This window comes from Bradyrhizobium zhanjiangense (assembly GCF_004114935.1).
Classification (GTDB): Bacteria; Pseudomonadota; Alphaproteobacteria; order Rhizobiales; family Xanthobacteraceae; genus Bradyrhizobium; species Bradyrhizobium zhanjiangense.
The window spans coordinates 57,672-173,014 of the sequence record NZ_CP022221.1; the positions used below are offsets into that span (position 1 = coordinate 57,672).

General features: G+C 63.9%; 99 protein-coding genes, 1 tRNA gene and 2 pseudogenes (2 of these 102 cut by a window edge). 55 read left to right on the forward strand and 47 right to left on the reverse strand.

Annotation, left to right across the window (positions count from 1 at the left end):
• On the forward strand, window positions 1–402 hold the end of the coding sequence (locus XH85_RS00290) for a carbon-nitrogen hydrolase family protein (protein ID WP_128930255.1). It extends 477 nt beyond the left edge of the window; only the last 402 of its 879 coding nucleotides appear in the window; its start codon lies off the left edge, out of view; it ends in the stop codon at window positions 400–402.
• Window positions 399–887, forward strand: coding sequence for a DUF1178 family protein (locus XH85_RS00295; RefSeq protein WP_128930256.1), 489 nt, complete (start codon window positions 399–401; stop codon window positions 885–887). Before XH85_RS00290 ends, XH85_RS00295 begins: the two co-directional genes overlap by 4 nt.
• On the opposite strand, the gene XH85_RS00300 is transcribed toward XH85_RS00295, so the two are convergent.
• The 3 genes from XH85_RS00300 to XH85_RS00310 form a co-directional block, all read right to left on the reverse strand.
• Complete coding sequence (locus XH85_RS00300; protein ID WP_128930257.1) at window positions 884–1,783, reverse strand: EamA family transporter; 900 nt, start codon at window positions 1,781–1,783, stop codon at window positions 884–886. The two genes, XH85_RS00295 and XH85_RS00300, sit on opposite strands and share 4 nt — an antisense overlap.
• Window positions 1,784–1,971: 188 nt before the next feature.
• Window positions 1,972–2,745 (reverse strand): bifunctional 2-polyprenyl-6-hydroxyphenol methylase/3-demethylubiquinol 3-O-methyltransferase UbiG, encoded by a 774-nt coding sequence (gene ubiG, locus XH85_RS00305; RefSeq protein ID WP_164934773.1) that lies wholly within the window; start codon window positions 2,743–2,745, stop codon window positions 1,972–1,974.
• A gap of 14 nt (window positions 2,746–2,759) precedes the next feature.
• The gene (locus XH85_RS00310; protein ID WP_128930258.1) at window positions 2,760–3,227 is read right to left on the reverse strand and encodes a PH domain-containing protein; all 468 of its coding nucleotides are present in this window, start codon (window positions 3,225–3,227) and stop codon (window positions 2,760–2,762) included.
• A 153-nt stretch (window positions 3,228–3,380) separates the two neighbouring features.
• Between XH85_RS00310 and XH85_RS00315 the strand changes: the two genes are divergently transcribed.
• The 5 genes from XH85_RS00315 to XH85_RS00335 all read left to right on the forward strand — a co-directional run bounded on the left by XH85_RS00315 (window position 3,381) and on the right by XH85_RS00335 (window position 10,440).
• Complete coding sequence (locus XH85_RS00315; protein WP_128930259.1) at window positions 3,381–4,637, forward strand: aspartate kinase; 1,257 nt, start codon at window positions 3,381–3,383, stop codon at window positions 4,635–4,637.
• Between the two features lie 268 nt (window positions 4,638–4,905).
• Window positions 4,906–7,173, forward strand: a complete 2,268-nt coding sequence (gene ptsP / locus XH85_RS00320) for a phosphoenolpyruvate--protein phosphotransferase (protein ID WP_128930260.1) — start codon at window positions 4,906–4,908, stop codon at window positions 7,171–7,173.
• A 57-nt stretch (window positions 7,174–7,230) separates the two neighbouring features.
• Window positions 7,231–8,316: a peptide chain release factor 1 gene (gene prfA / locus XH85_RS00325; RefSeq protein ID WP_128930261.1), complete on the forward strand. Its 1,086-nt coding sequence runs from the start codon at window positions 7,231–7,233 to the stop codon at window positions 8,314–8,316.
• 3 nt (window positions 8,317–8,319) lie between these two features.
• The gene (gene prmC, locus XH85_RS00330) at window positions 8,320–9,201 is read left to right on the forward strand and encodes a peptide chain release factor N(5)-glutamine methyltransferase (RefSeq protein WP_128930262.1); all 882 of its coding nucleotides are present in this window, start codon (window positions 8,320–8,322) and stop codon (window positions 9,199–9,201) included.
• Window positions 9,202–9,660: 459 nt separating this feature from the next.
• Window positions 9,661–10,440: a DUF4167 domain-containing protein gene (locus tag XH85_RS00335; protein ID WP_128930263.1), complete on the forward strand. Its 780-nt coding sequence runs from the start codon at window positions 9,661–9,663 to the stop codon at window positions 10,438–10,440.
• A 229-nt stretch (window positions 10,441–10,669) separates the two neighbouring features.
• Here the strand turns inward: XH85_RS00335 and XH85_RS00340 are convergent, their stop codons facing one another.
• Entirely contained in the window at window positions 10,670–11,416 is a 747-nt protein-coding gene (locus XH85_RS00340) for a class I SAM-dependent methyltransferase (protein WP_091893760.1), read from the reverse strand.
• A gap of 108 nt (window positions 11,417–11,524) precedes the next feature.
• On the opposite strand from XH85_RS00340, the gene gloB reads away from it, so the two are divergent.
• Together gloB and XH85_RS00350 are read left to right on the forward strand one after the other, a co-directional pair.
• Window positions 11,525–12,292, forward strand: coding sequence for a hydroxyacylglutathione hydrolase (gloB, locus tag XH85_RS00345; RefSeq protein WP_128930264.1), 768 nt, complete (start codon window positions 11,525–11,527; stop codon window positions 12,290–12,292).
• A 23-nt stretch (window positions 12,293–12,315) separates the two neighbouring features.
• Window positions 12,316–12,738: a cupin domain-containing protein gene (locus XH85_RS00350; RefSeq protein ID WP_091893764.1), complete on the forward strand. Its 423-nt coding sequence runs from the start codon at window positions 12,316–12,318 to the stop codon at window positions 12,736–12,738.
• A 136-nt stretch (window positions 12,739–12,874) separates the two neighbouring features.
• Here XH85_RS00350 and yddG read toward each other — a convergent pair whose 3' ends face one another.
• The 3 genes from yddG to XH85_RS00365 all read right to left on the reverse strand — a co-directional run bounded on the left by yddG (window position 12,875) and on the right by XH85_RS00365 (window position 16,060).
• Entirely contained in the window at window positions 12,875–13,744 is an 870-nt protein-coding gene (yddG, locus tag XH85_RS00355) for an aromatic amino acid exporter YddG (protein WP_128930265.1), read from the reverse strand.
• Between the two features lie 169 nt (window positions 13,745–13,913).
• Window positions 13,914–14,639, reverse strand: a complete 726-nt coding sequence (gene phbB, locus XH85_RS00360) for an acetoacetyl-CoA reductase (RefSeq protein ID WP_091893769.1) — start codon at window positions 14,637–14,639, stop codon at window positions 13,914–13,916.
• 242 nt (window positions 14,640–14,881) lie between these two features.
• On the reverse strand, window positions 14,882–16,060 hold the full coding sequence (locus XH85_RS00365; RefSeq protein ID WP_128930266.1) for an acetyl-CoA C-acetyltransferase: 1,179 nt from the start codon (window positions 16,058–16,060) through the stop codon (window positions 14,882–14,884).
• Window positions 16,061–16,364: 304 nt separating this feature from the next.
• On the opposite strand from XH85_RS00365, the gene phaR reads away from it, so the two are divergent.
• Both phaR and XH85_RS00375 read left to right on the forward strand, forming a co-directional pair.
• On the forward strand, window positions 16,365–16,955 hold the full coding sequence (phaR, locus tag XH85_RS00370; protein WP_128930267.1) for a polyhydroxyalkanoate synthesis repressor PhaR: 591 nt from the start codon (window positions 16,365–16,367) through the stop codon (window positions 16,953–16,955).
• A gap of 40 nt (window positions 16,956–16,995) precedes the next feature.
• On the forward strand, window positions 16,996–17,616 hold the full coding sequence (locus XH85_RS00375; protein WP_128930268.1) for a class I SAM-dependent methyltransferase: 621 nt from the start codon (window positions 16,996–16,998) through the stop codon (window positions 17,614–17,616).
• Window positions 17,617–17,759: 143 nt separating this feature from the next.
• Here XH85_RS00375 and XH85_RS00380 read toward each other — a convergent pair whose 3' ends face one another.
• Window positions 17,760–18,647 carry a branched-chain amino acid aminotransferase gene (locus XH85_RS00380; RefSeq protein ID WP_164940673.1) on the reverse strand — a complete coding sequence of 296 codons (888 nt, stop codon included), beginning with the start codon at window positions 18,645–18,647 and terminating at the stop codon, window positions 17,760–17,762.
• Window positions 18,648–18,767: 120 nt separating this feature from the next.
• On the opposite strand from XH85_RS00380, the gene XH85_RS00385 reads away from it, so the two are divergent.
• A complete protein-coding gene (locus XH85_RS00385) occupies window positions 18,768–19,703 on the forward strand; it encodes an alpha/beta hydrolase (RefSeq protein ID WP_128930270.1) in 936 nt (311 codons plus the stop codon).
• A gap of 40 nt (window positions 19,704–19,743) precedes the next feature.
• Here XH85_RS00385 and XH85_RS00390 read toward each other — a convergent pair whose 3' ends face one another.
• The 3 genes from XH85_RS00390 to XH85_RS00400 form a co-directional block, all read right to left on the reverse strand.
• Complete coding sequence (locus tag XH85_RS00390) at window positions 19,744–19,989, reverse strand: hypothetical protein (RefSeq protein ID WP_128930271.1); 246 nt, start codon at window positions 19,987–19,989, stop codon at window positions 19,744–19,746.
• A gap of 87 nt (window positions 19,990–20,076) precedes the next feature.
• The gene (locus XH85_RS00395; protein ID WP_164940426.1) at window positions 20,077–20,637 is read right to left on the reverse strand and encodes a carboxymuconolactone decarboxylase family protein; all 561 of its coding nucleotides are present in this window, start codon (window positions 20,635–20,637) and stop codon (window positions 20,077–20,079) included.
• Window positions 20,638–20,746: 109 nt separating this feature from the next.
• Window positions 20,747–21,211 (reverse strand): Lrp/AsnC family transcriptional regulator, encoded by a 465-nt coding sequence (locus XH85_RS00400; protein WP_091893785.1) that lies wholly within the window; start codon window positions 21,209–21,211, stop codon window positions 20,747–20,749.
• Between the two features lie 164 nt (window positions 21,212–21,375).
• Here XH85_RS00400 and XH85_RS00405 point away from each other — a divergent pair, with 164 nt between their 5' ends.
• Complete coding sequence (locus XH85_RS00405) at window positions 21,376–22,389, forward strand: 1-aminocyclopropane-1-carboxylate deaminase (protein ID WP_128937043.1); 1,014 nt, start codon at window positions 21,376–21,378, stop codon at window positions 22,387–22,389.
• Window positions 22,390–22,580: 191 nt separating this feature from the next.
• Here XH85_RS00405 and recQ read toward each other — a convergent pair whose 3' ends face one another.
• The 6 genes from recQ to XH85_RS00435 all read right to left on the reverse strand — a co-directional run bounded on the left by recQ (window position 22,581) and on the right by XH85_RS00435 (window position 30,983).
• Entirely contained in the window at window positions 22,581–24,446 is a 1,866-nt protein-coding gene (recQ, locus tag XH85_RS00410) for a DNA helicase RecQ (RefSeq protein WP_128930273.1), read from the reverse strand.
• 242 nt (window positions 24,447–24,688) lie between these two features.
• Window positions 24,689–25,432, reverse strand: a complete 744-nt coding sequence (locus XH85_RS00415) for a polysaccharide deacetylase family protein (protein ID WP_128930274.1) — start codon at window positions 25,430–25,432, stop codon at window positions 24,689–24,691.
• Window positions 25,433–25,536: 104 nt separating this feature from the next.
• Complete coding sequence (gene metA, locus XH85_RS00420; protein WP_128930275.1) at window positions 25,537–26,538, reverse strand: homoserine O-succinyltransferase MetA; 1,002 nt, start codon at window positions 26,536–26,538, stop codon at window positions 25,537–25,539.
• A gap of 13 nt (window positions 26,539–26,551) precedes the next feature.
• The gene (locus XH85_RS00425; protein WP_128930276.1) at window positions 26,552–27,853 is read right to left on the reverse strand and encodes an O-acetylhomoserine aminocarboxypropyltransferase/cysteine synthase family protein; all 1,302 of its coding nucleotides are present in this window, start codon (window positions 27,851–27,853) and stop codon (window positions 26,552–26,554) included.
• Window positions 27,854–28,122: 269 nt separating this feature from the next.
• Entirely contained in the window at window positions 28,123–29,682 is a 1,560-nt protein-coding gene (locus XH85_RS00430) for an amidase family protein (protein ID WP_128930277.1), read from the reverse strand.
• Window positions 29,683–29,801: 119 nt separating this feature from the next.
• Window positions 29,802–30,983, reverse strand: coding sequence for an MFS transporter (locus XH85_RS00435; protein ID WP_164934776.1), 1,182 nt, complete (start codon window positions 30,981–30,983; stop codon window positions 29,802–29,804).
• 98 nt (window positions 30,984–31,081) lie between these two features.
• On the opposite strand from XH85_RS00435, the gene XH85_RS00440 reads away from it, so the two are divergent.
• From XH85_RS00440 to XH85_RS00450, 3 genes are all read left to right on the forward strand, one after another.
• Entirely contained in the window at window positions 31,082–32,035 is a 954-nt protein-coding gene (locus XH85_RS00440) for a LysR family transcriptional regulator (protein ID WP_128930279.1), read from the forward strand.
• 245 nt (window positions 32,036–32,280) lie between these two features.
• Window positions 32,281–32,739: a VOC family protein gene (locus XH85_RS00445; RefSeq protein ID WP_128930280.1), complete on the forward strand. Its 459-nt coding sequence runs from the start codon at window positions 32,281–32,283 to the stop codon at window positions 32,737–32,739.
• A gap of 148 nt (window positions 32,740–32,887) precedes the next feature.
• Window positions 32,888–33,328: a CBS domain-containing protein gene (locus XH85_RS00450; protein ID WP_128930281.1), complete on the forward strand. Its 441-nt coding sequence runs from the start codon at window positions 32,888–32,890 to the stop codon at window positions 33,326–33,328.
• A gap of 259 nt (window positions 33,329–33,587) precedes the next feature.
• On the opposite strand, the gene XH85_RS00455 is transcribed toward XH85_RS00450, so the two are convergent.
• A complete protein-coding gene (locus tag XH85_RS00455) occupies window positions 33,588–36,533 on the reverse strand; it encodes a transketolase (RefSeq protein ID WP_128930282.1) in 2,946 nt (981 codons plus the stop codon).
• Window positions 36,534–36,582: 49 nt separating this feature from the next.
• The gene (locus XH85_RS00460) at window positions 36,583–37,368 is read right to left on the reverse strand and encodes a hypothetical protein (protein ID WP_128930283.1); all 786 of its coding nucleotides are present in this window, start codon (window positions 37,366–37,368) and stop codon (window positions 36,583–36,585) included.
• 213 nt (window positions 37,369–37,581) lie between these two features.
• On the opposite strand from XH85_RS00460, the gene XH85_RS00465 reads away from it, so the two are divergent.
• The 4 genes from XH85_RS00465 (at window position 37,582) to XH85_RS00480 (ending at window position 41,894) form a co-directional block, all read left to right on the forward strand.
• Window positions 37,582–38,772: an NADH-quinone oxidoreductase subunit D gene (locus XH85_RS00465; RefSeq protein WP_091893905.1), complete on the forward strand. Its 1,191-nt coding sequence runs from the start codon at window positions 37,582–37,584 to the stop codon at window positions 38,770–38,772.
• A 20-nt stretch (window positions 38,773–38,792) separates the two neighbouring features.
• On the forward strand, window positions 38,793–39,119 hold the full coding sequence (locus tag XH85_RS00470; protein WP_128930284.1) for an antibiotic biosynthesis monooxygenase family protein: 327 nt from the start codon (window positions 38,793–38,795) through the stop codon (window positions 39,117–39,119).
• A 90-nt stretch (window positions 39,120–39,209) separates the two neighbouring features.
• Window positions 39,210–40,718, forward strand: a complete 1,509-nt coding sequence (locus XH85_RS00475) for an outer membrane protein assembly factor BamB family protein (protein ID WP_128930285.1) — start codon at window positions 39,210–39,212, stop codon at window positions 40,716–40,718.
• Window positions 40,719–40,901: 183 nt separating this feature from the next.
• Window positions 40,902–41,894: a ribose-phosphate diphosphokinase gene (locus tag XH85_RS00480; protein WP_128930286.1), complete on the forward strand. Its 993-nt coding sequence runs from the start codon at window positions 40,902–40,904 to the stop codon at window positions 41,892–41,894.
• Here XH85_RS00480 and XH85_RS00485 read toward each other — a convergent pair.
• Window positions 41,806–42,936 carry a hypothetical protein gene (locus XH85_RS00485; protein WP_206734862.1) on the reverse strand — a complete coding sequence of 377 codons (1,131 nt, stop codon included), beginning with the start codon at window positions 42,934–42,936 and terminating at the stop codon, window positions 41,806–41,808. The genes XH85_RS00480 and XH85_RS00485 overlap by 89 nt on opposite strands.
• 449 nt (window positions 42,937–43,385) lie before the next feature.
• Here XH85_RS00485 and XH85_RS00490 point away from each other — a divergent pair, with 449 nt between their 5' ends.
• The 4 genes from XH85_RS00490 (at window position 43,386) to XH85_RS00505 (ending at window position 46,249) form a co-directional block, all read left to right on the forward strand.
• Window positions 43,386–43,871 (forward strand): dienelactone hydrolase family protein, encoded by a 486-nt coding sequence (locus tag XH85_RS00490; RefSeq protein ID WP_420837865.1) that lies wholly within the window; start codon window positions 43,386–43,388, stop codon window positions 43,869–43,871.
• A 4-nt stretch (window positions 43,872–43,875) separates the two neighbouring features.
• Window positions 43,876–44,556 (forward strand): phosphoribosyltransferase, encoded by a 681-nt coding sequence (locus XH85_RS00495; RefSeq protein WP_128930288.1) that lies wholly within the window; start codon window positions 43,876–43,878, stop codon window positions 44,554–44,556.
• On the forward strand, window positions 44,553–44,921 hold the full coding sequence (locus XH85_RS00500; protein ID WP_128930289.1) for an HIT family protein: 369 nt from the start codon (window positions 44,553–44,555) through the stop codon (window positions 44,919–44,921). Before XH85_RS00495 ends, XH85_RS00500 begins: the two co-directional genes overlap by 4 nt.
• 101 nt (window positions 44,922–45,022) lie before the next feature.
• Window positions 45,023–46,249 carry a site-2 protease family protein gene (locus XH85_RS00505; RefSeq protein ID WP_128930290.1) on the forward strand — a complete coding sequence of 409 codons (1,227 nt, stop codon included), beginning with the start codon at window positions 45,023–45,025 and terminating at the stop codon, window positions 46,247–46,249.
• Between the two features lie 29 nt (window positions 46,250–46,278).
• Here XH85_RS00505 and ligD (XH85_RS00510) read toward each other — a convergent pair whose 3' ends face one another.
• Genes ligD (XH85_RS00510) through XH85_RS00520 form a run of 3 tightly spaced genes read right to left on the reverse strand, consistent with a single transcriptional unit; the run spans window position 46,279 to window position 47,741 of the window.
• Window positions 46,279–46,488: a non-homologous end-joining DNA ligase LigD gene (gene ligD / locus XH85_RS00510; RefSeq protein WP_128930291.1), complete on the reverse strand. Its 210-nt coding sequence runs from the start codon at window positions 46,486–46,488 to the stop codon at window positions 46,279–46,281.
• Complete coding sequence (gene ligD, locus XH85_RS00515) at window positions 46,485–47,378, reverse strand: non-homologous end-joining DNA ligase (RefSeq protein ID WP_245473568.1); 894 nt, start codon at window positions 47,376–47,378, stop codon at window positions 46,485–46,487. The genes ligD (XH85_RS00510) and ligD (XH85_RS00515) overlap by 4 nt, the downstream gene beginning before the upstream one ends.
• 57 nt (window positions 47,379–47,435) lie before the next feature.
• The gene (locus XH85_RS00520; protein WP_128930293.1) at window positions 47,436–47,741 is read right to left on the reverse strand and encodes a hypothetical protein; all 306 of its coding nucleotides are present in this window, start codon (window positions 47,739–47,741) and stop codon (window positions 47,436–47,438) included.
• Here XH85_RS00520 and XH85_RS00525 point away from each other — a divergent pair.
• The 6 genes from XH85_RS00525 to XH85_RS00550 all read left to right on the forward strand — a co-directional run bounded on the left by XH85_RS00525 (window position 47,734) and on the right by XH85_RS00550 (window position 53,660).
• Window positions 47,734–48,306, forward strand: a complete 573-nt coding sequence (locus tag XH85_RS00525) for a uracil-DNA glycosylase (RefSeq protein WP_128930294.1) — start codon at window positions 47,734–47,736, stop codon at window positions 48,304–48,306. The two genes, XH85_RS00520 and XH85_RS00525, sit on opposite strands and share 8 nt — an antisense overlap.
• A gap of 726 nt (window positions 48,307–49,032) precedes the next feature.
• Window positions 49,033–49,992: a fatty acid desaturase gene (locus XH85_RS00530; protein WP_128930295.1), complete on the forward strand. Its 960-nt coding sequence runs from the start codon at window positions 49,033–49,035 to the stop codon at window positions 49,990–49,992.
• A 237-nt stretch (window positions 49,993–50,229) separates the two neighbouring features.
• Window positions 50,230–51,228, forward strand: coding sequence for an NrtA/SsuA/CpmA family ABC transporter substrate-binding protein (locus XH85_RS00535; protein WP_245473569.1), 999 nt, complete (start codon window positions 50,230–50,232; stop codon window positions 51,226–51,228).
• 113 nt (window positions 51,229–51,341) lie between these two features.
• On the forward strand, window positions 51,342–52,004 hold the full coding sequence (locus XH85_RS00540) for an ABC transporter permease (protein ID WP_245473570.1): 663 nt from the start codon (window positions 51,342–51,344) through the stop codon (window positions 52,002–52,004).
• Complete coding sequence (locus tag XH85_RS00545; RefSeq protein WP_128930296.1) at window positions 51,992–52,867, forward strand: ABC transporter ATP-binding protein; 876 nt, start codon at window positions 51,992–51,994, stop codon at window positions 52,865–52,867. The genes XH85_RS00540 and XH85_RS00545 overlap by 13 nt, the downstream gene beginning before the upstream one ends.
• A gap of 103 nt (window positions 52,868–52,970) precedes the next feature.
• Window positions 52,971–53,660 (forward strand): Crp/Fnr family transcriptional regulator, encoded by a 690-nt coding sequence (locus XH85_RS00550; protein ID WP_244551260.1) that lies wholly within the window; start codon window positions 52,971–52,973, stop codon window positions 53,658–53,660.
• Here XH85_RS00550 and atzF read toward each other — a convergent pair.
• The 5 genes from atzF to XH85_RS00575 all read right to left on the reverse strand — a co-directional run bounded on the left by atzF (window position 53,657) and on the right by XH85_RS00575 (window position 61,057).
• Window positions 53,657–55,039, reverse strand: coding sequence for an allophanate hydrolase (gene atzF, locus XH85_RS00555; RefSeq protein WP_245473571.1), 1,383 nt, complete (start codon window positions 55,037–55,039; stop codon window positions 53,657–53,659). The genes XH85_RS00550 and atzF overlap by 4 nt on opposite strands.
• A 932-nt stretch (window positions 55,040–55,971) precedes the next feature.
• A complete protein-coding gene (locus XH85_RS00560; RefSeq protein ID WP_128930297.1) occupies window positions 55,972–57,159 on the reverse strand; it encodes a M24 family metallopeptidase in 1,188 nt (395 codons plus the stop codon).
• A 13-nt stretch (window positions 57,160–57,172) separates the two neighbouring features.
• Window positions 57,173–58,618 (reverse strand): MFS transporter, encoded by a 1,446-nt coding sequence (locus XH85_RS00565; RefSeq protein WP_128930298.1) that lies wholly within the window; start codon window positions 58,616–58,618, stop codon window positions 57,173–57,175.
• Window positions 58,581–59,432, reverse strand: a complete 852-nt coding sequence (locus XH85_RS00570; RefSeq protein ID WP_128930299.1) for an alpha/beta fold hydrolase — start codon at window positions 59,430–59,432, stop codon at window positions 58,581–58,583. The genes XH85_RS00565 and XH85_RS00570 overlap by 38 nt, the downstream gene beginning before the upstream one ends.
• A 35-nt stretch (window positions 59,433–59,467) precedes the next feature.
• Window positions 59,468–61,057: an FAD-dependent monooxygenase gene (locus XH85_RS00575; RefSeq protein ID WP_128930300.1), complete on the reverse strand. Its 1,590-nt coding sequence runs from the start codon at window positions 61,055–61,057 to the stop codon at window positions 59,468–59,470.
• Between the two features lie 106 nt (window positions 61,058–61,163).
• On the opposite strand from XH85_RS00575, the gene XH85_RS00580 reads away from it, so the two are divergent.
• Entirely contained in the window at window positions 61,164–62,066 is a 903-nt protein-coding gene (locus XH85_RS00580) for a LysR family transcriptional regulator (protein ID WP_164939670.1), read from the forward strand.
• A 199-nt stretch (window positions 62,067–62,265) separates the two neighbouring features.
• Here the strand turns inward: XH85_RS00580 and XH85_RS00585 are convergent.
• Window positions 62,266–62,355 (reverse strand) — tRNA-Ser (locus XH85_RS00585).
• 194 nt (window positions 62,356–62,549) lie between these two features.
• Between XH85_RS00585 and XH85_RS00590 the strand changes: the two genes are divergently transcribed.
• Window positions 62,550–62,891, forward strand: a complete 342-nt coding sequence (locus tag XH85_RS00590; protein ID WP_128930302.1) for a hypothetical protein — start codon at window positions 62,550–62,552, stop codon at window positions 62,889–62,891.
• 51 nt (window positions 62,892–62,942) lie between these two features.
• Here the strand turns inward: XH85_RS00590 and pcaF are convergent, their stop codons facing one another.
• Window positions 62,943–64,151, reverse strand: coding sequence for a 3-oxoadipyl-CoA thiolase (pcaF, locus tag XH85_RS00595; RefSeq protein WP_128930303.1), 1,209 nt, complete (start codon window positions 64,149–64,151; stop codon window positions 62,943–62,945).
• 216 nt (window positions 64,152–64,367) lie between these two features.
• On the opposite strand from pcaF, the gene mutS reads away from it, so the two are divergent.
• Window positions 64,368–67,109, forward strand: coding sequence for a DNA mismatch repair protein MutS (mutS, locus tag XH85_RS00600; RefSeq protein WP_128930304.1), 2,742 nt, complete (start codon window positions 64,368–64,370; stop codon window positions 67,107–67,109).
• Window positions 67,110–67,123: 14 nt separating this feature from the next.
• On the opposite strand, the gene XH85_RS00605 is transcribed toward mutS, so the two are convergent.
• The 5 genes and pseudogenes from XH85_RS00605 to XH85_RS00625 all read right to left on the reverse strand — a co-directional run bounded on the left by XH85_RS00605 (window position 67,124) and on the right by XH85_RS00625 (window position 71,623).
• On the reverse strand, window positions 67,124–68,077 hold the full coding sequence (locus XH85_RS00605; RefSeq protein WP_128930305.1) for an IS110 family RNA-guided transposase: 954 nt from the start codon (window positions 68,075–68,077) through the stop codon (window positions 67,124–67,126).
• Window positions 68,078–68,395: 318 nt separating this feature from the next.
• The gene (locus XH85_RS00610) at window positions 68,396–69,196 is read right to left on the reverse strand and encodes a hypothetical protein (RefSeq protein ID WP_128930306.1); all 801 of its coding nucleotides are present in this window, start codon (window positions 69,194–69,196) and stop codon (window positions 68,396–68,398) included.
• A 177-nt stretch (window positions 69,197–69,373) separates the two neighbouring features.
• Window positions 69,374–69,883 (reverse strand): OsmC family protein, encoded by a 510-nt coding sequence (locus XH85_RS00615; RefSeq protein ID WP_164934821.1) that lies wholly within the window; start codon window positions 69,881–69,883, stop codon window positions 69,374–69,376.
• A gap of 55 nt (window positions 69,884–69,938) precedes the next feature.
• A pseudogene (locus XH85_RS00620) lies at window positions 69,939–70,356 on the reverse strand (ATP-binding cassette domain-containing protein).
• A 304-nt stretch (window positions 70,357–70,660) separates the two neighbouring features.
• Window positions 70,661–71,623 (reverse strand): annotated as a pseudogene (locus XH85_RS00625) (aliphatic sulfonate ABC transporter substrate-binding protein).
• A gap of 187 nt (window positions 71,624–71,810) precedes the next feature.
• Here XH85_RS00625 and XH85_RS00630 point away from each other — a divergent pair.
• A complete protein-coding gene (locus XH85_RS00630) occupies window positions 71,811–74,600 on the forward strand; it encodes a [protein-PII] uridylyltransferase (protein ID WP_128930308.1) in 2,790 nt (929 codons plus the stop codon).
• A gap of 136 nt (window positions 74,601–74,736) precedes the next feature.
• Here XH85_RS00630 and XH85_RS00635 read toward each other — a convergent pair whose 3' ends face one another.
• Complete coding sequence (locus XH85_RS00635; RefSeq protein ID WP_128930309.1) at window positions 74,737–75,267, reverse strand: methylated-DNA--[protein]-cysteine S-methyltransferase; 531 nt, start codon at window positions 75,265–75,267, stop codon at window positions 74,737–74,739.
• Between the two features lie 40 nt (window positions 75,268–75,307).
• On the opposite strand from XH85_RS00635, the gene XH85_RS00640 reads away from it, so the two are divergent.
• Together XH85_RS00640 and XH85_RS00645 are read left to right on the forward strand one after the other, a co-directional pair.
• Entirely contained in the window at window positions 75,308–75,724 is a 417-nt protein-coding gene (locus XH85_RS00640) for a DUF1304 domain-containing protein (RefSeq protein ID WP_206734833.1), read from the forward strand.
• Between the two features lie 146 nt (window positions 75,725–75,870).
• On the forward strand, window positions 75,871–77,097 hold the full coding sequence (locus tag XH85_RS00645; RefSeq protein WP_128930310.1) for an ABC transporter substrate-binding protein: 1,227 nt from the start codon (window positions 75,871–75,873) through the stop codon (window positions 77,095–77,097).
• 135 nt (window positions 77,098–77,232) lie between these two features.
• On the opposite strand, the gene XH85_RS00650 is transcribed toward XH85_RS00645, so the two are convergent.
• Window positions 77,233–77,658 (reverse strand): DUF1330 domain-containing protein, encoded by a 426-nt coding sequence (locus XH85_RS00650; RefSeq protein WP_128930311.1) that lies wholly within the window; start codon window positions 77,656–77,658, stop codon window positions 77,233–77,235.
• Between the two features lie 168 nt (window positions 77,659–77,826).
• Between XH85_RS00650 and XH85_RS00655 the strand changes: the two genes are divergently transcribed.
• The gene (locus tag XH85_RS00655; RefSeq protein ID WP_128930312.1) at window positions 77,827–80,040 is read left to right on the forward strand and encodes a transglycosylase domain-containing protein; all 2,214 of its coding nucleotides are present in this window, start codon (window positions 77,827–77,829) and stop codon (window positions 80,038–80,040) included.
• A gap of 345 nt (window positions 80,041–80,385) precedes the next feature.
• On the opposite strand, the gene XH85_RS00660 is transcribed toward XH85_RS00655, so the two are convergent.
• The 4 genes from XH85_RS00660 to XH85_RS00675 form a co-directional block, all read right to left on the reverse strand.
• Window positions 80,386–81,225 (reverse strand): M48 family metallopeptidase, encoded by an 840-nt coding sequence (locus tag XH85_RS00660; protein ID WP_128930313.1) that lies wholly within the window; start codon window positions 81,223–81,225, stop codon window positions 80,386–80,388.
• A gap of 312 nt (window positions 81,226–81,537) precedes the next feature.
• Window positions 81,538–82,866, reverse strand: coding sequence for a polyhydroxyalkanoate depolymerase (locus XH85_RS00665; RefSeq protein WP_128930314.1), 1,329 nt, complete (start codon window positions 82,864–82,866; stop codon window positions 81,538–81,540).
• Between the two features lie 121 nt (window positions 82,867–82,987).
• On the reverse strand, window positions 82,988–83,806 hold the full coding sequence (locus XH85_RS00670; protein ID WP_128930315.1) for an ABC transporter permease: 819 nt from the start codon (window positions 83,804–83,806) through the stop codon (window positions 82,988–82,990).
• A 124-nt stretch (window positions 83,807–83,930) separates the two neighbouring features.
• Window positions 83,931–84,734: an ABC transporter ATP-binding protein gene (locus tag XH85_RS00675; protein WP_128930316.1), complete on the reverse strand. Its 804-nt coding sequence runs from the start codon at window positions 84,732–84,734 to the stop codon at window positions 83,931–83,933.
• A 109-nt stretch (window positions 84,735–84,843) separates the two neighbouring features.
• Between XH85_RS00675 and XH85_RS00680 the strand changes: the two genes are divergently transcribed.
• Both XH85_RS00680 and XH85_RS00685 read left to right on the forward strand, forming a co-directional pair.
• Window positions 84,844–86,163 (forward strand): ActS/PrrB/RegB family redox-sensitive histidine kinase, encoded by a 1,320-nt coding sequence (locus XH85_RS00680; protein ID WP_128937048.1) that lies wholly within the window; start codon window positions 84,844–84,846, stop codon window positions 86,161–86,163.
• Window positions 86,164–86,266: 103 nt separating this feature from the next.
• Entirely contained in the window at window positions 86,267–86,821 is a 555-nt protein-coding gene (locus XH85_RS00685) for an ActR/PrrA/RegA family redox response regulator transcription factor (RefSeq protein ID WP_164934823.1), read from the forward strand.
• Between the two features lie 183 nt (window positions 86,822–87,004).
• Here the strand turns inward: XH85_RS00685 and XH85_RS00690 are convergent, their stop codons facing one another.
• Entirely contained in the window at window positions 87,005–87,496 is a 492-nt protein-coding gene (locus tag XH85_RS00690) for an MmcB family DNA repair protein (protein ID WP_128937049.1), read from the reverse strand.
• A 278-nt stretch (window positions 87,497–87,774) separates the two neighbouring features.
• On the opposite strand from XH85_RS00690, the gene XH85_RS00695 reads away from it, so the two are divergent.
• Window positions 87,775–89,475 carry an alpha-amylase family protein gene (locus XH85_RS00695; protein WP_128930317.1) on the forward strand — a complete coding sequence of 567 codons (1,701 nt, stop codon included), beginning with the start codon at window positions 87,775–87,777 and terminating at the stop codon, window positions 89,473–89,475.
• A 35-nt stretch (window positions 89,476–89,510) separates the two neighbouring features.
• Here XH85_RS00695 and XH85_RS00700 read toward each other — a convergent pair whose 3' ends face one another.
• Window positions 89,511–91,112: an alpha-amylase family glycosyl hydrolase gene (locus XH85_RS00700; protein ID WP_128930318.1), complete on the reverse strand. Its 1,602-nt coding sequence runs from the start codon at window positions 91,110–91,112 to the stop codon at window positions 89,511–89,513.
• A 173-nt stretch (window positions 91,113–91,285) separates the two neighbouring features.
• On the opposite strand from XH85_RS00700, the gene XH85_RS00705 reads away from it, so the two are divergent.
• Window positions 91,286–91,954 (forward strand): MBL fold metallo-hydrolase, encoded by a 669-nt coding sequence (locus XH85_RS00705; protein WP_128930319.1) that lies wholly within the window; start codon window positions 91,286–91,288, stop codon window positions 91,952–91,954.
• Between the two features lie 5 nt (window positions 91,955–91,959).
• Here the strand turns inward: XH85_RS00705 and XH85_RS00710 are convergent, their stop codons facing one another.
• Window positions 91,960–92,346: a winged helix-turn-helix transcriptional regulator gene (locus XH85_RS00710; protein ID WP_245473483.1), complete on the reverse strand. Its 387-nt coding sequence runs from the start codon at window positions 92,344–92,346 to the stop codon at window positions 91,960–91,962.
• A 193-nt stretch (window positions 92,347–92,539) separates the two neighbouring features.
• On the opposite strand from XH85_RS00710, the gene XH85_RS00715 reads away from it, so the two are divergent.
• The gene (locus XH85_RS00715; RefSeq protein ID WP_128930320.1) at window positions 92,540–92,842 is read left to right on the forward strand and encodes a hypothetical protein; all 303 of its coding nucleotides are present in this window, start codon (window positions 92,540–92,542) and stop codon (window positions 92,840–92,842) included.
• Window positions 92,843–92,914: 72 nt separating this feature from the next.
• Here XH85_RS00715 and XH85_RS00720 read toward each other — a convergent pair whose 3' ends face one another.
• Both XH85_RS00720 and XH85_RS00725 read right to left on the reverse strand, forming a co-directional pair.
• Window positions 92,915–94,090, reverse strand: coding sequence for an extracellular catalytic domain type 1 short-chain-length polyhydroxyalkanoate depolymerase (locus XH85_RS00720; protein ID WP_164940268.1), 1,176 nt, complete (start codon window positions 94,088–94,090; stop codon window positions 92,915–92,917).
• Window positions 94,091–94,231: 141 nt separating this feature from the next.
• Window positions 94,232–95,644 (reverse strand): MFS transporter, encoded by a 1,413-nt coding sequence (locus XH85_RS00725; RefSeq protein ID WP_128930322.1) that lies wholly within the window; start codon window positions 95,642–95,644, stop codon window positions 94,232–94,234.
• A gap of 378 nt (window positions 95,645–96,022) precedes the next feature.
• Between XH85_RS00725 and XH85_RS00730 the strand changes: the two genes are divergently transcribed.
• Together XH85_RS00730 and XH85_RS00735 are read left to right on the forward strand one after the other, a co-directional pair.
• Complete coding sequence (locus XH85_RS00730; protein ID WP_128930323.1) at window positions 96,023–97,258, forward strand: LLM class flavin-dependent oxidoreductase; 1,236 nt, start codon at window positions 96,023–96,025, stop codon at window positions 97,256–97,258.
• A gap of 233 nt (window positions 97,259–97,491) precedes the next feature.
• Complete coding sequence (locus XH85_RS00735) at window positions 97,492–98,868, forward strand: cytochrome P450 (protein WP_128930324.1); 1,377 nt, start codon at window positions 97,492–97,494, stop codon at window positions 98,866–98,868.
• Between the two features lie 135 nt (window positions 98,869–99,003).
• Here the strand turns inward: XH85_RS00735 and XH85_RS00740 are convergent, their stop codons facing one another.
• On the reverse strand, window positions 99,004–99,843 hold the full coding sequence (locus XH85_RS00740) for an SDR family NAD(P)-dependent oxidoreductase (protein ID WP_091893895.1): 840 nt from the start codon (window positions 99,841–99,843) through the stop codon (window positions 99,004–99,006).
• Window positions 99,844–100,023: 180 nt separating this feature from the next.
• Here XH85_RS00740 and XH85_RS00745 point away from each other — a divergent pair, with 180 nt between their 5' ends.
• The 11 genes from XH85_RS00745 to XH85_RS00795 form a co-directional block, all read left to right on the forward strand.
• The gene (locus XH85_RS00745; RefSeq protein WP_128930325.1) at window positions 100,024–100,989 is read left to right on the forward strand and encodes a sensor histidine kinase; all 966 of its coding nucleotides are present in this window, start codon (window positions 100,024–100,026) and stop codon (window positions 100,987–100,989) included.
• 325 nt (window positions 100,990–101,314) lie between these two features.
• A complete protein-coding gene (locus XH85_RS00750; RefSeq protein WP_164940905.1) occupies window positions 101,315–103,048 on the forward strand; it encodes a putative bifunctional diguanylate cyclase/phosphodiesterase in 1,734 nt (577 codons plus the stop codon).
• A gap of 248 nt (window positions 103,049–103,296) precedes the next feature.
• Window positions 103,297–104,733, forward strand: coding sequence for a sigma-54 interaction domain-containing protein (locus XH85_RS00755; RefSeq protein WP_128930327.1), 1,437 nt, complete (start codon window positions 103,297–103,299; stop codon window positions 104,731–104,733).
• Between the two features lie 195 nt (window positions 104,734–104,928).
• Window positions 104,929–106,239, forward strand: coding sequence for an MFS transporter (locus tag XH85_RS00760; RefSeq protein WP_245473482.1), 1,311 nt, complete (start codon window positions 104,929–104,931; stop codon window positions 106,237–106,239).
• A gap of 107 nt (window positions 106,240–106,346) precedes the next feature.
• Window positions 106,347–108,383, forward strand: coding sequence for an acyl CoA:acetate/3-ketoacid CoA transferase (locus XH85_RS00765; RefSeq protein WP_128930329.1), 2,037 nt, complete (start codon window positions 106,347–106,349; stop codon window positions 108,381–108,383).
• Window positions 108,384–108,489: 106 nt separating this feature from the next.
• Window positions 108,490–109,674 carry a substrate-binding domain-containing protein gene (locus XH85_RS00770; RefSeq protein WP_128930330.1) on the forward strand — a complete coding sequence of 395 codons (1,185 nt, stop codon included), beginning with the start codon at window positions 108,490–108,492 and terminating at the stop codon, window positions 109,672–109,674.
• Between the two features lie 180 nt (window positions 109,675–109,854).
• Window positions 109,855–110,631, forward strand: coding sequence for an ABC transporter ATP-binding protein (locus tag XH85_RS00775; RefSeq protein ID WP_128930331.1), 777 nt, complete (start codon window positions 109,855–109,857; stop codon window positions 110,629–110,631).
• On the forward strand, window positions 110,628–111,350 hold the full coding sequence (locus XH85_RS00780; RefSeq protein ID WP_128930332.1) for an ABC transporter ATP-binding protein: 723 nt from the start codon (window positions 110,628–110,630) through the stop codon (window positions 111,348–111,350). The genes XH85_RS00775 and XH85_RS00780 overlap by 4 nt, the downstream gene beginning before the upstream one ends.
• Window positions 111,347–112,357, forward strand: coding sequence for a branched-chain amino acid ABC transporter permease (locus tag XH85_RS00785; protein ID WP_128930333.1), 1,011 nt, complete (start codon window positions 111,347–111,349; stop codon window positions 112,355–112,357). The genes XH85_RS00780 and XH85_RS00785 overlap by 4 nt, the downstream gene beginning before the upstream one ends.
• Complete coding sequence (locus XH85_RS00790) at window positions 112,354–113,439, forward strand: branched-chain amino acid ABC transporter permease (protein WP_208758079.1); 1,086 nt, start codon at window positions 112,354–112,356, stop codon at window positions 113,437–113,439. The genes XH85_RS00785 and XH85_RS00790 overlap by 4 nt, the downstream gene beginning before the upstream one ends.
• 169 nt (window positions 113,440–113,608) lie before the next feature.
• Window positions 113,609–115,343, forward strand: partial view of a bifunctional diguanylate cyclase/phosphodiesterase gene (locus XH85_RS00795; protein ID WP_164940267.1) — the 5' portion only. It continues 1,355 nt past the right edge of the window; the window shows 1,735 of its 3,090 coding nt (coding positions 1–1,735); the start codon lies at window positions 113,609–113,611; the stop codon falls past the right edge of the window.

Sequence of the window (115,343 nt, forward strand, 5' to 3'; positions counted from 1 at the left end):
TATGACGTCCGTTTCCCCGCGCTCTACCGCGCGCTGGCCGAGAGCGGCGCGTCCTTCATCACCGTACCCTCGGCCTTCACCCGCAAGACCGGGGAAGCGCATTGGCACGTGCTGCTGCGTTCGCGCGCGATCGAGACCGGCTGCTTCATCTTCGCCGCGGCGCAGGCTGGCCTGCACGAGAACAAGCGCGAGACCTACGGCCACTCCCTGATCATCGACCCCTGGGGCGAGATCCTCGCCGAGGGCGGCGTCGAGCCCGGCGTCATCATGGCCAAGGTCGACCCAGCCAAGGTCGAGACGGCTCGCCGGGCGATTCCCTCGCTCCAGCACGGCCGCCGCTTCGGTGTCGCCGACGCCAAGGCCGGGCCGGACCATCTGCATCTCGTACGGGGATCGGCATGATCCGCTACGCACTGCACTGCGACCGGAACCACGCTTTCGAAAGCTGGTTTCAGAGTTCGTCCGCGTACGATTCACAGGTGAAGCGCAAGCTCGTGACCTGCCCGATCTGCGGCTCGGCCAAGGTCGACAAGGCGATCATGGCCCCGCGCATCGTCGGCAAGAAGGGGCGCGGCCGCGCTACGCCGCCAGCGGAGGCCACGGCGAGCGCCACGCCTGCGCCCGAGGCTGCGCCGTCAGGACCAACCTCGCTGCTGATGGCGCAGGAGAAAGAGCTGCGCACGAAGCTGAAGGAGCTGCGCGATCACATCGTCAAGAACGCCGACAATGTCGGCGAGCGCTTTGCCAACGAAGCCCGCGCCATGCACTACGGCGACAAGGAGCACCGTCCGATCTATGGCGAGGCCTCGCCTGACGAAGCCAAGTCGCTGATCGACGAAGGCATCGAGGTGTCACCGTTGCCGGTGCTGCCGGAAGACCGGAACTAAACCCTTACCAGCACAGCCACGCCAACCACGATCAACGCGATGCCTGCAAGCTCGCGCGGCGCGATCGGCTGCTTGAACGAGAAATAAGCCACGGCTTGCGCGAACAGCACCTCGATCAAAGCGAGCGTGCGGACATTGGCGGCCGCCGTGAGCGCGAACGCCAGGAACCAGAACTGCGAGGCGAAGGCGCCCGTGAAGCCCGCGAGCATCGACGGCCGCCACATTCCAAGGATGCCCCGCAACACGTCTGGCGCGCGCCAGAGCAGATAGATCGTCAGCACCAGCGTCTGCACGAACAGGCCGAGCACCAGTGTGAACGACGAGGCCGTCACGAACGACACGCCCGGCACCGTGATGATGGCGCCGCGAAAGCCGACCGCGGAGAGCGCGAAGGCCGCCGCGGCGACGAGCCCCGTGATGGTCGGCTTCAATTCCGCAAAGCTTTTCTCGCCGCCGGGCCGGAGCGCCGTGATGACGACGCCGACGGTCGCGATCACGATCGCCAGCACCTTCAGCCAGGTCAGGTGATCGCCGAGAAAGACGAAGCCGAAGATCGCGGTCTGGATCGCTTCGGTCTTGAGGTAGGCCGTCGTCACCACGAAGGAGCGGTCGTTCATGGCGAGCAGCATCAGCCCGGTGGCAACGATCTGGCTGAGTGCGCCGAGTAAGAGCCACGGCCAGAACACGATCGGCGGCATGCCGACATGATCGCCGGTGGCGACCAGCACCACCGCGAGAAACAGCAGCGAGAACGGGAAGCCGAACAGGAAGCGGATGTTGGTCGCGCCCCACGTCCCCAGCGGCTTCGTCAGCGACCGCTGCATCGCATTGCGCGCGACTTGCCCGAGCGCGGCAATGATGGTGAAGGGAATCCAGAGGCTGGCGATGGTGAACATGGGGGTGGGATGGGGAGCAGGGAAGATTGCGGCAACGTGCCGCTAGCGGCGAAGCAGGTCAATCACGCGCAAGTCATGGGAGCGATGCTTTCGCCACACGCTCCGCCGTCGTCCCGGCCTAGTGCGCAATTGCGCACTAGGCCGGGACGACACCGTTTTTGTGTTCGCAGCGCACCCTACTCAACCCCTCACACCATCCCTTCCGCCACGACCATATAGTTCACGTCCATGTCGGAGGAGAGGGTCCATTTGTCAGCGAATGGGCTGTAGACGACGCCGGTCTGCTCGGTGATGACGAGGCGGTTGTCGAGCAGGTATTTTGTGAGCTCATCGGGAGTGACGAACTTGTTCCACTCGTGGGTGCCGCGCGGCAGCCAGCGCAGGACGTATTCGGCGCCGACGATGGCGAGTGCGAAGCTCTTCCAATTCCGATTCAGTGTCGAGACCACCATCAGACCGTTCGGCTTCAGCATCGCCGCACAGCGCTTCAGGAAGACGCCGACGTCGGTGACGTGCTCAATCACTTCCATCGCCAGCACGATGTCGAAGCGCTCGCGCGGATCGATCTCTTCCACGATGGTGCAGCGGTAGTCGATCGCGAGATGGCTCTTGTCGGCATGCAGTTTCGCGGCGGCGATGTTGCTGGCCGAAGGATCGATGCCGATGACCTGCGCCCCCAAGCGCGACAGCGGCTCGCAGAGCAGGCCGGCGCCGCAGCCGATGTCGAGCACGCGCAGGCCGCCGAGGCAGCTGAGGCTGCGCACATTGCGTTCGAACTTGCGGCAGGCGGCGTCACGGATATAGCCAAGCCGCAGCGGATTGATCCGGTGCAGCGGCGCCATCTTGCCCCTGGGGTCCCACCACTCCGCCGAGAGTTTTGAGAATTTCGCGATCTCCGCGGCGTCGACGGTCGAACCCGGCTGGGCGGTGGCGGTTGCGGAAGTATTTTGCTGCATGCTCATGGTTACGCGCGGTCCTACCGCGTGGTGATCGAACTACGGAAGGCGAGCGGCGAGGCGATGGTCTTGATCGTCTCGATTCCCTCGCCAACGCCGCGAATCGTCACATCACCATAATTGAGAATCCGTCCAAGAATGGTCTGGTCGACGTCGACGCTCTCGACCTTGTCCAGCGCCATCTCGAAGGTGCGGCGCTTGATGAACCCGGTCTTGTGCACGACCCGGAGGTTGGTGACGTCGGTTTCGGTGGTGAAGCGATGGAACCAGCCCTTGATGGTCCAGTACAGGGCCGCCAGAGCCACGAGACCCGCGGCTGTAAGGCAAAGCAAAACGAGCCCGTCGGCCGTGACCTGCCGCGACAGGATCAGCAGGGCTAACGTTACGATCCAGGCCACGATGGCCGGAAAATAAAAGATCCAGTGCGCATTGGTCGAATACAGCACCCGCTCGCCCGGTTGCAGGATCTCGTCGATATAACGCGCCATGGCCTCGGTTAACCCACTACCTCCGCACCCTGCCCCCGCAGGAACCCGCTTGCCCCCGGCCCCGCCGCTCTGTATACGCGCGGTCGGTATCCGCGAGGCACCCGTCCGGTGCGGTCACCATACTGATCCTTATGAGGGAATGCACGCGTCGTCATGAGCCGCCTCGTGATGAAATTCGGCGGCACGTCCGTCGCCAACATCGAACGTATCCGCAACGTCGCGCGCCATGTGAAGCGTGAGGTCGACGCCGGCCATGAAGTGGCCGTGGTCGTCTCGGCGATGTCCGGCAAGACCAACGAGCTGGTGGCCTGGTGCACCGAGGCCTCGCCCATGCATGATGCGCGCGAGTACGACGCCGTCGTCGCCTCCGGCGAACAGGTGACGTCCGGCCTGCTTGCCATCGTGCTGCAGGGCATGGGCATCCAGGCCCGCTCCTGGCAGGGCTGGCAGATCCCGATCAAGACCAGCGACGCTCATGCCTCGGCCCGGATCGAGGACATCGACGGCAGCGAGATCATCAAGCGCTTTAGGGAACGCAAGGAGGTCGCGGTCATCGCCGGCTTCCAGGGTATCAACCCAGATACGGATCGCATCACCACGCTCGGCCGTGGCGGCTCCGACACCTCGGCCGTGGCGATCGCCGCCGCCGTCAAGGCGGACCGCTGCGATATCTACACCGATGTCGACGGGGTCTACACCACCGATCCGCGAATCGTGCCGAAGGCCAAGAGGCTTGATAAGATCGCGTTCGAAGACATGCTGGAACTGGCCTCCCAGGGCGCCAAAGTGCTCCAGGTCCGCTCGGTGGAACTCGGCATGGTCCACAACATGCCGATCTTCGTCCGCTCGAGCTTCGACAAGCCCGAGGATATCGACCCGCATGCCAACCAGCCGCCCGGCACGCTGATCTGCAGCGAGGAGGAGATCATGGAAAGCCACGTCGTCACCGGTATCGCCTTCTCCAAGGACGAGGCCCAGATTTCGGTGCGCCAGGTCGAGGACAAGCCGGGCGTGGCGGCCTCGATCTTCGGCCCGCTGGCGGATGCCAACATCAACGTCGACATGATCGTGCAGAACGTCTCGGAGGACGGCAAGACCACCGACCTCACTTTCACGGTGCCGGCCGCCGACTACACCCGCGCCAAGGACACGATTACCGCCGCCAAGGCCAAGATCGGCTATGCCCGGCTCGATACCGCCACCGACGTCGCCAAGATTTCGGTGATCGGCAGTGGCATGCGCAGCCATGCCGGCGTCGCCGCCCAGGCGTTCTCGGCCCTCGCCGGACGGAATATCAACATCCGGGCCATTACAACCTCCGAGATCAAATTCTCGGTTTTGATCGACACCGCCTATACCGAGCTTGCAGTGCGCACCCTGCACACGCTCTACGGCCTCGATCAGACTTAGGCGAATTTTCTGTTAGCGGTCGCAGCAAACGCGAAGGTGTCCACACATTCGCGTTTGGCAGGCGTTTTGCTTGGCAAAACAAGCCCCAATTCGCTATAGGCGGACAGGGTGGGCTGCCAGATACTGTGCCCCAGTTGAGGCGATGCCGATTCGGCTCTGGCAACCACCAGGGCCGGCGCCGGACGAACAAGCTTGTTGTTTTTCTGGATTTCCGGGCGAGCCGCCGACGGCCCTTCGGGGCCCGGCAGACGGAGGAGATTGACGGTACATGCGGAGCGCGTCGGGAGGTCCCCGCGTCTTGTTGAGACGGCTCCGCGAAACCATGGCGGAGCAGGTCTCAGCCCAGGAGCGGCTGGACAAGATCGTGGTGCTGATTGCCGCCAACATGGTGGCCGAGGTGTGCTCGGTCTATGTGCTGCGCATCGACAATACGCTGGAGCTCTACGCCACCGAGGGTCTCAACCGCGAGGCGGTGCACCACACCGTGCTTAGCGCCCATGAGGGCCTGGTCGGCCTCGTCGCCAGCGAGGCGACGCCGCTCAACTTAAGCGATGCGCAGAACCACCCGGCCTTCTCGTTCCGCCCCGAGACCGGCGAAGAAATCTACCACTCCTTCCTCGGCGTGCCGATCCTGCGGGCCGGCAACACGCTCGGCGTGCTGGTGGTGCAGAACCGCGCCAAGCGCAACTATGTCGAGGAGGAGCTCGAGGCGCTCCAGACCACCGCCATGGTGCTGGCAGAGCTGATTGCCTCCGGCGAACTGTCCGCGCTCGCCCAGCCGGGCCAGGAGCCTGCCGCGCGCCATTCTGCGCAGAAGGTCGGCGCCATCCTGTCGGAAGGCATCGCGCTCGGCCATGTCGTGCTGCACGAGCCGCGCGTGGTGATCAAGGACTACATCGCCGAGGATCTGCCGAAGGAAATCAAGCGGCTCGACACCGCGCTCGCCAAGCTGCGCGCCGATCTCGACCGCATGCTGGAGCGCGGCGACGTCGCCGACGGCGGCGAGCACCGCGACGTGCTGGAAGCCTACCGCATGTTCGCCAACGACCAGGGCTGGTCGCACAAGCTGCACGAGGCGGTCGCCACCGGCCTCACCGCGGAAGCCGCCGTCGAGCGCGTGCAGTCCGACACCCGCGCGCGCATGCTGCGCTCGACCGATCCGTATCTGCGCGACCGCCTGCACGACCTGGAGGATCTCGGCTACCGCCTGATGCGACAGCTGGTCGGCCAGGACCACGCGCCTTCACGCGAGCAATTGCCCGACAACGCCATCGTCATCGCCCGTGCGATGGGCCCGGCGGCGCTGCTCGACTACGACCGCAAGCGCCTGCGCGGCATCGTGCTGGAGGAAGGCACCGCCAATTCCCACGTCTCGATCGTGGCGCGGGCGCTCGGAATCCCTGCGGTCGGCGAGGTTCCGAACGCCCCTGGCATCGCCGATCCCGGCGACGCCATCATCGTCGACGGCACGTCGGGCTCGATCTATGTGCGCCCCTCGCAGGAGATCGAGGCCGCCTTCGCCGAGCGCGTGCGCTTCCGCGCCCGCCGCCAGGCGCAGTATCTGGCGCTGCGCGATCGGCCTTGCGTTACCAAGGACGGCCAGAAGGTCGAACTGATGATCAACGCTGGGTTGGCCATCGACCTGCCGCATATCGACGACACCGGCAGTGCCGGCATCGGCCTGTTCCGCACCGAATTGCAATTCATGGTCGGCCAGAGCCTGCCGCGCACCAGCGACCAGCTCGCGCTCTATCGCACCGTGCTGGATGCGGCCGGCAGCAAGCCCGTCACCTTCCGCACCCTCGACATCGGCGGCGACAAGGCGCTGCCCTACATGGAAGCGGTGATCGAGGAGAATCCCGCGCTCGGCTGGCGCGCGATCCGGCTCGGGCTCGATCGTCCCGGCCTGTTGCGCGGCCAAATCCGCGCGCTGTTGCGTGCCGGCGGCGGCCGCGCGTTGCGCATCATGTTCCCGATGATCTCGGAGGTCGCCGAATTCGATGCGGCGAAGGCGCTGGTCGAGCGCGAGCTCACATATTTGCGCCAGCACGGCCACACGCTGCCTGAAAGAATCGACATCGGCACCATGGTCGAGGTGCCGGCCCTGCTCTATCAGCTCGACGAGCTGCTGAAGAAGGTCGACTTCATCTCGGTCGGCTCCAACGATCTGTTCCAGTTCCTGTTCGCGGTCGACCGCGGCAACGCAAAAGTCTCCGAGCGCTTCGACACGATGTCGGCGCCGATCCTGCGCGCGCTGCGCGACATCGCACGCAAGTCCCATGCGGCGAAGAAGTCGCTGTCGCTCTGCGGCGAAATGGCCTCCAAGCCGATCGGCGCGCTGGCGCTGATCGCACTGGGCTATCGTTCGCTGTCGCTCTCGGCCACCGCCCTCGGCCCGGTCAAGGCGATGGTGCTCGACCTCGACGCCAAAAAGGCCGAGGCGATGCTTGGCCCGTTGCTGGACGCGCCTGCGGGCAGCGTCGCGATCCGGCAGAAGCTGACGGAATTTGCCGAGGCCGAAGGCCTGGCGTTGTAGCGGGCCTGCGCCGCTTCCGCTCCCCTCGCCTCCGTCCGCCCATTTGAGACTGTACCGATGTCGTCACTCCCCGAAGCCAAACTGGACGTTCTGCTCGCGCATCACGCCTCGCTCGAGGCCGAATCGCTGGGCCAGCTCGCCTCCGACCGTTATGTGCAGATCACGCGCGAGCTCGCCGAGATCACGCCGCTGATCGAGGCGGTGAAGACCTATCGTTCCGCGGTCAAGGAGCTCGCCGATACCGAAGCCCTGATCGCCGATCCCGCGACCGATGCCGAGATGCGCGGCATGGCGGAAGCAGAGCGCGACGACCTGACGGCCAGGATCGAGGAGCTGGTCCAGAAGATCCGCGTCGCGCTGCTGCCCAAGGACGCCATGGACGACCGCAACGTGATGCTGGAAATCCGCGCCGGCACCGGCGGCGACGAGGCTTCGCTGTTTGCCGGCGATCTGTTCCGGATGTACGAGCGCTTCGCCAGCCTTCAGGGCTGGAAGGTCGAGGTGATCTCGGCCAGCGAAGGCACCGTCGGCGGTTACAAGGAGATCATCGCCGAGGTGCAGGGCCGCGGCGCGTTCTCCAAGCTGAAGTTCGAATCCGGCGTGCACCGGGTGCAGCGCGTGCCCGATACGGAGACGCAGGGGCGCATCCACACCTCCGCGGCGACGGTCGCGGTGCTGCCGGAGGTCGAGGATGTCGACGTCGACATCAAGAACGAGGATCTGCGCATCGAGACCATGCGCGCGCAGGGCGCCGGCGGCCAGCACGTCAACAAGACCGAATCGGCGATCCGCATCACCCACATCCCGACCGGGATCGTGGTGATGATGCAGGACAGCCGCTCGCAGCACAAGAACCGCGCCTCCGCCATGAACATTCTGCGCTCGCGCATCTATGACGCCGAGCGCCAGCGCGTCGACGCCGCGCGCTCGGCCGAGCGCAAGGAGAAGGTCGGCTCCGGCGACCGCAGCGAGCGCATCCGCACCTATAACTTCCCGCAGGGGCGCGTGACCGACCATCGCATCAATCTGACGCTCTACAAGCTGCCGCAGGTGATCGCGGGGGAAGCACTCGGCGAGCTGATCGACGCGCTGACCACAGAGCACCAGGCCGCGCAGCTCGCCGCGCAGGGCGCGGCGGCCTAACGCGTGAGCAATCCCTTCACCGGACAATCGATCGAGAGCGCGCGGCGCACGCTGGCCACGCAATTGAGATCGGCCCAGCTCGACGAAGCTGAGCTCGATGCCCGCATCCTGCTCGGCGCGGCGCTCGGCCTCGACCTCACTGGCCTGATCGCGCAGGCCGCCCGCCCCCTCACGGAAGCCGAGGCGTCGCGGCTCGCACAGCATTTACAGCGTCGCATCGCCGGCGAGCCGGTGGCGCGCATTCTCGGCACACGCGAATTCTGGGGGCTGCCATTTCGCCTGTCCGAAGCGACCCTGGTCCCGCGTCCCGATACCGAGACCGTGGTCGAGCTCGCACTCGAAATCTTTCGCGAGCAGAAGGCATCTCATCCACCCCGCATCGCCGACGTCGGCACCGGATCCGGCGCGATCCTGCTTGCGCTGCTGCACGAAATTCCTGATGCCTTCGGCGTCGGCACCGACCTCAGCCTGACCGCGCTCGCCACCGCCAGGGACAATGCCAGGGCTCTCGGCCTCGCCGACCGCGCCGCCTTCGTCGCCTGCTCCTATGCGGCGGCGCTCTCGGGCCCGTTCGATCTCATCGTATCGAACCCGCCCTATATTCCCTCGGCCGAAATCCCGAAATTGAGCATCGAGGTGCGCGAGCACGATCCGCATCTGGCACTCGACGGTGGCAATGACGGATACGACGCCTATCGCGCCCTGATCCCGCAGGCGAGCGAACGCCTCGCCCCCGGGGGCGCGCTGATCGTCGAGGCCGGACAGGGCCAGGCCCGAAATATTGAAACCTTGATGGCGGCTGCCGCGTTAGTGCCGGATAGGCCACCCAAGGCCGATCTGGCGGGCATTCCGCGGGCCGTTTCGGCCCGAAAAATGCCCCCATAAAAGCCGGATTGGCCTGTAAAAACCTCTTGGAATATCCCGTGGGAACGACTACGTTTCGGTCAACACATCGGTGCCGGCCCCGTAGACCTACGGGCGAAAGCCGGGCTCTCGGGCGAGAGCTTTACTGATTATAGGTTCCAAGCCGCAGGTCCTGTTGAGCGCGATGGCCAGTGGAGCTGCGCTGCTCTCCGACCGCAACGTGAACGAAAGCCTATTGCGCTTGAAGACTTACGCAAGAAAGCTGGGCCTGTTTCGGCAGGCGATATGAATGGGTTCGCTGGCAATGAATGCTGGCGGGTGGGGAACGCGTCTTTGTTGAACGCGACGGTCGACGAACATCGGCAGGGTTCAGGCTGCTCTTGCACGCGGTGCGTGCGAGAATCGTGAACCGCTGTCACCAGGTCACTCCGAGCAATCAGTAATGCGTGCAACCTTTAGGGCTGGAATTAAAGGCAGGACATGAGAAACGGTCAGAACAAGCAGCGGATGCGCAACCGCAACAACAATAACAACAACAACCGGCGCGGCCAGAACCCGATGACCCGGGTCTTCGAGTCCAACGGGCCCGACATCAAGATCCGCGGCACGGCTTCGCACATCGCTGAAAAATATCTTCAGCTCGCGCGCGATGCGCGCTCCTCCGGCGACCCCGTTGCGGCCGAGAACTACTACCAGCATGCCGAGCATTATTTCCGCCTGATCGCGGCCGCCCAGGAGCAGTTCCGCCAGAACCAGCAGCAGCCGCGCGGTGACGAGCCCATCGCCAGCAGCGATGACAGCGAGGACGATGGCGAGAATTTCTCGGCCTTTGGCCAGGAGCCGGGCTTCGTCCCGCAGCCGCCGCAGCAGCCTTTCATGCGCGACCGCGATGGCCAGCGTGATCACCATCAGCGCGATCATCAGCCGCGCGACAACCAGCAGCCCTATCAGCGCGATCAGCAGCAGCCGCGCGAGCACCGCGAACGCGAGCATCGTCCGCAGCCGCAATATCAGCCGCAGCCGCAGAATCAGCCGCAGCCCGTCATCTCCGATGCCGGCAGCGTCGATCGCCTGCCCTCCTTCATCACCGGCGCGCAGCCGCAAGTGAATGTCGGCGCGAATGGCGGCCAGGGCGGTTTCGAGGGTGGCGGCGGCGGTGGCGAGCGCTATCCGCGGCGGCGTCGCCGGCCGCATGGCCCGCGTCCCGAGCGCGAAGCCGCCCCGGTCGCGTCCAGCGACGATCTCGCGACCGGCGAGTAAGCTTCTTCCGATTTCGTGAACTGCATCGTCCCGGCCACGCCGGGACGATTTGTTTTTGGCGATGCGCGTTGGCTGAATTGCACCTCTCCCGCTTGCGGGAGAGGTCGGCGCGAAGCGCCGGGTGAGGGCTCTCTCCTCTTGGCGAATCTCTCTGCGGAGGCACCCTATCCCCACCCCTCTCCCGCAAGCGGGAGAGGGCGCGCACCGTCTTCGCGGCAACGCCGATGGCTCAGCTCCGTGTCACCGTCGTCGAGGACGGCACCAGCACGGGCTTCGCCAATGAGGGAATCAGCCGTGCCCGCTCGCGCTTGGCGGGGATGGCGCGGTAGACCTGCTTGGTGGCTTCGACGATGTGCACGCCGGCAAAAGGCAGTGACAGCGCCGCGCCGGCCCGCTCCCACATCTGCGCCGATTTCAACACCCAGCCGCCGGCGTAAGGCGGCATGAACAGCGCCTCGCCCCAGGCCGTCGGCGTGAACCAGGTCTGGCGCAGCAGCTCGGTGATCTGCGAGCGCGAATAGGGCCGCCCATGGCCGAACGGCGTGCTGTCGGTGCGCGTCCACACCCCACGCCGATTCGGGATCACCGCGATGACGCGGCCGGACGGCGCCAGCACGCGCCAGACTTCGCGCAGCAGCGCAGCCGGATCGTCCGACATCTCCAGCGCATGAACCAGGAGAATGCGGTCGACCGCGGCGTCAGGAAGCGGCAGCGAGAACTCGTCGACCAGCGAGGCCAGCGCCGGCCGCCCCGTCGGCCATTTCAGGACGCCCTGGGCCGCCGGCATGAACGCGATGCAGCGCTCGGCATCCTCGCGGAACAGTCCGAGATAGGGCGTGGGGTAGCCGATGCCGAGCACGCGCTGACCCTCGGCGCCCGGCCAGCGCTGCCTGATGCCGCGATTGATCATTTGCCGCGCCACGATCCCGAGGCGGCGGGAATAGAACTCGCGGAGGTCGACGACGTCGATGGTCATGACGGCAATGTAACACGCGTAAGGCCGCTACCGCGCGCGGAATATTGCATTGCCTGCGCAACGTTAACGCCATATTTGTCTGGCGGGGCTGAGCGCGATGGAGATGTCATGGCCGCCGAAATTCGTACTTTCACCTGTTTAAACGACAATTTCGGTTATTTGATCCACGATGTGGAAACCAAGGCGACGGCGTCGATCGACGCGCCCGAGGCAGGTCCCATCCTCAAGGCGCTGGAGCGCGAGGGCTGGCAACTCACCGACATCCTGATCACCCATCATCATGGCGATCATGTCGGCGGGGTCGCCGAACTCAAGCAGAAATTCAATTGCCGCGTCGTCGCGCCGCATGACAAGACCACGAAGATTGCCAACGTCGATTTGCGCGTCGCCAATGCCGACGTGGTCAAGATCGGCAACCTGCTGGCGCGCGTCGTGGAGACGCCCGGCCACACGCTCGACCACGTCTCCTACGTGTTCGACAATGAGAAGACCGTGTTCGCCGCCGACACGCTGTTCTCGATCGGCTGCGGCCGCGTGTTCGAAGGCAACTATCCGATGATGTGGGATTCGCTGTTGAAGCTGCGGGCCCTGCCCGACGACTTCAAGCTCTATTGCGGCCACGAATACACGGCATCCAACGTCAAGTTCGCGCTCACCGTCGACCCTGACAATGCGGCGCTCCAGGCCCGCGCGGCGGAGGTCGCGAGGCTCCGGGCCGAGAACAAACCGACCATTCCCGTGCTGCTCGGCGACGAGAAGCGTGCAAACGTCTTCCTGCGCGCCGACGAGCCCTCCGTTGCGGCCAGGCTGCACATGAAGGGCGCGGATGCCGCCGCGGTGTTCGGCGAGCTGCGCGAGCGCAAGAACAAATCTTGAAGAACAAGTCCTGACGGGGACCGATGCCGACCGCAGCCGAGATCATCGCCCGCCTCGAACTCCGACCGCATCCCGAAGGCGGGCACTACCGCGAGACGTTTCGCGACCAAGCGACCGACGCGCAAGGACGCTCGCGCTCGACCTCGATCTACTTCCTGCTCGCGCGCGGCGAGCGCTCGCATTGGCATCGCATCGATGCGGTCGAGACTTGGCACTATTACGCCGGCAGCCCGCTGACGCTACGCATCGCGCATGACGGCTGCTCCCAGCACGAGGTGCAGCTCGGCACGGACCTCGTCAGCGGCCAGCGGCCGCAGGCGATCGTGCCGGCGAATGCCTGGCAGATGGCGGAGACGACCGGCGAGTGGACCCTGGTCGGCTGCACCGTCGCGCCCGCGTTCGAGTTCGCGACCTTCGAGCTCGCGCCACAGGGCTGGGAGCCGTAGCTCCACACAGTCATTCCGGGGCGCCGCGCAAGCGGCGAACTATGATGCGCAGTTGCGCATCAGAGAATCCATCTCGGCACCAATGACGCGGATAGATGGATTCCGGGTTCGCGCTTCGCGCGCCCCGGAATGACAATCATCGCTTCCGTAGCACCATGTCCTTCGCCGCGATCAGGCCGCCGCCGGCGATCAGGATGGCGGCGATGGCGATGTTGGCGCTGGCCTTTGCAAAGCCCGCGGCGATGAGGAAGCCGGTGGAGAGCAGCGGCGTCGCGTAGGAGGCGGCGCCGAGCACGCGGATGTCACCGCGCTTCATGCCGATGTCCCAGCTGTAGAAAGCAGCACCGACGGGACCGATGCCGAGCGCGACCACGGAAAGCCATTGCAGCGTGGTCTCCGGCCAGACGGTGGTCTCGAGCGCTGCATGCATCAGCGCGGCGAGCGCCGCGGTCGCGAGGCAGAATCCGGCGACCGCATCGGTCGGCACCGTCTTCAATCGCCGCGACAGCACCGAATAACTCGCCCAGACGAAAGCGGCGATGAAAGCCGCGACCAGTCCCGGCACCGCCCCCGGCGCAAAGCCGCTGCTATTGCCGGCAAACAGCAGAACGGTGCCGACGAGACCGAGCACGGCGCCGATGATGTGATGCAGGAACAGCCGCTCGCCCGGCAGGAAGGACGAGAACAGCACGATCAGCAGCGGCCAGAGATAGTTCAAGAGGCCGGCTTCAGCCGGCGGCGCGAAGCGCAGCGCGAGGAAATAGAGCGCGTGATAGCCGAACAGGCCGCCAACGCCGACGACCCAGACGACGAGCGGCTGGCGCAGGCTGTTCGCCGCCTCGCGGCGGCCGATCCAGGTGAGCAGGCCGACGAGACCGCCGATCGCGAAGGTCATCGCGGCGAGCTGGAATGCCGGAATCTTTCCGGTCGCCACCGTCATCACTGAGAGCAGCGACCACATCAGGATCGCGGTCAATCCGATCAGCGTCGCGGTGCGGGGAGTCATTGTGGAAGGCCTCGTCATTCCGGGATGGCGCGTAGCGCCGGACCCGGAATCTCGAGATTCCGGGTTCGCCGCTGTCGCGGCGCCCAGGAATGACAGTGCATGGACAAATGCCCGGGACAAGCCCGGGCATGGCGATGTTGCCAATATCAGTCCGCGTGATGCCGACGCATCACACCATGTATTGGCCGCCGTTGACGGTCAGCGTCGAGCCGGTGATGGCGCCGGCCTCGTCGGCGGCGAGGAACACGACGGCGCGTGCGATCTCCTCGGGCTCGCCGAGACGGCCGATCGGGATCAGCGGCAGGATCGCCTTTTCCAGCACGTCCTTCGGCACCGCCTGCACCATCTCGGTATTGATGTAGCCCGGGCAGATCGCGTTCACGGTGACGCCGCCTTTGGCGTTCTCCAGCGCCAAGGCCTTGGTGAAGCCGATTTCGCCGGCTTTCGCCGCGGAATAATTCACCTGGCCGAACTGGCCCTTCTGTCCGTTGATCGAGGAGATGTTGATGATGCGGCCGAACTTGCGGCCGCGCATGCCTTCGATGACCTGGCGCGACATGTTGAACAGCGAGCCGAGATTGGTGCCGATCACAGCATTCCACTGCTCGAGGCTCATCTTGTGGAAGGCGCCGTCCTTGGTGATGCCGGCGTTGTTGACGAGCACGTCGATCGGGCCGACCTCGGCCTCGACCTTCTTCACGCCCTCGGCGCAGGCGTCGAAACTGCTGACGTCCCATTTGTAGACCGCGATGCCGGTCTCGGCCTTGAACTTCTCCGCCGCAGCATCATTGCCGGCATAACTCGCCGCAACCTTGTAGCCGGCCGCCTTCAGCGCCTTACTGATCGCAGCACCGATGCCCCGCGTACCACCCGTGACCAATGCAACACGTGCCATATCGTATTCCTTCCCTTGGACTCTTCGGACGTTTCTGACGCGATCGTTTTTTAACTGCGGATTATGCGGGAGGTTTGACGGACATCAAGAACAAAACGCCCGGCATGAGCCGGGCGTTTCTCTTTAGTCGAGGCATGCGCAGTTGCGAAGAATATTTGATTTGCAACCGCCGCCTTTTTAATCGCGTGCAACGCACTCAGTCGCGTGTGCAGCGCACGCGTCAGTTACATGTCAGGCTTTCCTCAGTCGCGTGCCAGACACATCGCGATGCCCATGCCGCCGCCGATGCACAGCGTGGCGAGGCCCTTCTTCGAATCGCGCTTCTGCATTTCATGCAGCAGTGTCACCAGCACACGCGCGCCGGATGCACCGATCGGATGGCCGATTGCGATCGCGCCGCCATTGACGTTGACCTTGGAGGTGTCCCAGCCGAGGTCCTTGTTGACGGCGCAAGCCTGCGCCGCAAAAGCTTCGTTGGCCTCGATCAGGTCGAGATCGCCGACACTCCAGCTGGCCTTCTTCAGCGCGGCGCGCGAAGCCGGGATCGGGCCCGAGCCCATGATCTTCGGATCGACGCCGGCCTGCGCCCACGACGCGATGCGCGCAAGCGGCTTCTTGCCTTCCTTGGCGGCCTGCTTCGCGGTCATGAGCACCACGGCGGCAGCGCCGTCATTGATACCGGAAGCCGAACCCGCGGTGACCGTGCCGTCCTTCTCGAAGGCCGGCTTGAGCTTGGCCATCCCGTCGAGCGTCGCGCCATGGCGCGGATATTCGTCGGCGCTGACGACGACGTCGCCCTTGCGGGTCTTGATGGTGACGGGAACGATCTCGTCGTTGAACCTGCCGGCCTTCTGCGCGGCCTCGGCCTTCTGCTGCGAGGCGACCGCGAACTCGTCCTGCTGGGCGCGGGTGATCTGCCACTGCCGCGCGACGTTCTCAGCGGTGTTGCCCATGTGATAGCCGTTGAAGGCATCCCACAGGCCGTCCTTGATCATGGTGTCGACCAATTCGAGGCCGCCCATCTTGACGCCGCCGCGCAGGTGCTGGGCGTGCGGGGCCATGCTCATGGACTCCTGTCCGCCGGCGACCACGATCTCGGAATCGCCGTTGAGCAGCGCCTGGTAGCCGAGCGCGACGGTGCGCAGGCCGGAGCCGCAGAGCTGGTTGACGCCCCAGGCCGGGCTCTCCACCGGAATGCCGGCGCCGATCGAGGCTTGGCGGGCCGGGTTCTGGCCCTGAGCGGCGGTCAGAATCTGACCCATGATGACTTCCGAGACGCGGCCGGGCTCGATGCCACCGCGCTCCAGCGCCGCCTTGATGGCGATGGCGCCGAGATCATGGGCGGGAAGGGTCGCGAACGCTCCGTTGAAGCTTCCGACCGGGGTGCGGGCGGCGCTGACGATGACGACATCGTCTGACATGGGCATCTCCTGAGGTTGATTGGGGGCAGGCGGGGCTGGGAAAACGGCTCGCCAGTCTCGGACGGCATCCTGTTAACGTCGTTGCGGCATGTCAATCGGCCGGAGACCGAATTCATGCCGCAGCGCATTCAAAATAGTGTTCTTGGCGCTTTCGCAAGCACGTTTTTGCTGCCCGATTAACCGTGGCGCACAAAACGGTAGCGTGACCCCTTTGAAAATGCTTATTTTGTTGCGTTGCGTACTCTTCCCGCCCTGCGGCATTGCCCGTCGGGTTCCTGTTCTCCGCGCTTGCAAGTGAGAGCCCATGGCGAAATCAGACCAACCCACCACCATCAAGAAATACGCGAACCGCCGGCTCTATAATACCGGAACGAGCACTTATGTGACGCTCGAGGACCTCGCCGCCATGGTCAAGGACGGCGAAGATTTCCTGGTCTACGACGCCAAGACCGGCGACGACATCACCCGCTCCGTGCTCGCCCAGATCATCTTCGAGCAGGAGAACAAGGCCGGCCAGAACCTGCTCCCGACCACCTTCCTGCGCCAGCTCATCCGCTTCTACGGCGACAGCATGCAGATGGTGGTGCCGAAATATCTGGAACAGTCGATCGCGACCCTGACCCAGGAGCAGGAGAAGTTCCGCAAGCAGATCGCCAACACGCTGTCCGGCACACCCTTTGCTCCGCTCGAGGAGCAGGTCCGCCGCAACATGGAGCTATTCCAGCAGACCTTCTCGATGTTCAAGCCGTTCGCCGCGCCTCGCCCCGCGGCCAGCGCGGAGCCAGAGCCCGATGCAAATGCCGAGGCGCCGAAGGACAGCAACATCGACGATCTGCGCCAGCAGATGAAGGAAATGCAGGAACGCCTCGAGCGGATGTCGAAGAAGGACGAGTAGGTCCTTCCTTCCCGGCCTTCCGCAAGCCGGAGGACGCACCATGTCCGATCGAAGCGCGTATTGGGACAACGTCTACGCCACCAAGGGCGAGGCCGAGGTCAGCTGGTTTCAGAGCAGCCCGACGACCTCGCTCGCGATGATCAGAGCAGCAAACCTAGACCCCGAGGCCGCCATCATCGACATTGGCGGCGGCGCATCGCGGCTCGTCGATGCTCTGTTGCAGGACGGACATCGCAACGTCGCCGTGCTGGATCTCTCCAGCAACGCGCTTGACGTAGCGAAGAAGCGACTCGGCGCCGCCGCGTCAGCGGTCGAGTGGATCGTTGCCGACGCCACGACATGGCGCCCGGCAAAGACATACGATCTATGGCACGATCGTGCGGCGTTTCACTTCCTGACCGAATCCCGCGACAGGGCCGCTTATGTCGAGCGCCTGCGGTCAGCACTTGCGCCTGGCGGCCACGTCATCATCGCGACGTTCGCGCCCGACGGCCCGGAGAAATGCAGCGGTCTGCCGGTGCAGCGCCATGACAGCGCGAGCCTTTTGGCGGAGTTGGGGGCGGAGTTCGAACTGATCGAAACGCGCCGCGAGACGCATCGCACGCCGTGGGATTCGACGCAGGCGTTTCAGTTCAGCCGGTTTCGGCGGCGGGCTGCTTAAGGTGTGGCCCCGCGCACGCTCCGGCCCGTAGCTTCGCGGTGCTTCCGCAATTCGTCATTGCGAGCGCAGCGAAGCAATCCAGACTGCGTCCGCGGTAAGATTCTGGATTGCTTCGCTGCGCTCGCAATGACGGAGCTCGCAGCTCAAGCCGCCAGCTTCACCGCATGGGCAAAATCCCAATAGAGTTTTCGCGCCCGGGTGTAGAACGGGCCCGGCTTCAGCTCGCGCTCGTCGATGCGGACAACCGGCGCGACCTTGGCGAAATTGCCGGATGAAAAGATCTCGTCGGCGGCGAGGAAATCGGCATAGCGCAGCGTCTTCTCGACCACGGTGATGCCGTCGCCGCGAAGCAGGCTGATGACGCGCTGGCGCGTGATGCCGTTGAGGAATGTGCCGTTGGGCACCGGCGTGTAGACCACACCGTCCTTGGCCATGAACACGTTGGAATTGCCGAACTCGGCGACGTTGCCGAGCATGTCGAGCATCAACGCGTTCTGGAAGCCGCGCGAGGCGGCCTCGGCGAGCGCGCGCGAATTGTTCGGATAGAGGCAGGCGGCCTTGGCCTCGACCGGGGCGCATTCGGCGGTGGGCCTGCGGAACGGCGACAGCGTGATGGCGTTGCCGACGGGTTTTGGCATCGGCGCCTCGTAGATGCACAGGCACCAATTGGTGGTCTCGGGGTCGAACAGCACGCCGCCGCCCGAGCCGTTCTGCGCCCAATACATCGGACGGACATAGAGCTCGGCATTGGCCGCAAAGCGCGCAATGCCCTCGCGCGCGAGCGTGAGCCAGGTGTCGGTATCGACCACCGGCTTCAGGCCAAAATTGACCGCCGATTGATTGGCGCGGGCGACGTGGCGGTCGAGATCGGGCGCCACACCCTCGAACGCGCGCGCGCCGTCGAATACGATCGAGCCGAGCCAGGCCGCATGCGTGCGCGGGCCCATGATCGGCACATTGCCGTCGTGCCATTTGCCCTCGAAGAAGGTCCAGCTCGGCGAATATTCGATGGGCTTCTTGATCTCGGCCATGACCGGCCTCCCCTTGGCGTGATGCCGCATTATAGCGGCACTATTGGTCATAATTTCTAAATGATTCCCTGCGGGAAGATGGTGAGTTACCCTCTTCCCTTGTGGGAGAACGAGAGATCCATGCCGCTCGATCCACTCGCAAAGCGCTTGTTGACCATGATGGCTGCCGCCGCGCCGCAGGCACGAAGCCGGCCGAGCGTGAATGCACGGCGGCAGTCACTGACCAAGCTGATGCAGTTCGCGCGAGCTGATGCGCCGGATGTGACGACATCCGACGGCATGCTGTCCGGCCCTGGCGGCGAGCTGCCCTATCGCCTCTATTCGCCCGCAAGCGCCGGTGAACGCGCGCCGGGCTTCGTGTTCTTTCACGGCGGCGGCCTCGTCGCCGGCAGCATTGCCACGCATGACCGCATCGCGGCAGCGCTGGCGCATGCGACCGGCTGCCGCCTCGTCTCGGTCGACTACCGGCTCGCGCCCGAGCACAAATTTCCCGCCGCCGTCGACGACGCGGTTGCCGCCACCGAGTGGGTCGCGCGCGAAGCACCAACACTCGGCATCGATGCCGAACGGCTGGTGGTCGGCGGCGATTCTGCCGGCGCCACGCTGGCTGCGATCGTGTGCCAGGAGGCGGTTCAGAACGCAGGCCTCTCCATCGTCGCGCAATGCCTGATCTGCCCGGTGCTGGATTTCGAAGAGACCTCGCCTTCGCGCGAGGAATTCGCCGAGGGTCATCTGATCGATCGCGCCACCATCGAAGCCGATCTCGCCGACTATCTGCCGGGCGGCCTGGATGCCGCCAGTCCCCGCATCTCACCCCTGCGCGCGACGCGGCTCACAGGCCTGCCGACGGCGATCATCCACACCGCCGAGTTCGATCCGATGCGCGACGAAGGCAATGCCTATGCCCGCAAGCTGCTCGCCGCGGGCGTCGTCGTCGAGCATGTCTGCCACGACGGCATGGTCCACAATTTCCACGCCATGGGCGCGATCCTGCCGCAGGCGCAGCTCGTGCTATCGCAGATCGGCGAGCAGGTCAGGCGCGCGGTTGCGAGATGAGGTCTTTCCCCTCATCCCGTTGTGGACGAAAAAAGCAGCATCACACCCTGGCGCCGATCACCGCACGCGCCGCGGTCACGTACTCAGGCCAATGCGCGTTCGCATAACGCTCGGCCTGGCGCGCACCAGCAACGTCAGGCGCATGGGCTGCTGCAATCATGCGCGCAAAGCGCTCTTCGGCAACGGTGGCGTCGTCCGTGGCAAGCTGCGGCGCGGCTACCGCTGCGGTCGGGGCGACGACGAGCCCCGCCAGTCCAGTGAGCAAGATGCGGCGTGACGTTTTCATGGCTGTCATTTCCTGTTGCCCTGTCTTGTTTCGTGCGACAAGGTAGCGCTCCGCTTCCGCCCGGTCCAGAAGCGCAAATGTGGCAAGCTAGTCCGGCACCGGCACGTCGAACGTGTTGAGCGTGACCGAGACCATGCAGTAAACGCCGACGAGGTAGGAGAGTTCGGCCGCGCCGTGCTCGCCAAACTCCTTCACGGCGGCGCGCCAGGTCAATTCCGGCAGAACGCCGCCGCCGACCAGCGCGGACGCCACGTCATAGGCGACGGCCTCCTGCCTGGTGAGATCGACCGGCCGCTGTCCGGCGACGATGGTCGCGAGCTTCTCGTCCGACAGGCCGCGCTGCTCGGCGACCAGCACATGGGCGTAGAGCTCGTAGCCGGAACGGAAATGCGAGCCGGTGACGAGGATGGCGACCTCGCGCACCGGCGCCGGCAGCAGCGGGTTCGACGCGATCGCCTTGACCAGCTCCCACACCGGCTTGCCGAAGCGCGGCTCGCGGATCCAGGGATTCCAGGGGCCGAGCAGCGCGCCGTCCTCGCGCATGTTCACAAAACCCTTGAAGTGGTCCTTGATGCCGGCTCGCATGTCGTCATAGAGCGGCTTCTGTTCGGCACTCAGGTCTTTCGGATCAAGAATGGGAAGGCGCACGGTGAGGTCTCCTCGTTGAGAAGACGCAACCGTCACCGGCAAGCCTGTGCAAGGCAAGTGAAGTTGCTGTGACGACGTCCCTGATCGACGCATTGCGAGGTCTGACCGTTCAAAACTCCAGCGGCGCGTTGTCGACGACCTCCTTCATCACGAAGAAGGTGCGGGTCTGGCGCACGCCGGGCAGCGCGATGAGCTGCTCGCCATGGATGCGGTTGAAGTCCTCCATGTCACCGACGCGGATCTTGAGGAAATAGTCGAAATCGCCAGCGACGAGATGGCAGTCGAGCACGAACTTCAGTTTTGCAATCGCCTGTTCGAAGGTGGCAAAGCTCTCCGGGGTGGAGCGATCGAGCACGACGCCGACCATCACCAGCGTGCCCTTTGCCACTTTCTTCGGCGCCACCATGGCGCGCACAGTCGCAATGAAACCATCCTCGAACAGGCGCTGGGTACGGCGATGGCAGGTGGCGGGGCTGATCGCGACGGTTTCGGCCAGCTCGGCGTTGCTGAGCCGGCCGTTATTCTGCAGCAATCGCAATATCTTAAGGTCGATGCGGTCGAGCCGGGCGGACATGGAAGAAGCTTCCAATTATAAGCGCTTGTTCGGAACAAATCATACTCAACAGCGCATAATCCGCAAGAAAACATGCAAAATTGACGCAATATTCGAGAGCACATTTTCCCAGAGCGATGCTAGTTCCCTTCCCCGGACACTAACGCCAATCGGGATGACCCATGATGCTGGAAAAATTCGCGCGCTATCCGCTCACCTTCGGCCCGACACCGATCGAGAAGCTGGAGCGGTTGTCAAAACATCTCGGCGGCCAGGTCGAGGTCTATGCCAAGCGTGAGGACTGCAATTCGGGCCTTGCCTATGGCGGCAACAAGCTGCGCAAGCTCGAATACATCATTCCGGACGCGATCGCGTCCAACGCCGACACGCTGGTGTCGATCGGCGGCGTGCAATCCAACCACACCCGCATGATCGCGGCGGTCGCCGCCAAGCTCGGCATGAAGTGCCGTCTGGTGCAGGAAGCCTGGGTGCCGCACGAGGACGCGGTCTATGACCGCGTCGGCAACATCATGCTCTCGCGCATCATGGGCGCCGACGTGCGCCTGGTCGATGACGGCTTCGACATTGGCATCCGCAAGAGCTGGGAGCAGGCGATCGAAGAGGTGAAGGCGGCGGGCGGCAAGCCTTACGCGATTCCCGCCGGCGCCTCCGTGCACAAATTCGGCGGCCTCGGCTATGTCGGCTTCGCCGAGGAAGTCCGCAAGCAGGAGAAAGAGCTCGGCTTTAAGTTCGATTACATCGTCGTCTGCACCGTCACCGGCTCGACCCATGCCGGCATGCTGGTCGGCTTCGCCGCCGACGGCCGCGCCCGCAAGGTGATCGGCATCGATGCATCGTTCACCCCTAGCCAGACGAAGGCTCAGGTGCTCGAGATCGCGCAGAACACGGCCAAGCTCGTCGAGCTCGGCAAGGAGCTCGTCGCCGATGACGTCGTGCTGATCGAGGACTACGCCTATCCCGCCTATGGCGTGCCGTCGGAAGAAACCAAGGAAGCGATCCGCATTACCGCACGTCTCGAAGGCATGATCACCGACCCCGTCTACGAGGGCAAGTCGATGCAGGGCCTGATCGATCTTGCGAAGAAAGGCTATTTCGAGAAGGGCGCGAAGATCCTCTACGCCCATCTCGGCGGCGCGCCTGCGCTGAACGGGTATGCGTATGCGTTCCGGAATGGGTGAGGCGCTCAGCTCTCGCCTCATACACAGTTGTCGTCCCGGCGAAGGCCGGGACCCATAACCACCGCGCCTCGTTTGGCGAACACTCGAAGTTCGGTACTGCTACCGAAGGCAATCGACAAATCACGCGGTATGGATCCCGGATCTGCGCGCGCTTTAGACGCGCTTGTCCGGGATGACGATCGGGGATAGCCCTACCTCGTCCTGATGATCTGCAGCAGCTCGTCGCCGTAATGCTCGAGCTTCTTGTCGCCGATACCCGGCACGTTACGGAGTTCGTCCAGCGTCGTCGGCCAGGCCCGGACGATGCCGTCGATGGTGGCATCGTGCAGCACGACATAGGCGGGCACGCCGCGCTCGCGGGCGATGTCGGAACGCCAGGAGCGCAGCCGCGCGCGCAATTCGGGATCGACATCGCCTTGCGGCGCGCTCGCCGCGGGCGCGAGGTCGCCGCGGCGCGATTTGGCCCGGCTTGAGCGGATGCGGGTGCCGGGCGCTTCCTCGCGCAGCCACACCTCCGTTTCGCCGCGCAGCACACCGCGCGAAGAGTCCGTCAGCTTCAGCGCGCCGAATGCTTCGCTGTCGCTCTGCAAATGCCCCATTGCCACCAATTGCCGCAGCACCGTGCGCCACTGCTTTTCGTTGAGCTCGCGGCCGATGCCGAACACCGACAGCTTGTCGTGGCCGAACTGCGTCACCTTCTCGGTCAGGCGCCCGACCAGCACGTCGATCAGGTGCATCGCGCCAAAACGTTGCCCGGTGCGGTAGACGCAGGACAAAAGCTTCTGCGCCAGCACCTTGCCGTCGCGCATCTTCGGCGGCGTCAGGCAATTATCGCAATTGCCGCAACTCTCACCCATCACGATCTCGCCGAAATAGGCGAGCAGCCGCCGGCGCCGGCAGTGCGGCGTCTCGGCAAGACCGACCAGCGCATCGAGCTTGCCGATCGAGACCCGCTTGAAATCGTCAGACGCAGCCGATTCGTCGATCATGCGGCGCTGCTGCACGATGTCCGAGAGGCCATAGGCCATCCAGGCTGCCGACGGCTTGCCGTCGCGGCCGGCGCGCCCCGTCTCCTGATAATAGGCCTCGATGCTCTTGGGCAGATCGAGATGGGCGACGAAGCGCACGTCGGGCTTGTCGATGCCCATGCCGAACGCGATGGTCGCAACGATGACGATGCCGTCTTCGTTGAGGAAGCGGTCCTGGTTTCGGGAGCGCACGCTGCTGTCGAGACCGGCATGATAGGGCAGCGCGGCAATGCCGGCGTCTTGAAGGGCGGCGGCGACCTCCTCGACGCGGTTGCGGGACAGGCAATAGGCCACGCCGGCATCGCCCATGTGACGCTCGCGGATGAATTCCTTCAGCTGCGAGACCGCATTGCGCTTGTCGACGATCTCGTATCGGATGTTGGGCCGGTCGAAGCTGGAGACGAATTGCGGGGCGCCTGTTAGCTGAAGTCGCGCCACGATCTCCTTGCGCGTCAGCTCGTCGGCGGTCGCGGTCAGCGCGATGCGGGGGACGTCGGGAAAGCGCTCGGCGATGATGGACAGACCAACATATTCGGGCCGGAAATCGTGGCCCCATTGCGAGACGCAATGGGCTTCGTCGATCGCGAACAGCGCCACCTTCGCCTGCGCCAGCATCGACAGGCAGCGCGGCGTCACCAGCCGTTCCGGCGCAACATAGAGCAGGTCGAGATCGCCCGCGATCAGGCGCCGCTCCACCTCCGAGGCCTCCTGCGGGGTCAGCGACGAGTTCAGCGCGGCCGCGTTGACGCCGGCTTCTATCAGGCCGGCGACCTGGTCGCGCATCAGCGCGATCAGCGGCGAGACCACGATGCCGCAGCCCTCGCGCAGCAGTGAGGGGAGCTGATAGCAGAGCGACTTGCCGCCGCCAGTCGGCATCAGCACCAGACAATTGCCGCCATCCGTCACGTGCCGGATGATCTCGTCCTGCGCGCCGCGGAACCCCGGCAGTCCGAACACCGAATGCAGCACCGACAACGCATCGCGGCCGTTGGCCGGCGCTGGCAGTGGAGCGGTGGAAGGGGAGGACATGGGCGTGTCTGGAACAAGGCCGTGGATTCGTCACAAGGCCAGTCGCATGCTGACGCGGGCGTGGCAAGGCCGTTTGCGGGGCAAAGGCAGTCTTCCCTCTCCCCTGCGGGAGAGGGTGCCGAGCGAAGCTCGGCGGGTGAGGGGTTCTATCCGCGAACTCGATAGAGACTACTATGCCGAGACAACCCCTCATCCGGCGCTTCGCGCCACCTTCTCCCGCAAGGGGAGAAGGAAGAGAGCCGCTACACCCCGATCCGTCGCAAAGCTTCCGCGACCGTCACGATCGGCATGTTGCGTTTCCGGGCCGCCTTCAGCGCATGGCGCATCAATTGCGGCGTGCAGCCAAAGGGGCTTGGCGCGTTGGCGACGTCGTGGCCGTAGAAGATCAGCCACCCACCGCTTTCGACCGCCTCATCGAAATAGCGATCGATGCCAGCCAGATCGATCTCGCAATCGATCAAAGGCGACGCGCGCAGGAACTGGAGGTCGATGACGTCGCTGTTAACGCCGGGAAGGATGCCGCGCGCCGAACGGTAGGCCCTTGTGAGCTGCGGCTTGCGCCAGACCGAGGCGAGGCCATACGGATAGGCGAAGTTCTGCAGCACGATCGAGGAATCGATGCTGCGGAAATAGTTGCGGTTTCGCTCGATCTCTCGGGCCATGGCGGCCGCGTCGAGATCGACCGCGCACTGGTGCGAGAAGGTGTGGCAGGCAATCTCGTGACCGGTCCGGTGAAGCCGCACGATCGCGTCATTCGACAGCCCATGCCAATGATCCGACGGCTGATCGATCAAGCTGCCGGAGAGGTAGAACGTGCCGCGGCCGTCATGCTGCTCCAGGAGCTCGGCACCTTCGCCTGCAGCGCTATCGGGGGCATCGTCGAAGGTGAAGCTCACCATCGGCGCGCGCGCAGGCAAACGGTGCGGCGCGGCGCGGAAATGCCGGGCCAGCCGATTGCTCACGCGTCCCTGGAGTTCCGACCACACACTGCGTTTCCTGCGATTTCGTATTTCTCTACTGAAACATTCGTGCGCTGGTTGAGGCAAGCCTAACGCTCAAGTAATCCTAACGCGAAACCAACATCCTTTGGCTAGCGCGCCGAGACCGGCGCGTCGGCATCCGCGCCGAGATATTGCAGCCAGTTCCGGAACAATGCCGCCGCGGCGCTGCCGGCGGCGATATCGGCGCGCAAATTCAGCGCAGGCAATTCGTTGGTGAGCGCCGGATGGCGCTGGTGCCGCGCCTGCTTCTCGAAGCGGGCCAGCTTCTCTTCCGTCGCTGCGTCAAAATAACTCACGGGCAGGTTCGGATAAGTCTCGCGCTCACGCGCGAGATAGCGGCCGATGTCGCGCAGATATTCGCGCTGGAGCGATAAGGCATCGTATTCCGGGTGGCCCTGGAAGAACACGAAACGGCTGGCATATTGGCGGACGAAGACATCGACGCCAGCCTCCTCCGAACGTGTCAGCACCTGGTATCCGGCCTGAACGAGGTCGTCCTCGGCGATCTCGTTCAGGCGCGAATGCGAGACCTTGAGCGGCATAGGCGCACCGCGCGTCAGGGGATCATGCGTCACAGCTTCGCAGTCGAAGATGCCGTGACATTTGGCCGGCAGTCGCCGTCGTTCGATACGGTCGAGATGCAGCACCGCCGCATGCGCGGCGAGGCACGACCAGATCGTCGAGCGCGTGTTGACCTTGGCCCAGTCGACGAGGTCGGTCAGGTCGCGCCAGTACGGCTCCTGGTCGAGCTCGGGCGCGACCGGCTCGGCGCCGGTCACGATCAGCCCGTCGAATCTCTGGCGCTTGAGATCCGCAAGATCGGAATATTCACTCTCGACATGCCACTTGGCTTCCGGTGAGCGTTTCACGCTGGGAAGCGAGAAGCAGTGAAAGCGGATGCGGCGCGGGCCCGCGGCGGCCTGGAGCAGCCTCATGAACTGTCGCTCGGTCGCCTTCAGCGCCGGGTCCGGCATGTTGTTGATCAGCCCGATGGTCAGCTCGGCACCGCTCCGATCAAGCGCGAGATCACCCCCGGCCGGCACCAGTGCCGGGCTCGACATGAGTTGATCCCTGTCGATCAAGATCGTCATCGACGCCGCCCGCCTACTCCGCGGCCTGGAGACGCGACGACGGACAGGCCTTTTCCAGCGCCTGGTCGATGTCCTCGATGATGTCGGCGGAATGCTCGATGCCGATCGACAGGCGGATCGTCTCCGGCAAAACACCAGCGACACGCTGCTGCTCTGCCGACATCTGCCGGTGCGTGGTCGAGGCCGGATGACAGGCGAGCGACTTGGCATCGCCGATATTGACGAGGCGCGTGATCAGCTTCAGCGCATCGTAGAAGGTCTTGCCGGCTTCCATGCCGCCCTTGATGCCGAAGGTGAACAGCGAGGAGGCGTTACCGTTCAGATATTTCTGCACCAGCGGATAATAGGGGCTGTCCGGGAAGCCCGTGTAATTGACCCAGGCGACGCGCGGGTCACCGCGGAGGAATTCGGCGACCTTGCGGGCGTTCTCGACGTGGCGCTCCATGCGCAGCGCCACGGTCTCGATGCCCTGGAGCAGCAGGAAGGCGTTGAACGGCGAGAGCACCGAGCCCATTGTGCGCTGATAGACGCTGCGCGCGCGCTCGATATAGGCGGTCCTACCAAAGCGCTCGGCATAAACGAGGCCATGATAGGACGCGTCCGGCTTGTTGTAAGCCGGGAAACGGTCGGCGTATTTCGCCCACGGGAAGTTTCCGGAATCGACGATGGCGCCACCGAGCGTGGTGCCGTGGCCGCCCAAAAACTTGGTCAGCGAATGCACGGCGATGTCGGCGCCGTAGTCGAACGGCTTGAGCAGAATGGGGGTCGCGACCGTGTTGTCGACGATCAGCGGCACGCCATGCGCGTGCGCGATTTTCGCCAGCGCCTCGATGTCGCAGACATTGCCGGCGGGATTGCCGATGGTCTCGGCGAACACGGCGCGGGTATTCTCGTCGATCAGCTTCTCGATCGCATCTAGCTTGTCGCTCTCGGCGAAGCGGCCGGTGATGCCCTGCCGCGGCAGGATGTGCGAGAGCAGCGTGTGCGTGGTGCCGTAGAGCTGCGGCACGGAAACGATGTTGCCGCCGTGATCGGCGACATTGACAAAGGCGAAGTGCAGCGCCGCCTGGCCGGTCGCAACCGCGAGCGCGCCGACGCCGCCTTCGAGCTGCGCGATGCGCTTCTCCAACACCGCGCTGGTCGGATTGGCGATGCGGCTGTAACGAAAGCCCTCGGCCTCGAGATTGAAGAGCGCGGCGCCATGATCGGCGCTGTCGAAGGCATAGGCCGCGGTTTGGTAGATCGGCACGGCGACGGCGTGCGTGGTGGCTTCCGGTTCGTAGCCGGCGTGAATAGCGATCGTCTCGTTGCGCATCGTGCCACCTCCGCGTGGGGCGGGCCGCACTTATTGGCCTCACGGCATGTGCGTTGTCCGCCGTCCTCCTGTAAGAGGCGGGTGGTAAAGCGGACAATAATTCGCCTAGAGATCGAGGAAGTAACCCTAACGCTCGTTGGCGAGGTGGCCAGAATTCGGGTTAAACTGGATTAACGAATTGACGAGGTTTGCTGCGACAGCGGCGTTACTTTTGCCTTCTCCCCCTTTTGGGGAGAAGGCAGGTCAACGCGGCGATAGCCAGGCTACACCTAAGCCATCTGCTCCCACAGCCTGTGGGCGAGCACGCCGGCGCGCTTCTCGATCGCGGCCGCAGCATCGAGCGCAAGATCCTCGCGATAGCGCCCGGCAATGAGCTGGACGCCGATCGGCTTGCCGTCGTGGAGGGCCACCGGCACCACCGCGCCGGGCAGGCCCAGCACGTTGATCGCGGAAATGAAGCGGATCTCGCCCCAGAAGATCTCGCGCACGCGCTCGGGACTGACCGTGTCCTCGCGCGGGCCCGGCGTCGGCTTCACCGTGGTCGGCGCCAGCACGACCGGATACTCCTCGAAGAACAATTGCCAGGCGCGGATGTGGCCATTGCGCGCGGCCGTCGCCTGCATCCAGGCTTTGAGATCGAGCAAGTTGGCCTTGGTCTTCATGCCGCCCCAGGCCTTGTGAAAATCCTCGGAGGTGACCTTCAGCATGCTGGCTTCCTGCATCACCACGGTCTCGTTGGTGATGATGTCGCACCAGGTCTGCCAGACGCCGTTGATGTCGGGCACCTCGACCTCGCTGACGCGATAGCCGGACCGCTCGAGATGATCCGCGGCGTGGCGCAGCGCCGCAGTGACCTGCGGATCGACGTCCATGTCATCGGGGATCTTTGCCAGCGCGACCTTGATCGGCCCCTTCGGCTTCGGCCCGGCCAGCGGCGCCGGCACCCACCAGGGATCGCGGGGATCGCGTTGGCTCATCACCTCCAGTGCGAGGCGAACGTCGGCAACGTGACGGGCGAGCGGCCCCTGCGCCGACATCAGATGGGCCAGCATCGGCCGCTCGGCGGTGGCGCTTCCGTTAAAAGCGGGGATGCGTCCCTGCGTCGGCTTGATGGTGGCAATGCCATTGCAATGCGCTGGCCAGCGCAAGGAGCCGCCGATGTCGTTGCCATGGGCGATGGTGCCAATGCCGGCGGCGACCGCCGAGCCAGCGCCGCCGGAGGAGCCGCCGCAGGTGATGTTCGGATCCCATGGGTTCAGCGTCAGCCCGTGCAGAGGATTGTCGGTGAAGCCGCGGAAGGAGAATTCCGGCGTATTGGTGAGCCCGATGACGATCGCGCCGGCCTTTTTCAAGTTGCGCACCACGGGGGAATCCGACGGCGCGATGAGGTCCTCGTTGGCAGGAACGCCGTTGAAATTTGGTCGGCCTTCGTAGTCGACATTCTCCTTGATGGTTACAGGCACGCCATGCAGGAGGCCGAGCTCGCCGCCCTTGGCGCGCTGCCTGTCGGCCGCATGCGCAGCCTTCAACGCCTCTTCCGAGAGATCGACGACGACGGCGTTCAGCCTCGGATTGATGGCGTGCATCCGTTCGAGATGCGCTTCGACCGTCTCGACGGCGGAGATTGCACCGGAGCGGATGGCAGCCGCGGTCTCGACCGCCGACCATTGCCAGGCCGGCCCCTTGGGACGGCGCGATGAGGCCGGCTCGAGCCGCGTGGCTTTCTTTGCCTTCTTCGCAACGATGCCCTTGCGGCTTGCGCCTTTCTTGTTCGAGGTCTTAGCCGGTTTCTTCGAAGCCGCTTTCTTCCTGGTCGTCGTCTTCGCCACGTCGCATCTCCTGAAATTGCGTCGCAGACGTTACGGATGGCGAAAGGACGTGTACAGGTGCGTTTTCTGCATGGCGCGATGGCGCGGCGCGGCGAATTGTCCGCGAACGCGCCGCTGCGCTATTCCGCCGGACAAGCCGCAACGGCGGCTTGCGCGCGGTCCAGCCGGAGGCTCCACAGCGCCAGCACGAGACCGACAGCGGTGATGCCGGCTGCGACCAGAGGGAGCGCCGAAAGGCCGAGCCCGCGATCGATGGTGACACCGCCGGCCCAGGCACCGAGGGCGTTGCCAAGATTGAACGCGGCGATGTTGAGGCTGGAGGCGAGCGTGCGGCCATTGGGGCCTGCCGCTTCCAGCACGCGAAGCTGGAGCGGGGCGACGGTCGCAAAAGCGGCGATGCCCAGCAGCAGGATCAGCACGACCGCCGGGATCTTGACCGACAGCACGGCGGCAAGGCCAAGAAGCACCATGGCGAGCGCGGCGAGCGTTCCGATCAGCGCGCCGGCGAGGCCACGGTCGGCGAGCTTGCCGCCGGCGACGTTGCCGATCGCGAGCCCGACGCCGAACACCAGCAGGATCGGCGAGACTGCGGCCTCCGAAAAGCCGGTGAAACGCGTCAGGATCGGCTGGATATAGGTGAAGACGACGAACAGGCCGGCAAAGCCGAACACGGTCATGGCAAGGCCGAGCAGCACCTGCGGGCGGCCGAGCACCGAGACTTCCTCGGCAAGCGAGACCGGCTTGTCGCCGTTGCCGACATGGCCGGGCACGAGCGCGGCGACCACAGCAAAGGCGATCACGCCGATGACCGTCACGGCCCAGAACGCCGCGCGCCAGCCGAGCATCAGGCCGAACCAGGCGCCGAAGGGCACACCCAGCAGTGTCGCGACCGTGAGGCCGATGAACATGGTGGCAATCGCCGAGGCCCGCTTGTCCTCGGCGACGAGGCTCGTCGCCACCACCGACCCGACGCCGAAGAAGGTCCCGTGGGCGAGCGATGTCAGCACGCGGGCGGCCATCAGCAGCTCGTAGTTCGGCGCCAGTGCGCAGGCGGCATTGCCCAGCGTGAAGATCGCCATCAGCGCCAGCAGCACGGACTTCCGCGGCATGCGCCGTGTGGCGAGCGTCAGCACCGGCGCGCCGACGAACACGCCGAGCGCATAGCCGGAGATGAGCAGGCCCGCGACCGGCACCGAGACATGCATCTCGGCGGCGACCTGGAGTAAGAGGCCCATGATGATGAATTCGGTGGTGCCGATGCCGAAGGCACCAGCGGTGAGCGCAAGGACGGCGGGAGGCATGCGTGGCTCCGATGGATGAGACGAGCCACGCAGATAGCCGCACCGCAGCAAAACCATTAGAATGTCCGCAATCCAATCATTTGTGACGTGAATTCAACATGGCCCGCTTCGACACCAACCGCTCCGCCGAGATGGAGGTTTTCGTCCGCGTCGTCGACTTAGGCGGCTTCACGCAGGCCGCACGAAAGCTGCGCCTGACGCCGTCGGGCGTGAGCAAGTTGATCTCGCGGCTCGAGGCACGGCTCGGCTCGCGCCTGGTCAACCGCACCACGCGCAAGCTGACCCTGACCGAAGAAGGCCAGACGTTCTACCAGCGGGCCGTGCGGATCCTCGCAGAGATGGAGGAAGCCGAACGAGAGGCGGCCTCCGGTGCGGCCCCGCGCGGCCGCCTCACGGTGAACTGCAACATTCCGTTCGGCATGCTGCATGTGATGCCGCTGATCCCGCGCTTCCTGGAAGCGCATCCCGAAGTCACGCTCGATCTCGTGCTCACGGACACGCTGATCGACCTGATGCAGGAACGCGCCGACGTCGCGATCCGTGTCGGTCCATTGCGTGCGTCGCGCCTCGTCGCACGGAAACTCGGCACCAGCCGCATGGTCGTGGTCGGCGCGCCGGACTATCTCGCACGCTGCGGCACGCCGAAGACGCCGGCGGATCTCGCCGATCACCGTGGCATCGGCTGGACCTTTCCGCGCAGTATCCGCGGCTGGCCATTCAAGCGCGGCGACCACACCGAGGAAGCGGTGCCGCCGCCCGTCGCGCGCGCCAGCGACGGCGAAGCCGCGCGCCGCCTTGCGCTCGGCGGCGTCGGGCTCGCGCGCCTCGCCCTCTTCCACATCGGCCCCGACATTGAAACGGGCCACCTCGTGCCGGTGCTGCAAAGCTACAATCCCGGCGACCGCGAAGACATCCACGCCGTCTATGTCGGCCACACCGCGCCGCTCCCCGCACGCGTCCGCGCGTTCATCGATTTCCTCGCCGAGCATGTGCGGGTGAGCGACCCGGCCCTGAAGCGCGCGGGGGATGGAAGGTGGAAGTTGGTGGGATGAGGCCCGATGGCTAACAGAATGTCAGTCAACCGGGCGCCGCCATCGCAAGGAACCTATCTCTTCCCTGACAAAATGCAGCCGTGTCAGCGCTGTTCCCAAGGCAACGTAATGAGGAGCAACGCGCTGTGACATGGATTCGCTTTCTGATCGCTCGAGGTCCGCCGTGGCTGGGGGACTCATACCCGATTGCGGCCTGGGCTGAGTCTACCCACCTGATCGATAGGTAGGCAAAAGAGGAGAATCCAATGACTGAGTTCGCAAGGCCGCGCGCCATTGGCTTCAACCACATAGCTTTGGAGGTCGGAGAGATCGAAGAAGCACTGGCATTCTACGGCCGTCTGTTCAGCTTCGAGCTACGTGGCAAGACCGACACCATGGCCTTCATCGATCTGGGCGACCAGTTCATCGCGCTGCAGAAAGGCCGCCGGCAAGCAGCGGACGACGGCCGCCATTTCGGGCTCGTGGTCGACGACAAGGAAGCGGCGCGCAAGGCACTGGATGCCGCAGGTGTCGCCGTGATCGATGGACCCTTCCTCGATTTTCGCGATCCGTGGGGCAACCGCATCGAGATCGTTGGTTATGACAACGTCCAGTTCACCAAGGCTCCGAACGTGCTGCGCGGGATGCGCCTGACACACCTCGGCAAGAACGAGCATGCGAAGAAGGAACTCGCCGAGAAGGGCATGGCGGTGGGGCCAAGCTGAAACAGGCCGTGACGTTCTTATCTCTGCACGGATCAGAACCAGTGTCGTCTTTGGAACGCGCGATTGTCGCCTCCGTTGTGTTGATATCAATCGAAGAAGTCCCCGCTTAATCGAAATCTGTTGGGGCAGATCGGCATAGGAGTTGACCATGAAGAAGATCAGCGAGGTGATGACGCGCGACGCGAAAGTCGTAAATCCTAACGACACGATACAGAATGCAGCAAAGCTGATGAAAGAGTGCGATTGTGGCGTATTGCCCGTGGGTGAAGGTGACCGCCTCGTGGGCATGATCACAGACCGCGATATTGCGGTGCGCTGCATCGCGGACGGCAAAGGCCCGAACAGCAAGGTCCGTGACGCGATGACCCAAGAGGTGAAATACTGCTTCGAAGACGAGGACATATCTCACGTCTGCACGAACATGAGTGAGATCCAGGTACGACGGTTGCCCGTGGTAGACCGGAACAAGCGCCTGGTCGGGATCGTGTCGCTTAGCGATTTGGTGCGCCAGTCGGCAGGGACTGCCAAGGCGCTGCATGGAATCGCGCGGCCGAGCCAGCAGCACAACCAGAGTTCCGCCACCGCCTGAGTCCAACACCGACCTGTAGCGGGGCGTGTTCCTCTGATTCAAGGGGCGGGTTCAGCACGGTGCTCCGGGAACTTCTTATTTGGATGCCGGGGAACTGAGCTGCATTAACACAGGCCGCGGACGAAAATTTCCGGGAACGACTGCGCCGTGTGGCAGTTATCCAGTCAGAGCAAGTAACTTTTGAAAGGTGGAATCCTTGAAAAAGTGAAAGCTCGAGCCCCGTCATTCCAATCATTGGATGGCGGGGTTTATTTTTGCTTCAGGCAGCCAACTGCAGGACCTTCTCTTCAATCGAGCGGCACGAAATGCCGTACCTGTCGAGCAATTCGTCTTTCGTGCCAGAGCGCGGCAGTCGTGCAATCCCCAGCCGATGCACCGGCGCCGTCGAGCCAACCGCGGTCGACACGGCATCGCCCAGCCCGCCATCGATCGCGTGGTCCTCGACGACAATCAGCCCCTCGGTGTCACGAGCGGCTGCCGATAGCGTGACGACATCGATAGGCTTCACCGAGTAGGCATCAATCACGCGGATCGAAATCCCACGTGCATCGAGCATGTCGGAAGCGGCCAACGCCTCATGCACCGTAATACCAGCCGCAACGACAGTGAGCCGATCTTGCAGCGACGAGCGCAGCACCTTGCTGCCGCCGATCGGAAACTCCTCTGCATTGGAGTAGATCACCGGCGTCTTGGGCCGTGTCGTCCGGATGTAGACGATGCCATTGGTACGCGCCGCCATCGCGGTCAGCTGCTCGGCGCTCACCGCATCTGCCGGATACAAAACCGTACTTTCGATCAGGGCGCGGAACATGGCGAGATCCTCAAGGCCCATCTGCGACGGGCCGTCCTCGCCGATCGACACGCCGCAATGGCTGCCGCACAGGACGAGATGGGCGGGCCGCGAATACTGCGCCATGCGGATAAAATCATAAGCGCGCGTGAGGAAGCAGGCGAACGTCGCTGCACATGGGATCTTGCCCGCCGCTGCGAGTCCGAGGGCGACGCCGACCATGTTCTGCTCGGCGATGAAACTCTCGAAGAACCGTTCCGGGTATCGGGCCGCGAACGGCTCTGTTCCGGTGGAGTTCTTCACGTCGCCGTCAAGCGCTACCAGCGCTGGCTCCTCGCCAGCGAGCTTCGCCAGCGCGTGCCCGAACGCCTCGCGGGTGGCGACCTTATCACCCAGCCGATAGGCGGGAGGGGAGTGTGTCGCGGCCACGCGCTGCGGGCGCGCCATCTGGCCGACCCGACGTGGCTCGACGACGGGCGGCGCCTGCGTCTCATCGCCGAGTTCGTCGAGTGCCTGCGACATCTGCTTACGGTCGAGCGGTTTGCCGTGCCATCCGTCCGCTCCTTCCAGGAACGAGACCCCTTTGCCCTTGATGGTACGCGCGAGGATGGCGGTCGGGCCACCGTCATGCGCGGTCCGAAATGCCGCAAGGATCGCTGTCATATCGTGACCGTCGATCTCGATGGTGCGCCAGCCGAAGCTCGCGAACCGACGCGCGAACACTGCGGTATCGTGGTGATAGGGCGCCGCCTCGCTCTGGCCGAGACCGTTGATGTCAACGATCGCCGTCACGTTCGCAAGGCCATTGAGCGAAGCAAACTGCGCGGCCTCCCACACTGAGCCTTCCGAGCATTCGCCGTCGCCAAGCAGGCAGAACACGCGGGCATCGATGCGGTCCAGGCGGTTCGCCGCTGCGAGCCCGTTGGCCGCCGCAAGCCCCTGTCCGAGCGATCCGGTCGCGACCCTGACCCATGGATTGAGCGGCGTCGGATGGCCTTCCAACGTGCTATCGATCCGCCGCAGTGACAGCGGATCCTCGCTGATGGCGCCGGCTTCGTGCAAGGCCGCCCACAGGATTGGCGCCGCATGGCCCTTCGACAGAACGAACGTATCGACATTGCGCGCGGCTGCGTCGAGCGGATCCCAGCGCATCTCGCGGAAGAACAGCGCTGCCACGATATCGGCGCACGACATGCAAGAGGTGGGATGACCCGAGCCCGCTTCCGTCGTCATGCGGATCACCAGTCGCCGCAGCCGGCGGGCCTCTGCGCGCAGATCGGCCGCACCACGGAACGCCACAGCGCGCTCACCCTTGGCGGCGAATAGCTTGAGCAGCGAGTCGAACGGATCGATGAACTTCTGGACCGCGTCGTTCTCGAGCTGGGCCGTGACCAGATCGAACGACACCCCAAGCCGACCCAGATCTTCCATGACGCGCCGCGCGCGCTGCACATCGTGCGTGACCGTGGCCTGCACAGTGCCGTGGTCGCGGAACCCTGCGATGGTCTTGCGCGTCATCGTGTTGATGGTCATTGGACCGATCAACGGTTCGACATACATGAGATCCGGATAGTCCGGGTTCTTGGTGCTGGTGCTTGCCCATAGCATCCGCTGTACCCGCGCGCCTTTCTCGGCGAGCGCCATCCAGCGGTTACTCGCCCGGATACGGCTAAATGCCTGATAGGCGAGCTTGGCGTTCGCGGTCGCGACCTTGCCCAGAAGGCTGCGTGGATCAGGATCGGGAGGCAGGCGGTCGGGCACGATGCGCTGCCGCAACAGTCGATCGACGAGCACATCGATGCGACTGAGGAAAAAACTTGCGACCGAAGCGATGTGTTCGATCGGCTGGCCTGCGTCCAGCCGCCGTTCAAGCGCTCGCAGGTAGGCCTCGGCCACCGCCTCGTAGCGGCCGATCGAGAACAGCAGCGTGATGTTGACGTTGATGCCTTCGAACAGCAGCTGCTCGATGGCCGGAACCCCTGCCGGAGTGCCGGGAATCTTGATGAACAGGTTGGGCCGGTCGACCAGTGTCCACAGCCTCCGCGCCTCCTCGATCGAGGCCTCTGTGTCGTGCGCGAGGTGGGGCGATACTTCGAGGCTCACAAAACCGTCGACACCCGCGGTCTCCTCGTACACCGGGCGCAGGATATCACAGGCGTTCCGTACGTCGCTGGTAATGAGTTCTTCATAGATGCCGGCTGGGGATCGGCCCGCCACGGCTGCGCGAACGATGTCATCGTCGTAATCCGCGCCTTCCGCGACCGCCTTCTCGAAGATGGCCGGATTCGACGTGATACCACGCAAGCCTTCCTCGCCAACCCGCCGTGCCAGATCGCCGCTATCGATCATTCGCCGGGTGAGATCATCCATCCAGCAGCTCTGGCCTTGCGCCAACAGTTCGATCGTCCGGTTCATATGCGGTCTCCTTGGTTCAAGCACCTGGAAAGCCGACCACGCACTGCCTTTATTGCCATTCGCCCTTGATCAGCGGACCGATGGGATGCTCGCGCGGCGACATCTTGAGCTGGCGGAAAATGTCGGCATTGCGGGCCGTCTCGTGTTCGGTCTCGATATCGACCCCATAGGCGCGCTCGGGATCGACGCGCGCGCCGATCAGGATGAACTCGGCGCCTTCATAGTCGAGCAGATGCGGGTCTTCGGATGCGAAGCGCCGGCCGCGGAATTGCCGCTCGACCGGTTTGGGGTAATGCGCCTCTTCCCGCTCTGACAGTCCTGCGCCGGGCGGAGACCCGGCCTCGGGGTTCTTGATAGACAGAATGTACGCCGCCTGGCGCTCGATATTCAGCTCCTCCTGGACTTCGCCGGGCCGCCGTGGCAGTTCGAGTTCATAGCTCAAGTGGAGATTGCGACCGCGCTTGATTAGCGCATAGACGCCTTCGCCGGCGGGCCGGACCGGCGGCAGCGTGCGTTCACCGCGCGTCCTGGTCGCATAATGATGCTCACGGAATTCGTCCTCGACGGCCGGGCCGGACCTGATCGCTTCGATGAACCCCCAGATGCGTTCATGATCGCGCGCCTCGGGCAGCCGCTTGCGCCCAAGCACCGCCACACGAAGCCGGGCCTGTCGTTCCGGCTTCATCACCATGTAAAAGCGCTGGATGTCGCCGAGGTCTTCGGCCTTATCTTCCTCGATCCGGGGTCGGTAGGCAAAATAGATGTCGCCTTTTTCGACGATCTCCTCCGAGACCTCCGCCTCCGGGTCGCCGCGCCTCCGTCGCACAGAAACCATGTCGCAGCCAATCGTGCTCAACTCTTCTGCCCTGCACCCTGCTCAACGGAATGCAAACGCACGTGTTCCTAGGTTCGGGCCGGGACGCGGTGCGGCCGTGTAGTTCCTCGCAACGGGGCTGGAGGAGGCTACGGGGCTTTAGGAACGACCAAGGCTTGGGCCGCGTTGCTGCTACGCCGGGCGCGGACCCGCTGCCGCAGCCGTGAGTTCGCCATGGAGGAAGAAGGCCTCCGCAATTTCACCATCAATTTTGGGCCGCAGCATCCTGCGGCCCACGGCGTGCTGCGCCTGGTGCTGGAGCTTGATGGCGAGGTGGTCCGTCGCGTCGATCCTCACATCGGCCTGCTCCACCGCGGAACCGAAAAACTGATCGAAAACAAGACCTATCAGCAATCGATCGGGTATTTCGACCGGCTCGACTATGTCGCACCGATGAACCAGGAGCATGCGTTCTGCCTCGCAGCGGAGCGGCTGCTTGGCCTGGAAGTGCCGCGCCGCGGCCAACTGATTCGCGTGCTGTTCTGTGAAATCGGACGGCTGCTCTCGCATCTGCTCAACATCACAACCCAGGCGATGGACGTCGGGGCGCTCACCCCACCGCTGTGGGGGTTCGAAGAGCGTGAGAAGCTGATGGTGTTCTATGAACGCGCGTCCGGTGCGCGCATGCACGCAAATTACTTCCGTGTCGGAGGCGTGCATCAAGACCTGCCACCGAAGCTGATCGATGACATCGAAGCCTTTTGCGATCCGTTCCTGCGCGTGGTGGACGATCTGGATCGGCTGCTGACGGGACTTCGTATCTTCAAGCAGCGCAACGTCGATATCGGCAGGGTGACATTGAAGCAAGCCTGGGAGTGGGGATTTTCGGGCGTCATGGTGCGTGGCTCGGGCGCCGCCTGGGACCTTCGCAAGGCGCAGCCCTATGAATGCTATCCGGAGATGGATTTCGACATTCCGATTGGCAAGAACGGTGACTGCTATGACCGCTATCTGGTCCGCATGGAAGAAATGCGCCAGTCGGTGCGCATCATGCGACAGTGCATCGCCAAACTCCGCGCTCCTGACGGGCAAGGTCCGGTCGCAGTGCAGGACAACAAGATCTTTCCTCCGCGCCGCGGCGAGATGAAGCGCTCGATGGAAGCCCTGATCCATCATTTCAAGCTTTACACAGAAGGCTTTCACGTGCCTGCCGGGGAGATCTATGCGGCAGTGGAAGCCCCCAAGGGCGAGTTCGGCGTGTATCTGGTTTCCGATGGGACCAACCAACCCTACAGGTGCAAGATCCGCGCTCCATCGTTCGCGCATCTGCAGGCGATGGACCTACTCTGCCGCGGCCACTTGCTCGCCGACGTCTCGGCGATCATCGGGTCGCTGGACATCGTGTTTGGGGAGATCGATCGATAATACCGTGAAAGGAGATCGCCATGCCACAAATCCAGATCGGCCAGCAGCCGGTCACGCAAATTACGATCATCGAAGCCGAACCGGAGAAGCAGGCCGAGGCCCTATCGCTCATGAGGGAGCGAGCTCGCTTCATGCAGCGTCAGCCGGGGTTCATTTCCGTCAGCCTGCATCGCAGCCTCGATGGGCGTCGTATCGTGAATTACATTCAATGGGAAAGCCGTGATCTCCTACGGGCCGCGCACCAGTCACCTGAATTTCGCAAAGCCTGGAGTCAGTTCGGAAGTCTCACCGACGATATCGATCCTCATTTGTACGAGGTCGCCGACGTCCTCGCGAAGAGCGAGTGAAACCGGCGCTCGATGAGCGCGAGTGCGAAACGCCTCAGCTCATGTGCCCACGATGATGGAACCGGAGCAGCACGGGGCTGTTAGGCGCACATGAACATCCGACGCGCTTTTTCGAGGACAGCCCGTCCTGCCTGGAGGGTGGGACTATTTGCACTTGCGCTATCGCCGCTATCCGCCCTTGCTCAAGACGGCTCCGTTCTGACCTATCATGGCGACAACAGCCGAAGCGGCCAGTACGTCGTTCCCGCGCTATCCTGGGATAAAGCCAGATCGGTTCAGCTGGATCGCACGTTCAACGCCCGTGTCGCGGGCTCGATGTACGCTCAGCCGCTGTACTGGCGTCCTCCTGGAGCGAACGCCGGGATGCTATTCGTGGCCACCGAGGACGACGTCGTCCAGGCCCTCGACGCGACGACCGGCAAGGAATTGTGGAGGCGGGTGGTCGGGCGTCCAGTGCGCCGTTCGTCGCTGCCGTGCGGAAATATCGATCCGCTTGGTATTACCGGGACGCCGGTGATCGACCCTGCAACCCAAGCCATCTATTTCGATGCTGCCGTGGAGCGAGGAAACGGCCCGCGCCACGAAGTGTTCGCGCTTTCGACAAAGGATGGCAGCGTTCTCCCCGGCTGGCCGATCGATGTGGCCGACCTTCTGCAAAAGGCAGGACGACATTTCGACCCGAGCGTCCACAACCAGCGCGCGGCGCTCACGCTTCTCGACGACACTGTCTATGTCGCCTTCAGTGGCCATTTTGGTGATTGCGGGAACTATCACGGCTGGGTGGTCGGACTTTCCCTGCGCGAGCCCGGCAAGCATGTCAGCTTCGAAACGCGTGGGCGAGGGGGCGGGATCTGGGCGCCGGGCGGTCTGAGCGTCTCCGAGCAGGACATCTACTTTGCGACTGGGAATACGCTCGGCGCGCCGACCTGGAGCGACGGTGAAGCCGTGTTTCACTTTGGACCCGACCTGCGCCGCAGAGACGACAAGAGGGACTATTTTGCGCCATCGGATTGGAAAACACTCGATGCCGCCGATGCGGATCTCGGGGGCAGCAATCCGCTTACTTTCAACCTATCCGGAGCGGGCGGGGACCGCGCTCTGATCCTGGCGCTGGGGAAGGATGGCAAGGCTTATCTTCTCGATCGAAATAGTCTCGGCGGCGTCGGCGGCCAGCTGGCGGTCGAAACAGTAGCCCAGTCGTCGATCGTCACCTCGCCGGCCGCCTATCGCGTCGGCGATGATGTCTTTGTTGCCTTCCAGGCCTCCGGAGCGCATTGCCCGCAGCCCGGCCGCGGTCACGATTTGACGGTCTTGAAGATCGCAGCAGGCCCCCCGCCGGCGATGGCCACTGCCTGGTGCGGTGCGCTCCGCGGCCGCGGCTCCCCCGTTGCGACCACCACGGACGGCCATTCCAACCCGATTGTTTGGATTGTTGGCGCCGAAGGCGACAATCGGCTGCACGCGTTCCGCGGCGATACCGGCGAACCGATTTTTGTAAGCGAGGCCTTGAGCGGCCTCCGACGCTTCCAGACGCTGATCGCGACGCAGGACCGCCTCTATGTGGGCGCCGACGGGCACATTTACGCCTTTCATTTTTGAAAGGCACGCATATGCAGCTTCACGAGACCGGATGGCACCTCTCCCATACCGGGAACTCAGCATTGGCCTCATTTGTTCAATGGTGGGATCCCCTTGAAGCTGGGGTCTCGCGTTTGCAGCCCCGCCAACGCGGAAGTGATCCCATCCCGCTCGGGGCCGGTCATCTCGCGAACGGAGCTATAGATGGCGGAATTGGCCTGCCACTCCGAGATGCGGCTGTTCGCGCTGAACGCGACGGCCGATCTTGGCAAAGCCACGGCTCAGGCGTTGGGTTGGTCGCTTGCTGCACACGAGGAGCGTGAGTTCGAGGATGGCGAGCACAAGGCGCGCCCCCTCGATTCGGTCCGTGGCACAGATGCATACGTGATACAAACCCTGCATAACGGGCCAAACCAGAGCGTAAACGACAAGCTATGCCGATTGCTCTTCTTCATCGGCGCTCTCAAAGACTGCGGCGCCGCTCGCGTCACCGCGGTCGTGCCGTATCTTTGCTATGCGCGAAAGGATCGCCGCACCAAGCTCAACGACCCGGTAACGACGCGCTACATTGGCAGCCTCTTTGAGGCTGTTGGTACCGACGCCGTCGTCGCCCTTGAGGTGCACAATCCGGTTGCGTTCGAAAATGCCTTCCGCTGCCGGACCGTCGCCCTGACGTCGACAACGCTATTCGTTAAGTTTGCCGCGCAATTAATGGATGAAAGCTTCAGCGTGGTGTCTCCGGATCCCGGTGGCGTGAAGCGCGCACAACTCTTGCGAGAAGCGTTGGAAGTCACGCTGCATCGTCCGATCGGCAAGGGGTACGTCGACAAGCACCGCAGCGCCGGCGTGGTTTCGGGCGATCTCTTCGTCGGCGATGCAGCCGATGCGACGGTGCTCATCATTGACGATCTGATCAGTACCGGAACCACGCTGCTGCGTGCCGCGCAGGCGGCCCGGCGCGCCGGCGCCCGTCGCGTATTGGCTTTCGTGACACATGGGCTATTCATGCCTGGCTCCGCCGAGGTCGTTGCGAATCCTGCCATTGAGCAGTTTGTCGTGACCGATGCGGTGCCCGTTCGAATTGACGATGCTGCTGCGCGCGCCAAGGTCAAAGTCCTCCCTGTCGCCCCACTACTCGCCGAGACGATACGCCGGCTGCACGAGAACCGCGATCTCGCCGACCTCCTGGTCTTCTGAGCAATCCAACCAGCTTGATTGCGTCCGATGCCGCCAGGCGAAGATATTGGCGCGCGACCCGCGGCCACTTCTCGGGACTGCGCGGCTCGGGCTCGAGGAGATGGGCGATCGCAAGACGGGCGCGCAATGTTGCACGATGACACCGATAGAACGTCATTAGCTCGTCGCCCGGACTGTCCTTGAGTTCTTGCCGTATCCGTCGTGTAATGTACTCGCCGATCCATCCTGCCCCAAGGCGCTCGCATTCAAGGTCAAGGAAAGCGATCTCGTCAAATGGATCGACCGCACGCAGGCGCGGATTGAATTCGATGCAGTCAATGATGCGAACTGGATCGCCAAGCCAGATGTGCTCGGGCCGCAGGTCGCCGTGACCATCGATGATCTTTCGGCGACGGATGCGATCGGCGAGGAGGTCTGATCGGCGATCGAGGAAACGGCGTTGCATCTGGTCGATCCACTGTATCAGCCCTGCCGGCATCGCGAGCCGCCTGTCAAGAAGGACGCGCCGATTATAGTCGAGGCTTCGGTACCATTCGGCTAGTCGGACGGCCGACGAAATGAAGGTAGGCTGTGCACGCCGATAGAACTGGGCAAGGACAGCAGCCAGCCGATCAAGCTCCCAAGTTTTGACATCCCCATCAACAATGCCGTTGTCCAGCATATTCCGCTCGTCGAGGCGACGCATCATGACGAGCCAATCTACCGCCTCCCCTGGGCCACCGATGGCAAGCCCCTTATGAGACCAGACCAGCGGCACGACGTCGAGATATACGTCCTGGGCGAGGCGGCGATTGAGGCGCAGCTCAGCCCGGCATGCAGCCTCACGTTTGGCTACGCTGGAAAAGTCAAGATATGGAAAGCGGACCGGCTTCTTCAGCTTGTAGACTTTGTCCCCGACGAGAAAGACCCATGACATATGGGTCTCGCGAGTGGTGATGGTGGCTGCGCCTTCCGGGTACACATTTCGCCGGCTCAGAAAGTGTACTTTGTCACGCAGCCGCAGCTCGCGGATTTCGCTCTCGATCTGCTCTCGCGCTTCCATTGCTGGCGTCCATCAACGCTGCAGGAACGGCGCAGCCCCCGCTTGCCGAGTTGCATTGATCGCCTGCACCTTAGAGGCCTTCATCCCAATCTGGGCCGGCCAATCTGGGCGAGCGATACCACAGGAGCGGTTCCCGCCCCGTCGCCGGGCGGCTTGTCGAAGCCGACGCGAAGGCCTTCCGGAGCTACGAAACCAAAGCTGGCAGCGCCCGTTGGTAGCAAAGGAAATAAGAAGTGAGAGCGAAAATGGTTGCTCGTGCTCGACCGGGACGGAGCAGTGAGGTCCGGGACGTTTCCATTCCACCTAGGGGGCTTGCCGGTATATTACACATTCCCGAAGGCAGCCGTGCCGTAGTCGTCTTTGCCCATGGAAGCGGATCGAGTCGCTTCAGCCCGCGCAATACGGCAGTTGCCGCCGCTCTCAATGATCATGCGCTAGCGACCCTGCTGTTGGACCTCTTGACCTTCGATGAAGAAGCGAACCGCGCGAATGTATTCAACATTGAGCTGCTGGCCGACCGTTTGCTCGATGCGGTGCGCTGGCTGGATCAGGACCGGACCATGGCTCGGCTTGCGGTAGGTCTGTTCGGCTCGAGCACGGGAGCAGCAGCAGCGCTCATGGCAGCAGCCCGGCTCCGCAGCCGAATCGGCGCTATCGTCTCACGCGGCGGCCGTCCCGATCTCGCCGGCGATGCAATCGATCAAGTCAATGCTCCAACCCTCTTCGTGATCGGCGGCAATGACTTCGGGGTGATCGAACTCAATCAAGATGCATTTGCGCGGCTTCGAGAACCCAAGGCAATCGAGATCGTTCCGGGAGCCAGTCATCTCTTTTCGGAACCGGGAGCCCTCGAACAAGTGACAGACCACGCAGCACGATGGTTCGCCCGTTACCTCACTCCTATGGCTCCAGGAGCGGGTTCGAAGGCAGGATAGCGACATGCCGTTCAGAGATAGAATCGAAGCGGGTCGAAAGTTGGCGGCGCCCCTCGCCACGTACGGGAACCAGCACCCAGCCATTCTGGCGCTCCCTCGGGGTGGCGTGCCCGTGGCAGCTGAGGTCGCAGCCGCGCTGCATGCGCCGCTCGATCTCATCATCGTTCGCAAGGTCGGCGTCCCGTTCCAAAACGAGTTGGCAATGGGTGCCGTCGTAGATGGTGGCGCACCGATCGTGGTGCGCAATGATGATGTCATTCGGCTCGGAGGCGTCAGCGAAGCTGATTTCCAAGCCGAGTGCCGCAGGGAGATTGCCGAGATAGAGAGGCGGCGTCAGCGCTATTTGGGAGATCGTCAACGTCTTGAGATTTCCGGTCGGACGGCAATCGTTATCGACGATGGCATTGCGACCGGCGCCACCACGCGGGCCGCCTTGCAGGCGACGCGAAAGCGAAATCCAAGCCGGCTCGTCCTCGCGGTTCCCGTTGCACCGACCGAGATTGTCCCGCAAATGCGCGCAGAATGTGATGATTTCGTATGTCTTGAGGAACATACCGCGTTCGCCGCCATCGGCTACTACTATCGGGATTTCGGGCAGGTCTCCGACGGCGAGGTGCTCGACATGTTACGACGCTTTCCGATTTCGTCCGATCCGCGCCAGTCGCGGGAAAGAGCCCAGCCATGATCGACTGTCCTTTCTGCAAAATCGTCAGCGGCGCGATTGCGTCAGCGAAAGTGTATGAGGACGAGGAACATCTCGCCTTTCTCGACATTCGCCCGCAATCCCCCGGGCACACTCTCATCATCCCAAAGAAACACCAGCGCTGGGTCTGGGACGTACCGAACGTTGGCGCGTATTTCGAAGTCGTACGGACGGTTGCGCGCGCAATGCAGAAGGCGTTCTGCGAGGAAATACATTCCCGCATCATGGGCGAAGAGGTGCCGCATGCGCACATTTGGCTGTATCCCGCTCCAGGCAGGGCGAAAGGCGACCCGAGAGATTTTGAGCGGAATGCGAAGGCAATTCGCGACGCACTTGAGCCGCAATGATCCGGAGTTCTGGGCATCACGTTCGCCGACATTCATCGTGCAGCGGCCTGATGCGCCGTGTTCAGCCTTAGGAACAAGCGCCCTCGACGCGATGTTTTCCCATGAGCGCCACTGCTCGCGAGGCAGCGATGTTCCTGCACCGGATCAAAATCCTCACGCTCGCCGGGTTCACGATATGGATCGACATCTCGTGGCTCATCCTGGCAGCGCTGTTGATCTGGACGCTGGCACTCGGCGAGTTCCCTCGCACAGTTCCGAATTTGCCCGCCGCCACATACTGGTGGATGGGATTCGCAGGCACGATCGGCCTGTTCATCTCGATTATCCTGCATGAGCTGAGCCATGCGCTGATTGCGCGGCGTTACGACATGCCGATTGCCGGCATTACGCTATTCATCTTCGGCGGGGTCGCCGAACTGAACAAGGAGCCGAGCAGCGCCAAGGCAGAATTCCTTATGGCGATCGGTGGGCCGATCGCCAGCATGGTGCTTGGCACCATCCTGCTCCTAGTCGCTGCCGCAAGCGAGAAGACCGTTTCGCCCGCCGCATTCGGGGTGCTCGACTACCTTGGCGGCCTCAATTGGATCTTGGCACTGTTCAATCTCATTCCCGCCTTCCCGCTGGACGGCGGACGGGTGCTGCGCGCTGGCCTTTGGGGCTGGATGAACGATTTTGGACGGGCCACGCGCATTGCCGCCGGCAGTGGCGAGTTCTTCGGCCTTGCCATGATCCTGTACGGGATCCTGGAATTCATCACCGGCAGCACAATCAGTGGCGTCTGGCTGTTCTTTATTGGCTTGTTCCTGCACGGCGCCGCCGGCGCGGCACGGCACGAGTTGACGCTACGCCACACCTTCGGCGGGCTTCCCGTTTCCACGCTCATGCAACGCAACCCGATCGGCGTCGCCCCGGATATTTCCATTGCGGAATTGGTCGAGGATTACTTTTACAAGTATTACTTCAAGGCTTTCCCCGTGCTGCGCGACGGCGAACTCATTGGCTGCATCATGGCGAAGGATGTCCGCGATCTTGGTCCCTCCGACACCACCCAGCGCCGCGTCGCTGATGTCATGCGCCCCTGCTCGCCGGAGATCATTGTCCCTCCGCATCTGGATGCACTGGAGGCGCTTGCAAGGATGCAGGGCGGTCGGCACAGTCGTCTGCTCGTGGTTGAACGGGGACGGCTTATCGGCGTCTTGGCCTTGTCCGATATGCTTCAATACCTCTCGCTCAAGCAGGAGCTCGACCAAAACATGCAGGATCTGCCATGGAGCGCTGCCAAGACCCGTGATGCGGGATCTGCCCACTACGTGCATCCCGCCCGCTAACGCGCGAGCCAGTATCCAAGCAAATTCGCTCAGATTGCGTTTAGCGGATGGCAACAGGGAACGCATTGTCCGCAATTGCCGTTGATCCCGTTGGGGAAGCGATTGAGGGCTTCGGCTCGGTTCTTGAGATAAGGAAGCAGGTAAGGCGCGATCTTTTCATAGTAGGCGATCACGTCACCCTTGGTGTATCGCTCCTTGGGCCAGAATGTCTTGTCGAGGTGGGTAAGCTTCACGATCATGCGCGCTCCCGTCTGACTTGCCGCGCGGGCTTGTCGCTGCGCATGCCGAGAAACACCGGATGGCGCATCTCCCCCTCGCGGGTCCATTCGGTGAACTTGACCTGGCACACGAGCCGCGGCTTGATCCACGTGGTCCGGTCCTCGTGCGGAACGTCCGTAAACGGCTTCTTGTCTGTCCTCAACTTCATCATGCGCGCGTGCAGCGTCGCGAGCATCTCTCGGGAGAATCCCCCACCGCTGTGACCAACATAGACAAGCTTGCCCTTGTCGTACACGCCAAGCACCAGCGAGCCAAAGTGCTGGCGGCTCCCGCGCGGCTCGGTGAAGCCGACGACAATGGCTTCCTGTTCTTGGTCGGCCTTGATCTTGAGCCAATCTTTCGTGCGCCTGCCCGAGTGGTAGAGACTTGCGGCACGCTTCGCGATAATGCCCTCCTCCCCCGCTCGTCGCGCTTTGTTGAACGCCGCCTTGCCATGCCGCTTTCTGTGTCCGCTGTAGTGGACGAGTGGGTGCCGGGTAAGGATGGCGTGCAAACGGCCCTTGCGCTCAAGCAACGGCTTGCGACGCAGGTCGCGGCCATCGAGGAAGAGCAGATCGAACACATAATAGCGAAGACGCGCCTTGCCTTTCAGCGCATTCTGCAGCAGCTGGAATCGGGATCGACCCTCCGCGTCGAGCGCCACTAGCTCGCCGTCAATCACGGCATTGCGCTTGATGATATCGAGCGCTTCGGCGACTGGGGCATAACGCTTGGTCACGTCGTTGCCATTGCGCGAGTAGAGGGAGCCATTTCTGCCTCCGGTTTTTGCGACAAGCCGGAAGCCGTCCCATTTCGTCTCGAAGATCCACTCCTTGTCATCGAATGGCGCGTCGATGAGGGTCGCCAGCATTGGCCTGAGGTCACTTTTTCGCATGCGTCTTGATCAGCAGCCATTGCGTCGGGCTCTTCAGGCGCACGAGCGAATATGCCCGCGAAGCTTGCTTCCCTTGAGAACGAAGCTCATGCGTCCTCGCCGCAAGCCTGCTCGCATGGTTCGCTCGCTCTCTGCTGCGCTGGTCGCGCCCTCGGCTTCGTAAGTGCCGCCGTCCCATTTTTCAACGAGCCCTGCGCGTCGAAAACTCGCGTCAGTGACCGTCGGTTCCAAGGCGAATCGGCGGCCGGTCTTGGCGCTGTTGGAAATCAGTGGCGCGACGGCAGTTGATAGAGCCAGGGCATTTGCATTGCCAGGCTTGGCGCCGGAACCGATGGCCAAGGCACGCGTCGCCAATATACATCTCGATCACCGTCGTGTCGCGCCTGAAGGCCCGTTCCGACGACCGCGGCTCTACGTGGTTGGCGAGGCACCCGGCGCAGAGGAAGCTGCGCAGGGCAGGCCTTTTGTCGGTCCGGCCGGCAGGGCGTTGCGCGAGATGCTGGATGAAGCTGGGATCGATCCCCAACAGGTGCGTTTGGCAAACGCCATTCCTTTCCGGCCAATCGCGCATTCCAAAGATCGGAAGCCACGTAATCGCAGCCCAACAATCGAGGAAGTCGATCGCTATGGCGCAGCAGTGCTGATCGACATTCGGCGTTCCAGGCCAGGCGTGATCGTTGCTCTTGGCAGCACAGCGGCTCGCTTGTTCGGCGAGTCGCAATCGATCCGCGTGACGCGCAAGGCAAAGCTCCAATTTGAAGGTTACCCGCTCCGCATCACTTTCCATCCAGCTTACGTCCGCCGCTTCGGCGGACGGAACGGCGACGCCTGGCGTCACGCGGTCACCGATCTACGCCGGGCCTGGAACGACTCGGCGGTTCATTTGGATCCAAATCGTGGTTGAGGATCTCGACAGGGCGTACTGCCGACGCCTTGAGCCCTCGGCCGTCAACGTACTCTGGTCGCGCCGATGTCCGATCTGCTCGCACCAATATCCCAATCTGCGGCGGGCGCAGTCGACGCATAGCAATGGGCTACCGAACCCAAGCGCGCGAAATCGTAGTTTGGCGCATGAAATCGACCAAATGGCGAAGAGAGTGTCAGTCAATCCGCTTTGAAAGATCAAGCATTTTTGTTCTTCCTAGGCCAGAGCTACCGCCGAAAACCGGCGCCCGATCTTTTCATCGAAACTCTCGTGGCACATCGAAGCGACTGCCCGATCCATCAATTTTTCACCGGCGGCATGAGTGCCGCGACGAACTCTCGCTTCGGCGCCAACTGGTCCTCGATGTAATCCCCGCAACGCCGCGCGACTCGTATTCACGCACCGCGCGCTGGGAAAACCGGCGTCAGCGTACCCTTTACCGCGCACGTCGATCTGCCGCACGCAGCGCCAGCGGAATAGGATTTAGACCTGACCGCCCATAACGGCACTAGCGGCCAATCCGTCGCCGGGTCGATGCGGTGAAGCGAGGGCCGCAAATCTCGGGATGCCGGGCGGCCAACGCCCGCGAAATTAATTGCTTCTGCATTGCGACGTCGCTCCCTAGGGTCGGCCTGTGCTTGACGAATTCCAACGTCCGCACGAGCACGGTCAAGTGCGTGATCCCGGAAAGAGGCGACTACGATCATGAGCAATGCCATCACTGCCACCGGAGAGAAGCCGCTAACTCCGGCCATGCTGCGCGAGTTGTCGATGCGGTGCAATTGGCGAGGTCTGGTCCGTGCGGCCAGCCACTACGGCGTCATCATCGTTGTCGGCGCGCTGATCTGGCTGGTCTCGTCGCGATACGGAATCGTCTGGACGTTGCCGCTGGTCGTCGTCCAAGGTTACTTTGTCGCATTCCTGTTCATGGTGGTACACGAGACCGCCCACAAGACGGCGTTTCGCAGCCGCGCTCTTAATCTCGCCTTCGGTCATCTCTCCTCGTTCGCGGTCGGCTTGCCTTACGAATATTACTGCCTGTTCCACTGGGATCATCATCGGTATACGCAGGATCCAAAGAGGGACCCAGAACTGCTGTCGGTTCCGATCCCGACCTCGGACGCGCAACTGGTGATCGTCTACAGCGGTCTGCGGCAAGTTGCCTTCCGGGCGTGGCTGATGCTTCGCCATGCGTTGACCGGCAACGCCACGTCACCCTGGATTCCGGAAAGCAAGCGCTGCGTTGTCGTGAGGGAAGCACGCCTCTATCTGGCAGGCTACGTCGCGCTGCTGCTGGCATCGGTCGCGCTGCACACCTTGTTCCTGTTGTGGGTCTGGGTCGTCCCCGTGATCGTCGGTCAATTGTTTCTGCGTCCGTATCTCCTTGCCGAACACACCGGTTGCGATCGTACGCGCAGCGCCTTCCAGAATACCCGCACCACCTATACCGCCATGTTCGTGCGCTGGTTTGCATGGAACATGCCCTATCATGTCGAGCACCATGCCTATCCTTCGATTCCGTTCCATGCGCTGCCGAAACTGAACGGGATCGTCGCCGATCAGATCGTCTACAGGGGCCCGGGCTACATCGCAGTGACGCGGCAGACGTGGGCCTGGTTTCGCCGCGCACGCAACGGCATCGAAAGCTCGGTCGGTTCTGATTGAATCGGGATTAGGGCTTGGCGAAGGCCAGCAGGGCGCCGTTGTCGCAGGCTACGAAGCGCCCAAGGTGTGAGCAGCTTGATGAATTTATTGCACCAGTCACAGTCGGAAGCTGGTCTGCTTGCGCAAAAATTGGACAGCATCGAGCCTTGTCGATTAATTGCTTCACGGTCTCCCGTCTTGAGACGACCCTCTCGTCACGGTCGATCACTCCGGTCGCCGGCATCACAGGGGTTTGGCATGCGATCAACAACCGCTCTTCGCTCTGCCGTGTTCGTGCTTACTGCGTCCTTCCTGTTTGCGACGCCTCAGCGCGCGACCGCCGAAGAATTGCTGAAGGCGCGGCTCGCCCAGAATCTTGGGCCGATCTCGGGACTGGCGATTGTCGCCAATGCGAAGGGCATTTTCGCCAGGCAGGGGCTCGACATCTCGGTCTCCAATTTCACCAGCGGGAAGCAATGCCTCGATACGGTGCTTGGAGGAGGGGCGGATATCGCGACAACCGCCGAGGCGCCGGTCACGGCGGCCGCGATGGCGCAACAGCCGATCGCCTTCGTGGCGGGGATGGAATATTCGGATCTCAAGACCATGACCGCGGCTTCTGCCGGGATCAAGACGAAGGCCGATCTGCGTGGAAAGCGAATCGCCTTTACGGCCGGAACCGGCAGCGAAGTTTACACGTCGGTTCTGTTGAAAGCGGCGGGCCTGACTTCGAAGGACGTGACGCTCGTCAACCTGCGACCTCAGGAGATGCTCCCCGCCATGGCGGCCGGCAGCATCGACGCGTTCGATACCTGGGAGCCGCACGTCGCGAATGCGAAGAAGGCTCTTGGCGAAGGCGCGATCCCGCTTGAGACCAAAGGTCTCTACTCGGAGACCTTCAACATTGTCGTGACGCAGTCTTACCTCGCGGCCAACCCGGCGATCGTGAGCAAGTTCCTGGCGTCCCTCATCGAAGCCGAGGGCTGGCTCAAGGCGCATCCGGATGATGCGATCGACGTCATCGCCACAGCGACCGGGATGAAACGCGACGAATTGGCTTCGATCTGGCCGGACTATGTCTACCGTGTGCGCCTCGACGACAGGATTCTCACGACTCTGAAAACCCATGCTGCCTGGCGGCTCGAGACCGGCAATCATCCTCCTGGAGCGAGCATGCCCGATTTCTCGAAAGTCCTGGTGACGGCGCCGCTGAAGACGCTCGATCCAGCTCGCGTCACGTTGGAGGCGCGCCCGTGAGTGTGGGGAGACGCAGCAGCGCGAGCGCGACCGCACGGCTGAGCGTATTGTTCGCCGTCCTCTCCGTGCCCGCCTTCACAGGCGTGTGGGAACTGGTTGCGCGCTCCGGCATCGTGAACGCCGTGCTGTTTCCGCCACCATCGACCGTCGCTGTCGCCATTCTCGAATGGATTCGCAGCGGACAATTCTTCGCCGACCTGATGGCGAGCCTCTCGCGCGTGGCCGCGGGATTTGCGATCGGGGCCGCGGGCGGGATCGTGCTCGGCGTCCTGACTGGCCGGTTTCGGCTGGTGTCCAGCCTGCTTTCACCCTTGTTTCACATCCTTCGTCCAATTCCTCCCGTCGCCTTCGTGCCGATCGTCATCCTTTGGTTTGGCCTCTCGGAGACAGGCAAGCTTTTCCTGGTCGTTTGGGGAGTGTTCTTCACGGTATGGCTCGCGACCCACATCGGGGTGCAGAAAGTCGATCGCGGACTTATCCGTGCCGCCCAGATGCTCGGCACGCCGCAGCCACAGATGCTGTGGGAGATCGTCCTTCTTGGCGCGCTGCCCTATATCACGGTCGGTCTTCGGACCGCGGTAAGCATCTCCTTCTACACGCTGGTCGCCGCCGAATTGGCGGGAGCGTTCGCCGGCATCGTCTACCGTATCGAAATTGCGCAACAGAACATGCAAACGGGTCAGGTCATGGGCGGGTTGGCGGCTCTCGGGCTGCTTTCCTTCGTCGCCGACCGTTCCTTTGCGACTCTTGCCGAACGTGCCGTGTGGTGGCGATGACCCCGAGCCTGCTTCGTCCAGACCAGTCGCTCAGGCTCGTGGATACGTATTCGCCGTCCGCCCCGGCGCGTCAGGCGATCATCCGGGTCGAGGATTTGAGCATCGTCTTCGATGCGCCGAGCGGACAGGTCATCGCGGTCGATCGCGTATCCCTGGCGGTAGCCCAGGGAGAATTCGTCTCGATCGTCGGTCCATCCGGCTGCGGCAAGTCCACGCTCCTGAATGCGATGGCCGGCCTCGAGCGGCCGTTCGAGGGCCAAGTGCTCATGGCCGGCGAAGCAACGCGCGCACCGCGACCCGAGATCGGGATGGTCTTCCAGCAGCCACATCTGTTTCCGTGGAAATCGGTACGCCGGAACATCGCGCACGGGCCGCGCGCCCTCGGCAAGCCGAAAGCGGAGGCGCTGCGGATTGCCGACGACCTCATCGAGATGATCGGGCTGACCAAATTTGCGTCGGCATATCCGCACACGCTATCTGGAGGCATGCAGCAGCGGGTTGCGATTGCCCGTGCCCTCGCCAACCAGCCGCGCGTGCTGTTGATGGACGAGCCGTTCGGGGCGCTGGATGCACAGACCCGGGCGGTCATGCAGGACAATCTGCTCGAGCTCCGCGAGCGGATCAACGCAACAATCGTCTTCGTCACACACGACATCGATGAAGCGATCCTTCTCTCTGACCGTGTGCTGATCATGAGCGCGGGACCAGGCCGCATCCTCAAGGATCTTCAGGTGAGTCTGCCGCGACCGCGCTCCAGCGCCATCGTTGCGGAGGCTGCCTATCTCGCCCTCAAGCGGGATTGCCTTGACCTGATCCGCTCGGAAGGCCGCCGGGCCTTCGAGCAAATGGAAGTCAAGGCGTAGGCGCCTGACGACAGCTCTGGCATGGCTCTTGAATGGCTTTCCTTGCGGCGGGCAAGGGAGCGAGCAGATGTCAGCGGCAAGTCTCAGGAATACGACCGGCATCATGCTGGCGGGATCGGATGCTCTGGTCGGGTCGCTGCCCAGCTTGTTGGATCCGTTGTGTGAGGCTGACCGGCGTCGTGTCCTCGCCATCGGCCGCGAGGAGGTCCTGCAAGCAGGCAAGCATGTCTGGCGCCAGGGCGATCTGCAGAACGGCATTTATCTGATCGAAGAGGGGCGTATTCGCAGCTACTACGCGGCTCCTTCCGGACGCGAGGTGACGCTGGCCTACTGGTTCGCCGGCAATTTCGTCGGCGGCCCGGATCTGTTCGGTACTGGTGCCCACGTATGGTCTTCGGTCGCGGTGGAACGGAGCCAGGTTACGTTCTTGCCCGGCCCAGCCCTGCGCGCGCTGGCGCTTCAATCGGCTAGTATCGCGGTCGCGCTGCTGGATGCACTCGCCTTCAAGGCACGGTGCTATTCGGCCATGGCGCAAATGCTGGGGACCCGCTCGGTGACCGAGCGGTTGCATCGTCTGTTGGTCTTCCTCTCGAAGATCTACGGCTCGCAGCAGGGCCGTGAGATCGTGATCGGGATCCCGTTCACACATGGTGATCTCGCCAATCTGATCGGTTCAACACGCCAATGGGTTACGGTGCAGCTTTCCCGCATGCAGGCAAGGGGTGTCATCCGTTATCACCGAGGCCTGATTGTAATCCTCAATCCGCGCGCTCTCGATCTCGAAGTCGTCTAGGACGCGGCCTTCGGATATACTCTTGGATCGAACAGTGCAGCCTTCGCATCGGGCAGCCATCGCTCGGCAAGGTCGAGAAGAGCATAGTCGTACCACGCAGGCGCTAGCAAAGTGATGCCCATCGGCATGCCGTTGCCGAGCGTTGCGTTGGGAACTGCCACCGCGCACAAGTCCACGAGATTGGCAAAATAAGAGTAATAACCGAGGCGACTATTGAGCGTGACCGGATCTTCCATCATCTCCGAGATCGTAAAGGGGCGTGGCGCGGTAGGTACTACCAAGACATCGATCTCCTCGAAAAGCGATTGGATCTGGCGTCGCAGCTTCAAGAGTCGATGTTGCGCGGCAAAAGCATCTATTGCGGAAAACCGGACAGCTGCGCTCAGCACGTTGCGGATGACGTCAAGCAGGTTTCCATGGTCGATGTCCAGGAGCGCGCTGATCGCCGCATGACGTTCGGCAATCCAAGGCCCTGAAAAGAGCATTTCACCGGCTTCGGCGAAAGGCGCGAAGTCAATTTGCCTGGCTTGGCCTCCCAGTTCCGAAAGCCTCGTGCAGGCCTGCCTGTAAAGATCATTGCATTCCGGCATTCCGAATGAATTCAGATGACCGGCAGAGACCTGGCCGAACCGGAATTTGCGAGGAGATGGAGAGGACGAGGCAATCCGTTGGCGGCTATAAGGATCGCTGTCGTCGAATCCTTCGATCAACCCGAGCAGAATTCGACCCTCGGCAATGGAATTGCAGAAAATCGAGGGGCAATCGAGCGTCGGACAGTTCGGCACAAGCCCCCGGGATGAGACGAGGCCGACGGTTGGCTTGATCCCGATGATCCCATTGAAGCCTGCGGGAATCCTGCCCGAGCCGCCGGTATCTGTGCCGAGAGCGAAGGCAACATGGCCGGATGCTACGGCAGCAGCCGAACCGGAGCTCGAACCGCCGGAAATATACAGATCGTTAGCAGCGCTGGAACAGGCACCATAGGGGGAGCGGGTGCCGGACAGTCCGGTTGCGAATTGATCTAGGTTGGTTTTGCCAAGACAGATCGCACCCGCGGCCGTCAATCTCTCGACGCATCTGGCCGATTGCGCAGCCACATATTCGAATGACGGACAGGCAGCTGTCGTTGGCATGTCCTCAACATCAATGTTGTCCTTGACGCCGAATGGCACGCCAAGGAGCGGCAGGACTTCACCCTCCTCCGCTCGCTGCACAAGGGCATCAGCCTCGGCCAGCGCTTCTTCTATGGGCCGCACATAGATCCAGCAGTTGCGGCGCCGGTCCCGTTCGATGCGCTCATAGACGGTTGTGATGATGGAGGCTAACTCGGCAGGCGAACGTAGAGGTCGACTCTGCGCGGATAAGATAGCTTGCGGCACGGAATGAACTCCTGAGGGGCATGACTCCATAAATATGAAGCCGCTGCCCTGTAATGAAAGCAACTAAGCGCCTCGGCCGCACCGGCAGGACTCGAACTTGCAACCAAACCATTATGAGCGGCAGACTATCGACCGGCCTTGTTGATTTCCCTGCGTTTTCGTTCGGGTTCGATCGCGTTCGTCACGGTTCGTTTCGGGCTGTTTTTGGTGCGAAACCGGTGCGGATGAGGCGAGACGTTCAGACACCTAACCTGAAGGTCATAGGTTCAAAACACTATCCACGAATTGAACCTACCAATTAGATCGGGTTGCGCAGCTGATCCCTTCGACTGCCGATCTCGTCATGGAGCGCAGACCACGCGGGGGCGATCTAAACCGCCGGCCTCGCGGCTGCGTTGTCCGAATCTTGGTAGGTCTTTGATGAGCCTCGCTTCCGCAAACAGGGCGCGGCCAATCGCCTGCAGCTGACTGCGGAGATGGTCCTGAGGAGCTTGTGTCGCGCAATATACCCGGCATTCACGTCGGGAATTGCGCGGTTCGTAAGTATCCTAGATCGCAGTCTGGCGAACAGAATCGCGCAAATGGCGGAGAGAGTGTCAGTCAACTCCCATTGAAAGATAGAGCATTTTCGACCTTCATAGACCAAAACCCACCATTCGAGCTACGGCCCGAAATGGGATTTCGCCGCCGGGAAAAGCCTGTTCAGCCAATGGCCCATCATCGACAACAACCCCATCGAGCGACAAGCGAAAGGCAAATTGCCGTCGCGCGCATGGGGCACAAATCCCAGTCCCGTGCGTGCCGCAGAACCGATCCGCAGGTCATGGCCGAAACGCGAGAGCGGCGATCCCGAACGCGGCAAACAGCATTCCCGACCAGAAATCCCTGGTCAGCAACATCCGTTTGAGCACCATGCCCACCATTTCGAAAACTCAGGCTTTGCCCGCGATGTTCCATCCGCGTGCGATGTCGCCGGGGGCTTCCCAGCCATCCTCAGTGACGATCAGCGTATCCTCGAGCTTGATGTAGCCGCGCGAAGGATGGAGCATCGCGGTCTCGACCGAGATCACCATCCCGGGCTGCAGCGGCCGATCGGCATCGTAAGGCGCATAAGGCACCGGCCCACGTCCGGTGAGCCGCGGCGCTTCGTGACTGACAAGGCCGATGCCGTGCGCCGTGTAGTCCAGCACATTGCTATGCGGCGCCCGGCGCACCGCCTCTTCGCCGGCGGCGATGATTTCGCCGCCACGCGCACCGGGGCTGATCGCGCCGCGCGCTACCTGCTGGATCTCCTCGATCTCGTGCAGCAGGTCGTGCAATTCCGCGTCGGGCTCGCCCACCACGCCCATGCGGCTGAGGTCGCCGATATAGCCTTTATAGTTGCCGCCGGAATCGAGCGAGATCACGTCGCCCGCCTTCAAGCGCTGATCGGAGGGTGCGCGATTGTGGCTGTTGCCGGCAGCAATCAGGCAGTACTCGAACACAAGGTCCCTGTCGTGTTCCTCGCGCCGCAGCCGATCGACGATATCGTGCTTGCTCATGCCCGGCGTGCTGATGTCGAAGGTCGCCGTCATCGCGTTCACCACGCGCTCGGAAGCTTCACGCACCAGGTCAAGCTCTGCCGCGGTCTTGACCGCGCGCAGCCGTTCCAGCACGAATTGCGCGTCCGCCAGCGACGCGCCGCCGAGCTCTTTGCTCAGGAGATCCTTGGCATCGGACGGCAGGAAACTCGGCTCGAACCCGACGCGTTTCACGTCGGCGCCCAGCGCCTTGATGTGATCGATGGCGAGACGGATCGCGTCCGTGCTACCCCAGGAAGCGGTCTTGACCGCGGGCGCCGCAATGCGGCCGAGTTCCTTCTCGAACCCTTCCATGCGGTTGCCGATATAGAGCGCATTCTCCGGACGCCCGCGCTGATAGACGTACACCGGCAAATAGCGGCTGACGCCAATCGCCTCCATCGCGTCGAAGAAGAAAAAGCGATAGCCGCCGAGCAGATACTGAACGTTGTGGCGGGACGTGACGACCAGCGCGTCGAGTCCCGCCTCGTGCATCAGCCGGTCGAGCTTTTCGGTATCGAACGGCGCGCGCGCTGTGATCTTCCTGTCCGCTACATTCATGCCCTTGCTCCAATCATGCTCGCTGGGTCGTGGCGTGCTCGCGCACCGGCACCGTTTCGCGCGGTGCTACGGCCGGATCGCCGCTCTCTAGCGCCAGCGGCTTGCCATGGGTTTCGATACCAAGCAGGCTGAAGGCGAGCCCGATCGCGAGGCCGCAGGCGGCCAGGAACAGAAAGGCCGGCGTGACGGCCTCGATGGTGGCCTTGGGCGTGATCAGATTCGACGCGCCGGCGATCAGCGCGAGGCAGAGCGGTCCCGAAATCTTTCCGACACCGTTGGCGGCCTGCGCCAGTCCCACGCCGCGCGCGCTTAGCCGCACCGGAAAGATCTCGGCGGAATACGGCGCGATGTTGGAAAAACCGCCGTCGAAGAACAACGCCGCCGGGATCAACACCACGACGAACGCCGGATAGCCAAAGATGATGCGGTCGAAGAACAGCGCCGCCGCGCCGAGCGAAAGCGCGATGCCATAGCCCATGATCTCACCGCAGCGCCGCCGCCCAAGCCATTGCGGCAGGAACGAGAACGCGGTACGGCCGAGCATGCCGGTCAGGCTGACGAAGACGAAGAGATGGGCGGCCTGCATCGGCGACACGCCCATCAACAGCGCGACGATCGTGGGCCCCCACAGGAACACGCCGTAATTGGCCGTGCTCGCGCCGAACCAGACGATCACCGTGAGCCAGAACAGTTTTGGCTTGGCCAACAGATCGGCGAAGCTCGAGGCCGGCGACCGCACATGGCCTGCCGGCGCGATAGCCGGCTGCGGCAAATTATCCGGCGGCACGTTTAATGCCCGGCCGACGATGCGGCGCGCCTCGGCGTGACGCCCGCGCGATACCAGCCAGCGCACGGACTCCGGCATAACAACCGCGATCAGAATGGCCGGAGCCAGCGGCAAGAAACCCAGCGCCGCGAGGCCGCGCCAGCCGATCAACTGCAACAGCGTCGCGGCCGTGAGCGACGCCGCGAGGATTCCGAGCGAAACCGGGATCACCGTGACGCTGGTCAGGATCGTGCGGTGCCGCGTCGGCGTATATTCGACGATCAGCGGCAGCGCGACCGCGGCTACAGCGCCGACGCCGAAGCCGACGACGAAGCGCAGGCACGCGAACAGGATCCACGCGCCGTCCGGGTTGATCGAGATGGAACCTGCGCCCAGCGCGCAAAGAACGACGCCTGCGATCGTCAACGTCTTGCGGCCGAAATGATCCGCCAGCGCGCCCCAGGCCAGCGATCCGACGATCGCGCCGACGCCGGCGCTGAGCAGCATGACCGAGGTCTGGCCGAACGTCAGGTGCCATTGCGGGGCCAGCACCGCCACCAGGAAGCCCACGATGAAGAAGTCGAAAAAATCAAAGATGCTTGTCGTGACGGCGAGCGCCATGCTGACCCAGTAACGGGCATTGAGCGGCGCCTCGTCATAGCGCGTGACGAGATCCTCCCCTTTGGTCTCCATAGTCGTCCTCCTCCGTGTTTTGTCGTTCTTTTGTGTGGTCGCCTCGCAAAAATGCCCGTACCTCCGCCGCGACCGCGGCGGGATCTTGAATGGTCCCGATGTGGCCGATGCCGGCGATGGTCGCGGTCTTCGCGCCCGCGATCTCCCGCGCCAGCGACAGCGTATGCGCCGGCGGGATCAGGCGGTCGGCACCACCAGCCAGCACCAGCGTTGGCGCCGTGATCGCGCCGGGCTCGAACGCGATCGGCTGCGTCAGGATGGCGCCGCGGCGCTGCTTCTGTTCGGCATCGCGCTTGCTGCTGGTGAAGATCGCCAGCACCTCCGGATGCGCCGCGATGTAATCGCGCGGCACGAAAAACTCGGCGAACTCGCGGACCGATTCCGGCATGCGATTGCGCAGCGCCGCAAACGCCGGGAAGCCTTCCGGATTGATCGACATCACCGACGCACCGGGCCGGAAGGTGCTCGACAGCACCAGGCGATCGATGCGCCCGGCGTGACGTGCGGCCAGCACCTGCGCGATGACCCCGCCGAGCGAGGCGCCGAACACATGGGTGCGCCGATAGCCAAGCGCTGCGATCAGCGCGGCAGCATCGTCGGCGAGTTCCTCGAGACCGTAGGGCTCCGGCGGATTACGGGTCGCGCCGGAATCGCGCTGGTCGTAGGCGATCACGGTGAAATGCGGCGCCAGTAGCGCGCCGAAGGCATGGAACATCGAGTGGTCGGCTTCGGCGCCATGCAGAAGCAATAGCGGCGGTCCCTCCCCGCTGCGCTTGAAGGCAATCGTGGTGCCGTTGGCTTCGATTGTATCCATGACTAATGCAGCACGGTTTCGAGCGCGCCGGCCAATTAGCGCGCGGGATCGGAGGGGATGTAGGGCATGCGCCAGGCGACGTGGCCGTCGGGACGCACCAGCACCGCGCCGCGCGGTCCCATCTGAATGCCGTCGGCGGGATGGGCGTGGGGGAGTTGCTGCAAATTGAGCTGCAGCCCGGTTTTCGCCGACACGTTGCGGCCGGCCTCGAGCCACGCCTCGCCTTGCGGACCGGCAACGACTGTAAACTCCTTGTCGAACCAGTCGAGCGTCGAGCGCTTGCGCGGCATGTCGAGCCACATGTGGGGAAAGCGTCCGCCCGGCCGGTCGGACGGCCGGTAGACGCGGGTCAGATGCCCGCCATGCGGCGTGCCGTCGGGAATGACCGCGCCCTCTTCATAGGTGAAGCCGAGCGCCTGGCCGATGCTGTGCAAATGGTTGTCGAGATCGTTCACCCAGAAGCGGATGTGATCCTCGTTGCCGGAGCGGACGGCTTCGTCGATCCGCCGGAAGCGGATCATGTTGCCAAAACTGAAATCCGCGTTCGATTGCCCCACCGGCCGGCGTTCGAGATCGTAGCTGTTGAGCAGCTTCTCCGACGCCCAGCCGCGCAGCACATAGACGAGCTTCCAGGCCAGGTTGTGCGCGTCCTGAACGCCCGAGTTGAGGCCAAAACCGCCGGTCGGCGGAAAGCGATGCGCGGCATCGCCGACGAGAAACACGTGGCTCTTGCGAAAACTCGCCGCGACCTGCTTGCTCATGCGCCAGACCGAGCGGTTGAGCAACGTCACTTCGAGATCGGGAACGCCGACATGGGCGCGGATGATCTCGATCATCTCGGCATCGGTCCAGGGCCGCGGCCGATCGTCCTTCTGCTCGCCGATCTGGATGATGGACAGCCAGCGGTCGCGGCCGTTGGTGTTGAGAATGCCGGCGCGCGGCGGCACGCCCGGCGTTTTTGAGTAGACCTGATAGCCGGCGGCCTCGCGCGCCAATGGAAAGCGCGAAAGATCGGCGCGCCAGTATTCGTTCTGCAGCACCGACAGGCAGGCCGGCCCCACCATGTCGATGCCGGCGGCCCGGCGCGTCTGGCTGCCGGCGCCGTCGCAGGCCAGCAGATACCTGGCGTGCCAATGTTCGCTGCGGCCGGTTTCAATCGAGCGGATCTCGCAGATGACACCGTCCTCGACTTCCTCGAAGCCGACGAATTCGGTCGAGAATTGCACCTGCACCAGGTTGGAATGCTCGATGACCCGGTAGATCTCCTCTTCCACCGCATCCTGCGCCACCAGGCATTTCCACGCGGGCGTCTGCCCGAGATTGGGCTCCGGGCGCGACCGGCTGATCTCGCGGCCGGCGATGCTTTCGACCTGCACGAACATGTCGGATTCATCCTGCAGCCCGCGGTCGCGGATCGCCTGCTCGATCCCCCACTGCCGGAAGATCTCCATGGTGCGGACCCAGCAGCCGCGCGATTTCGGATGATCTGTCGTGGTCGGGCTCTTCTCGACGATGACGGCGTCGATCCCGAAGCGGTCGAGCAACAGCCCCATGGCGAGGCCAACCGGTCCGCCGCCAACGATAAGTACCGACGTGCGGCGGGGCGCTTCCGCGGCGATGTCCATGCTCGTTTCCTCTCGATCTACTTTTGGCAGCAGACTGCCCGGTTTTTAGTATCTCACAAGAATATGTTTGATATGATCTCCATCTCAGATCGAGATGGAGGATGGAATGGACCTGCGGCAGCTTCGCTATTTCGTGGCGGTGGCCGAGCGCGGCGGCTTCGGCGCCGCGGCCAGCGCCCTCAACGTCGCGCAGTCGGCGCTCAGCCGCCACGTCAAGGAACTCGAGCACGAATTGGGAGGCGCCTTGCTCGAGCGCGGCGCGCGCGGCGTCTCGGTAACCGAGTCCGGCAAGGTGCTGTTGGCGCGCGGGCGCTGGCTGCTCGGCGCCATCGATGACGTCAAGGCGGAGGTACGCACGGAAAACCGCGAGCCCAGCGGCACGGTGCGGCTGGGAGCGCCCTCGAGCCTCGCCGACAACTTCTACGCGCCGCTGGCAAAGATATTCACCACGCGCTTTCCGCGCGTCCGGCTGGAGTTGAGCGAGGGCCTGACCGAGACGATGTGCGATCATCTGCTGCGCGCGGAGCTCGACCTCGCCATCGTCACCACGCCGCAACCCAACGACCATCTCGACTACGAAACGCTGGTGGTCGAGCCGGTCTTCCTGATCGGTCCGCCGCGCGATCCCAGGCTCAAGCGCGGCCGGCTGACGCGCAAGGAGGTCAATGATCTGCCGACCGCCGTCGTACCACTCAGCCGCAACCCGTTCCCGCCAGACGTGCCGTTCTCCTTGCGGGTCGAGAGCACCACGCCGATGAAACAGATCGTGGGCTCGGGACTTGGCTACGGGCTGTTGCCGTTCTCGGGGATTCACCAGGAAGTGGCGGCCGGCACCCTGTCGGCGGCGCTCTTGCCATGGATGCGCGCCGACCGCGTCCTCGCCCTGCCGCGGGGCCGGCCCGTTAGCCGCGCCACCCGCGAAGTCGTTGCAGCTTTAAAGGAGGTCTGCAGCAATCTTATCGACGACGGCAAGATCCTGACGATGCCGACGCGCGCGAGATCGCGCTAAACCAAAGCTATTCCTTCATGACAGTGACCGCTAGCTCCTTGTTGAGCGATCGCAGCATGATGGGCGAGATTGGCTTCACGGACCGCTTTATCTGTTGGAGAAAGACCGGCCGTAAGATAGCGCACATCGCGCGGCGAGCCGCCCCCATCGATCGTACGAAATCGTAGAAAATCGTGAGCTAGCGTAAAAAATCGGGCAATGGCGGAGAGAGTGGGATTCGAACCCACGGTACGGTTTCCCGCACACACGCTTTCCAAGCGTGCGCCTTAAGCCACTCGGCCATCTCTCCGGAGCGCCCTCTCTTGAAGGGGCGCCGACGATTTTGCAAGGGATCGCGGGTAAATCGGGCGAATTTTCCGCAACATATTGTATTTACGAGAGAATATCTGATGCCGATCGACGCCCGATCCGCCCGTCAGCTGAACCTGCGGCGGGTTTGGGGCGACGATTCACGTGAGGACGCCAAACCGCCAGGGGGATGCCATGACCGTCTGCAAGACCATCACTGCGCTGAGCCTGATTTCGGCCCTGGGTGTCGCCCTCGCCACGCCGGCGATGGCGCAGGTCTGCACCCGGCAGGGCGTTGACGTGAACTGCGACGACGGGCGGCGCGGGGTGCTTTCGGGCGATGCCATCATCTGGCCGGACGGCACCCGCTCGAGCTCGACGCCGCATCCGAGCGTGATCATCGGCAACAAGAGCTCGGTGCATGTCGGGCCCGGCGTGTTCGTCGGCCAGGGCAAGGGCATCGTGCCGCTGGACGATCCCAATGCACCGAACAAGCGGCAGTGCGCGATACTGGACGGCGTGTCGTATTGCTATTGACGCAGTCGTTCTCTCTCTCCCCGTAAGAACGGGGAGAGAGAGGGGGAGACCTCAATTCAGCTTCTCGATCGCAACCGCGACACCCTGGCCGACGCCGACGCACATGGTGGCCAGCGCGAGCTTGCCGCCGCGCTTTTCCATGCCATGCACGGCGGTGAGCGCGAGACGGGCGCCGCTCATGCCGAGGGGATGGCCGAGCGCGATGGCGCCACCATGCGGATTGACGAAGTCGGCATCATCAGGCACGCCGAGCTGACGCATGCAGGCGATGCCCTGCGAGGCGAAAGCTTCGTTCAGCTCGATCAAATCGAAATCGCTGATCTTCTTGCCGAGCCGCTCCATCAGCTTGCGGGTCGCCGGCACAGGTCCAATGCCCATGATGCGCGGTGGCACGCCGGCCGAGGCGAGGCCGAGAATGCGTGCGCGGGGCGTCAGGCCGTGCCTCTTCACTGCGGCTTCGGATGCGAGGATCATCGCGGCGGCGCCGTCATTGACGCCGGAGGCGTTGCCGGCGGTGACCGTGCCCGGATTGCGCACGATCGGCTTCAGCTTGGCGAGGCCCTCCAACGTCGTCTCGGGCCGCGGATGCTCGTCCTTGTCGACTGTGATGGGGCCGGCCTTGCCGCCGGGAATCGTGATCGGCGTGATCTCTTCCGCAAAATAGCCGGCCGCAATCGCCGCGCCCGCACGCTGCTGCGAGCGGATGGCGAAGGCATCCTGGTCGGCGCGCGCGACCTGGAATTCCTCGGCGACGTTCTCGCCGGTCTCGGGCATCGCATCGACGCCGTACTGCGCCTTGAGCAGCGGATTGATGAAGCGCCAGCCGATCGTGGTGTCGAAGATCTCGGCAGAGCGCGAGAATGCCTCCTGTGCCTTGCCCATCACGAAGGGCGCGCGGGTCATCGACTCGACGCCGCCGGCAATCGCAAGCTCGATCTCGCCGGAGCGGATCGCGCGCCCCGCAGCGCCGACCGCATCCAGGCCGGAGGCGCAGAGCCGGTTCAGGGTCTGGCCGGGAACCGAATCCGGCAAGCCCGCAAGCAGAAGCGCCATGCGTGCGACGTTGCGATTGTCCTCGCCGGCCTGATTGGCGCAGCCGAAGAACACTTCGTCGACCTGGGCCCAGTCGAGATTGGGATGCTTGGCCATCAGCGCCTTGATCGGGGTAGCGGCGAGGTCATCGGCGCGCACCTTGGCGAGTGAGCCGCCGAAACGGCCGATCGGGGTCCGCACGGCATCGCAGATAAAGACGTCACGCATCGTTGTTCTCCCTGAATGCCGCGATCCGGCCCAAATTCTTCAATGTCCGCGGAGTTTTAAGAGGGCGCCCGCGGCAGGTCAATTGACGGTTTCGCGTGCGTTTTGCAGGGGCCTGCCGTTCGCCACGCATGCCGCGGTGCGGACAACGTGGAAAACCTCGCCTCTCCGGCCAAAGCGATAGGAGCAAGGGACGAAATTTTGTAGGTTGCGCCGCCCATGACAATGCAACAGCCCATTCCCGCGCCAGAGCCCGAATCCACGCCCGCTCCGCCAGCGGAAGCCGCCGCGCGCGTGACGCCGATGATGGAACAGTACCTTGAAATCAAGGCGGCGCATCAGGGCTTGCTGCTGTTCTACCGGATGGGCGACTTCTACGAATTGTTCTTCGAGGACGCCGAGATTGCCTCCAAGACGCTCGGCATCGTCTTGACCAAGCGCGGCAAGCATCAGGGCAACGACATCCCGATGTGCGGAGTGCCGGTCGAGCGCTCCGAGGATTATCTGCACCGCCTGATATCAGCCGGCCACCGCGTCGCGGTGTGCGAGCAGACCGAGGATCCCGCCGCGGCGAAAGCGCGCGGCAACAAGAGCGTGGTCCGCCGCGGCGTGGTGCGGCTGGTCACGCCGGGCACGCTGACCGAGGACACGCTGTTGGATGCGCGCGCCAACAACTACCTGTTGGCGATCGCGCGCGCCCGCTCCTCCGCCGGCGGCGACCGCTTTGGCCTTGCCTGGATCGACATCTCGACCGCCGAATTCATGGTCACCGAATGCTCTAGCGGCGAGCTTGCCGCGACGCTGGCGCGCATCAATCCGAACGAGGCGATCGTCACCGACGCGCTCTACAACGACAGCGAGCTCGGACAGACCCTGGGCGAGCTGCCGGCGGTGACGCCGCTGACCCGCGACGTCTTCGACGGCGCCACTGCCGAAAAGCGGCTGTGCGATTATTTCGCGGTCGCGACCATGGACGGGCTGGCGCAGCTCACGCGGCTGGAAGCCACGGCTGCGGCCGCCGCCGTCACCTATGTAGACCGCACCCAGGTCGGCAAGCATCCGCCGCTGTCGCCGCCAGCGCGCGAGGCCTCGGGCGCGACCATGGCGATCGATCCCGCCACCCGCGCCAATCTCGAATTGACGCGCACGCTCGCCGGCGAACGCCGTGGCTCGCTGCTCGACGCCATCGACTGCACCGTGACCTCGGCCGGCTCGCGCCTGCTGGCGCAGCGTCTGGCGGCGCCGCTGACCGATGCGCCGGCGATCGCGCGGCGGCTCGACGCAGTCAGCACCTTCGTTGCCGATTCGGCAACGCGCGAAGACATCCGCAGCATCCTGCGCGGCGCCCCCGACATGTCGCGGGCGCTGGCCCGTCTCTCGGTCGGCCGCGGCGGACCGCGCGACCTCGCCGGCATCCGCGACGGCATCATCGCAGCCGACCAGGCGCTGGCGCGGCTAGGCGAGCTCGACCAGCCGCCGCACGAGATCGCGGCGGTGATGACGGCGCTGCAAAAGCCGTCGCGCGAGGTCGCATCCGAGTTTGCCAGCGCGCTCGACGAGCAATTGCCGCTGATCAAGCGCGACGGTGGCTTCGTGCGTCAAGGCTTTGAGCCCGCGCTGGACGAAGCCCGCAATCTGCGCGATGCCTCGCGCCTGGTGGTGGCCTCGATGCAGGCCCGCTACGCCGACCAAACCGGCGTGAAGGCCCTGAAGATCCGGCACAACAACGTGCTGGGCTACTTCGTCGAGGTGACCGCGCAGCACGGCGACAAGCTGATGTCGCCGCCCCTGAATGCGACTTTCATTCATCGCCAGACGCTGGCTGGCCAGGTGCGCTTCACGACCTCCGAACTCGGTGAGATCGAGGCCAAGATCGCCAATGCCGGCGACCGTGCGCTCGGGATCGAGCTCGAAATCTTCGAGCGACTGTCCGCCAAGGCGCTCGAGATCAGTGAAGATTTGCGCGCCGCCGCGCACGGCTTTGCGCTGCTCGATGTCGCGACGTCGCTGGCCAAGCTCGCGGTCGACGAGAACTATGTGCGGCCCGAGGTCGATACCTCGCTCGGCTTTGCCATCGAGGCCGGCCGCCATCCCGTGGTGGAGCAGGCGCTCAAGCGCAATGGCGAGCCGTTCATCGCCAATGCCTGCGATCTGTCGCCGGCGCCCGGACAGAAGTCCGGCCAGCTCTGGCTGCTCACCGGTCCCAATATGGCCGGTAAATCGACTTTTCTGCGCCAGAACGCGCTGATTGCCCTGATGGCGCAGATCGGCAGCTTCGTGCCGGCGACGCGGGCGCGGATCGGCATCGTCGATCGCCTGTTCTCGCGCGTCGGCGCCGCCGACGATCTCGCCCGCGGCCGCTCCACCTTCATGGTCGAGATGGTCGAGACCGCGGCGATCCTGAACCAGGCCGGCGAGCGCGCACTCGTGATCCTCGACGAGATCGGCCGCGGCACCGCGACCTTCGACGGACTCTCGATCGCCTGGGCCGCGATCGAGCATCTGCACGAGAGCAATCGCTGCCGCACGCTGTTCGCGACGCACTATCACGAGCTGACCGCGCTCTCGGCAAAACTGCCGCGCATGTTCAACGCCACCGTGCGGGTGAAGGAGTGGCAGGGCAATGTCGTGTTCCTGCACGAGGTGCTGCCGGGCTCGGCCGACCGCTCCTACGGCATCCAGGTCGCCAAGCTCGCCGGCCTGCCGCCGGCCGTGATCACGCGGGCCAAGTCGGTGTTGGCGAAGCTGGAGGCCCAGGACCGCGGCCAGACCGCGCGCGCGCTCGCCGACGATCTGCCGCTGTTCGCCGTGCCTTCGCGCGCCGCCGCGGAAGCCGCGCCGCCGAGCGAAGCGGAGCTTTTGATGGAAGCGGTGAAGGCGTTACATCCCGACGAGATGTCGCCTCGCGAGGCGCTGGATGCGCTGTATGCGTTGAAGGCGAAACTGCCGAAGCAGTCATAGTGCCGTAGCAACCATTAAACGCCGAGGAGTTTTTCAGTCCACGGCGTTCCGCGTTGCACGACGGTGTTGGCATAGATGAGCAGCTTGCGCGCGCATGCGATGAGAGCGGCATTGTGAGCCTTTCCGGCCGCAGTCAGGCGGGCATAGAGGGCCATGACGGCCTTGTTCCAGCGGAAGGCCGCAGGCAGGGCTGCCGCAAACAGAGAGCGACGCAGGCGAGCGCGGCCGCCGGCGATACGGCGTTGGCCCTTGTACTGCCCGCTATCGTTGTCGAAGGGAGCCAGCCCGGCAAGGGCTGCGACTTCCTCCCGGCTGACACGGCCGAGTTCAGGCATGCGGACCAGGAGGGCCAGTGCCGTGCGCTCACCGATCCCGGGAATGCTCATCACGAGGTCAAGGCGGACAGCGAGATCGTGGTGAGCGCGTAGTTGCTTGGCGAGGTGACGGATTTGGGAGAGCCGCCTTGCCTTCAACCGGGCAATGTCATCCAGCACGATGCGGCGTAGCCGAGGCTTCTCGAGATGCTCGAGCCGGGTCTTGAAGCGCTTGATGTCGTCCTCGATCTGCTCGAGGAAGGTGAGCTGCTCGGCGAGCTCCGCCAAGCGCGGATCCGGCGCACTCCTCACCTCTTCGAGCGATGCCGCGCAGGCAGCAATCAGCGCGGCATCCAGCGTATCGTTCTTGGCGCGACGCAATCGGGAGCGGCCGAACGCCTTGACCTGGATCGGCTGCAGCACCAGCACGATGACGCCGGCCGCACGCAAATGCTCCACTACCCCACGCTCGTAACCGCCGGTCGCTTCGATCCCGACTCGCTTGACGCCAGCTTTGGTCAGCAGCTGCACCAGCTTCCGCCAACCGGGAAGGTCGTTGGCGACCTCCCAACCCTCGTCTCGACCATGAACTACAATGTCGAGCTTCGCCTTGGACGTATCGATTCCCGCTGTCGTCGTGCTAGTCTGTGCCATCTTCGTCGACCCTGCCTTGTGAAGCGAACCTGATTGTTCCGGCAACCATCCGGGTCCGATGAAGGTGCTGGCGCGATCCTGCTACGGGGCAGCCACAAACTGCTCAGGGTGGGCGCGATCCGATCGCCAGCGGCCTGCCGCGGGTTGCAGCCGCGGCAGGCCATTCCTCACGGAACACGCCGACAATATCTGATTGCGCTATTACAAGGGTGGGCAAAGGCGCAAAGCGCCGTGCCCACCATGCAACGGCGAATCCGCAGGCAGATGGTGGGCACGGCGCGCGAAATGCGCGCCTTTGCCCACCCTACGGTACGAAGCTCACGCCACCGCCAGCCGCTTCCTTCGCCCGTTCCACCAAAGCGTCAGATTCCACACGATGCAGGTGGCGAGACCCATGCTGAGGCCGATCGCGGAGCCGAAGTTTGCGGCGCCGAGATGCATCACTGCGATCGCCATACCAAACCCGAGCAGGCCCCAGGCGGAGTTGGCGAGCACCGCGGCGGTCGGCGGGCCGCCGATGCGCGGGTGCAGGATCACCATCATGCTGGTGAAGACGATCGGGTAGAGCGCGATGATGCCGGACACCCGCGGGCCGACCCAGCCCGACGTCGAAACCACGATCGCGACCAGTGTCGCCACCAGCGCGGCGCGGAACGGAATGTCGTACCAGCGACGCGTGACCAACGGCATCTTCACGTGGCGGTACCTAGCGAGCAGCGGAATGCAGATGCCGAAGGCAATCAGGTTCACGGCGAGCCCGGCCGTCAAGGTCCAGTCGAACAGGCGGATGAGGGAGGCCAGCACGATCCACACCGCTATCGCGCTGCCTGCACTCACCAGCAGATTGTTCCGCTGCGCCAGCACGACATAGCAGAGGCCAAGCACGATCGTCGCGGCGTTCACCGGAAGGCTCGACAGCGCGCCTTGCGCGATGAAGGCGGCGTCATGGTCGAGCGCGAGGAAGACGTAGGAAGGTCCCGCCGAGATCGGCAGCGTCGCCACCAGCGCCCCGATCACCGGCCCCGAGCGTTCAGTGATGATCGACGCCGTCACGACGAACGCCGCCGCGATCGCCATGCGCAGGAGAAGGAAGAAGATGAAGTGGATGTCGGGGGACATTTTTGGCTTCTTACCCTCCCCTGGAGGGGGAGGGTCGGCTCATATTGAGCGCAGCGAAATATGCGGCGGGGTGGGGTGACAGTCTCTCGACGGAGACGGTGCCCGAGTGGAGAGATCACCCCACCCCGCTCGCGCTGCGCGCGATCGACCCTCCCCCCCCAGGGGAGGGTAAGAGAGTCACATCCGCTGCATCGACACCGACACCTTCGGGCCGTTCTTGATGGTCTGATAGACCACGCAATAGCGCTCGGTGAGTTTCAGCAACAGATCGAGCTTGTCTTGCGGCGCATCAGTGTCGACCTCGAAGCGTAGGCGGATCTCGGCGAAGCCGACCGGGGTCTCCTTGTCAACGCCGAGCGTGCCGCGGAAGTCGAGGTCGCCCTCGGCATAGACATTGCCGGTCCTAAGCGGCACCTCGATCGCGGTCGCAACCGATTTCAGCGTGACGCCGGCACAGGCGACCAGCGCTTCCAGCAACATGTCGCCGGAGCAGAGCTCGAGGCCGGAGCCGCCGGTGGCGGGATGCAGACCAGCCATCGCGATGGCGCGGCCGGTTTCGACCTTGCAGGCGATGCCATCGCTGTCGGTGGAGCCCTTGGCCTTCAGCGTGATCAGCGCAGCCTTCGGATCGGTCTTGTAGCGCTCCTTGAGCGGGGCCTGCATCTGGCGCAATTGGGCAGCGTCCATGTTCGTTCTCTCCCGGAAAGATTGCTCCTCGATGTACCGGCTTGAAGGCGGATTGTCACCACCACAGGGCCTGACCGGGACCCTGGGTTGCGTCACGGTCGGGTACGCTACGGTCGAGGGAACGATCGAGTGACGTCAGCAACGTCAGCACATGCGTGACGAGGATCAAGGTCGGCTGCGTGTCGGCCCAGAGGTCGAACAGATGATCCTCCAGATCCCTGCGGGTGAAGGCATCGAGCGCGGAGAACGGCTCGTCGAGCATTGGCATGCGGCGAACTGATCGCCTCGTCGTCGAGCGTCACCGTGCCCGAGCTGGCCCGATCGAGGCCGGCGATGGCGCGGAGCAATGCTGACTTGCCGCAGCCGCAGCCGCCGATGATGGCGATGATCTCGCCCTGCCTGATCTCGGCGGAGAAACGCGCCAGCGCCTCGACGCCGTTGGGATAGGTCTTGCTGATCCGGTCGAGCGCCAGGCGGCCGCGCTCTCGGTTGGTTCCGATGATCGTTGCAGCACTGGCGCGTGGGAGATCATGGCCGGTAGGAACCGCGTCTGGTCGGGGAATGCAAGGGCGCGAGGCAATCTCCATTGTCGTCCCGGACAAGCGCGCCTCCAGCGCGCGCCGATCCGGGACCCTAGCCACAGGAAGACGTGGTTGCGAGGACTCGGAGTGACCGTCTTCACGCCACAACCACTCCCTGTGATGGGTCCCAGGTCTGCGCTTACGCTTGCCCGGGACGACGGCGGAATTTGCTGCGCGCGTGCCTCTTCCCTGCGAACTAATTCGTCGGCAGCGGGACCTGGTCGTCGATCAGGGCGTCCAGCGTCGCCTTCACGTCGATCTTGGCATCGACGACACCGGCCTGTTGCAGGGCAAGGCCGGCGGCGAGAAGCGATTCGCGTTGCGGCGCGCCGATGCGGCTGTGGGTGAGCTCGGTGCGCTCCTTGAGCTGCTTGTCGACGACAGCCTCAGGCAGTTTCGTGACCGCGATGAAGATCTTCTTCAGCTCGTCGTAATTCGTCAGCGAATATTTGCGCGCCTCCTCCTAGACCGCGAGGACGCGGCGCGCAATGTCGGGATAGTCCGTCAAGAACTGCTCGCGCACATTGAGGATGCCCCAGGTGTTGGCATCGGCCTTGCGATAGAACAGCTTTGCGCCCTCCTCGACCTCAGCCTGCGCCATCATCGGATCGAGACCGGCCCAGGCATCGACGTCGCCGCGGATCAGCGCGGTCTTGCCCTCGGCGTGCTGGAGCAGCACCGGCGTGATGTCCTTTTCGGTGAGACCCGCGCCAAGCAGGGCACGCACCAGGAAGATGTGCGGATCGGTGCCGCGCGTGACCGCGACACGCTTGCCCTTGAGGTCGGCAACGCCAGCGATCTTGGAATCCTTTGATGTCACCAGCGCTGTCCATTCGGGACGCGAGTAGACATAGATCGACTTGATCGGGTTGCCGTTGATGTGGGCGACCAGCGCGGCCGAGCCCGCGGTCGAGCCGAAGTCGATCGAGCCGGCGTTGAGGAATTCAAGCGCCTTGTTGGAGTCGGCCGACTGCACCCAGGTGACCGTGATACCGTCCTTGGCGAACTCTTTCTCCAGGAGCTTCAGCACCAGCGACACCGGATTGTAGGTCGCCCAGTCGATGCGGATTTCCTTGAGCGGGTCCGCCGCCTAGGCCGCGGGGGTCAATGCGAGCGTCACAGCTCCCGCCAACAGAATGCGTCGTGTAATCCTGGCCATGCCCGACTCCTCAAAAATTTCATTGTTTTTCAATGAGTTATAGCTAGAGGTCAACGAGAAAATCCGTCCCTTGCGAGCGCGCGGCCCGAGAACAGATTTGCGCAAAGCCGCAGCTTTCCAGCATGGAACGGCTATTGCCAGAGAATGGCGGGTGACAGCGCCTGCCGCCTCTTATATCCGGTGAGACATGGACAGCGTCGCGATTGAAAAGAAGCCAGAGACGGATGACCGCTTCGACACCGCGCGGATCACCGCCGCGGTCGATGCGCTCGCCGAAAAGCACGAGGGCCGCGAGGACACGTTCCGCACGGCCATGGCGCAATTGCTCAAGGCTGAGCTGATCGCCTCGCGCGCCGCGGCACAGGCGATCCTTTTGAAGGACCGTCACGGAAGGCGCTGCGCCGAGCGGCTGTGCCATGTCCAGGACGAGATCATCCGCGTCCTCTATTCAGCGGCAACGCGGCATCTCTACCGCTCGCCGATCCCGAGCGGCGCCGAGCGCATGGCGGTGGTGGCGACCGGCGGCTATGGCCGCGGCCTGATGGCGCCCGAATCCGACATCGATCTCTTGTTTATCCTGCCCTACAAGCAGACCGCCTGGGGCGAGCAGGTCGCCGAAGCCATCCTCTACTGCCTGTGGGACATGGGGCTGAAGGTCGGCCACGCCACCCGCTCGGTCGACGAATCGATCCGCCAGGCGCGCGGCGACATGACGATCCGCACCGCGATCCTGGAGACGCGCTTCCTGACCGGCGACAAGCCGCTCTATGACGAATTGGTCGAGCGCTTCGACAAGGAGGTGGTGCAGGGCACCGCGTCCGAATTCGTTACCGCAAAACTCGCCGAGCGCGAGGAGCGGCATCGCCGCGGCGGCCAGTCGCGCTATCTGGTCGAACCCAACGTCAAGGACGGCAAGGGCGCCCTGCGCGACCTGCACACGCTGTTCTGGATCGCCAAGTACGTCTATCGCGTCCGCGACACCGATGAGCTGGTCGAGCGCGGCGTGTTCGACGCGCAGGAATATCGCAGCTTCCGCCGCTGCGCCGATTTCCTCTGGTCGGTGCGCTGCAATCTGCATTTCTACTGCAATCGCGCCGAGGAGCGCCTCTCCTTCGACCTGCAGCGCGAGATCGCGGTCCGGCTCGGCTACACCTCGCATCCCGGCATGCAGGACGTCGAGCGCTTCATGAAGCACTACTTCCTGGTCGCCAAGGAAGTCGGCAACCTCACCGCCATCCTCTGCGCCAAGCTCGAGGACCAGCAGGCCAAGCCGGCGCCGGTGCTGAGCCGGATGATGGCGCGGCTGCGGCCCAGCACCGTGAAGCGGCGCGTGCCTGATAGCGACGACTTCATCGTCGACAACAACCGCATCAACATCGCTGCGCCCGATGTCTTCAAGCACGATCCGGTCAATTTGATCCGGATCTTCCGCCTGGCGCAGAAGAACAACCTCGCCTTTCATCCGGATGCGATGCGCGACGTGACGCGCTCGCTCGGCCTGATCAACGGGCAGCTTCGCGAGAATCCCGAGGCCAATCGGCTGTTCATGGAGATCCTGACCTCCAACGACGCCGAGACCGTGCTGCGACGGATGAACGAGACCGGCGTGCTCGGTCACTTCATCCGCGCCTTCGGCAAGATCGTCTCGATGATGCAGTTCAACATGTATCATCACTACACCGTTGACGAGCATCTGATCCGCTGCATCGGCTTCCTCCAGGACATCGAGCGCGGCGGCATCGAGGAGTTCGCGCTCGCCAGCGACCTCATGCGCAAGACGAGGCCCGAGCACCGCGCGGTGATCTACATCGCGACGCTGCTGCACGACGTCGCCAAGGGCCGGCTGGAGGATCACTCCATCGCCGGCGCCAAGGTGGCGCGGCGGCTGTGCCCGCGGCTCGGCTTCAGTCCGGCCGATACCGAGCTTGTGGCCTGGCTGATCGAGGAACACCTGACGATGTCGACGGTCGCGCAGTCGCGCGACTTGTCGGATCGCAAGACCATCGAGAATTTTGCCGCCGTGGTGCAGTCGGTCGAGCAGATGAAGCTGCTGACGATTCTCACCACCGCCGATATCCGCGGCGTCGGCCCGGGCGTGTGGAACGGCTGGAAGGCGCAGCTGCTGCGCTCGCTCTATTACGAGACCGAGCCGGTGCTGACCGGCGGCTTCTCGGAAGTCGATCGCGGCAAGCGCCTCGCGGCCGCCTACGCCGAATTCCGCATGGCCTTCGCCGAATGGCCGGAGGATGAGCTCGATGCCTATATCGGCCGGCACTATCCGGCCTATTGGCTCAAGGTCGAGCTGCCGCGCAAGATCCGCCACGCCCGCTTCGTCCGCTCCAGCGAGCAGGCCGGCCACAAGCTCGCGATCAATGTCGGCTTCGACGAGGTGCGCGGCGTCACCGAGCTCACGATCTTCGCGGCCGACCATCCCTGGCTGCTGTCGATCATCGCCGGCGCCTGCGCCTCGGCCGGCGCCAATATCGTCGACGCCCAGATCTACACCACCACCGACGGCCGCGCGCTCGATACGATCTCGATCTCCCGGGAATATGACCGCGACGAGGACGAGGGGAGGCGCGCCACGCGGATCGGCGAGATGATCGAGGACGTGCTGGAGGGCAAGCTGCGCCTGCCGGAAGTGGTGGCGCGGCGCACCGTGCGCAGCAAGGCGAAGCCCTTCGTGATCGAGCCGGAAGTGACCATCAACAACCAATGGTCCGACCGTTACACGGTGATCGAGGTCTCCGGCCTCGACCGGCCCGGCCTGCTCTACGAGCTGACCACCGCGATCTCGAAGCTCAACCTCAACATCGCCTCGGCCCATGTCGCGACCTTCGGCGAGCGCGCGCGCGACGTGTTCTACGTCACCGACCTCCTGGGCGCGCAGATCAACGCGCCGACACGGCAGGCCGCAATCAAGAGCGCGCTAACCCATGTGATGGCCGGCGACAAGGCGGTGCAGCCGGCGGCGTGACCCTCGTCGTTCCGGGGCGCGCGTAGCGCGAGCCCGGAATCCATTCATCCGCAGAGTCGGTGGCGCCATAGATTCTCAGGTGCGCAATTGCGCACCATAGCTCGCCGCTCCGCGGCGCCCCGGAATGACGGCCGGACTACACCTCCGCCCCTTCATGCCGCAGCAGCCAGCGCTTGCGCTCGAGGCCACCGCCGTATTTCACCAGTGAGCCATCGGCGCCGATCAGGCGGTGGCAGGGCAGCACCACGCTGATCGGGTTGGAGCCGTTGGCGTGGCCGACGGCGCGAATTGCTTTGGGCATGTCGATCCTTGCGGCGAGCGCGCCATAGCTCATCGTGGTCCCGGTGGGGATTTGTGCGAGCGCCGTCCAGACCTTTTGCTGGAACGACGTGCCGGCGATGCGCCATGCGATGGCCGAGAGCCGGCCGAGGTCGCCTTCAAAATAGCCCGACAGCGCAGTCCGCATCTGCGTCGGTGCAGGCTGATCGCGGAGGTCCACCGCACCATAATGCAGCCGCAACAGCTCGCGCATACGGTGCTCGTAGTCTTCCCAATCGAGCGCGCGCAACACGCCCTCGGCGTCGGTGACGAGCAGCGCGATGCCGATCGGCGTTGCCAGGCGATCGAGACCGAAGCGTTCAGGCGTTTTGGTTGATCGAGCGGGCATTGCGGCACCGTTGCATCGAAATACGTCCGTCGCACTTGCCATGCCGGCCGTGCTAACGTCCACCCGAAAGCTGACGCTTTTGGGGGAGCTCAACTTGATTTTGATCGCCAATCTTCTGGTGGCGCTGGTCGCCATCCTGCATGTCTTCTTCCTGATCCTGGAGATGTTTCTCTGGGACAAGCCGCTGGGCTTGAAGGTGTTTCGCAACACGCCTGACAAGGCCGAGATGACGAAGGTGCTGGCCGCCAATCAGGGCCTCTATAACGGCTTCCTCGCCGCCGGCCTGATCTGGGGTCTCGTTCACGGCAATCCTGCCTTCGCGTTCCAGATCAAGGCGTTCTTCCTGCTTTGCGTGATCGTGGCTGGCGCTTATGGCGCCGCGACCGTCAGCTCACGCATCCTGATGGTGCAGGCGCTGCCGGCGGCGATTGCGCTGGTGGCATTGTTCCTGGCCTAGCTTTTGGCCTGAGGCGCTACGGCGCAGCGCCGTGATCCTTGCGCGGCGGCGAACGTTCCTCCACAATCTTCGGCAGCGATGGCGACCGTTGCAATCAACGGACAAAGACCATCGATCGAAAATTCCGTCAGGAGGAACGACCCAATATGACCAATCGCAGAGCCTTCCTAGCTGCCACGACGGCGCTCGCCTTCGCGTTCTCCGCGAGCCAAGCCCTCGCCCAGAAGAAATACGACACCGGCGCGAGCGACACCGAGATCAAGATCGGCCAGACCGTCCCGTTCTCCGGCGCCTATTCGGTCTACGCCAATATCGGCAAGACCCAGGCCGCCTATTTCAAGATGATCAACGATCAGGGCGGCATCAACGGTCGCAAGATCAATTTGATCCAGTATGACGACGCCTATTCGCCGCCGAAGACTGTCGAGCAGGTGCGCAAGCTGGTCGAAGGCGACGAGGTGCTGTTCACTTTCCAGCTGATCGGCACCGCTGCGAACGCCGCCGTGCAGAAATATCTCAACGGCAAGAAGATCCCACAGCTCCTCGCCTCGACCGGCGCGGCGCGGTTCAACGACCCGCAGAACTATCCCTGGACCATCGCCTATAATCCCAACTACGTGTCCGAGGGGCGCATCTACGCAAAATACATTCTCGCCAATCATCCCAACGCCAAGATCGGCGTGCTCTATCAGAACGACGATATGGGCCGCGACTATCTCGCGGGCCTCAAGAGCGGTCTCGGCGACAAGGCCGCCAGCATGATCGTCGGCGAGGTCTCCTATGAGGTCACCGACCCGACCGTCGACTCGCAGGTGGTCAAGCTGAAATCGATGGGCGCCGACCTGTTCTACGACGCGTCGACGCCGAAATTCGCAGCGCAGGCGATCAAGAAGCTCGCCGACCTCGGCTGGTCCCCGGTGCATATCCTCGACATCAATGCGAGCCCGGTGTCGGCGACATTGAAACCCGCAGGCCTCGACATCTCCAAGGGCATCATCTCCACCAATTACGGCAAGGACCCCGGCGATCCCCAGTGGAAGGACGATCCGGGCGTGAAGGCCTTCTTCGCCTTCATGGACAAGTATTTTCCGGAAGGCGACAAGCTCAACACCGTCAACACCTACGCCTATTCGGTGGCCGAGCTGCTGGTGCAGGTTCTGAAGCAATGCGGCGACAACCTGACGCGTGAGAACGTCATGAAGCAGGTCGCCGGCATCAAGGGCTATACGCCGAGCCTGGCGCTGCCCGGCATCAAGATCACTACGGGCCCGAACGACTATCGCATCAACAAGCAGATGCAGATGATGAAGTTCAACGGCGAGCGCTGGGAGCTGTTCGGACCGATCATCGCAGACACCGGGCCGTCGGGTTAGTGTTGGCCTCGGTAGGGTGGGGTGGGCATAGGCGCGCAGCGCCGTGCCCACCATCTCTCCACGATCGCATGAGACGTGGTGGGCACGCGCCGGAATGCGCATTCGCGCACTCCGGCGCTTTGCCCACGCTATGGACTACGTCGGTATCTCGCCAAAGTTCTTCCCCACCGGCAGCACTGCATGCCGAATCAGACGCGAATCCTCCACCGCTGCCTGCCTATGCTTGACCGCTTCGCGATAGACGGGATCGCGGATCATCTCGACGAAGGCAGCAACGCTGGGATATTCGGCGATGAAGCAATGGTCCCAGCGCTCGTCTTGCGGACCGATCAGCATCAGCTCGAACCTGCCCTGCCAGATGATGCGGCCGCCGAGGCGCTCGAACACCGGGCCGCTCTCGCGGCCATAGGCCGCATAGGCTTCCGCGCCGCTCGCCTTGCGGCCGTCCGGATAGGCCGCCTCCTTGCGCAACCGCACCAGGTTGAGCATGTGGATCGGGCCCGGGCGGTCGTTGTCCCGGAATTGCGCGAAGATCTCCTTGGTTGGATCGATATGGCCCATGCGAGTTCCCTCTTTCTTGATGCGGGCGATCCTAGCTCCGGCGCCTCAGAAGCGGAACTGCGACCGGCGAATGCCGCACCTCCTAATCGCGCGTTAAGCTTTGTGTAACCGGGCCTTAAACAGCGACCGCTAGCGTGCGGCGGGGCGGGCTGACCGGGCGTTTTGCGTATGGCGTGGGGAAAGAAAAAGGGTGGGCGGAAGGAGCCGTTGTTCGGCTTGCCCGCGGCGCTCGCCGATCTGCGCCTGACGGCTGCGGACCGCATTCCCGGCGGCGAGGACAAGCCCAAGAAGTCAGCGAAAGCATCCGCCAAGCGCAAGAGCGAGGATGCCGGCGACGAGCCGCCGCCGCGCGAGCGCAAGGCTCCGGCCGGTCGCAGCGGCGCCAAACGCCGATCGAAATCGCGCGGAGGCTTTAGCCTCGGCCGCCTGGTCTATTGGGGCGCGGTGCTCGGCCTGTGGGGCGTCATCGCCGTGATCGGCATCGTGATCTATGTCGGCGCCCATCTGCCGCCGATCCAGTCGCTGGAGATCCCTAAGCGGCCACCGACGATTCAGATCGTCGGCATCGACGGCAGCATGCTGGCGCAGCGCGGCGAGATGGCCGGCGCCAACATCGCGCTGAAGGATTTGCCGCCCTATCTCCCCAAGGCATTCATCGCCATCGAGGACCGCCGCTTCTATTCGCATTTCGGCATTGACCCGGTCGGCATCCTGCGCGCCCTCGTCACCAATGTGCTCCATCGCGGCGTCTCGCAGGGCGGCTCGACGCTAACCCAGCAGCTCGCGAAAAACCTGTTCCTGACCCAGGAGCGCACCATGCAGCGCAAGCTGCAGGAGGCAGAGCTCGCGATCTGGCTGGAGCGCAAGCATTCCAAGAACGAGATTCTGGAGCTCTATCTGAACCGCGTCTATTTCGGCTCCGGCGCCTACGGCGTCGAAGCTGCCGCGCAGAAATATTTCGGCAAGTCGGCGAAGAACGTGACGATCGCTGAAGCGGCCATGCTGGCCGGCCTCGTCAAATCGCCCTCGCGCCTTGCGCCGAACCGCAATCCCGAGGGCGCGGAAGCGCGCGCGCAAATCGTGCTGGCGGCGATGGCGGATGCAAAGTTCATCACCGACGCGCAGGCCAAGGCCTCGATCGGCCATCCCTCCTACGAGGTGAAGCCGGTCGGCGCCGGCACGGTCAATTACGTCGCCGATTGGATCGGCGAAGTGCTGGACGACCTGGTCGGCCAGATCGATGAGAGCATCAAGGTCGAGACCACGATCGATCCAAAGCTCCAGAGCGTGGCGGAAGCCGCCATCATCGACGAGCTCGCGGCCAAGAGCGTCAAGTTCAACGTCAGCCAGGGCGCACTGGTGGCGATGGCGCCCGATGGCGCCGTGCGCGCCATGGTGGGCGGGCGGAACTATTCCGAGAGCCAGTACAACCGCGCGGTCACGGCAAAACGCCAGCCGGGCTCCTCGTTCAAGCCGTTCGTGTACCTCACCGCGCTCGAGCAGGGGCTGACGCCGGATACCGTCCGCCAGGACGCGCCGATCGAGGTGAAGGGTTGGCGGCCTGAGAACTACACCCACGAATATTTCGGCGCGGTGACGCTGACGCAGGCGCTGGCGATGTCGCTCAACACGGTTGCCATACGCCTCGGCCTCGAGGTCGGGCCGAAGAACGTGGTGCGCACCGCGCACCGGCTCGGCATCTCCTCGAAACTCGAGCCCAATGCCTCGATCGCGCTGGGCACCTCGGAAGTCTCCATGGTCGAGCTGGTCGGCGCCTATGCCCCCTTCGCCAATGGCGGCCTTGCGGTGACGCCGCATGTCGTGACGCGGATCAGGACGCTCAGTGGCAAGCTGCTCTACATGCGCCAGCCGGACGAGCGCAACCAGGTGATCGACCCCCGCTATGTCGGCATGATGAACACGATGATGCGGGAGACCTTGATCAACGGTACCGCCAAGAAGGCCGAAATCCCCGGCTGGCCGGCGGCCGGCAAGACCGGCACCAGCCAGGATTACCGCGACGCCTGGTTCATCGGCTACACCGCCAACCTCGTCACCGGCGTCTGGCTCGGCAATGACGACAACTCGCCGACCAAGAAGGCGACCGGCGGCGGCCTGCCGGTTGAAGTCTGGACGCGCTTCATGCGCACGGCGCACGAGGGCGTGCCCGTGGCCGCCTTGCCGAATTCACAAGCCAGCTGGGGCCTGTCGAACCTCGCGCAGGCGGCTTCGCAGGTGTCTCCGCCGACAGCGCCTGGGCCGGCACCGGCGAACAATGGCGGCTATCGCCCACCGCCTCCCACGCGCGCCAATGTGCGCCCCGAGGCGGCTGCGGGGCTCGATGGCTGGCTGATGGATCGCCTGTTTGGCGGGAATCGATAGGTTGGGGCCGAGGGCCTTGGGCCCCTTGAAACAAAAACTGCGAAAACAACCCCATGCACAATAGACGGCAATCGCCGGCGCGATGCGCGGCTGATGATGCGAAGCGTTTGATGCGGCGGGACTAAACGAGCGAGACGCGCAATCGTCGCGAAGTGTGGCGAAAATCGAGCGAGAGGCTTGGGTGTTGCTCCACCCTGCCCTGTCATTCCCGCGAGGGCGGGGAATCCAGTACGCCGCGGCGTCTCGGCCGACAACAACCGTCTCTGGAATACTGTCGTCGCCCGGTCAAGCCGGGCGACGACATCGAATGCTGTGCTGGTAGTGGCGCTTAACCCGCAACGAGGCCTAATCCTCGGCCCCATACCGGTGCAGGTCGTTGCCGTACGTGTCGAGCCACTTCTTGGCACGCTCCATCGACGGGCAGACTTTTCCGCACACGCGCCAGAACCGCGCCGAGTGGTTCATCTCGACGAGATGGGCGACCTCGTGGGCGGCGAGGTAGTCGAGCACGAAGGGCGGCGCGAGGATCAGGCGCCAGGAGAACGACAGCGAGCCGGCCGAGGTGCAGGAACCCCAACGGCTGGATTGGTCGCGGATCGAGAGCCGCTTGACCCTGACGCCGAGCTCGGCCGCGTAGGCTTCCGCCGAGCGCTGAAGGTCCCGGCGCGCCTCGCGCTTGAGGAAGTCGCTGACGCGGCGGTCGACATAGTCGAAACCGCCGGCAACGCAGAGAATGCGTTCACCGCTGTCGCGCATCTCGGTCCACACCGTGCCACGCTCACCGGCGCGGTGAACGATGCGATGGGGAACGCCGCGCAGCGGTATCACCGTTCCCGACTGGAACGGAGCGGCCTTCGGCAAGCGACCGAGACGTGCAGCGATCCACGCACCGTGACGCTGCGCGAAGTCCTTGGCCTCGACCAGCGTGCCACGCGGCGGCATGGTGAGGATGGCTTCGCGGTCGCTCGGATGAATTCTGAGCGTGTAGCGGCGCGCGCGTCTGTGTCGGCGCAACCTGATCGCGAAAAACTGCGATCCGTGGGTGATGACGAGGGTCTTCGGTTCGTGGGGCCGCCGATAAAGGAGCGCGCGAGTGGCCATGTCTGTCAGTCCGGGGGGCAGGAGGGCGCCCGGATTCTGCCATAACCGCCGCCATGGAAAGCGCTCGGCGCAAAAACAAATCATTTGCCCAATATACAGCGGTCAAGCGTCCGGGAGACCCTACAGACTGGGGTTGGAACCCGTTTTTTTCGCCCCCGCTGGATGCATGCGGCACCCCCAAGGGCTGAGTGTCGACTCACTCCTATAAGGCTACCTAAATACCGCGAATCTGGAGGGAAGCGACCCCTGTCGGAGCCTCCGACAGGGCCTGAATTTTCGACGGGAAAGCCGAAATACGCGACCAGAGCCGCACCGATGAAATCGGAGCGGCTCTTGTTTCCTGTTTTGACGCGTTTTCTCTACGCGAACCGGTCGCCACTTCGCTCGAAAAACGCTCTATTCGGCCGCGAGCGCCTGCAATGAGCTCGGATTCGCCGCCGAGACCATGAAATCATGAATCCGCGGCAAGATTTCCGACTTGAAACGCGAACCGTTGAACACGCCGTAATGTCCGACGCCCTTCTGGACGTAATGAACGCGGCGATGATCGGGAATCGAGCTGCACAATGTGTGCGTTGCTTCGGTCTGACCGAGACCGGAGATGTCGTCCTTCTCGCCTTCGACCGTCATCAACGCCACACGCGTGATCTTGGAGGGATCGACGCGTGTTCCACGATGGGTCATCTCGCCCTTGGGCAGCGCGTGCTTCACGAACACGGTGTCGACGGTTTGCAGATAATACTCGGCGGAGAGGTCCATGACCGCGAGATATTCATCGTAGAACTCGCGATGCTTGTCGACGAGGTCACCGTCGCCCTTCACCAGATTGGCGAAGAGCTGCTTGTGCGCATCCATGTGCCGGTCGAGATTCATGCTGATGAAGCCGTTGAGCTGCAGGAATCCCGGATAGACGTCGCGCATCATGCCCGGATGCGGGAACGGCACCTTGGTGATGACATGGTTGCGGAACCAGTCGATGCCGCGCTCCTGAGCGAGGTTGTTCACCGCGGTCGGATTGCGGCGGGTATCGATCGGCCCGCCCATCAGCGTCATCGAGGTGGGCACGAAGGGATCGCGCCGCGCTTCCATGATCGAGACGGCGGCGACGACGGGCACGGAGGGCTGGCACACCGCCATGACATGGGTGTGGCCGCCGAGGACGTGCAGCATCTCGATGACATAGTCGATGTAGTCGTCGAGGTCGAAGCGGCCTTCGCTGAGCGGCACCATGCGGGCATCGGCCCAATCGGTGATGTAGACCTCATGCGCGGGCAGGAGGGCTTCCACCGTGCCGCGCAGCAGCGTGGCATAATGGCCGGACATCGGCGCGACGATCAGCACGCGCGGCTGCGGGCTGCGCAAGGGACGGGCGAACTTGCGATCGAAGTAGAGCAGCTGGCAGAACGGCTTTTCCCAGACCGAGCGGATCTCGACGGGGACGCGGATGCCGTTGACCTCGGTGTCGTTGAGGCCCCATTCCGGCTTGCCGTAGCGGCGCGTGGTGCGCTCGAACAATTCGCAGGCCGCGGCGACCGACTTGCCGACCTCGGTGCGCGCCAAGGGATTGAGGGGATTCTGAAACAGGAGCTTGGTCGCATCGGTGACCGCGCGGGCCGGATTGAGAGAGGCATGCGCCATCTCGTACATCCAGTACATCGGCGTCGTCAGGACCGGACTGCCTTCAGCCGCCAGGGGCGGCGCGCCGCCAAACTCACCAATAGGCATCGCTATATTCCTCTTCGCATCGCAGCATACTGCCGAATGCGCAATATTGCGTCAATGCATGGTTCCGTACATCTACGTGTTGGGAAAGCCAAAACCAGCCTGAATCCACGGGAAAGTGACGTTATTCGCCAGCCGAGAGCAGCGAGCCGTGCTTCCTGGCGCTTCGCAACAGGGCAAGGAATGCCCCAAAAGATGCAACCAGCAGTACTGCGTTGATGGCCAATGCCTCCAGCATCAGATCGGTCCGAAAGGTTTGCTCGATCAGGAGCGCGCGCATGCCCTCGAAGGCGTAGGTCGGCGGCAACGCCCAGGCGACGTATTGCAACCAGGCCGGCAGCACGCTGACGGGATAGTAGACGCACGCCAGCGGCAGGATGGCGAACATCAAGGTCCAGACGATGCTCTCGGCGCCGAGGCCGTTTCGCAGCACCAGGCCCGAGACGAAGATGCCGACTGACCAGCTCGTGAAGATCAGATTGCAGAAGAAGGCGATCAGCGGCAGGCCGAGGGCATAGACATTGAAGTGAAACAGGAACAGCGCGAGCAGGGTCATCGGGATGATGCCGATGGCGAGCCGGATCAGGCTCATCACCATCAGCGACAGCAGAAACTCGATCGGCTTGAGCGGGCTCATCATGAGGTTGCCGATGTTGCGCGCCCACATCTCCTCCAGGAACGAGATGGAGAAGCCGAGCTGCCCGCGGAACAGGATGTCCCAGAGGATGACGGCGCCGATCAGCGTGCCGCCGGCGCGCGCGAAGAAATTGGCATTTTCGGCGATGTAGAGCTGAAGAAAGCCCCAGGTGATGACTTGCAGCGCCGGCCAGTACAAGAGCTCGAGCAGCCGCGGCCAGGACGACATCAAGAGGTACCAATAGCGCAGGATCATCGCGCCGATGCGATGGACGGAGATGCCGCGGTGGAGGGACAGCTCGGTCATGACGGCCTCTGGTAGCCCGGCCGCAACCAGTAGCCCGAATGGAGCGCAGCGCAATCCGGGATCAGCCTATCCAGACACGAGAACCCCGGATTACGCTGCGCTCCATCAGGGCTACGACTCCTTCTCACCGTGCCGCCTCCTTCGCGCCGTTCACCCGGCCGCGCGCGACGTCCAAAAACACCTCCTCCAGCGTGGTGCGGTTGTAACGTGCCATGATGGCTTCCGGCGTGTCGTCGTCCTCGATGCGGCCGCGCTTCATGATGATGACGCGGTCGCAGAGCCGCTCGACCTCGAGCATGTTGTGCGACGCCAGCAGGATGGTGGCGTTGTGCTGCTTGCGATAGCGCTCCAGATGCGCCCGCACCCAATCCGCGGTATCAGGATCGAGCGAGGCGGTCGGCTCGTCCAGCAAGAGCAGCTCGGGCTGGTTGATCAGCGCCTTCGCGAGCGCAACACGGGTCTTCTGCCCGGCGGAGAGCTTGCCGTTGGCGCGGTCGATGAAATCGCCGAGGTCGAGATCGTCGGTGAGCCCGGCGATGCGGCCAGCGAGGTTCTTCACCGCGTAGAGCTTGCCGAACACGGTGAGGTTCTGCCGCACCGTGAGCCGCATCGGCATGTCGACATAGGGGCTCTCGAAATTCATCCGCCCCAGCACGGACGCGCTCTCCTCGGGCATGCGATGACCGAGCACCTGCACACGGCCGGAGGTCGGCAGCACCAGGCCCATGATCATCGCAATGGTCGTGGTTTTGCCGGCGCCGTTGCCGCCGAGCAGCCCGGTGATGCTGCCGCGCGGAAGCGAAAAGGAGATATCGTCGACGGCGCGGGTCTGCTTGTAGACCTTGACGAGATGATCGACCGCAATCGCCGCGGGTGCGCTGCGATCCGCGACAGTCGGCCAGCTTGAAGCCTTGTCATTCTCGGTCATGCTGGCCGTTCTTCTGCTATTGCAGCCGATAGCGCAAGGCTTGTAATTCCTGGCTGGTTCCGTGAGCCGCGCGTTTGTGACCTTAGAAGGCACCGCCACATTGGCCGATATGACCGAAATTGCCGATTCCGACTTTCGCCACGCGCAGCGGCATATCCGGCTGGACACGATCCTGCGGCTGCGCTGGCTCGCGGTGCTGGGGCAGCTCGCCGCGATCTTCATCGTGGCGCAGGGGCTGGAGTTCAATGTCGAGATCGTCCCCTGCGTCAGCATCATCGCCCTGTCGGCGGCGCTCAATCTGGCGCTCCAGACCGCGGCCAATCCGATGCAGCGGCTGGAGCCGATGCAGGCGGCCGGGCTGCTGGCGCTGAACATCGTGGAATTGGCTGGTCTGTTATTCTTTACCGGCGGCCTCCAGAACCCGTTCTCGTTCCTGTTCCTCGCGCCCGTGCTGATCTCGGCCACGGCGCTGCCGGCCCGCTTCACCTTCGGCCTCGGCCTCCTCGCTGTGGCCTGCGCCTCGATCCTGTTCTTCTTCCATTCGCCGCTGCCGTGGGATTCCGACGATCCGCTGGTGCTGCCACCGATCTACCTCGTCGGTGTCTGGCTCTCGATCGCGCTCGCGATCGGTGTCACCAGCCTCTACTCCTTCCAGGTCACCGAGGAGGCGCGCAAGCTCGCGGACGCGCTGGCCGCAACCGAGCTGGTGTTGACGCGCGAGCAGCATCTGACCCAGCTCGACGGATTGGCTGCCGCAGCCGCGCACGAGCTCGGCACGCCGCTCGCGACCATCTTCCTGATCTCGCGCGAGCTGGAAAAAACGGTGAAGGACCCGAGCTTTGCCGCGGACCTGAAAACCCTGCGCGAGCAGACCCAGCGCTGCCGCGACATCCTGAGCAAAATCACCCAACTGTCCTCCACCGGCGCACCGTTCGACCGCATGAAGCTGTCGGAGCTGATCGAGGAAGTGGTGGCGCCGCATCGCGATTTCGGTGTCGACATCAAGGTGCGGATCGCGGTGGCGGTCGCGGCCGAGCCGGTCGGCTCGCGCAATCCGGCGATCCTTTACGGCATCGGCAACATCGTCGAGAACGCGGTCGATTTCGCCCACACCACCGTCGAGGTGAATGCCTGGTGGAACAAGGACGATATCGAGCTCGTGATCTCCGACGACGGCCCCGGCATCCCGCCCGACATCCTCAAACGGATCGGCGAGCCCTATCTGTCGCGGCGGCGGACCCAGGATGAAGGCGGCGAGCGGCGCGGCCTTGGCCTCGGCGTGTTCATCGCGCGCACGCTGCTCGAACGCACCGGCGCCAAGGTCTCGTTCACCAACCGGACCTTTCCTGACCACGGCGCGGTGGTCCAGATCAATTGGCCGCGAGAGCGTTTTGAGGCTATCGAGACGCTAGAAGAAACAATAGGATAGGCCGCGACCTTGCGTCGCACAACGGGGCCGATCGACCATTTGCCGCCTTGGCACCGATCGATTGCGACGCCATATGTCAATGCGCTGGAGAGAGGACAACACCTTGAACGCCATCGCCGAACTGAACGAACAGACCGACCGCTCGCTTCTCATCGTGGAGGACGACAAGCCGTTTCTGGAGCGGCTGTCGCGCGCGATGGAGACACGGGGCTTTGCCGTAACATCGTGCGACACCGTCTCCGACGGGCTTGCGCAGATCGGCAAATCGGCACCGGCCTTCGCGGTGGTGGATCTGCGGCTCGGCGACGGCAACGGTCTCGACGTGGTCTCGGCGCTCAAGAAGAAGCGCCCCGATGCGCGCGCGATCGTGCTGACCGGCTATGGCAACATCGCCACCGCCGTGACCGCAGTGAAGATGGGCGCGATCGATTATCTGTCGAAGCCGGCCGACGCCGACGACGTCGTCGCCGCGCTGCTCTCGACCAGCGCGGAGAAATCCGAGCTGCCGACCAACCCGATGTCCGCCGACCGCGTGCGCTGGGAGCACATCCAGCGCATCTACGAAATGTGCAACCGCAACGTCTCGGAGACGGCGCGCCGGCTCAACATGCACCGCCGCACGTTGCAGCGCATTCTGGCCAAGCGCGCGCCGCGGTAGTTACTATGCTCAATCCTCTATCCCGGTCATCCTGAGGCGCTCGCCTTGCAAAGCAAGGCGAGCCTCGAAGGGCGACGGTCCGGCTGCATCGCGGCCGTGCATCCTTCGAGGCTCCCGACGGGACGCTCCGCGCCCCCGTCACTCGCGCCTCAGGATGACGGGGATACAGTTTCGTTCTTTTGGCTACTCCCAAAAATCCGCATGGCCCTGCGGATCGACCAAACGGTTGATCCGCAGCGCAGCCGCCATCGCAAAGCGCACCGTCATCTGCTTGCGCGTGGCGGCAGCAAGCTTGTGCTCGGGCGCCTCGCAATGCATGTGCGCGCCATAGGCGTCGGCGACGATCAGGCCGGTATCTTCAGGAAAGATCTCGCACGGCAGATCCTGCGTGAAGGCGAAGAACAGCCGGTCGCAATGGGCGCGGTATTCGTGCCATTTCTGATCAGCGCGCAGATCCTCCACCGACGATTTGATCTCCACGATCCAGATCTCGCCGCGCTCGTTCAACGCGACGAGATCGGCACGGCGGCCCGAGGGCAGCGGCAATTCGCTAATGCAGGAGAAGCCCAGCGAGCGCAGCAGTCGCGCGGTGCCGCGCGCGACCGCCAGTGCGGTCTCCGACTGGCGGCGGTCCGGCGGCGGTACGAGGGCGATATTGCGGGCGGTGTTGTCCATGGGGGGAGGATAGCGGATTCCGTTGGGATGCACACTGCCGAGAATGGTCGAGCCGTTGCCCATTCTCAAATGTCGTCCTGGCGAAAGCCAGGACCCATTACCCCAAGGGTTTGTTGTAGCGCGAGCTGATAACCACCAATCTTCGCCAAACGACTTCCTGTGGTAATGGGTCCTGGATCTGCGCTTCGCTTGTCCAGGACGACATTGCGGAACCGCTTTTGCCTTTAAAACTTATCACGCAGCCGCCGCACCTCGGCGGCCCACGAGGCCGCGCGCGCATGATCGACGATCTCTGGTACAAGAACGGCGTGATCTACTGCCTCTCCGTCGGCTCCTATATGGATGCCGATGGCGACGGCGTCGGCGACTTCAAGGGCCTCTTGCGCCGGCTCGATTATCTGCACGGCCTCGGCATCACCACGATCTGGCTGATGCCGTTCCAGATTTCGCCGCAGCGCGACGACGGCTACGACATTGCGGACTATTACAGCGTCGATTCCCGCTACGGCACGCTCGGCGATTTCGTCGAGTTCACCCATGGCTGCAAGCAACGTGGCATCCGCGTCATCATCGATCTCGTCGTCAACCACACCTCGGACCAGCATCACTGGTTCAAGGAGGCGCGGCGCGACAAGAACTCGCCCTATCGCGACTGGTATGTCTGGTCCGACAAGAAGCCGGCCAACGCCCATGAGGGCATGGTGTTTCCCGGCGTGCAGAAATCGACCTGGACGCGCGACAAGGAAGCCGGCGCCTGGTATTTTCATCGCTTCTACGATTTCCAGCCCGATCTCAACACCTCGAATCCGCACGTGCAGGCCGAGATCCTGAAGATCATGGGCTTCTGGATCCAGCTCGGTGTCTCCGGCTTTCGCATGGATGCGGTGCCATTCGTGATCGCGACCAAGGGCGCCAAGGTGAAGAAACCGGTCGAACAGTACGACATGCTGCGCGCGTTCCGCGAATTCCTGCAATGGCGGCAGGGCGACGCCATCATCCTCGCCGAAGCCAATGTGCTGCCGAAGACGGACATGGAATATTTCGGCCGCGACGCCGACCGCATGCACATGATGTTCAACTTCCAGGTCAACCAGCATCTGTTCTATGCGCTGGCCTCGGCCGATTCGCGTCCGCTGGCGAAGGCGCTGAAGGCGACCAAGCCGCGGCCGGCGACGGCGCAATGGGGCCTGTTCCTGCGCAATCACGACGAGCTCGATCTCGGACGGTTGACCAAGGCGCAGCGCGAGGTCGTGTTCAAATGCTTCGGACCCGACAAGGAGATGCAGCTCTACGATCGCGGCATCCGCCGTCGCCTCGCACCGATGCTGGGCGGCGACCGCCGGCGGCTCGAGCTCGCCTACAGCCTGGTATGCACATTGCCGGGAACGCCCGTGATCCGCTATGGCGACGAGATCGCGATGGGTGATGACCTGTCGCTGCCCGAACGCGATTGCGCGCGCACGCCGATGCAATGGTCGACCGAGCCGCATGGCGGCTTCACCAAGAGCGACAAGCCGGCATGCCCCGTCATCGACAAGGGGCCGTACGGCTATCCGCATGTCAACGTCGCAAAACAGCGACGCGATCCCAATTCGATGCTGAACTGGACTGAACGCATCGTGCGCATGCGCAAGGAGGTGCCGGAAGTCGGTTGGGGCGATTTCACCATCATTCCTGTGCGCGATCCCGCCGTGTTCATCATGCGCTATGACTGGCGCAACAATTCGGTGCTGTTCATGCACAATCTCGACGAGAAGCCACGCGAGATCGCGTTCTCGGCGGGGCTGCCTGATGGGGCCGGCGCGCACCTCATCAACCTGCTCGCGGAAGATCACAGCCACGCCGACAAGCGCGGCCAGCACCGCGTCGTGTTGGAGCCCTACGGCTATCGCTGGTATCGCGTCGGCGGGCTGGATTATCTGTTGAAGCGGAGCGACATCGACGCGAATACGGTGCGGGGGAGGAAGCATCCGGGGTAGCCTCGTTAAACCCTCCGCCGTCGTCCCGGCGAAGGCTAGGATGGCGCCGCCACCACCACGCCCTCATTCCCCCGCAAATCCAGCACGCCCTCCAGCCGCTCGCCTTCCCGATCGAGAAACGTCGACAGCAGGATCTCGCTGCCGAAGCGGATGGCGCTGGTGGTCACGGCGATCGGGTCGGGGCCGAGATTGAGCGCCACGACCACGGCCCTGCCGCCGGCCTCGCGGCGATAGAGCAGGAGATCGCCTTGCGCCGAGATCGGATGATAGTCGCCTGCCATCAGCGGCGGCGAGGCCTTCCGCAATGCGATCAGGCGCTTGTACAGCGTCAGGATCGAGCGCGGATCGGATTCGAGATCGACGACGTTCTCGCGGATGTGATCCTCGGGCAGCGGCAGCCACGGCCGGACCTCCGAGAAGCCGGCGAAATTGGAGGAATCCCACTGCATCGGCGTGCGGCAGCCGTCGCGGCCGACACCGATGCCGGGCACGTTCTTCTCGAAGGGATCGCGCACGTCCTCCGGCGCGATCGCGAGCTGATGCATGCCGATCTCGTCGCCGTAATAGAGCGTCGGCGTGCCGCGCAGCGTCAGCAGCAGCATGGCGGCGACACGGGCCTGTTCGGGACCGACCCGGCTTGCGACGCGCGGACGGTCGTGATTGCCGAGCACCCAGTTCGGCCAAGCGCCGCGCGGCAGCGCCTTCTCGTAATCCTCGATGATCTTCTCGATCGAGCGCGCGCTCCAGAAGGTCGAGAGCAGCGCGAAGTTGAACGGCATCTGCGCGCCGGTGAGATCGTTGCCATAGTAGGCCATCAAGCGATGCAGCGGCAGATAGATCTCGCCGATCAAGACGCGCGCGCCAAAGCCATCGGTGAGACGCCGCATCTGCGCGATCACGGCATGCACCTCGGGCTGATCGGTCGAGTATTGCGTCAGGATCTTTTCGTTCGGCGGCCGGCCCTCGACGTAATGTGGGTTCGGCGGATTGTCGCGGAATTCGACGTCCTTGATCAGGTGCCAGATCACGTCGACGCGGAAGCCGTCGACGCCCTTCTCCAGCCAGAACCGCATCACCTCATAGATCGCAGCGCGAACGTCCGGATTGCGCCAGTTGAGGTCCGGCTGCTGCGCGAGGAAGGCGTGGTAGTAATATTGCCCCGTGGTCTCGTCGAATTGCCAGGCGCTGCCGCCGAACTCGGACAGCCAGTTGTTCGGCACGCCACCATCGGGCGCCGGATCGCGCCAGATGTACCAGTCGCGCTTGGGATTGTCGCGTGAGGACCGGCTCTCGATGAACCAGGGATGCTGGTCCGAGGTGTGGTTCGGCACGAGATCGAGGATCAGCTTCAGGCCGTTGTCATGGGCGGCGGCGAGCAGAGCATCGAAATCGGCCATCGTGCCGAACAGCGGCTCGATGGCGGTATAGTCCGAAATGTCGTAGCCAAAATCCGCCATCGGCGAGGGAAAGATCGGCGACAGCCAGATCGCGTCGACGCCGAGCGATTTGACGTGAGGCAGCCGTCTGAGGATGCCAGCGAGATCGCCGACGCCATCGCCATCCGAGTCCTGAAACGAGCGCGGATAGATCTGATAGAAGATGCCGTCGCGCCACCAATTCTCGTTGCCTTGAGCCATGCCGAAAGACCACCCAAATCTGCGCCTCGCGCGGGAGAACGCGACAGCGACGCCCCGGTTCAAATTGGCAGGTCAATTGGGACGGCCGTGTGACGGCTGTTCCCGAGCTCGTTCCGACTGTTTGGCCCGAATCTTTTGCTTGGCGGCCTGGCAAAAATCGGCATTGTGCGGCCATGACCGAACAAAATGACACCAAAGCCAAAGCCGGCGCGATCATCGTTCCCGTGACGTTGTTCGAGCAGAACTGCACCATCATCTGGGACGAGCCTTCCAAGAAGGCCGTGGTGATCGATCCCGGTGGCGACGTGCCGAAGATTCTGGACGCGATCAAGCAGACCGGCGTCAGCGTGGAGAAGATCTGGCTGACCCATGGTCATATCGACCATGTCGGCGGCGCGGCCGACTTGCGCGACGCGCTGAAGGTGCCGATCGAGGGCCCGCATGAAGCGGACAAGTTCCTACTCGACAACGTGGTCGAGAGCGGCGCGCGCTTCGGCATGACCGGGGTGCGCAACTTTGCGCCGGACCGCTGGCTCGACGAAGGCGACAGCGTCTCGATCGGCGGCTTGCAGTTCGACATCCTGCACTGCCCCGGCCACTCGCCCGGCAGCGTGGTGTTCTTCAACAAGGACTTGCGTTTTGCCCATGTCGGCGACGTGCTGTTCGCAGGTTCAGTCGGACGCACCGACCTGCCCGGCGGCAGTCATGCCACGCTGATCAACTCGATAAAGACCAAGCTGCTGCCGCTCGGCGACGACGTCGGCTTCATCTGCGGCCATGGCGCCGGCTCGAGCATTGGCCAGGAGCGGATGACCAATCCGTTCATCACCGGCGAAATGTAAGCGTTTTACTCGGCGGCGTCCGCCAGCGCCGCGGGTTCGCCGAGGTTACGCTCGCCCCATTCGCGGATCGCGGCGACGACCGGCACAAAACTTCTGCCCTTGCGGGTCAGGCGATATTCGACCTTGGGCGGCACCTCGCCGAAATCCTTGCGGTCGATCAGGCCGCTCGCCGTCAGCGCTTTCAATTCGCGGCTGAGCACGCGCGGGGTGATCTCGGCGCTGCCTTCCGTGCCGCGCAGCAGGCCGCTCCTGATCTCGCCATAGCGGCGCGGACCGTCCTTGAGGTCCCAGACGATGCGCAGCTTGTACTTGCCGCTGATCATCTTCTGAAATGCCGCGACCGGACAGGTGCGCGCGGGGTTCGCTCTTGCATTCGCCATTGCCTTGGCCATGTCGCTCCTCCATGCGCGGAGTTCTTGTTTTGACGCGTTTCTTTATGCGAACCGGTCTTCACTTCGCTCGAAAACGCTCTGGCCGAGGATAGGAACAACGCCGAAAAAGTCCATACTATCAATTTTGTCCATACTTGCAGGATCGCTTGCAAGCCGCAGATGATGACGCACACGACGAAGTAAGGAGCGTCACATGAAGCACTTCATGATCACATACGCGTTCAGGAACGGCACGACGGAGGCCTGGCATCAGGAGATCAGCCGCTTCATCAAGGCGATCGACGGCGATCCGGAGCTGAAAGGGCGGATCGGCTATCGTGTCCTGAAGCACCGCGATGACGGTAGCTATATCCATCTCGCCAGCGTCACCGACGATGCCGCGCAAAAAACCCTGCAATCGCGCGAGTTCTTTAGGGCCTATCAGGAGATGACGCGGAAGGTGGCCGGCGGCGAGGTCACCGTGACGCCGATCGAGTGGATCGATCAGACGGGCTAGCTTCGCTGAGCTGAACCAACGGCGTCGCCACAAACTCCGTTATCGTCCCGGCGAAGGCCGGGACGACAGCGCTTACTTCATCAACCCCGCCGCCGTCAGCGCGCGCGTGATGATCTGGCCGAGATCGAAGCTGCGTGTCCGCTCGGGTTTCGCCTCGGCCGGCTGTGCGGCGACCGCGGCGCGGATCGAGCGGGCGAGATGCGGCGCGGGCGTCAGCGCCGGCTTCGGCGTCGCAGGCTTTGCCTCCGCCTTTGGCGCCGCCTCCGCGATCCAGCCGGTGAGGCCGAAGAACTTTGCGATGTGATAGGATGAGGAGATGCCGGCCTCGATCAGGAACGCGCCTTCCATGCCGTAACGCTGGTCGTTGTCGGCAAGGCCGAGCGGCGTGCCGTGCGCCATGTCGGTGATGGCGTAGGATTCGACCAGGGTCTCGCCGTCCTGGTTCCACCAGGCCTGGCGCGGATAGCCGTCGACATTGGTCTCGGCCATCGGCACCTCGGGCAGATCATGCAAATCGAGCCACTGCTTGACGATCTCGTTGGCATTGCCGGGATTGACGGTGCGGTCGGCGCTGCCGTGCCACACCGACACCTTCGGCCAGGGGCCACGATGGTGGGTGGCGTTGCGCACGAGATCGCCGAGCTCGCGCGCGGGACGCACGGGTGAATGGAACATGCCGTCCAGCGCCTCGCGCAGGTTCGACGCGATGCCATAGGGCAAGCCCGCGATCACCGCGCCGGCTGCGAAAACTTCCGGATAGGTCGCAAGCATCACCGATGTCATGCCGCCGCCGGCGGACAGGCCGGTGATGAAGATGCGCCTCTGATCGATGCGATGCGCTTGCACCATGTGAGCGATCATCTCGCGAATCGACCGCGCCTCGCCGCTGTCCCGCGCGGTGTCTTCCGGATTGAACCAGTTGAAGCAGGTGTTGCCGTTGTTGATGCGCTGCTGCTCGGGCATCAGCAGCGCGAAGCCGTAATGCTTCGCCAGCGTCGACCAGCCGGCGCCGAGATCGTAGCCGGAAGCGGTCTGGCCGCAGCCGTGCAACACGACGACGAGCGCGCGCGGCTTCTGCAGCTGCGCCGGCACGAAGGCGAGCATGCGCAAGGCCCCCGGATTGTCACCGAAATTCGTGACCTCTTGCAACGGGCTGGATGAATCCGCGCTGCGGCCGAGCTCGGCAAAGCGCAGACCGTCCAGCTTTGGCAGACGTCTCAACAGATCGACATTTCGGGCTAGTGACACGGCAACTTCCTGGTGGGCAACTTCCAACGTTCAGCCAAACCAGATAGTTGCTGCGTTGCAAAATAAAAAGACCGTGCGCTGTCAATCGCACGAAAATCGCCGGGATTTCCCGCGGAATCCGCATCTATTAACCGCTATGCCTCAACTTGGTGCAGAGGCGCGGCGCATCCAGGCCAGAAATGCGGCGCAGATCATGACTAATGTCACAAACAGCGCAAGCGAGACGAGAAATCCTGCGCGCGCTGATTGCAACGATTCGACGGCGAAGAACAATGCGCCGATTGCGGCCACTCCGGCCGCATTTCCGATCTGCGCCGTGGTGCCGTACATGCCGGAGGCTGAGCCTGCGGCGACAGGTTTTACGCTCGCGAGCACCGCGCTCGACAACGGCGCCATCACCAGTCCCTGACCGTAGCCGAAGACGATCATCGTGAGTGCCAGCGCAAGCGGCGTCGGTGCATCGACATAGAACGCAACGAGCGCGAGCGCGGCGAGGCCTGCGATCTGGAGCGCGCAGCCCTCGAGCAGCACCTTGGTGCCGCGATGCCGCGCCCGCGCGCCGCTGTGCCGCGAGGCCACGACGAAGGCAAGTGCGAGCGGGATGAAGGCGATGCCGGCGGCGAGCGGTGGAATTTTCAGGCCGCGCTGCATGTACAGCGTCATCACCAGGTAGAATGAGAGGTTGGCGATGAAAAAGAACAACGCCGCGCCGAGCCCGCGCAGGAAGGCTGCATCCGACAGCAGCGTCAGATCGACCAGCGGCATGCCGCCGTCGCGCGCGACCGCGTGCTCCAGCTTCAGGAACGCGGCGAGGATCGCGCCGCCGATTGCCATCACCGCCCACAACCACGGCGCCCAGCCGACATCGTGACCGAACAGCAGCGGACCGATCAGGCACAACAAGCCTGCGAACAGCACCACGCTGCCCTTGACGTCGAGCTTCGTACCTGATCGCCGCAGCACCGACGGCATGATGCGCCAGGCGGCAGTGGCGATGGCGAGGCCGCTGGGCACGTTGACGAAGAACACCGAGCGCCAGCCGGTGCCGGCGAGATCGAGCGTGACGAGGAGACCGCCGAGCAGGAAGCCCGCCGCGCCCGCAAGCCCGAGCACGATGCCATAGATGGCGAAGGCGCGGCTGCGCGTCTCGTCGGTGAACAGCAGATGCAGCGTCGCCAGCACCTGCGGCACCATCAGCGCCGCGGTCGCGCCCTGCGCCAGCCGGGCGATGATCAGCTCCGCGCCCGACAACGCGAGGCCGCACCACAGCGAGGTCGCCGTGAAGCCGAGCACGCCGGCGAGGAAGACATTCCTGGTGCCGTAGATGTCGCCGAGCCGGCCGCCGGTGACGACCAGCGTGGCATAGGCGATCAGATAGATCGCAATCACGGATTCGATCTGCGCCGGCGACGCTTTCAGATCGACCGCGATGGTGGGAATGGCGACGTTGACCACAAAGGCGTCGACGCCGAACATGAACTGGGCGGCCACCACGATCGCCAACACCCACCAGCGGCGCGAGGAATCGAGTTGTTGTGTGACGATTTGGTGCATCGGCGCGGGACCCCGGACAATCGTTGCCCGATGATTTCAGATCGCGCGTGGTGTCGCGATTACCTCGCAGGTAGGATTCCCGCGCTTCCGCGGTTGCTTCGCCTCTCCCCGCGTGCGGGGAGAGGCCGGAATTCAAACGCAGTTTGAATTCCGGGTGAGGGGGAGCTTCCGCGAGTCGCACTGCCACTGAATTTGCGGAAGCAGCCCCTGACCCCGCCCCCTCCCCGTAAGAACGGGGAGAGGGAGACGAGACATCTCATCGCGCCTCCGCGCATGCCTGCATTCCGCCGCGCGGGACATCGTGCGATTGCGTTCGCTTCCGCGAGCACGTAGCCTCGCCGCCTCAACAAACATAAAATCAAAGCCGGAGAGAACGCCATGGCGCGCCTGAAATTCGGAGCCTTTCTTGCCCCGCATCACCCGATCGGGGAGCATCCGATGCTCCAGTTCCGGCGCGATCTCGACCTGGTCGAGCAGCTCGATAGCCTCGGCTATGACGAGTTCTGGTGCGGCGAGCATCATTCTTCCGGCTGGGAGATGATCGCATCGCCCGAGATGTTCCTGGCCGCGGCCGGCGAGCGCACCAAGCGGATCAAGCTCGGCACCGGCGTGGTGTCGTTGCCTTACCACCACCCCTTCAACGTCGCCCAGCGCATGGTGCAGCTCGATCACATGACCGGCGGCCGCGCCATCTTCGGCTCCGGTCCCGGCGCGCTCGCCTCCGACGCGCATACGCTCGGCATCGACCCGATGACGCAGCGCGACCGCCAGGACGAGGCGATCGGCGTGATCCGCCGCCTCTTCAACGGCGAGCGCGTCACCGCGAAGAGCGACTGGTTCACCATGAACGACGCCGCGCTGCAGATCCTGCCGCTGCAGGAGGAGATGCCGTTCGTGGTGGCCTCGCAGATCTCTCCGTCCGGCATGACGCTGGCCGGCAAATACGGCATCGGCATCATCTCGCTGGGCTCGATGACGACGCAGGGGCTGATGTCGCTGCAGCAGCAATGGCAGTTCGCCGAGGACGCCGCGAAAAAGCACGGCACCACGGTGAGCCGCGCCGACTGGCGGGTGCTCCTGACCTGGCATATCGCCGAGACCCGCGAGCAGGCGCGCCGCGAGGCCGGCGCCGGGCTGATGCGCTGGCACAACGAATATAATGTCGGCACGCTGCAGCGGCCGGGTCTCACCGCTTTCTCCTCGCCCGACGAAGCCGTGGACAAGACCGCCTTCGTCGAGGGCGCAGCCTCCACCATCGGCACACCCGACGATCTCGTCAAAACCATCAAAAACGTGATGCAGGTGTCCGGCGGGGTCGGCGCCATCATCGGCTTCGTGCACGACTGGGCCAATCCGGAAAACACCCGCCGCAGCTGGGACATGGTGGCGCGCTACGTCGTGCCGGAGATCAACGGCTACATCGACGGTCTTCGCAAGTCGCAAAAATTCGTGATCGAGAATCGTGCGATCTTCGAGCGTGCGGGCCAGGCCGTGATGGCCAAGATCATGGAGAACGAGAAGGCCGCCGAGGCGCTGAAGGTAACCGGCCCCGGCCGCGTCGCCATCCCCGCCGTCAACGCCCCGGATTTGCAGAAGGAAGCGGCGAAGCGGTAGGTCTATCTCCGTCGTCCCGGCGAAAGCCGGGACCCATAGCCACCGATTTGTGTTTGGCGATGATTGGTAATTGCCAGCTCGCAACAAACTACTTCCTGGGGTTATGGGTCCCGACCCCCGTGCGCAATTGCGCACTAGGCCGGGACGACGATGGTACGTGTCGCGATTTTGTGCCCGCTCATCGCGACTGGATCGTGCTATGCTCGCGGAGCTTGCCAACCGGAGCAATCGTCATGTCGATGCAGAATGTGGCTGCCCCTGCGCTTGGCTTCACCCCGCCCAGGCGCAATGAGCTGACCCACATCCCCGGCGACGAAGGCTGGCCGATCATCGGCAAGACCTTGCAGGTGCTCGCCGACCCCAAGGGGCACATCGAGGCGAACGGCGCCAAATACGGCCCGGTCTACCGCACGCACATTTTCGGCGAGACCAATGTCGTGCTGCTCGGGCCCGAGGCCAACGAGCTCGTGCTGTTCGACCAGCAGAAACTGTTCTCGTCCACGCACGGCTGGAACAAGGTGCTCGGCCTGTTGTTTCCGCGCGGGCTGATGCTGCTCGATTTCGACGAGCACCGCCTGCATCGCAAGGCGCTGTCGGTTGCATTCAAGGCCGGGCCGATGAAGTCGTATCTCAGCGATCTCGATCGCGGCATTTCCGCGCGCGTCGCGCAGTGGAAGGCCAAGCCCGGCGAGATGCAGCTCTACCCGGCGATGAAGCAGCTCACGCTCGATCTCGCTGCGGCCTCGTTCCTCGGCGCCGACATCGGCCCCGAGGTCGACGAGATCAACCGTGCCTTCGTCGACATGGTCGCGGCCGCCGTCGCCCCGGTCCGCCGCCCCCTGCCTGGCACCCAGATGGCGCGAGGGGTGAAGGGACGCAAGCGCATCGTCGCCTATTTCCGCGAGCAGATTCCGCTGCGACGCGGCAATCACGGCGGCGATGACCTGTTCTCGCAGCTCTGCCGCGCCACCCATGAGGACGGCGCGCTGCTCTCGGAGCAGGACATCATCGACCATATGAGCTTCCTGATGATGGCGGCGCACGACACGCTGACCTCGTCGCTGACCTCCTTCATCGGCGAGCTCGCCGCAAATCCGGACTGGCAGGACAGGCTGCGGGCGGAGGTTCTCGCGCTCGGCCTCGCCCCGGATGCGCCGAGCAGCTTCGACGATCTCGAAAAAATGCCGCTGACAGAGATGGCGTTCAAGGAGGCGCTGCGGATCAAGCCGCCGGTGCCCTCGATGCCGCGCCGCGCGATGCGCGATTTCAGCTTCAAGGGCTTTACGATTCCGGCCGGCACCGCCGTCGGCGTCAATCCGCTCTACACCCATCACATGAAGGACATCTGGCCGGAGCCGGACCGGTTCGATCCAATGCGCTTCACCGAGGAGGCGCAGCGTGGCCGCCACCGCTTCGCCTTTGTGCCCTTCGGCGGCGGCGCACATATGTGCCTCGGCCTGCACTTCGCCTACATGCAGGCGAAATGCTTCGCGCGGCATTTCCTGCAGAACATCGAGGTATCGCTCGCACCCGGCTACAAGCCGGACTGGCAGATGTGGCCGATCCCGAAGCCGCGGGACGGGTTGCGGGTGCGGGTGCGGGCGGTATGAGCACCGCTCTTGTAGGGTGAGCAAAGGCGCGCTCTTCGCGCGCTGTGCCCACCATCGATGTTCGGGCCCGAAGAGATATCGTGGGCATGGCGCTCCGCGCCTTTGCCCATCCTACGGTTTCGGCGTCCGGAGCCGCTACGCCCCCTGATCGAACGCCTTGCGCAAGGCCACATAACCCTGCTGCTGCTGGCTCCAGTTGCGGCCGCCGGTCATGGCACCGTCGATGACGAGGTCGTGGCCGTTGATGAAGCTGGATTCGTCGCTCGCCAGGAACACCGCGGCATGGGCGATGTCATCAGGGAGACCGGCGCGCGGGATCGGCTGCGCGGTCTTGTAGACCTCGCGCATCACCGCCGGCGTCTTCTCGGCCGCGTCGGTCGACAGCCCCAGCGCCTTGCCGAAGATGCCGGTTGCGATCGCGCCGGGCGAGATCGAGTTGACGCGCACATTGGACTCGCCGAGCTCCATCGCTACGCATTTGGTGAGATGGATCACCGCCGCCTTGGCCGCGCTATAGACCATCGAGGACGAGAACCCGGCGAGACGGCCGGCGATGCTGCCATTGTTGATGATGCTGCCAAAACCCTGCTTCTTCATGTGGGGCGCGGCGTGCTTCATGCCGAGCATGACGCTGCGCACCAGCGTCGCCATCGCCGCATCGAACCGCTCGGCCTCGAGGCCCTCGATGCCGCCGGTCTGCGCTGGGCCGCCCGCATTATTGAACAGGCAGTCGATCCGGCCGAATCTGTCGACCGCGAGCGCGATCAGCGCCTGCATCTGCGCTTCGACCGTGACGTCGGTCTGGCGGAAGATGCAAGTCGCCCCGAGCTGCTTCGCCAGCGCCTCGCCTTCCGGCACGCGCCGACCCGCGATCACAATTTTGGCACCTTCGGCAACGAAGACTTCCGCGGTACGCAATCCGATCCCGCTCGTCGCGCCGGTGATGACCGCAACCTTGCCGTCTAGCCTGCCCATGGAATGTTCCCGTTTTTGAATGATTTGATTTTCAGATGGCGGACACTGACAGATGACGGCGCCGCGACGGTCACTATTCCCGCCGGCCCGCGGCAAGGCAAGCTTTGCTTGCGCGTCCGACATGCGTAACATTCGCAACCATGGCTCGACTTTCGAACGGGCATCGCGACCGGGCGGGGCATGGGGAAGCTGATCGACGAGTTCCGCAAAGGCTGGCAGGGCGTGGCACCGCCATCGCTCGCTCTGAGCATCGCCTTTGCGGCCGCCTGCTTGCTGATTGCGACGGCGGCGCGCTGGGGTCTCGCGCAGGTCCGGCCCGACGTCTACTTCACCCCGTATTTCCCGGCCGTGTTCTTTGCCGCCGCGTTCGGCGGCTTCCGGATCGGCGTCGTGACGGCACTCGTCGGCGGCGTGCTCGGCGTCGTCGTCAATTTCAGCGATGCCTTTGCCGATCACGCGCGATTTGCCTTGCTGGCGCTTTACTGGGCCGTGAGCGCGCTGACGATCTGGGGTGTCGAGCATTATCGCTCGCTGCTGATCGAACAGCGCCGGATTTCCAAGCGCCTGATCGAGGAAGAAGACTATCGCAAGCTGCTGGTCGACGAGCTCCAGCACCGGCTGAAGAACAAGCTGTCGACGGTGCACGCCGTGCTGCACCAGGTGCTGCACGACCAGCCGCAAGTCTGGGCCCGCATCGATCCGAGGCTGCGGTCGTTGGCCACGACCGACGATTTGATCTCGCGGATCGACAAGGCGGGCTGCGACATCCGCGATCTCCTGATCGCGGAGCTCGGACCTTACGGCCACGTCCGCTTCACGCTCAATGGCGACCGGCTGTTCCTGCCGCCGAAGCTCGCGGTCACGCTGTCACTGATGTTTCACGAGCTCGCCACCAACGCGGGCAAATATGGTGCGTTCTCCGCGCCGCGCGGATTGTTGCAGGTGTCATGGACAGTCACCGGCGATCGCCTGACCATCACCTGGGACGAGACCGAGGGACCGAGCATCGGCGAGGTGTCGGCACCGGGCTTCGGCACCAAATTGCTGAAGTCGGCGCTAACCGCCTTCGACGGCAAGACCGAGCTCTCATTCTTGAAGACGGGCCTCCATTGCATCATGCAATGCCGTATCCCCAAGAGCGGTTGACGGACAACAAAGTTCGATCGATCGGTCACCTCTCCCTACGTCTCCCTACGGGAGAGGTGTCGACTACGGCTTGCACCGTTTCAACCGAACCTCATCGCGCGATGAAGTTCGATACAAGCGAAAGAGAACCGCGCGCTCCGCTCGCAGTTTGGCGGGGTTCATTGACCCTCTGTTAATGACGATCGACGTCGCGCGTCGGATCGTCGCAAGTTTCGTCCAAAACACCCCCGTATTTCTTCGGACCCCTTAACCAAACTTAAGAGGGAACCGCGCTAGATCGCGCCCATTGCAAAAGCGCGCTGAAACAACAAGATTCATGACTTCTATGAACGACAACGAATATTTTGGCGCGAGCGAAGCCGAGCTCGGATTTCTCAAGGAAATCGTTAGAATGCTGCCGGCCGGCCTCACCGTGCAGGACGCGCATGGCGAGCTTTTGCTGGTTAACGATGCCGCGGCTTCCCAGCTCGGCATGGACGGCAGCCGTCCCTCGCCCGATCTCGCGCCGCGTCGCGAAGCCTGCCGACAGGCGCTGAGCGCCGGCCAGGCAGTCGTCACCGAGGAAGCTCTTCACAACGGCGCCGCGCGCCAGGTGTTGCTCACGACCCATCGTCCCGTCCGCCTCGCCGGACGCCAGCTCCTGATCTCGGCATCCTCCGACATCACCGAGCAGAAGAATTTCGAGGACCAGCTGTTCCGATCGGCCTATTTCGACGAGCTGACCGGACTGCCCTCGCGGCGCGTGATCGAGCATCGCGCCAACGGCCTGCTCGCACGCGATAGCGACGAGCGTTTCGCGCTGGCCTTTCTCGACGTCGACAATTTCAAGCACATCAACGACTATTACGGCCACGCTGTCGGCGATGCGCTGCTGGTCGAGCTGTCGAAGCGACTCGGACGCGACTTGCGCGACTCCGACATGCTCTCGCGCATCTCCGGCGACGAATTCCTGCTGCTGCTGTCGCCGATCCAGAGCCAGGAAGAAGTCGCCGAATTCATGCAATCGACGCTGCAGCGGCTGACCGCGCCGTTCTTCATCGACCATTCGGAAATCTTCGCCTCCACCTCGGTCGGCATCAGCCTCTACCCCGATCACGGCAGCAGCTTCGAGACCCTGCGCCAGAACGCCGATATCGCGATGTACCGCATCAAGAACGACGGCAAGGGGTCGGCGGCCTTCTTCGATTCCAGCATGGAGCGCGAGGCGCTGGCGCGGATGAAGGTCGAGCAGTCGCTGCGGCTCGCGATCCTCGAGAAGCGCTTCTGCTGCGCCTTCCAATCCAAGGTCGACATCAGAACGCAAGCGGTGAAGGGTATCGAGGCCCTGGTGCGCCTGCGCGACGACGAAGGCGTGATCCAGGCGCCCGGCTCGTTCATCAACCTCGCCAGCGAGCTCGGGCTGATCGACGAGCTGACCCATCTCGTGCTGGCCGAGATCGTCAAGTCGATCGACCTGATCAACGAGACGTTCGGCGCGGAAGCGACCATCAGCATCAACGTCGCCGCCAAGCAGGCCGGCAACCCCGAATTCATGCGCAGCTTCGCGCAGGCGCTGGACGACACCGGTTTTCCGCAGCGTTTCATGATCGAGCTGACGGAAGACGCCTTCGTCGCCAAGAATCATTTCCAGGACGAGATCCTGCCGATGTTCCGCAAGCTCGGCGTCGGCATCTCGATCGACGATTTCGGTACCGGCTATTCCTCGCTCTCGGCGCTCGCCGACATCACCGCCGACGAGATCAAGATCGACCGCTCCTTCATCACCGACATCCATAAGCGTCCGCGCAGCCAGGGCATTCTGCGCGCGATCGAATCCTTGAGCGAAGCGCTCGGCATGACCGTGATTGCCGAGGGCCTCGAATCCTACGAGGAGCTCGCCTATCTCCAGGCCGCGACCAAGATCCGCTACGCTCAGGGCTATTACTTCTCCCGGCCGATCTTCCTGGAGGAGCTGAAGTTGGCAACGTCGGTGGCCAGCGAAGCGCGGGTCAACGTGGCAAGCCGCCCGATGCAGCAGAACCGCCAGGGCTATTCGCGGGCGAGCGGGTATCGCCGGTAGGGGTGCGACGGCAACACCCTCAATGTCGTCCTGGCGAAAGCCAGAACCCATTACCCCGGGAAGGGGTTGTGGCGCGAGCTGGTAACCACGACCACCTTTTGGGGTAATGGGTCCTGGATCTGCACTCCGCTTCGCTGCGCTTGTCCAGGACGACGCCGGGAATGGACGACCCGGCAAGCAACCCAATTCCCGCTTTGAAATTACTGGCCTTTTGATAATACACAGCCAGACTTCCCGCGAGGTACGTCATGCCCGCCTCCTCCATCAGCGACCCCGCCTATCTTCGTGCGCGCGCGATGGAGACGCTGTTCGAGCGGCTGGAAAAGCTCTGCGAGGGCGCGATCGCGATCGACCGGGGCGGGCGGGTCGTCTACGTCAACGAGAAATACCTCACAGCACTCGGCCTCAAGCGGACCTCTGAGGCGATCGGCCGTCCGATCGAGGAGGTCATTCCGAACAGCCTGATGCGGAAGGTGGCCGAGACCGGCGAGCCGATCCTGCTCGACATCATGGAGCTCGGCGGCGAGCAACTGGTCGTCACCCGCATGCCGATCGAGGACGAGAACGGCAAGGTGATCGGCGCGATCGGCTTCGTGCTTTATGATCACCTCGAAAGCCTGAAACCCCTGCTCGCCCGCGTCGCCCAGCTCAAGAGCGATCTGCGGCTGGCGCGGCGGCAATTGTCCAACGCCCGCGCGGCGCGCTTCACCTTCGCCGACTTCGTCGGCACGACGCCGGCCATTGCACAGGCCAAGGAGCTGGCAAGCCGCGCCGCGCGGCAGAGCGTCACGGTGCTGCTCACCGGCGAGACCGGAACGGGCAAGGAGATGCTGGCGCAGGCGATTCACAACGCCTCGTCGCGGGCCGAGAAGCCGTTCGTCAGCGTCAATGTCGCCGCGATTCCCGACACGCTGATCGAGTCGGAATTCTTCGGCACCGCGCCGGGCGCCTATACCGGCGCCGACCGCAGGGGGCGCGAGGGCAAATTCCGGATTGCCGACGGCGGCACGCTGTTCCTCGACGAGATCGGGGAGATGCCGCTGCAATTGCAGGCCAAGCTGCTGCGCGTGCTGCAGGAGCGCGAGATCGAGCCGCTCGGCTCGGACAAGATTTCCAGGGTCGACGTGCGCGTGGTCGCCGCGACCAATGTGGATCTGCGCAAGCGCGTCAGCGAGGGCACGTTCCGCCCCGATCTTTACTATCGCCTCAACGTGCTCTCGATCGACCTGCCGCCGCTGCGCCGGTGCCTGGATGATCTTCCCGATATCTGCACCCGGCTGCTCGAGGACATCAGCGCGTCCGGCGACTATGTCAGCGCCCGGATCACGCCGAGCGCGCTCGCCGCACTGGCGCGCTATGACTGGCCGGGCAACGTGCGCGAGCTGCGCAACATCCTGGAGCGGGCGCTGATCCTCAGCGATTCCGGGCGGCTGACCGGCGAGGATTTCGTTCGCATCCTTCCCGTCGGTGCCGAGGTCAGGCTAGCTGCGCCCGAACGCCCGGCCGGAACGGTCGTGCCCTATGCCGAAGCCGAGGCCGAGTTCGAGAAGCACACGCTCGAACAGGCGCTCGCCGCCAGCAACGGCCAGATCTCCGAGGCCGCCAGGATGCTGCGGATCTCACGCGCCACCTTCTACAAGAAGCTCGCCAAGTTCGGCCTCGCCGCGGGGCCGGCTTCCGTCTGAGTTTCGAGACACGGACTGTCCGGAGTCTCGGATTCCGGACAGCGCAGCTTGCCGCTCTGTCGCGAAGACCACACTGAAATTGCTGTGTTTTCGCCCATTTGCACCAATTGACGCCATCTGGCGCGGACCTTGCTCTTCGCTCTTGCACAATGACGCGTGCTGCACACGCGCATTCGCAACCAGGGAGGACGCAAGATGAGTGAAGCGATCTCGGTCCATCAGCTTCAGGCCAAACAGCCCTCGCACGTCACCGTCGCCACCGCGAGCCTGATCGGCACGGCCATCGAGTGGTACGACTTCTTCCTCTACGGCACTGCCGCGGCGCTGATCTTCAACAAGCTGTTCTTTCCGACCTTCGATCCGATGATGGGAACGCTGCTGGCGTTCGCGACCTACGCGCTCGGCTTCATCGCGCGCCCGCTCGGCGGCGTCGTATTCGGCCATTACGGCGACAAGATCGGCCGCAAGACCATGCTTTATCTGACGCTGCTGATCATGGGCGCCGCCACCGCGGCGATCGGCTTCCTGCCGACCTACGAGACCGCCGGCATCTGGGCTGCGATCCTGCTCGTCACCTGCCGCCTGATCCAGGGCTTTGGCTTAGGGGGTGAATGGGGCGGCGCGGTGCTGATGGCAGTCGAGCATGCGCCCGCGGACAAGAAGGGCTTCTACGGCAGCTGGCCGCAACTCGGCGCACCGCTCGGCCTCGTGCTCGGCACGCTGGTATTCTCGGTGGTGTCTTCGATGCTGACCGACGCGCAGCTCTATGCCTGGGGCTGGCGCATCCCGTTCCTGTTCTCGATCGCGCTGGTGCTGGTCGGCCTGTGGATCCGCTTCACCATCGCGGAATCGCCGGAGTTCCAGAAGGTCAAGGATACCAAGCAAGAAGTGAAGATGCCGATCGTCGACGCGATCCGGATGTATCCCAAGAACATCCTGCTCGCGATGGGCGCGCGCTTTGCCGAGAACGGCTTCTTCTATATCTACGCGACTTTCGTGCTCGCTTATGCCACGCAATCGCTCGGCATGAACAAGCAGGACATGCTCAACGGCGTCTTGATCGGCGCGGCGATCGAGACCTTCACCATTCCGGCCTTCGGCGCGCTCTCCGACCGCGTCGGACGGCGGCCGATCTACATCTTCGGCGCGATCTTTTCTGCGCTGATGTCGTTCCCGCTGTTCATGCTGCTGGCGACCAAGAACCCGCAATATGCCTGGATCGCGATCGTGCTGGGCCTCGCCGTCGGGCACGCCGCGATGTACGGCCCGCAGGCAAGCTTCCTGTCGGAGCTGTTCGGCACCAAGGTGCGCTATAGCGGCGTCTCGCTCGGCTACAACCTCGCCTCGATCTTCGCCGGCGCGCTGTCGCCGCTGATCGCGACGGGATTGATGACGGCGTATGCGCCAGCGACCTGGCCGATCTCGCTCTACATGATCGCGCTGGCGCTCATCACTGTCGTGTCGGTCTACTTTGCCACCGAAACGCGCAAGATAGTTCAGGGCTGATTGTCCCATCAGGCCTTCCGGCGCGAGGAGCAGCCTGTTCCAGGGCGGCTTCTCGCGATAGGATCAGGCACCAACGGCATGCGGTCGAAACGATCGGGAGGAACGCCGTGAGCCAGCACCCAGCTCTGCCTTACCTGCGCAATTCCGAGAAGGGCAAGGTCGTCACCGCGGCCGAGGCGGTCATGCTGATCCGCGACGGCGATACGGTGGCGACCGGCGGCTTCGTCGGCATCGGCTTTGCCGAGGAGATCGCCATCGCACTGGAGGAGCTCTATCTCTCCAACGAGGGTGATGCGCCCTACACGCAGGGCAAGCCGCGCAATTTGACGCTGGTCTATGCGGCCGGCCAAGGCGACGGCAAGCAGCGCGGCCTCAATCATTTCGCGCATGAGGGCCTGGTGCGCCGCGTGATCGGTGGGCACTGGGGCCTTGCGCCGAAGCTGCAGCAGCTCGCGATCGCGAACCAGATCGAGGCCTATAACCTGCCGCAGGGCGTCATCACCCATCTGTTCCGCGACATCGCGGCGCGGCGGCCCGGCCACATCACCCGCGTCGGCATGGGCACCTTCGTCGATCCCCGGCACGGCGGCGGCAAGCTGAATGCGCGCACCACCGAGGACATGGTGGAGCTGATCACGCTGCGCGGCGAGGACTGCCTGCTCTACAGGACGTTTCCGATCAATGTCGGAATCATCCGCGCCACCACCGGCGATCCCGACGGCAACCTCACCATGGAGAAGGAGGCGCTGACGCTGGAAGCGCTCGCCATCGCCATGGCCGCGCATAATTCGGGCGGCATCGTCATCGCCCAGGTCGAGCGCGTCGCCGAAGCCGGCAGCCTCAATCCGCGCCAAGTGAAGATTCCCGGCATTCTCGTTGACTGCGTAGTCGTGGCAAAGCCGGAGAACCATTGGCAGACCTTCGGCACGCCATACAATCCGGCGTTCTCGAGCGAGATCCGCGTCCGCGCCGCCTCGCTGCCGGTGATGCCGGTCAGCGAGCGCAAGATCATCGCCCGCCGGGCCGCTCTCGAATTGAAGGCCAACAGCGTCGTCAATCTCGGCATCGGCATGCCCGAGGGGATCGCCTCGGTCGCCAACGAGGAGCGGATCATCGATCTGATCACGCTGACGGCGGAGCCGGGCGTGATCGGCGGCATCCCGGCGAGCGGCATCGATTTCGGCGCGGCGATCAATACACAGGCGGTGATCGACCAGCCCTATCAGTTCGATTTCTACGACGGCGGCGGCTTGGATGCCGCCTTCCTGGGCCTCGCCCAGGTTGACCGCGCCGGCAACCTCAATGTCAGCAAGTTCGGGCCGAAACTTGCGGGTGCCGGCGGCTTCATCAATATCAGCCAGAATGCCAAGGAGGTCATCTTCGTCGGCACCTTCGGCGCGGGCAAGCAGCGCATCGCGGTGAATGAGGGCAAGCTCGTCATCCTTGACGAGGCCAAGTCGCGCAAGTTCGTCGATAGCGTCGAGCACGTCACCTTCAGCGGTCCGTTTGCCGCCGCGCGCAAGCAGCGCACGCTGTACGTCACCGAGCGCTGCGTGTTCGAGCTGAGGCCTGACGGCCTCGAGCTGACGGAAGTTGCGCTCGGCATCGACATCGAGCGCGACATCCTGCGCCTGATGGATTTCAAGCCGCTGATCCCGCGCGATCCTGTTCTGATGGACGACCGCATCTTCCGCGAAGATCTCATGGATCTACGCGAGCGCCTGCTCACCATCCCGCTCGACCAGCGCTTCACGCTGGACGAGCAGCAGAACCTGTTCTTCGTCAATCTGGAGCGCTACCCGCTGCGCAGCAAGGCCGAGATCGACACCATCGCCACCATCGTCGAGGCGAGGCTCGCCCCGCTCGGGCGCCGCGTCTACGCCATCGTCAATTATGACAATTTTTCCATCCTGCCGGAGCTGATGGACGATTATTCGGCCATGGTCCGCAGTCTCGTCGATCGCTTCTATTCCGGCGTATCGCGCTACACCACGTCGGGCTTCCTGCGCATCAAGCTCGGCGAAGCCCTGGAGAAGCGCGGCGTTGCGCCGCATATCTTCGAGAGTGCGGACGAAGCGCAGTCCGATCGGCGGCAGGTCGAAGGCGCCGGCGTTGCGCGCGCCATGCAGCAGGCCCAAAAATGATGCATGCTGGCAAAGCCAAATCCGCTTCGCCGGAAGGTTCAATTGCAATGTTCGTAGTGTTGTGCAAATCGCTGTTGCCAGAAGCTTTAAATCAGGAGGGACCATCGTGCGTCGATCACTCATCATAACAACAACCATCCTCGCGCTCGCCGCGGGCGCATCCGCACGGGCCGACGATCTCAAGATCGCGCTGATCTACGGCAAGACCGGTCCGCTCGAGGCCTATGCCAAGCAGACTGAGACCGGCCTGAAAATGGGCTTTGAATACGCCACCAAGGGCACCATGACGCTCGACGGCCGCAAGATCGTCGTCATCACCAAGGACGACCAGGGCAAGCCGGACCTTGCGAAGGCGGCGCTCGCGGAAGCCTATCAGGACGACAAGGCCGACATCGCGATCGGCACGACCTCGTCGGCCGCCGCGCTCGCCATTCTCCCCGTCGCCGAGGAGAACAAGAAGATCCTGATCGTCGAGCCCGCGGTCGCGGATCAGATTACCGGCGAGAAGTGGAATCGCTACATCTTCCGCACGGCGCGCAACTCCTCGCAGGACGCGATCTCCAACGCGGTCGCGATCGGCAAGCAGGGCGTCACCGTGGCGACGCTGGCGCAGGACTACGCCTTCGGCCGCGACGGCGTCGCCGCCTTCAAGGAGGCGCTTGCCAAGACCGGCGCGACCCTCGCCGCCGAGGAATATGCTCCGACCAACACAACGGACTTCACCGCCGTCGGCCAACGCCTGTTCGACGCGCTGAAGGACAAGCCGGGCCGCAAGGTGGTCTGGGTGATCTGGGCCGGCGCCGGGAATCCGCTGGCCAAGCTCCAGGACATGGATCCGAAACGCTACGGCATCGAGCTATCCACCGGCGGCAACATCCTGCCGGCGCTCGCGGCCTATAAGGGCCTGCCCGGCATGGAAGGCGCGACGTACTATTTCTATGCGATCCCGAAGAACCCGGTGAACGACTGGTTGGTCGCCGAGCACCAGAAGCGCTTCAACGCGCCGCCGGACTTCTTCACCGCGGGCGGCTTTGCCGCCGCGATGTCCGTCGTCGCCGCCGTCACCAAGGCGAAGTCGACCGACACCGAGAAGCTGATCACGGCGATGGAGGGCCTGGAGTTCGATACGCCGAAGGGCAAGATGGTGTTCCGCAAAGAGGACCATCAGGCGCTGCAGAGCATGTATCACTTCAAGGTCAAGGTCGATCCGAACGTCGCCTGGGCCGTGCTCGAGCCGGTGCGCGAGCTGAAGATCGAGGACATGGACGTGCCGGTTCGCAACAAGCGGTGAGTGTGGTGCTCACCTCTCCCGCTTGCGGGAGAGGTCGGCGCGTAGCGCCGGGTGAGGGCTTTCTCTTCTCGGGGGTTCTCGCCTGCGGCGACACCCTCTCCCTACCCTCCCCCGCAAGCGGGAGAGGGAGCGCAGCGTGATCGCGGATATATCTCCGTTCCCATCATTCGCCGGACTCCAATGCCGCTAACCCTCGAAACCCGCGACCTCACCATCCGCTTTGGCGGCCATGTCGCGGTCAACAACGTCACCTGCACGTTCCGCCCGGGCGAGCTCACCGCCATCGTCGGGCCGAACGGCGCCGGCAAGACCACCTATTTCAATTTGATCTCGGGTCAGCTGCGCGCATCCAGCGGCAGCATCCTGTTCGACGGCACCGACATCACCGGGCAGTCCGCGCCGATGCGCACGCGCGCAGGCCTCGGGCGCGCATTCCAGCTCACGAACCTTTTCCCGAACCTCACCGTGGAGGAGAACGTCCGCCTCGCGGTGCAAGCGGCGAACGGCACCCATTACGACATGCTGCGGCCCTGGATGGTCCGCCGCGACCTGATCGCGCGTGCCGACGCCATCCTCGACCAGGTCGCACTCGGCAGTCGGCGCGGCGTCGCCGCGACCGCGCTGTCGCATGGCGACCAGCGCAAGCTCGAGGTCGCGCTGATGATCGCGCTGGAGCCTGATGTCTTCATGTTCGACGAGCCAACCGCCGGCATGAGCATCGACGAGGTGCCTGTCGTTCTCAACCTAATCGCCCAGCTCAAGCAGGACCGGAGCAAGATCATCCTGCTCGTCGAGCACAAGATGGACGTGGTGCGCTCGCTCGCCGACCGCATCATCGTGCTGCATAACGGCCAGCTGGTTGCGGACGGCCCGCCTGCCGAAGTGATCGCCTCGCCGATCGTGCAGGAGGCCTATCTCGGCGTAGCACCCAAGACGGCTGCAGGGAGTGCAGCATGACCGACCTTTTGAAACTCTCCGGCGTGCACACTCATATCGGCCGCTATCACATCCTCCAGGGCATCGATCTCGCAGTTCCGCAGGGGCAGACCACGATGCTGCTCGGCCGCAACGGCGCCGGCAAGACCACGACGCTGCGCACCATCATGGGCCTCTGGCAGGCCTCGCACGGCGAGATCAGCCTCGCCGGCGAGCGCATCGAGAACCGCGCCACGCCGGACATCGCGCGGCTCGGCGTCGGTTACGTGCCGGAGAGCATGGCGGTGTTCTCCGATCTCACGGTGAAGGAGAATTTGGTGCTGGCGGCGCGCGACGGGCCGCTGGACGATGCCCAGCTCGACTGGATTTTTGGCTTCTTCCCCGCGCTGCGCCGGTTCTGGCTGTCGCGTGCGGGGAGCCTCTCGGGCGGGCAGAAGCAGATGTTGTCCATCGCGCGCGCCATCATCGAGCCGCGCAAGCTGCTTTTGATCGACGAGCCGACCAAGGGCCTCGCGCCCGCCATCGTGATGGCGCTGATCGAGTGCCTGAAGGAGATCAAGCGCGAGGGCGCGACCATCCTTCTGGTCGAGCAGAATTTCTTTGCCGCCCGCGAGCTCGGCGACAACGTGCTGGTGATGGACAACGGCACCATCGTCCATCGCGGCGGGATGGCGGCGCTGGCCGCCGACGTGCCGCTGCAAGAGCGACTGCTCGGCCTGAGCCTGGAGGCGCATCAGTGACTGAACTCGCCGCAACCGATCCGCTGCCGAAGCCGAAGCGCGACATCGCGCCGATCCTGCTGCCGGTCGCGCTCGCGCTTCTCATGATCCCGCTGATCGGCTCGACCAGCTCGTGGCTGACGCTGACCGCCGCGAGCCTCGCCATGGGCATGATGATCTTCATCATGGCGTCCGGTCTGACCCTGGTGTTCGGCCTGATGGACGTGCTCAATTTCGGCCACGGCGCCTTCATCGCGGTCGGCGCCTATGTCGCGACCCTGGTGCTGGCGCCGTTTGCGGCCTCGATCCAAGCCGATTCGCTGTGGGTGAACCTCGCGGTGCTGGCACCGGCAGCGCTGCTGTCGATGGCAGTATCAGGCGCGCTCGGCCTGATCGTCGAGCGCGTGCTGATCCTGCCCGTTTACGGCCAGCATCTGAAGCAGATCCTGATGACGACGGGCGGCCTGATCGTCGCCGAGCAGACGCTGTATGCGCTGTGGGGACCGCAGATCATCCCGATGCCGCTGCCCACTTCGCTGCGCGGGTCCTTCATCCTCGGCGACGTCGCAATTGCAAAGTACCGCGTGCTGGCGATGCTGATTGGCCTTGCCATCTTCATCGCGATCCAGCTCGTGCTTAATCGCAGCAAGCTTGGCCTCCTGATCCGCGCCGGCGTCGAGAACCGCGAGATGGTGGAGGCGCTCGGCTATCGCATCCGCCGCCTGTTCCTCGGCGTGTTCATGACGGGATCGGCGCTCGCGGGCCTCGGCGGCGTGATGTGGGCGCTCTATCGCGAGCAGGTTCACGCCTCCATGAGCGACGACCTCACCGTGCTGATCTTCATCGTCGTCATCATCGGCGGGCTCGGGTCGATCGGCGGCTGCTTCATCGGCGCCATCCTCGTGGCCATGGTTGCCAATTACGGCGGCTTCCTCGTGCCGAAGCTCGCTCTCGTCTCCAACATCCTGCTGATGGTCGCCATTCTGATGTGGCGGCCGCGCGGCCTCTATGCGGTGACCAGCCGATGATGATTCTCTCCGGTGACCCGCCGCGCAGCCGTGTCCTCACGCTCGTTCTCGTGCTCATCATCCTGGCGCTGGCGGCGACGCCGTTCCTGTTCCCAGGCGCCAAGGCGCTGAACGTCGCGGCCAAGATCTGCGTCTTCGCCGCCCTGGTCGCGTCCTACGACCTGTTGCTCGGCTATACCGGCTCGGTGTCGTTCGCCCACACCATGTTCTACGGCATCGGCAGCTACGCGATCGCGATCGCGCTGTACGGGATGGGCCCGAACTGGGCGGCGGTCGCAACCGGCATCGTCATTGGCCTGCCGCTCGCAGCTCTGCTCGCGCTTGCGATCGGGCTGTTCTCGCTGCGGGTCGCCGCGATCTTCTTTGCCATGATCACGCTCGCGGTCGCCTCCGCCTTCCAGGTGCTGGCCTCGCAGCTCTCCTGGCTGACCGGCGGCGAGGACGGGCGCAGCTTTCAGCTGCCCGAGCTACTGCGGCCCGGCACGGTGCTGGTCTCCAAGAGCCTGTTCGGCTTCGAGATCAACGGCCGCATCCTGACCTTCTATCTTGTGTTCGCCATCTCCGCCCTGATGATCCTGGCTCTGCTGCGGGTGGTGAACTCGCCGTTCGGGCGCGTGCTTCAGGCGATCCGCGAGAATCGTTTCCGCGCCGAGGCGCTCGGCTTCCGCACCGTCTTCCATTTGACCTACGCCAACTGCCTCGCGGCGCTGGTCGCCGCGAGCGCCGGCATCCTGAATGCGCTGTGGCTGCGCTATGCCGGGCCCGACACCTCGCTCAGCTTCTCGATCATGCTGGACATCCTGCTGATGGTCGTGATCGGCGGCATGGGCACGATCTACGGCGCGATCATCGGCGCCACCATCTTCATCCTCGCCCAGAACTATTTGCAGTCGCTGATGGGCGTCGCGTCCACGGCGGCATCGGAAGCCGGTCTGCCGCTGCTGCCGGGCCTGTTGCATCCCGACCGCTGGCTACTGTGGCTCGGGCTGCTGTTCATCGCCAGCGTCTACTTCTTTCCGACCGGCGTGGTCGGACGGCTGCGCAAGGCCGGCGGCGACAAGAACGCCGGCGCCTCGCATTAAGCGAAGATTAATGGTGCAGCGCGGCGGGTCGTTGCATGGGGATGCGATCTCGCAATGGGATTAAGGCCTAGGTAACTGGCTTTCCTAAGGTTTAGGCCATTTGTGTGGTGTATTCCTGCCCTTCCAGGGAGGGGGAATGCGTCACGTCTTGTCAGGGATCGCAGCCGGAATGTCCCTAGCCGCGAAGAACGGCTGGGAGGCAGCGCTTCGGCGCGGGCCGGTGCTGTGGTTGACCCTGTGCGGCGTGTTGCTGGTCGCGGGCATTTTCACCGTGACCGCCATGGCCATCGGCGAATTCCGCGAGCGGACCCTCGCCAACCGCGAGCGCGAGCTGGAAAACACGGTGCAGCTGATCGCGCGGCACTTCGATCAGCAATTTGAAGATTCCGACGTCGTCGCTGCCGATGTGATCGGGCAGATGAACCTGCCGGAGATCACCTCGCCCGCGATGTTTCGGGAGCGCATGTCCGGGCTCGCGACGAACCAGATGCTGCGCAGCAAGATCAGTTCGGCGTCCTATCTCGGCGACATCGCGATCTACGACGCCGACGGCGAGCTGATCAACTGGTCGCGGGCCCAGCCGCTGCCCAAGATCAACGTCTCCTCGCGCGCTTACTTCCAGACGTTCAAATCCGATCCGACGGCCGAGCCGGTCATCCTGGAATCCGTCCGCAGCTTCATCATCGACAAATGGACCACGATCGTCGCGCGCCGGCTGAACGGCGCCGACGGAGCCTTCCTCGGCGCGATGGTGCGGCGAATCGATCCGGACAGCTACCAGCTGTACTTCGCATCCGTCGCGCTTGCCGAGGGCACGGCGATCTCGCTGTTCGATCGCGAAGGCAAGATGCTGGCGCGCTATCCGCATCTCGAAGAGATGATCGGACGAAGCTTCAAGAATGCGCCGCTGATGCAGAAGGTGCTGGCCAAGGGCGGCCAGCACACGCTCCGCGTCAGGAGTCCGGTCGACGGCGAGGAGCGGCTCGGCTCGGCCGCGTCCCTGAATCATTTTCCCCTGGTCATCGTCGCGACCAATACCATGTCGGCTGCGCTCGCGGACTGGCGGCAGCAGACCGGCTTCCTGGTCGCTACGGCTGGCTTCTCGGCAGCCGTGATCGCGCTGATCCTCTATCTGATCATCCGACAGATCCACCGGCAGAACCGCGAGGCTCAGGAGCGAATCGAATTGGAGCGGCAGAGGCTGGACACCGCCCTCAACAACATGTCGCAGGGGCTGATCCTGTACGATGCCGCCGGTTACATCGTCATTTGCAACTGCCGCTACGCTGACATGTTCGGCCTCTCCCACGATGTCATCAAGCCCGGCTGTCACATCCGCGAGGCGATGTATCATCGCAAGGAGCGTGGCGCGTTCGACGGCAACGTCGAGGAATTTTGCACCGACGTCATGCGGATCGTCGCCGAAGGCACGGTCTCCACGAGAATTCATCAGCTCGCCAACGGCCGCGCCTTCCAAGTCATCAACACCCCGCTCGCGCAGGGCGGCTGGGTCGCCACGATTGAAGACATCACCGAGCGCCGTAACCTGGAGCAGGAGCGCGACCGCAACCACACCTTCCTGAGCGAGATCATCGACCACATCCCCTCGCAGATCACGGTGAAGGACGCGCGCACGCGGCAGTATCTGCTGATCAACGGCGTCGCCGAGCAGCAATTCGGCCAGTCACGCGAGGACGTCGTCGGCAAGACCGCCTTCGACATCTTCCCGACGCCGTCAGCGACGGTGGTGACCGAGGACGACAACAAGGCACTGCAATCTCTCAAGGGGCTCTTCAAGGACGAGCATCCCTGGCAGACCCAGGCCATGGGGCTGCGCTACATCACCTCGACCCGGATCGGCCTCCGCGACAAGGCCGGCGAGCCGCGCTATCTCATCCACGTCG

Coding starts and splice junctions, on each gene's coding strand:
- XH85_RS00675 (WP_128930316.1), bottom strand. CDS start 84,734: ATGACCGAGAATGACAAGGCTTCAAGCTGGCCGACTGTCGCGGATCGC.
- XH85_RS00640 (WP_206734833.1), top strand. CDS start 75,308: ATGCCGGCCGTGCTAACGTCCACCCGAAAGCTGACGCTTTTGGGGGAG.
- XH85_RS00775 (WP_128930331.1), top strand. CDS start 109,855: ATGCCGCTAACCCTCGAAACCCGCGACCTCACCATCCGCTTTGGCGGC.
- XH85_RS00300 (WP_128930257.1), bottom strand. CDS start 1,783: ATGTTCACCATCGCCAGCCTCTGGATTCCCTTCACCATCATTGCCGCG.
- prfA (WP_128930261.1), top strand. CDS start 7,231: ATGTCGTCACTCCCCGAAGCCAAACTGGACGTTCTGCTCGCGCATCAC.
- XH85_RS00335 (WP_128930263.1), top strand. CDS start 9,661: ATGAGAAACGGTCAGAACAAGCAGCGGATGCGCAACCGCAACAACAAT.
- XH85_RS00680 (WP_128937048.1), top strand. CDS start 84,844: ATGACCGAAATTGCCGATTCCGACTTTCGCCACGCGCAGCGGCATATC.
- XH85_RS00750 (WP_164940905.1), top strand. CDS start 101,315: ATGAACGACAACGAATATTTTGGCGCGAGCGAAGCCGAGCTCGGATTT.
- XH85_RS00760 (WP_245473482.1), top strand. CDS start 104,929: ATGAGTGAAGCGATCTCGGTCCATCAGCTTCAGGCCAAACAGCCCTCG.
- XH85_RS00580 (WP_164939670.1), top strand. CDS start 61,164: ATGGACCTGCGGCAGCTTCGCTATTTCGTGGCGGTGGCCGAGCGCGGC.
- XH85_RS00390 (WP_128930271.1), bottom strand. CDS start 19,989: ATGAAAACGTCACGCCGCATCTTGCTCACTGGACTGGCGGGGCTCGTC.
- XH85_RS00315 (WP_128930259.1), top strand. CDS start 3,381: ATGAGCCGCCTCGTGATGAAATTCGGCGGCACGTCCGTCGCCAACATC.
- XH85_RS00525 (WP_128930294.1), top strand. CDS start 47,734: ATGGCCAAGGCACGCGTCGCCAATATACATCTCGATCACCGTCGTGTC.
- metA (WP_128930275.1), bottom strand. CDS start 26,538: ATGACGATCTTGATCGACAGGGATCAACTCATGTCGAGCCCGGCACTG.
- XH85_RS00730 (WP_128930323.1), top strand. CDS start 96,023: ATGGCGCGCCTGAAATTCGGAGCCTTTCTTGCCCCGCATCACCCGATC.
- XH85_RS00790 (WP_208758079.1), top strand. CDS start 112,354: ATGATGATTCTCTCCGGTGACCCGCCGCGCAGCCGTGTCCTCACGCTC.
- XH85_RS00480 (WP_128930286.1), top strand. CDS start 40,902: ATGGCGGAATTGGCCTGCCACTCCGAGATGCGGCTGTTCGCGCTGAAC.
- XH85_RS00310 (WP_128930258.1), bottom strand. CDS start 3,227: ATGGCGCGTTATATCGACGAGATCCTGCAACCGGGCGAGCGGGTGCTG.
- XH85_RS00380 (WP_164940673.1), bottom strand. CDS start 18,647: ATGGCCGAGATCAAGAAGCCCATCGAATATTCGCCGAGCTGGACCTTC.
- XH85_RS00700 (WP_128930318.1), bottom strand. CDS start 91,112: ATGGCTCAAGGCAACGAGAATTGGTGGCGCGACGGCATCTTCTATCAG.
- XH85_RS00440 (WP_128930279.1), top strand. CDS start 31,082: ATGGCCCGCTTCGACACCAACCGCTCCGCCGAGATGGAGGTTTTCGTC.
- XH85_RS00740 (WP_091893895.1), bottom strand. CDS start 99,843: ATGGGCAGGCTAGACGGCAAGGTTGCGGTCATCACCGGCGCGACGAGC.
- XH85_RS00605 (WP_128930305.1), bottom strand. CDS start 68,077: ATGGCACAGACTAGCACGACGACAGCGGGAATCGATACGTCCAAGGCG.
- XH85_RS00745 (WP_128930325.1), top strand. CDS start 100,024: ATGGGGAAGCTGATCGACGAGTTCCGCAAAGGCTGGCAGGGCGTGGCA.
- XH85_RS00695 (WP_128930317.1), top strand. CDS start 87,775: ATGATCGACGATCTCTGGTACAAGAACGGCGTGATCTACTGCCTCTCC.
- phaR (WP_128930267.1), top strand. CDS start 16,365: ATGGCGAAATCAGACCAACCCACCACCATCAAGAAATACGCGAACCGC.
- XH85_RS00470 (WP_128930284.1), top strand. CDS start 38,793: ATGCCACAAATCCAGATCGGCCAGCAGCCGGTCACGCAAATTACGATC.
- XH85_RS00450 (WP_128930281.1), top strand. CDS start 32,888: ATGAAGAAGATCAGCGAGGTGATGACGCGCGACGCGAAAGTCGTAAAT.
- XH85_RS00735 (WP_128930324.1), top strand. CDS start 97,492: ATGTCGATGCAGAATGTGGCTGCCCCTGCGCTTGGCTTCACCCCGCCC.
- XH85_RS00425 (WP_128930276.1), bottom strand. CDS start 27,853: ATGCGCAACGAGACGATCGCTATTCACGCCGGCTACGAACCGGAAGCC.
- XH85_RS00495 (WP_128930288.1), top strand. CDS start 43,876: ATGCCGTTCAGAGATAGAATCGAAGCGGGTCGAAAGTTGGCGGCGCCC.
- XH85_RS00460 (WP_128930283.1), bottom strand. CDS start 37,368: ATGGTTTCTGTGCGACGGAGGCGCGGCGACCCGGAGGCGGAGGTCTCG.
- ligD (WP_245473568.1), bottom strand. CDS start 47,378: ATGCTGGCGACCCTCATCGACGCGCCATTCGATGACAAGGAGTGGATC.
- XH85_RS00445 (WP_128930280.1), top strand. CDS start 32,281: ATGACTGAGTTCGCAAGGCCGCGCGCCATTGGCTTCAACCACATAGCT.
- XH85_RS00590 (WP_128930302.1), top strand. CDS start 62,550: ATGACCGTCTGCAAGACCATCACTGCGCTGAGCCTGATTTCGGCCCTG.
- XH85_RS00295 (WP_128930256.1), top strand. CDS start 399: ATGATCCGCTACGCACTGCACTGCGACCGGAACCACGCTTTCGAAAGC.
- XH85_RS00500 (WP_128930289.1), top strand. CDS start 44,553: ATGATCGACTGTCCTTTCTGCAAAATCGTCAGCGGCGCGATTGCGTCA.
- XH85_RS00570 (WP_128930299.1), bottom strand. CDS start 59,432: ATGGATACAATCGAAGCCAACGGCACCACGATTGCCTTCAAGCGCAGC.
- XH85_RS00405 (WP_128937043.1), top strand. CDS start 21,376: ATGCTGGAAAAATTCGCGCGCTATCCGCTCACCTTCGGCCCGACACCG.
- XH85_RS00755 (WP_128930327.1), top strand. CDS start 103,297: ATGCCCGCCTCCTCCATCAGCGACCCCGCCTATCTTCGTGCGCGCGCG.
- mutS (WP_128930304.1), top strand. CDS start 64,368: ATGACAATGCAACAGCCCATTCCCGCGCCAGAGCCCGAATCCACGCCC.
- XH85_RS00610 (WP_128930306.1), bottom strand. CDS start 69,196: ATGTCCCCCGACATCCACTTCATCTTCTTCCTTCTCCTGCGCATGGCG.
- ptsP (WP_128930260.1), top strand. CDS start 4,906: ATGCGGAGCGCGTCGGGAGGTCCCCGCGTCTTGTTGAGACGGCTCCGC.
- XH85_RS00710 (WP_245473483.1), bottom strand. CDS start 92,346: ATGGCCAAGGCAATGGCGAATGCAAGAGCGAACCCCGCGCGCACCTGT.
- XH85_RS00530 (WP_128930295.1), top strand. CDS start 49,033: ATGAGCAATGCCATCACTGCCACCGGAGAGAAGCCGCTAACTCCGGCC.
- XH85_RS00350 (WP_091893764.1), top strand. CDS start 12,316: ATGCCGACCGCAGCCGAGATCATCGCCCGCCTCGAACTCCGACCGCAT.
- XH85_RS00575 (WP_128930300.1), bottom strand. CDS start 61,057: ATGGACATCGCCGCGGAAGCGCCCCGCCGCACGTCGGTACTTATCGTT.
- XH85_RS00670 (WP_128930315.1), bottom strand. CDS start 83,806: ATGACCGAGCTGTCCCTCCACCGCGGCATCTCCGTCCATCGCATCGGC.
- XH85_RS00375 (WP_128930268.1), top strand. CDS start 16,996: ATGTCCGATCGAAGCGCGTATTGGGACAACGTCTACGCCACCAAGGGC.
- pcaF (WP_128930303.1), bottom strand. CDS start 64,151: ATGCGTGACGTCTTTATCTGCGATGCCGTGCGGACCCCGATCGGCCGT.
- ligD (WP_128930291.1), bottom strand. CDS start 46,488: ATGATCGTGAAGCTTACCCACCTCGACAAGACATTCTGGCCCAAGGAG.
- XH85_RS00660 (WP_128930313.1), bottom strand. CDS start 81,225: ATGATTTGTTTTTGCGCCGAGCGCTTTCCATGGCGGCGGTTATGGCAG.
- phbB (WP_091893769.1), bottom strand. CDS start 14,639: ATGGCACGTGTTGCATTGGTCACGGGTGGTACGCGGGGCATCGGTGCT.
- gloB (WP_128930264.1), top strand. CDS start 11,525: ATGGCCGCCGAAATTCGTACTTTCACCTGTTTAAACGACAATTTCGGT.
- XH85_RS00780 (WP_128930332.1), top strand. CDS start 110,628: ATGACCGACCTTTTGAAACTCTCCGGCGTGCACACTCATATCGGCCGC.
- XH85_RS00650 (WP_128930311.1), bottom strand. CDS start 77,658: ATGGGCCATATCGATCCAACCAAGGAGATCTTCGCGCAATTCCGGGAC.
- XH85_RS00645 (WP_128930310.1), top strand. CDS start 75,871: ATGACCAATCGCAGAGCCTTCCTAGCTGCCACGACGGCGCTCGCCTTC.
- XH85_RS00340 (WP_091893760.1), bottom strand. CDS start 11,416: ATGACCATCGACGTCGTCGACCTCCGCGAGTTCTATTCCCGCCGCCTC.
- XH85_RS00475 (WP_128930285.1), top strand. CDS start 39,210: ATGAACATCCGACGCGCTTTTTCGAGGACAGCCCGTCCTGCCTGGAGG.
- XH85_RS00630 (WP_128930308.1), top strand. CDS start 71,811: ATGGACAGCGTCGCGATTGAAAAGAAGCCAGAGACGGATGACCGCTTC.
- XH85_RS00505 (WP_128930290.1), top strand. CDS start 45,023: ATGAGCGCCACTGCTCGCGAGGCAGCGATGTTCCTGCACCGGATCAAA.
- yddG (WP_128930265.1), bottom strand. CDS start 13,744: ATGACTCCCCGCACCGCGACGCTGATCGGATTGACCGCGATCCTGATG.
- XH85_RS00550 (WP_244551260.1), top strand. CDS start 52,971: ATGCTGGCGGGATCGGATGCTCTGGTCGGGTCGCTGCCCAGCTTGTTG.
- XH85_RS00725 (WP_128930322.1), bottom strand. CDS start 95,644: ATGCACCAAATCGTCACACAACAACTCGATTCCTCGCGCCGCTGGTGG.
- XH85_RS00560 (WP_128930297.1), bottom strand. CDS start 57,159: ATGAATGTAGCGGACAGGAAGATCACAGCGCGCGCGCCGTTCGATACC.
- XH85_RS00535 (WP_245473569.1), top strand. CDS start 50,230: ATGCGATCAACAACCGCTCTTCGCTCTGCCGTGTTCGTGCTTACTGCG.
- XH85_RS00465 (WP_091893905.1), top strand. CDS start 37,582: ATGGAGGAAGAAGGCCTCCGCAATTTCACCATCAATTTTGGGCCGCAG.
- XH85_RS00485 (WP_206734862.1), bottom strand. CDS start 42,936: ATGGAAGCGCGAGAGCAGATCGAGAGCGAAATCCGCGAGCTGCGGCTG.
- XH85_RS00690 (WP_128937049.1), bottom strand. CDS start 87,496: ATGGACAACACCGCCCGCAATATCGCCCTCGTACCGCCGCCGGACCGC.
- XH85_RS00455 (WP_128930282.1), bottom strand. CDS start 36,533: ATGAACCGGACGATCGAACTGTTGGCGCAAGGCCAGAGCTGCTGGATG.
- XH85_RS00715 (WP_128930320.1), top strand. CDS start 92,540: ATGAAGCACTTCATGATCACATACGCGTTCAGGAACGGCACGACGGAG.
- XH85_RS00400 (WP_091893785.1), bottom strand. CDS start 21,211: ATGTCCGCCCGGCTCGACCGCATCGACCTTAAGATATTGCGATTGCTG.
- XH85_RS00365 (WP_128930266.1), bottom strand. CDS start 16,060: ATGTCAGACGATGTCGTCATCGTCAGCGCCGCCCGCACCCCGGTCGGA.
- XH85_RS00655 (WP_128930312.1), top strand. CDS start 77,827: ATGGCGTGGGGAAAGAAAAAGGGTGGGCGGAAGGAGCCGTTGTTCGGC.
- XH85_RS00385 (WP_128930270.1), top strand. CDS start 18,768: ATGCCGCTCGATCCACTCGCAAAGCGCTTGTTGACCATGATGGCTGCC.
- recQ (WP_128930273.1), bottom strand. CDS start 24,446: ATGTCCTCCCCTTCCACCGCTCCACTGCCAGCGCCGGCCAACGGCCGC.
- XH85_RS00635 (WP_128930309.1), bottom strand. CDS start 75,267: ATGCCCGCTCGATCAACCAAAACGCCTGAACGCTTCGGTCTCGATCGC.
- XH85_RS00615 (WP_164934821.1), bottom strand. CDS start 69,883: ATGGACGCTGCCCAATTGCGCCAGATGCAGGCCCCGCTCAAGGAGCGC.
- XH85_RS00435 (WP_164934776.1), bottom strand. CDS start 30,983: ATGCCTCCCGCCGTCCTTGCGCTCACCGCTGGTGCCTTCGGCATCGGC.
- ubiG (WP_164934773.1), bottom strand. CDS start 2,745: ATGAGCATGCAGCAAAATACTTCCGCAACCGCCACCGCCCAGCCGGGT.
- XH85_RS00565 (WP_128930298.1), bottom strand. CDS start 58,618: ATGGAGACCAAAGGGGAGGATCTCGTCACGCGCTATGACGAGGCGCCG.
- XH85_RS00665 (WP_128930314.1), bottom strand. CDS start 82,866: ATGCCTATTGGTGAGTTTGGCGGCGCGCCGCCCCTGGCGGCTGAAGGC.
- XH85_RS00705 (WP_128930319.1), top strand. CDS start 91,286: ATGACCGAACAAAATGACACCAAAGCCAAAGCCGGCGCGATCATCGTT.